Source organism: Methylobacterium sp. AC315, from assembly GCF_979253755.1.
Genome location: NZ_CEEDEA010000002.1, coordinates 358589 through 470329, shown reverse-complemented (window position 1 = coordinate 470329; position 111741 = coordinate 358589). Strand labels below are relative to the sequence as shown.

General features: G+C 70.2%; 104 protein-coding genes, 2 tRNA genes and 3 pseudogenes (1 of these 109 running past the window's edge). 66 read left to right on the top strand and 43 right to left on the bottom strand.

All coding sequences use genetic code 11. The annotated features are described in order from the left end of the window. Positions 1-506: 506 nt before the first annotated feature. Genes AC0IY0_RS04980 through AC0IY0_RS04970 form a run of 3 tightly spaced genes read left to right on the top strand, consistent with a single transcriptional unit; the run spans position 507 to position 2429 of the window. Positions 507-1055, top strand: a complete 549-nt coding sequence (locus tag AC0IY0_RS04980; protein WP_471763203.1) for a hypothetical protein — start codon at positions 507-509, stop codon at positions 1053-1055. 10 nt (positions 1056-1065) lie between these two features. Further along, on the top strand, positions 1066-1938 hold the full coding sequence (locus AC0IY0_RS04975; protein WP_419829010.1) for a hypothetical protein: 873 nt from the start codon (positions 1066-1068) through the stop codon (positions 1936-1938). After that, complete coding sequence (locus AC0IY0_RS04970; protein WP_471763202.1) at positions 1935-2429, top strand: hypothetical protein; 495 nt, start codon at positions 1935-1937, stop codon at positions 2427-2429. Before AC0IY0_RS04975 ends, AC0IY0_RS04970 begins: the two co-directional genes overlap by 4 nt. A 229-nt stretch (positions 2430-2658) precedes the next feature. Here AC0IY0_RS04970 and AC0IY0_RS04965 read toward each other — a convergent pair whose 3' ends face one another. The 3 genes from AC0IY0_RS04965 to AC0IY0_RS04955 are packed head-to-tail and all read right to left on the bottom strand — an operon-like array spanning position 2659 to position 4739. Continuing rightward, positions 2659-3291, bottom strand: coding sequence for a TPM domain-containing protein (locus AC0IY0_RS04965; RefSeq protein ID WP_471763201.1), 633 nt, complete (start codon positions 3289-3291; stop codon positions 2659-2661). After that, a complete protein-coding gene (locus AC0IY0_RS04960) occupies positions 3281-4084 on the bottom strand; it encodes a TPM domain-containing protein (protein WP_147853988.1) in 804 nt (267 codons plus the stop codon). Before AC0IY0_RS04960 ends, AC0IY0_RS04965 begins: the two co-directional genes overlap by 11 nt. A gap of 19 nt (positions 4085-4103) precedes the next feature. After that, positions 4104-4739 (bottom strand): LemA family protein, encoded by a 636-nt coding sequence (locus AC0IY0_RS04955; protein ID WP_147853989.1) that lies wholly within the window; start codon positions 4737-4739, stop codon positions 4104-4106. Positions 4740-4934: 195 nt separating this feature from the next. Here AC0IY0_RS04955 and AC0IY0_RS04950 point away from each other — a divergent pair, with 195 nt between their 5' ends. From AC0IY0_RS04950 to AC0IY0_RS04930, 5 genes are all read left to right on the top strand, one after another. Continuing rightward, positions 4935-5345, top strand: a complete 411-nt coding sequence (locus AC0IY0_RS04950) for a hypothetical protein (RefSeq protein WP_461232429.1) — start codon at positions 4935-4937, stop codon at positions 5343-5345. A 32-nt stretch (positions 5346-5377) separates the two neighbouring features. After that, positions 5378-6268: a LysR family transcriptional regulator gene (locus AC0IY0_RS04945; protein WP_246692154.1), complete on the top strand. Its 891-nt coding sequence runs from the start codon at positions 5378-5380 to the stop codon at positions 6266-6268. A 105-nt stretch (positions 6269-6373) separates the two neighbouring features. Then, on the top strand, positions 6374-7567 hold the full coding sequence (locus AC0IY0_RS04940; protein WP_461230588.1) for a CaiB/BaiF CoA transferase family protein: 1194 nt from the start codon (positions 6374-6376) through the stop codon (positions 7565-7567). Continuing rightward, positions 7564-8487, top strand: coding sequence for a hydroxymethylglutaryl-CoA lyase (locus AC0IY0_RS04935; RefSeq protein ID WP_147909673.1), 924 nt, complete (start codon positions 7564-7566; stop codon positions 8485-8487). Before AC0IY0_RS04940 ends, AC0IY0_RS04935 begins: the two co-directional genes overlap by 4 nt. Before the next feature lie 100 nt (positions 8488-8587). Then, entirely contained in the window at positions 8588-9910 is a 1323-nt protein-coding gene (locus tag AC0IY0_RS04930) for an MFS transporter (RefSeq protein WP_147909674.1), read from the top strand. A gap of 16 nt (positions 9911-9926) precedes the next feature. Here the strand turns inward: AC0IY0_RS04930 and AC0IY0_RS04925 are convergent, their stop codons facing one another. From AC0IY0_RS04925 to AC0IY0_RS04915, 3 genes are all read right to left on the bottom strand, one after another. Then, the gene (locus AC0IY0_RS04925; protein WP_471763200.1) at positions 9927-10886 is read right to left on the bottom strand and encodes a helix-turn-helix domain-containing protein; all 960 of its coding nucleotides are present in this window, start codon (positions 10884-10886) and stop codon (positions 9927-9929) included. Positions 10887-11226: 340 nt separating this feature from the next. Then, positions 11227-12186 (bottom strand): helix-turn-helix domain-containing protein, encoded by a 960-nt coding sequence (locus tag AC0IY0_RS04920; RefSeq protein ID WP_471763199.1) that lies wholly within the window; start codon positions 12184-12186, stop codon positions 11227-11229. A 38-nt stretch (positions 12187-12224) separates the two neighbouring features. Continuing rightward, entirely contained in the window at positions 12225-13184 is a 960-nt protein-coding gene (locus AC0IY0_RS04915) for a helix-turn-helix domain-containing protein (protein WP_471763198.1), read from the bottom strand. 252 nt (positions 13185-13436) lie between these two features. Between AC0IY0_RS04915 and AC0IY0_RS04910 the strand changes: the two genes are divergently transcribed. Both AC0IY0_RS04910 and AC0IY0_RS04905 read left to right on the top strand, forming a co-directional pair. Further along, complete coding sequence (locus AC0IY0_RS04910; protein ID WP_147909804.1) at positions 13437-13850, top strand: Ros/MucR family transcriptional regulator; 414 nt, start codon at positions 13437-13439, stop codon at positions 13848-13850. 15 nt (positions 13851-13865) lie between these two features. After that, complete coding sequence (locus AC0IY0_RS04905; RefSeq protein ID WP_246692155.1) at positions 13866-14093, top strand: hypothetical protein; 228 nt, start codon at positions 13866-13868, stop codon at positions 14091-14093. A 120-nt stretch (positions 14094-14213) separates the two neighbouring features. On the opposite strand, the gene AC0IY0_RS04900 is transcribed toward AC0IY0_RS04905, so the two are convergent. Beyond that, positions 14214-15842 carry an inorganic phosphate transporter gene (locus AC0IY0_RS04900; RefSeq protein WP_471763197.1) on the bottom strand — a complete coding sequence of 543 codons (1629 nt, stop codon included), beginning with the start codon at positions 15840-15842 and terminating at the stop codon, positions 14214-14216. A 490-nt stretch (positions 15843-16332) separates the two neighbouring features. Here AC0IY0_RS04900 and AC0IY0_RS04895 point away from each other — a divergent pair, with 490 nt between their 5' ends. The 8 genes from AC0IY0_RS04895 (at position 16333) to phnE (AC0IY0_RS04860) (ending at position 25947) form a co-directional block, all read left to right on the top strand. Then, positions 16333-19527 carry an autotransporter family protein gene (locus AC0IY0_RS04895; RefSeq protein ID WP_471763196.1) on the top strand — a complete coding sequence of 1065 codons (3195 nt, stop codon included), beginning with the start codon at positions 16333-16335 and terminating at the stop codon, positions 19525-19527. A gap of 132 nt (positions 19528-19659) precedes the next feature. Continuing rightward, complete coding sequence (locus AC0IY0_RS04890; RefSeq protein ID WP_471763195.1) at positions 19660-20808, top strand: ceramide glucosyltransferase; 1149 nt, start codon at positions 19660-19662, stop codon at positions 20806-20808. A gap of 25 nt (positions 20809-20833) precedes the next feature. Next, complete coding sequence (locus AC0IY0_RS04885; RefSeq protein ID WP_471763194.1) at positions 20834-21520, top strand: DUF1045 domain-containing protein; 687 nt, start codon at positions 20834-20836, stop codon at positions 21518-21520. Further along, positions 21513-22145: an LbetaH domain-containing protein gene (locus AC0IY0_RS04880; RefSeq protein WP_147909798.1), complete on the top strand. Its 633-nt coding sequence runs from the start codon at positions 21513-21515 to the stop codon at positions 22143-22145. The genes AC0IY0_RS04885 and AC0IY0_RS04880 overlap by 8 nt, the downstream gene beginning before the upstream one ends. A gap of 123 nt (positions 22146-22268) precedes the next feature. After that, positions 22269-23117: a phosphonate ABC transporter ATP-binding protein gene (phnC, locus tag AC0IY0_RS04875; protein WP_147909797.1), complete on the top strand. Its 849-nt coding sequence runs from the start codon at positions 22269-22271 to the stop codon at positions 23115-23117. A 127-nt stretch (positions 23118-23244) separates the two neighbouring features. Next, positions 23245-24174: a phosphonate ABC transporter substrate-binding protein gene (gene phnD, locus AC0IY0_RS04870; RefSeq protein ID WP_471763193.1), complete on the top strand. Its 930-nt coding sequence runs from the start codon at positions 23245-23247 to the stop codon at positions 24172-24174. Positions 24175-24199: 25 nt separating this feature from the next. Next, positions 24200-25081 carry a phosphonate ABC transporter, permease protein PhnE gene (phnE, locus tag AC0IY0_RS04865; protein WP_147940835.1) on the top strand — a complete coding sequence of 294 codons (882 nt, stop codon included), beginning with the start codon at positions 24200-24202 and terminating at the stop codon, positions 25079-25081. After that, complete coding sequence (gene phnE, locus AC0IY0_RS04860; RefSeq protein WP_147909794.1) at positions 25078-25947, top strand: phosphonate ABC transporter, permease protein PhnE; 870 nt, start codon at positions 25078-25080, stop codon at positions 25945-25947. The genes phnE (AC0IY0_RS04865) and phnE (AC0IY0_RS04860) overlap by 4 nt, the downstream gene beginning before the upstream one ends. A gap of 26 nt (positions 25948-25973) precedes the next feature. On the opposite strand, the gene phnF is transcribed toward phnE (AC0IY0_RS04860), so the two are convergent. Continuing rightward, positions 25974-26717, bottom strand: a complete 744-nt coding sequence (gene phnF, locus AC0IY0_RS04855) for a phosphonate metabolism transcriptional regulator PhnF (RefSeq protein WP_147909793.1) — start codon at positions 26715-26717, stop codon at positions 25974-25976. 79 nt (positions 26718-26796) lie between these two features. Here phnF and phnG point away from each other — a divergent pair, with 79 nt between their 5' ends. Genes phnG through phnN form a run of 8 tightly spaced genes read left to right on the top strand, consistent with a single transcriptional unit; the run spans position 26797 to position 32974 of the window. After that, the gene (gene phnG, locus AC0IY0_RS04850) at positions 26797-27264 is read left to right on the top strand and encodes a phosphonate C-P lyase system protein PhnG (RefSeq protein ID WP_471763192.1); all 468 of its coding nucleotides are present in this window, start codon (positions 26797-26799) and stop codon (positions 27262-27264) included. Positions 27265-27266: 2 nt separating this feature from the next. Beyond that, positions 27267-27854, top strand: a complete 588-nt coding sequence (gene phnH, locus AC0IY0_RS04845) for a phosphonate C-P lyase system protein PhnH (protein WP_147940838.1) — start codon at positions 27267-27269, stop codon at positions 27852-27854. A gap of 3 nt (positions 27855-27857) precedes the next feature. After that, positions 27858-28958 carry a carbon-phosphorus lyase complex subunit gene (locus AC0IY0_RS04840; protein ID WP_471763191.1) on the top strand — a complete coding sequence of 367 codons (1101 nt, stop codon included), beginning with the start codon at positions 27858-27860 and terminating at the stop codon, positions 28956-28958. Then, the gene (locus AC0IY0_RS04835) at positions 28955-29827 is read left to right on the top strand and encodes an alpha-D-ribose 1-methylphosphonate 5-phosphate C-P-lyase PhnJ (protein WP_187193519.1); all 873 of its coding nucleotides are present in this window, start codon (positions 28955-28957) and stop codon (positions 29825-29827) included. Before AC0IY0_RS04840 ends, AC0IY0_RS04835 begins: the two co-directional genes overlap by 4 nt. After that, positions 29824-30597, top strand: a complete 774-nt coding sequence (phnK, locus tag AC0IY0_RS04830; RefSeq protein ID WP_147897533.1) for a phosphonate C-P lyase system protein PhnK — start codon at positions 29824-29826, stop codon at positions 30595-30597. Before AC0IY0_RS04835 ends, phnK begins: the two co-directional genes overlap by 4 nt. Beyond that, the gene (phnL, locus tag AC0IY0_RS04825) at positions 30594-31298 is read left to right on the top strand and encodes a phosphonate C-P lyase system protein PhnL (RefSeq protein ID WP_147909788.1); all 705 of its coding nucleotides are present in this window, start codon (positions 30594-30596) and stop codon (positions 31296-31298) included. The genes phnK and phnL overlap by 4 nt, the downstream gene beginning before the upstream one ends. Positions 31299-31307: 9 nt before the next feature. Next, complete coding sequence (locus AC0IY0_RS04820) at positions 31308-32444, top strand: alpha-D-ribose 1-methylphosphonate 5-triphosphate diphosphatase (RefSeq protein ID WP_471763190.1); 1137 nt, start codon at positions 31308-31310, stop codon at positions 32442-32444. Further along, the gene (gene phnN, locus AC0IY0_RS04815) at positions 32444-32974 is read left to right on the top strand and encodes a phosphonate metabolism protein/1,5-bisphosphokinase (PRPP-forming) PhnN (RefSeq protein ID WP_471763189.1); all 531 of its coding nucleotides are present in this window, start codon (positions 32444-32446) and stop codon (positions 32972-32974) included. Before AC0IY0_RS04820 ends, phnN begins: the two co-directional genes overlap by 1 nt. 215 nt (positions 32975-33189) lie before the next feature. Here the strand turns inward: phnN and AC0IY0_RS04810 are convergent, their stop codons facing one another. Next, on the bottom strand, positions 33190-34053 hold the full coding sequence (locus AC0IY0_RS04810; RefSeq protein ID WP_147909785.1) for an outer membrane protein: 864 nt from the start codon (positions 34051-34053) through the stop codon (positions 33190-33192). A gap of 310 nt (positions 34054-34363) precedes the next feature. On the opposite strand from AC0IY0_RS04810, the gene tuf reads away from it, so the two are divergent. From tuf to rpoC, 11 genes are all read left to right on the top strand, one after another. Then, a complete protein-coding gene (gene tuf / locus AC0IY0_RS04805; protein ID WP_147853161.1) occupies positions 34364-35554 on the top strand; it encodes an elongation factor Tu in 1191 nt (396 codons plus the stop codon). 231 nt (positions 35555-35785) lie between these two features. Continuing rightward, a tRNA-Trp gene (locus AC0IY0_RS04800) sits at positions 35786-35862 on the top strand. A 184-nt stretch (positions 35863-36046) separates the two neighbouring features. Further along, positions 36047-36343: a preprotein translocase subunit SecE gene (gene secE / locus AC0IY0_RS04795; protein WP_471763188.1), complete on the top strand. Its 297-nt coding sequence runs from the start codon at positions 36047-36049 to the stop codon at positions 36341-36343. A gap of 54 nt (positions 36344-36397) precedes the next feature. Beyond that, on the top strand, positions 36398-36931 hold the full coding sequence (nusG, locus tag AC0IY0_RS04790; protein WP_007566056.1) for a transcription termination/antitermination protein NusG: 534 nt from the start codon (positions 36398-36400) through the stop codon (positions 36929-36931). Positions 36932-37153: 222 nt separating this feature from the next. Further along, a complete protein-coding gene (gene rplK, locus AC0IY0_RS04785) occupies positions 37154-37603 on the top strand; it encodes a 50S ribosomal protein L11 (protein WP_147908999.1) in 450 nt (149 codons plus the stop codon). An 11-nt stretch (positions 37604-37614) separates the two neighbouring features. Next, positions 37615-38313 (top strand): 50S ribosomal protein L1, encoded by a 699-nt coding sequence (rplA, locus tag AC0IY0_RS04780; RefSeq protein ID WP_007566052.1) that lies wholly within the window; start codon positions 37615-37617, stop codon positions 38311-38313. A 250-nt stretch (positions 38314-38563) separates the two neighbouring features. Beyond that, on the top strand, positions 38564-40207 hold the full coding sequence (locus tag AC0IY0_RS04775; RefSeq protein ID WP_471763187.1) for a B12-binding domain-containing radical SAM protein: 1644 nt from the start codon (positions 38564-38566) through the stop codon (positions 40205-40207). Between the two features lie 882 nt (positions 40208-41089). Further along, positions 41090-41608: a 50S ribosomal protein L10 gene (gene rplJ, locus AC0IY0_RS04770; RefSeq protein ID WP_007566048.1), complete on the top strand. Its 519-nt coding sequence runs from the start codon at positions 41090-41092 to the stop codon at positions 41606-41608. Positions 41609-41657: 49 nt separating this feature from the next. Continuing rightward, complete coding sequence (gene rplL, locus AC0IY0_RS04765; RefSeq protein WP_147897404.1) at positions 41658-42035, top strand: 50S ribosomal protein L7/L12; 378 nt, start codon at positions 41658-41660, stop codon at positions 42033-42035. 244 nt (positions 42036-42279) lie between these two features. Beyond that, positions 42280-46404 carry a DNA-directed RNA polymerase subunit beta gene (gene rpoB, locus AC0IY0_RS04760; protein ID WP_147908997.1) on the top strand — a complete coding sequence of 1375 codons (4125 nt, stop codon included), beginning with the start codon at positions 42280-42282 and terminating at the stop codon, positions 46402-46404. A gap of 172 nt (positions 46405-46576) precedes the next feature. After that, positions 46577-50785: a DNA-directed RNA polymerase subunit beta' gene (rpoC, locus tag AC0IY0_RS04755; RefSeq protein ID WP_147908996.1), complete on the top strand. Its 4209-nt coding sequence runs from the start codon at positions 46577-46579 to the stop codon at positions 50783-50785. Between the two features lie 230 nt (positions 50786-51015). Here rpoC and AC0IY0_RS04750 read toward each other — a convergent pair. After that, positions 51016-51186 (bottom strand): annotated as a pseudogene (locus AC0IY0_RS04750) (helix-turn-helix domain-containing protein); the annotation flags it as partial. An 11-nt stretch (positions 51187-51197) separates the two neighbouring features. Here AC0IY0_RS04750 and AC0IY0_RS04745 point away from each other — a divergent pair. The 6 genes and pseudogenes from AC0IY0_RS04745 to greA all read left to right on the top strand — a co-directional run. Further along, a pseudogene (locus AC0IY0_RS04745) lies at positions 51198-51524 on the top strand (MOSC domain-containing protein); the annotation flags it as partial. Next, complete coding sequence (locus tag AC0IY0_RS04740; RefSeq protein ID WP_471763228.1) at positions 51513-51740, top strand: 3-alpha domain-containing protein; 228 nt, start codon at positions 51513-51515, stop codon at positions 51738-51740. The pseudogene AC0IY0_RS04745 and the gene AC0IY0_RS04740, both read left to right, overlap by 12 nt. 226 nt (positions 51741-51966) lie before the next feature. Then, positions 51967-53067 (top strand): cell wall hydrolase, encoded by a 1101-nt coding sequence (locus tag AC0IY0_RS04735; RefSeq protein ID WP_471763227.1) that lies wholly within the window; start codon positions 51967-51969, stop codon positions 53065-53067. A gap of 314 nt (positions 53068-53381) precedes the next feature. Further along, entirely contained in the window at positions 53382-53981 is a 600-nt protein-coding gene (locus tag AC0IY0_RS04730) for a hypothetical protein (RefSeq protein ID WP_147908994.1), read from the top strand. A gap of 121 nt (positions 53982-54102) precedes the next feature. Further along, positions 54103-55089 (top strand): acrylyl-CoA reductase (NADPH), encoded by a 987-nt coding sequence (gene acuI, locus AC0IY0_RS04725; protein ID WP_471763186.1) that lies wholly within the window; start codon positions 54103-54105, stop codon positions 55087-55089. 45 nt (positions 55090-55134) lie between these two features. Beyond that, on the top strand, positions 55135-55611 hold the full coding sequence (gene greA, locus AC0IY0_RS04720) for a transcription elongation factor GreA (RefSeq protein WP_147908992.1): 477 nt from the start codon (positions 55135-55137) through the stop codon (positions 55609-55611). A gap of 3 nt (positions 55612-55614) precedes the next feature. Here greA and AC0IY0_RS04715 read toward each other — a convergent pair whose 3' ends face one another. Further along, on the bottom strand, positions 55615-56487 hold the full coding sequence (locus AC0IY0_RS04715) for a LysR family transcriptional regulator (RefSeq protein ID WP_471763185.1): 873 nt from the start codon (positions 56485-56487) through the stop codon (positions 55615-55617). Positions 56488-56627: 140 nt separating this feature from the next. Here AC0IY0_RS04715 and wrbA point away from each other — a divergent pair, with 140 nt between their 5' ends. Next, complete coding sequence (gene wrbA, locus AC0IY0_RS04710) at positions 56628-57224, top strand: NAD(P)H:quinone oxidoreductase (protein ID WP_419829030.1); 597 nt, start codon at positions 56628-56630, stop codon at positions 57222-57224. A 142-nt stretch (positions 57225-57366) separates the two neighbouring features. Here the strand turns inward: wrbA and AC0IY0_RS04705 are convergent, their stop codons facing one another. After that, positions 57367-58365, bottom strand: a complete 999-nt coding sequence (locus tag AC0IY0_RS04705; RefSeq protein WP_471763184.1) for an L-threonylcarbamoyladenylate synthase — start codon at positions 58363-58365, stop codon at positions 57367-57369. A 149-nt stretch (positions 58366-58514) separates the two neighbouring features. Here AC0IY0_RS04705 and AC0IY0_RS04700 point away from each other — a divergent pair, with 149 nt between their 5' ends. From AC0IY0_RS04700 to AC0IY0_RS04685, 4 genes are all read left to right on the top strand, one after another. Beyond that, positions 58515-60254, top strand: coding sequence for an acyl-CoA dehydrogenase (locus tag AC0IY0_RS04700; RefSeq protein WP_471763183.1), 1740 nt, complete (start codon positions 58515-58517; stop codon positions 60252-60254). A gap of 10 nt (positions 60255-60264) precedes the next feature. Then, positions 60265-61032, top strand: coding sequence for an enoyl-CoA hydratase-related protein (locus AC0IY0_RS04695; protein WP_147908987.1), 768 nt, complete (start codon positions 60265-60267; stop codon positions 61030-61032). Further along, positions 61029-61874 (top strand): SDR family NAD(P)-dependent oxidoreductase, encoded by an 846-nt coding sequence (locus tag AC0IY0_RS04690; protein WP_187193521.1) that lies wholly within the window; start codon positions 61029-61031, stop codon positions 61872-61874. The genes AC0IY0_RS04695 and AC0IY0_RS04690 overlap by 4 nt, the downstream gene beginning before the upstream one ends. A 137-nt stretch (positions 61875-62011) precedes the next feature. After that, positions 62012-63700, top strand: a complete 1689-nt coding sequence (locus AC0IY0_RS04685; protein WP_419829033.1) for a B12-binding domain-containing radical SAM protein — start codon at positions 62012-62014, stop codon at positions 63698-63700. Between the two features lie 15 nt (positions 63701-63715). Here AC0IY0_RS04685 and AC0IY0_RS04680 read toward each other — a convergent pair whose 3' ends face one another. From AC0IY0_RS04680 to AC0IY0_RS04660, 5 genes are all read right to left on the bottom strand, one after another. Beyond that, positions 63716-65401 (bottom strand): methyl-accepting chemotaxis protein, encoded by a 1686-nt coding sequence (locus tag AC0IY0_RS04680; protein ID WP_147908985.1) that lies wholly within the window; start codon positions 65399-65401, stop codon positions 63716-63718. Positions 65402-65496: 95 nt separating this feature from the next. Beyond that, a complete protein-coding gene (locus AC0IY0_RS04675) occupies positions 65497-66501 on the bottom strand; it encodes a magnesium transporter CorA family protein (protein ID WP_147853632.1) in 1005 nt (334 codons plus the stop codon). Positions 66502-66665: 164 nt separating this feature from the next. Then, positions 66666-66953, bottom strand: coding sequence for a hypothetical protein (locus AC0IY0_RS04670; protein ID WP_419829034.1), 288 nt, complete (start codon positions 66951-66953; stop codon positions 66666-66668). 115 nt (positions 66954-67068) lie between these two features. After that, entirely contained in the window at positions 67069-68307 is a 1239-nt protein-coding gene (locus AC0IY0_RS04665; protein ID WP_471763182.1) for a class I SAM-dependent RNA methyltransferase, read from the bottom strand. Then, the gene (locus tag AC0IY0_RS04660; protein ID WP_471763181.1) at positions 68304-69086 is read right to left on the bottom strand and encodes a TlyA family RNA methyltransferase; all 783 of its coding nucleotides are present in this window, start codon (positions 69084-69086) and stop codon (positions 68304-68306) included. Before AC0IY0_RS04660 ends, AC0IY0_RS04665 begins: the two co-directional genes overlap by 4 nt. A gap of 110 nt (positions 69087-69196) precedes the next feature. Here AC0IY0_RS04660 and AC0IY0_RS04655 point away from each other — a divergent pair, with 110 nt between their 5' ends. Beyond that, positions 69197-69730, top strand: coding sequence for a superoxide dismutase family protein (locus tag AC0IY0_RS04655; RefSeq protein ID WP_147897397.1), 534 nt, complete (start codon positions 69197-69199; stop codon positions 69728-69730). 58 nt (positions 69731-69788) lie between these two features. On the opposite strand, the gene AC0IY0_RS04650 is transcribed toward AC0IY0_RS04655, so the two are convergent. The 6 genes from AC0IY0_RS04650 to AC0IY0_RS04625 all read right to left on the bottom strand — a co-directional run bounded on the left by AC0IY0_RS04650 (position 69789) and on the right by AC0IY0_RS04625 (position 75285). Next, positions 69789-70241, bottom strand: coding sequence for an acyl-CoA thioesterase (locus tag AC0IY0_RS04650; protein WP_187278452.1), 453 nt, complete (start codon positions 70239-70241; stop codon positions 69789-69791). Between the two features lie 28 nt (positions 70242-70269). Beyond that, a complete protein-coding gene (locus AC0IY0_RS04645) occupies positions 70270-70407 on the bottom strand; it encodes a hypothetical protein (RefSeq protein WP_187193523.1) in 138 nt (45 codons plus the stop codon). Positions 70408-70556: 149 nt separating this feature from the next. Then, a complete protein-coding gene (locus AC0IY0_RS04640; protein ID WP_007566004.1) occupies positions 70557-70826 on the bottom strand; it encodes a hypothetical protein in 270 nt (89 codons plus the stop codon). A 208-nt stretch (positions 70827-71034) separates the two neighbouring features. After that, positions 71035-71220 (bottom strand): YegP family protein, encoded by a 186-nt coding sequence (locus AC0IY0_RS04635; RefSeq protein WP_147857947.1) that lies wholly within the window; start codon positions 71218-71220, stop codon positions 71035-71037. Positions 71221-71411: 191 nt separating this feature from the next. Continuing rightward, positions 71412-72968 (bottom strand): DEAD/DEAH box helicase, encoded by a 1557-nt coding sequence (locus AC0IY0_RS04630; RefSeq protein WP_471763180.1) that lies wholly within the window; start codon positions 72966-72968, stop codon positions 71412-71414. Between the two features lie 370 nt (positions 72969-73338). Continuing rightward, positions 73339-75285, bottom strand: a complete 1947-nt coding sequence (locus tag AC0IY0_RS04625) for an OPT family oligopeptide transporter (protein ID WP_471763179.1) — start codon at positions 75283-75285, stop codon at positions 73339-73341. A gap of 242 nt (positions 75286-75527) precedes the next feature. Here AC0IY0_RS04625 and AC0IY0_RS04620 point away from each other — a divergent pair, with 242 nt between their 5' ends. Further along, positions 75528-75722: a DUF6429 family protein gene (locus AC0IY0_RS04620; RefSeq protein WP_471763178.1), complete on the top strand. Its 195-nt coding sequence runs from the start codon at positions 75528-75530 to the stop codon at positions 75720-75722. A 178-nt stretch (positions 75723-75900) separates the two neighbouring features. On the opposite strand, the gene AC0IY0_RS04615 is transcribed toward AC0IY0_RS04620, so the two are convergent. Together AC0IY0_RS04615 and AC0IY0_RS04610 are read right to left on the bottom strand one after the other, a co-directional pair. After that, positions 75901-75985: transfer RNA gene (locus AC0IY0_RS04615), tRNA-Leu, on the bottom strand. A gap of 122 nt (positions 75986-76107) precedes the next feature. Beyond that, on the bottom strand, positions 76108-76413 hold the full coding sequence (locus AC0IY0_RS04610) for a FliM/FliN family flagellar motor switch protein (RefSeq protein ID WP_147910664.1): 306 nt from the start codon (positions 76411-76413) through the stop codon (positions 76108-76110). A 103-nt stretch (positions 76414-76516) separates the two neighbouring features. Between AC0IY0_RS04610 and lipB the strand changes: the two genes are divergently transcribed. Then, positions 76517-77236 carry a lipoyl(octanoyl) transferase LipB gene (gene lipB / locus AC0IY0_RS04605; protein WP_147939713.1) on the top strand — a complete coding sequence of 240 codons (720 nt, stop codon included), beginning with the start codon at positions 76517-76519 and terminating at the stop codon, positions 77234-77236. A 10-nt stretch (positions 77237-77246) separates the two neighbouring features. On the opposite strand, the gene AC0IY0_RS04600 is transcribed toward lipB, so the two are convergent. After that, on the bottom strand, positions 77247-79373 hold the full coding sequence (locus tag AC0IY0_RS04600; protein WP_471763177.1) for a carbohydrate porin: 2127 nt from the start codon (positions 79371-79373) through the stop codon (positions 77247-77249). A gap of 350 nt (positions 79374-79723) precedes the next feature. On the opposite strand from AC0IY0_RS04600, the gene AC0IY0_RS04595 reads away from it, so the two are divergent. The 4 genes from AC0IY0_RS04595 to AC0IY0_RS04580 are packed head-to-tail and all read left to right on the top strand — an operon-like array spanning position 79724 to position 82950. After that, positions 79724-80287 (top strand): iron transporter, encoded by a 564-nt coding sequence (locus AC0IY0_RS04595; protein WP_210248937.1) that lies wholly within the window; start codon positions 79724-79726, stop codon positions 80285-80287. A 34-nt stretch (positions 80288-80321) separates the two neighbouring features. Continuing rightward, positions 80322-80666: a cupredoxin domain-containing protein gene (locus tag AC0IY0_RS04590; RefSeq protein WP_471763176.1), complete on the top strand. Its 345-nt coding sequence runs from the start codon at positions 80322-80324 to the stop codon at positions 80664-80666. Between the two features lie 10 nt (positions 80667-80676). Next, on the top strand, positions 80677-82095 hold the full coding sequence (locus tag AC0IY0_RS04585; protein ID WP_471763175.1) for a 4Fe-4S binding protein: 1419 nt from the start codon (positions 80677-80679) through the stop codon (positions 82093-82095). A 30-nt stretch (positions 82096-82125) separates the two neighbouring features. Next, on the top strand, positions 82126-82950 hold the full coding sequence (locus AC0IY0_RS04580; protein WP_419829042.1) for an FTR1 family iron permease: 825 nt from the start codon (positions 82126-82128) through the stop codon (positions 82948-82950). Positions 82951-83072: 122 nt separating this feature from the next. On the opposite strand, the gene sseA is transcribed toward AC0IY0_RS04580, so the two are convergent. Further along, positions 83073-83918: a 3-mercaptopyruvate sulfurtransferase gene (gene sseA / locus AC0IY0_RS04575; protein ID WP_471763174.1), complete on the bottom strand. Its 846-nt coding sequence runs from the start codon at positions 83916-83918 to the stop codon at positions 83073-83075. A gap of 418 nt (positions 83919-84336) precedes the next feature. On the opposite strand from sseA, the gene AC0IY0_RS04570 reads away from it, so the two are divergent. Further along, positions 84337-84570, top strand: coding sequence for a GcrA family cell cycle regulator (locus AC0IY0_RS04570; protein WP_147856381.1), 234 nt, complete (start codon positions 84337-84339; stop codon positions 84568-84570). 31 nt (positions 84571-84601) lie between these two features. Here AC0IY0_RS04570 and AC0IY0_RS04565 read toward each other — a convergent pair whose 3' ends face one another. From AC0IY0_RS04565 to cpaB, 7 genes are all read right to left on the bottom strand, one after another. Next, a complete protein-coding gene (locus AC0IY0_RS04565) occupies positions 84602-85582 on the bottom strand; it encodes a type II secretion system F family protein (protein WP_147909266.1) in 981 nt (326 codons plus the stop codon). A 26-nt stretch (positions 85583-85608) separates the two neighbouring features. Next, positions 85609-86586 carry a type II secretion system F family protein gene (locus tag AC0IY0_RS04560; RefSeq protein WP_147940653.1) on the bottom strand — a complete coding sequence of 326 codons (978 nt, stop codon included), beginning with the start codon at positions 86584-86586 and terminating at the stop codon, positions 85609-85611. A 2-nt stretch (positions 86587-86588) separates the two neighbouring features. Then, entirely contained in the window at positions 86589-88034 is a 1446-nt protein-coding gene (locus AC0IY0_RS04555; RefSeq protein ID WP_147909264.1) for a CpaF family protein, read from the bottom strand. A gap of 54 nt (positions 88035-88088) precedes the next feature. Then, the gene (locus tag AC0IY0_RS04550) at positions 88089-89333 is read right to left on the bottom strand and encodes a CpaE/TadZ family protein (RefSeq protein ID WP_147909263.1); all 1245 of its coding nucleotides are present in this window, start codon (positions 89331-89333) and stop codon (positions 88089-88091) included. A 65-nt stretch (positions 89334-89398) separates the two neighbouring features. Then, positions 89399-90145 carry a CpaD family pilus assembly protein gene (locus AC0IY0_RS04545; RefSeq protein WP_147940651.1) on the bottom strand — a complete coding sequence of 249 codons (747 nt, stop codon included), beginning with the start codon at positions 90143-90145 and terminating at the stop codon, positions 89399-89401. A gap of 24 nt (positions 90146-90169) precedes the next feature. After that, complete coding sequence (locus AC0IY0_RS04540; RefSeq protein ID WP_471763173.1) at positions 90170-91693, bottom strand: type II and III secretion system protein family protein; 1524 nt, start codon at positions 91691-91693, stop codon at positions 90170-90172. 5 nt (positions 91694-91698) lie between these two features. Further along, positions 91699-92529: a Flp pilus assembly protein CpaB gene (cpaB, locus tag AC0IY0_RS04535; RefSeq protein WP_471763172.1), complete on the bottom strand. Its 831-nt coding sequence runs from the start codon at positions 92527-92529 to the stop codon at positions 91699-91701. Positions 92530-92825: 296 nt separating this feature from the next. Between cpaB and AC0IY0_RS04530 the strand changes: the two genes are divergently transcribed. After that, the gene (locus tag AC0IY0_RS04530) at positions 92826-94037 is read left to right on the top strand and encodes an ABC transporter substrate-binding protein (protein ID WP_471763226.1); all 1212 of its coding nucleotides are present in this window, start codon (positions 92826-92828) and stop codon (positions 94035-94037) included. Positions 94038-94449: 412 nt separating this feature from the next. Here AC0IY0_RS04530 and AC0IY0_RS04525 read toward each other — a convergent pair whose 3' ends face one another. Both AC0IY0_RS04525 and AC0IY0_RS04520 read right to left on the bottom strand, forming a co-directional pair. Then, positions 94450-95613 carry an iron-containing alcohol dehydrogenase gene (locus AC0IY0_RS04525; RefSeq protein WP_461230617.1) on the bottom strand — a complete coding sequence of 388 codons (1164 nt, stop codon included), beginning with the start codon at positions 95611-95613 and terminating at the stop codon, positions 94450-94452. Positions 95614-95701: 88 nt separating this feature from the next. Next, positions 95702-96613 carry a LysR family transcriptional regulator gene (locus AC0IY0_RS04520; protein WP_461230618.1) on the bottom strand — a complete coding sequence of 304 codons (912 nt, stop codon included), beginning with the start codon at positions 96611-96613 and terminating at the stop codon, positions 95702-95704. Between the two features lie 119 nt (positions 96614-96732). Here AC0IY0_RS04520 and AC0IY0_RS04515 point away from each other — a divergent pair, with 119 nt between their 5' ends. The 8 genes from AC0IY0_RS04515 (at position 96733) to AC0IY0_RS04480 (ending at position 105591) form a co-directional block, all read left to right on the top strand. After that, positions 96733-98229: a CoA-acylating methylmalonate-semialdehyde dehydrogenase gene (locus tag AC0IY0_RS04515; RefSeq protein ID WP_147909257.1), complete on the top strand. Its 1497-nt coding sequence runs from the start codon at positions 96733-96735 to the stop codon at positions 98227-98229. 220 nt (positions 98230-98449) lie between these two features. Beyond that, complete coding sequence (locus tag AC0IY0_RS04510; RefSeq protein WP_471763171.1) at positions 98450-99592, top strand: isobutyryl-CoA dehydrogenase; 1143 nt, start codon at positions 98450-98452, stop codon at positions 99590-99592. Next, positions 99592-100653, top strand: a complete 1062-nt coding sequence (locus AC0IY0_RS04505) for an enoyl-CoA hydratase/isomerase family protein (protein WP_471763170.1) — start codon at positions 99592-99594, stop codon at positions 100651-100653. The genes AC0IY0_RS04510 and AC0IY0_RS04505 overlap by 1 nt, the downstream gene beginning before the upstream one ends. Before the next feature lie 188 nt (positions 100654-100841). Continuing rightward, positions 100842-101735, top strand: coding sequence for a 3-hydroxyisobutyrate dehydrogenase (gene mmsB, locus AC0IY0_RS04500; protein WP_471763169.1), 894 nt, complete (start codon positions 100842-100844; stop codon positions 101733-101735). Further along, entirely contained in the window at positions 101735-102511 is a 777-nt protein-coding gene (locus AC0IY0_RS04495; protein ID WP_471763168.1) for an enoyl-CoA hydratase, read from the top strand. Before mmsB ends, AC0IY0_RS04495 begins: the two co-directional genes overlap by 1 nt. A gap of 13 nt (positions 102512-102524) precedes the next feature. Continuing rightward, positions 102525-102962, top strand: a complete 438-nt coding sequence (locus AC0IY0_RS04490; protein ID WP_471763167.1) for a hypothetical protein — start codon at positions 102525-102527, stop codon at positions 102960-102962. Positions 102963-103016: 54 nt separating this feature from the next. Continuing rightward, positions 103017-104750 carry an AMP-binding protein gene (locus AC0IY0_RS04485; protein WP_471763166.1) on the top strand — a complete coding sequence of 578 codons (1734 nt, stop codon included), beginning with the start codon at positions 103017-103019 and terminating at the stop codon, positions 104748-104750. Positions 104751-104958: 208 nt separating this feature from the next. After that, complete coding sequence (locus AC0IY0_RS04480) at positions 104959-105591, top strand: transglutaminase-like cysteine peptidase (protein ID WP_147909250.1); 633 nt, start codon at positions 104959-104961, stop codon at positions 105589-105591. Between the two features lie 389 nt (positions 105592-105980). Here AC0IY0_RS04480 and AC0IY0_RS04475 read toward each other — a convergent pair whose 3' ends face one another. Continuing rightward, a complete protein-coding gene (locus tag AC0IY0_RS04475; protein WP_471763165.1) occupies positions 105981-106259 on the bottom strand; it encodes a hypothetical protein in 279 nt (92 codons plus the stop codon). Positions 106260-106558: 299 nt separating this feature from the next. Here AC0IY0_RS04475 and AC0IY0_RS04470 point away from each other — a divergent pair, with 299 nt between their 5' ends. Next, a complete protein-coding gene (locus tag AC0IY0_RS04470; protein WP_147909249.1) occupies positions 106559-107266 on the top strand; it encodes a transglutaminase-like cysteine peptidase in 708 nt (235 codons plus the stop codon). A 94-nt stretch (positions 107267-107360) separates the two neighbouring features. Here the strand turns inward: AC0IY0_RS04470 and AC0IY0_RS04465 are convergent, their stop codons facing one another. The 6 genes and pseudogenes from AC0IY0_RS04465 to AC0IY0_RS04440 form a co-directional block, all read right to left on the bottom strand. After that, a complete protein-coding gene (locus AC0IY0_RS04465; RefSeq protein WP_471763164.1) occupies positions 107361-107633 on the bottom strand; it encodes a type 2 periplasmic-binding domain-containing protein in 273 nt (90 codons plus the stop codon). Between the two features lie 171 nt (positions 107634-107804). Continuing rightward, complete coding sequence (locus AC0IY0_RS04460; RefSeq protein ID WP_147909247.1) at positions 107805-108134, bottom strand: DUF6949 family protein; 330 nt, start codon at positions 108132-108134, stop codon at positions 107805-107807. Positions 108135-108262: 128 nt separating this feature from the next. Continuing rightward, the gene (locus AC0IY0_RS04455; protein ID WP_147909246.1) at positions 108263-108478 is read right to left on the bottom strand and encodes a DUF3126 family protein; all 216 of its coding nucleotides are present in this window, start codon (positions 108476-108478) and stop codon (positions 108263-108265) included. Positions 108479-108582: 104 nt separating this feature from the next. Next, a complete protein-coding gene (gene cysE, locus AC0IY0_RS04450; protein ID WP_147940638.1) occupies positions 108583-109446 on the bottom strand; it encodes a serine O-acetyltransferase in 864 nt (287 codons plus the stop codon). A gap of 339 nt (positions 109447-109785) precedes the next feature. Then, a pseudogene (locus AC0IY0_RS04445) lies at positions 109786-110682 on the bottom strand (helix-turn-helix transcriptional regulator); the annotation flags it as partial. Positions 110683-111005: 323 nt separating this feature from the next. After that, on the bottom strand, positions 111006-111741 hold the 3' portion of the coding sequence (locus AC0IY0_RS04440) for a lytic transglycosylase domain-containing protein (protein WP_419829051.1). It continues 230 nt past the right edge of the window; the window shows 736 of its 966 coding nt (coding positions 231-966); its start codon lies beyond the right edge, outside the window — the gene reads right to left on this strand; its stop codon occupies positions 111006-111008.

Genomic DNA, 111741 nt, shown 5'->3' with positions numbered 1-111741 from the left:
ACGGCCTCCTCGGGCGACGCCGGCCATGCCCGCGCGCCCTGTCGATCTCGGCGTCCCGCGTGCGGACGCCGAAGGCGCGGCTCGGCCCGCTCCCTCTGTCAGGGAGAATCGTCGACGGACGGGCCGAGTTACCGGTACAGATCCGGGTTCGTGCGGCAACGCACAAATCCTGCCACCGTGAAATTTCGCGAAGACTGTCACTGCCTCCGGGCGGAGCTTGCGAAGGTCGTATTCACGCAATTGCCTGCGCCGGTTCAAGCCGCGCATCCGCCGACACTGTTCGCAGGCACGCCCTCGAAAGTAGTAGTGGCTATTGCGGGCTTAATAAGTAGATAGCCACCCTTGACCGCGCTCGTTTGCGCCAGTCATATCCTCAAATACTGATATAACAAAATATTGGTTAATACTCTAAGGTTCGTTATTCATTTCGATGGCGAGGCGACGGGGCTGATGCGAGCTGAGGGGAGCGGCAGATGAGGAAGAGCCTTTCACGTGTCGTCGCTGTGATGGCCCTGGCCATGGCGGCGCAGGCCTTGCCGGCGCGGGCGCAAACGATCGATCTCGCCCTCGGTGCGGGGTACCAATCTTTCGATTTCGGCGGTCAGGGCTCGGGGCTGCCGACGTTCTCCTTCAGCCTGGCCGGGCCGGGAACGTTCTCGATCGTGGATTCGTATCTCAGCGGTGATCAGTTCCGGATCAACGTGACATCATCCACGGGCGTGACGATCTTCTCAGGGCTCACATCCACGCCCGCGCTCGGGAGTTACGCGGGCTCGGCTTTAGACGCGTTGCAGAATCCCGCCTTCAGCTCGGCGCAGATCCACCTGAGCGCCGGCACCTACACGGCCGGCGGGTTTGCCGAGGCGAGCCCCTACGGAGCCGGCGGGGCGTTTGCCGGCCTGTTCGAATCCAGCGCCGCTGCCGGTGCCGGTGGCGCGTCCGGTGGCGCGCCCTCGCCCGAGATCAACGCGATCCTGGGTCTCGCGCTCGCCGGCGGCACCGTGACCTTCCTGCGTCGCAGGCGTCGCGAACAGTCCGGGCCGGCCGCCGCCTGAGAGCGCCGCCGTGGCCGACATCCTGGCCGGGCCGGGTATGGCCCTCGCGCGCCCGTCGAGCCCGCCGGTCCACGCCGCGCGCTGGAGCCTGCTGGTCTTTGCCTGCGGCACCTCCCTGTCGGCCGCCCTGCAGCGCCTGCTGCTCGAGCCCGATCCGGGCCTTCAGCGCCTCGTCGAACTCAAGTTCGGCGAGGTGTTCGCAGCGCTGGCGACGGCGGTCCTCCTGTTCACCGCCCGTGAGGTCCGCCCAGCGCTGACGCGGTCCGACCTCGGTATCCTGGTCGCCGGTGCGCTCACGTGGTTCCTGCCCGAGCCCCACGCGGTCTACGCCGGCATGACGCTCGTCGCGGCGTGGTTCCTCGTCCGGCGCTCGGAAGACCGTCTGCTCGCCGATATCGGTCAGATCTGGCTGGCGCTGTCGGTGTGCGAATTGTGGAGCAAGCTCGTCTTCAAGCTGTTCTACCACGCCATCGAGCCGTTCGAGGTGGCCGTGATGGCCTGGGTCGGGCGCCTCGCGTTTCCCGGCCTGCACGCCACCGGCGTCTATCTCAGCACCCGCCCGGACTGGTCGATCGTGATGCTGGAGGGCTGCTCGGCGTTCCACAACCTGTCGCTGGCGGCCCTGATCTGGCTGTGCGTGCTCAAGATCGCCGGGCGACCGATCGGCCGCGGGGCGCTGGGAGCCCTGGCGGCGAGCGCAATCCTGGTCGTCGCGATCAACATCGCCCGGATCCTGGCGATGCTGCCGTCGGCCGAGGCCTATCATCACTGGCACGACGGGGCCGGCTCGGTGACCGTGGCGCTGGTCTCGGTGGCGGCCTCGCTGCTGCCGATCATCATCCATGTCGAGAGGTCGCCGTGCCCGGTCGCGCGTCCCGTTTGACCAGAGCCGACCGCGCGGGCCTGGGCGCCCTGTGCCTGCTGCTCGCCCTGTCGGTCTCGATGCGGGTCCAGGCCTACGGGACCGGCGCGCCCACCCCGGAACCGGCCGCCGCCGTCGCGGCGGTCGATCTCGGCGCGGGCGTGGTCCTGACCCGGACCGAGGCCGTGCGCCGGGTGATCTGGACCGCCGCGTGCCCGCGCCCGGTGGTGGCCGACTTCGTCGAGCCCTCGCCCCATGGCACGGACACGTCCCTCGCCGCGCCGCGCGATCCGAACGACCGCGTCGTCTACGTCTACCGGGGCTGGACTCTCGACGGCCCCCGGGCCGCGATGGCGCTGGGCGTCCTGCATGTCGTGCACCGGGCCGGCGCCGTCCTGCGGATGCGTTCGGCCTCGGCGCGGACCGCGCTGGCCGTGAAGCTGGTCGTGCCGGCGGGATGCGACACCGCGCCGGACGAGGCCATGGCCGCATTGCGGCGGGTGCGGGACTAGCGCATCGTACTGGATGTCGGGACCGGTGCGATGCACGAACTCCTTGGTTCGCATCATCTTTTTTCTGGAAAGCCGGCCGCAACCCTTCCGGACGATGCCCTCGACCCGGGCTTCGGCGGAGACATGCGCCGCCCGGCATGTCCGCTCGCGCGGGCCTGTTCCGGGATCGCCTTCCCTGACGGTCCGGGTGTCCGGGAAAGGGTCGCGCATCATCCGCGAGGGGGACGCCCTAATCCGCGACGATCACCCGGTTCGGCAATTCGTCCGGATCGTGGGGGCCGGCCGGGAGGTGCTGCGCCAGGCAGGCACCGATGCGCTCCACCGCCACGGTCAAGCCGCCCTCGATCTCGCCGCGCGCCAGCGCCCCGCCGAGTTCGGCCAGGATGCCGTCCCAGGCTTGCGCCGGGATGCGCCCGAGCACGCCGAGATCCGTGACGATCTCGGCATGGCGCTCGGCCAGGGACAGGTAGAGCAGCACGCCGGTGCGGGACCGGGTCCGGCTCAGGCCCCGGGACCAGAACGCCCGCTGCCCGGCCTCCCGGGCCCGGGCGCTGCGCAGGCGGCGCGGCACCAGGGCGAGGCGCAGCCGCTCGATCTGGCTCAGGCCCAGGATCGCGGCGACCAGGGCCGCCTGCGCCAGCAGGATCGTGACCGCACTCCAGCCGGTCAGCGCGATCAGCGGCCAGGGCAGGATCAGCCCGGCGATCAGGGCGGCGAGCAGCACCACGGAGCGGTAGGCGCCAGCGCGCCGGCCGACCATCACGACGATCTCGCCGGACGTGCCGGCTTCGGCCCGGGACACCGCCTGGGCGAGGCGTTCGCGCGCCTCCGGGGGGAGAACGTCCGCGATCCTACCAGTCACCCGAGGCTCCCCCGCCGCCGGAGGAGCCGCCCCCGCCGGAAAATCCGCCGCCGAAGCCGCCGGACGAACCGCCGTCCGAGTAGCCGCCGCTCCATCCGCCCGAGCCCGGGCCGGGCAGGAACACGATGCCGCCGCCCCGCCCGGCCCGTCCGCCCCGGTTCATGCGCCAGGCCACGAACAGGACGATCAGGAACAGGGCGATGAAGATCGCGACCTGCCCGGGATCGACCTCGTCGCTGCGGACCTGCGGCTTGCGTTGCCACTCCTGCGCATCCCCCGACAGGATCCCCAGGATCCCGTCGACGCCGGCATCGATCCCGCCGTAATAGTCGCCGGTCTTGAAGCGCGGCGTGATCGCGCTGGCGATGATCACCCGGGACAGCGCGTCCGTCAGTGCGCCCTCGAGCCCGTACCCGACCTCGATCCGAACCTTGCGCTCGCTCGGCGCCACCAGCAGCAGGGCGCCGTTGTTGGTCTTGGCCTGCCCGAGCTTCCAGTCCCGGAACAGGCGGTTGGCGTAATCCTCGACGGTCGTGCCCTGCAGGTTGGGCACGGTCGCCACCACGACCTGGTCCGAGGTCTTGTCCTCGTGCGCCTTCAGCTTGGCCTCGAGCGTCCCGCGCTGGTCCGGCGTGAGGATGCCGGCCGCGTCGACCACGCGGCCGGTCAGCGGTGGGAAGGTCAGGTCGGCTGCCAGCGCGCCGACCGCGTAGACGGCCAGGCACCCGAACAGCACGACCAGCGCGAGGAGGAGCCGCACCACCGTGGTGAGGCTCAAGCCCATGAGCCGCATCGATCTATCCGCGCTGTCTCTAGAACTTCACGTTCGGCGGACGGTCGGAGTTGGGCGTGGCCGAGAACGTCTCCATCGGCTTGGACTCCGGATACATGATCGCGGCGATCCAGCGGCCCGGGATGGTGCGCAGCTCGGTGTTGTAGGCCTGGACCGCCCCAATATAGTCGCGCCGCGCCACGGCGATGCGGTTCTCGGTGCCTTCGAGCTGCGATTGCAGAGCCAGGAAGTTCTGGTTCGACTTCAGGTCGGGGTACTTTTCCACCGTAACCAGCAGGCGCCCGAGGGCCCCGGACAGCTGGTTCTGCGCGTCCTGGAATTCCTTGAACTTCTGCGGGTCGCTCACCGTCGAGGCGTCGACCTTCACGCTCGACGCCTTGGCGCGCGCCTCGGTCACGCCGATCAGCACGTCCTTCTCCTGCTGGGCGTAGCCCTTCACGGTCTCGACCAAGTTGGGGATCAGGTCGGCCCGGCGCTGGTACTGATTCTGCACCTCGCTCCAGGACGACTTCGCCTGCTCCTCCAGGGTCGGCACGCGGTTGATCGCGCCGCAGCCCGAGAGGCCGGTGGCAACCAGCAGGACCGTGAGCGCGCTCAGCAGGCGCGCCGCCGCGGAGGAGGGGCGCAGGGCGCCGGCATTCAGCATCGAAACCATTCCGGGGAACTCCCTTCCGGGCGAGGCCCGGTACACCGATCACAGTTCCGAGAGATAAGGCCGCGCCTTGTCAAGGTAAGGGCCGCGCCGGATTCGCGCTTGAGGGCAGGCGGTGCGACCCGGTAAGGGCCTCGGCAACGGCCGGGACCGGCACGCGTTCGAGACAGCATGGGCGAGACCGCACGGGGACCCGGGATGGATGCAGAACTCGCCGACCACGTCAGGGCCGCGGCGGCGGCGGCGAGGCGCCACGCGCTGGCCTTCCGTGCGCCTGTGGACAAGGACGCGCTGCCCTGGTCGGTGATCGAGGCCTTCGACGCCCGGGTCCGCGGCCATGTCGAGCGCGACCGGCGGATCGAGGAGGAGCGCGACCGGGTGCTGATCGCTGCCGTGAACCTCGCCGAGACCCCGGGCGAGGAGGGGGAGGACGCGGTCGCGGCCGCCCGCGCCGACCTCGTGGACGCCATCGACTACCTGGAGCAGGCTGTCCTGCGCTTCGGCGTGGTCAACCGGCAGGGCGCGAAGCTCGGTCACGGCGCGTACGGCCAGCCGGTCGGCGCGCGGGATTGGCGCGGCCCCCCGGGGGCCGCCAAGACGAGGCCGTAGGCATTCGCGAGACGCGTCCGACCGCGGCGACCGTGAGCCGCCTCGACCTCAAGACGCTGCGCCTGTTCGCGGCGATCTGCGAGGCCGGGACGCTCAACGGCGCGGCAAGGCGGGCGGCGATCGCCCCCTCGGCGGTGAGCAAGCGCCTGGCCGAGCTGGAGCGCGCGCTGGGCTGCGCCCTCCTCACCCGCGAGCCCCGGGGGATGCGCCCGACGCCGGCCGGCGAGACGCTGCTGCACCACACCCGCCGGATGCTGGCGAGCGCCGAGCAGATGGCGCTCGAACTGGCCGAGCACGCGCACGGCGTGCGCGGCTTCGTCCGGATGCTCGCCAACCTGTCGGCGATCGTGCAGTTCCTGCCCGAGGACCTCCAGGCCTTCCTGGCTGCGCAGGAGCAGATCCGCGTCGATCTGGCGGAGCGGCCGAGCGGCGGCGTGGTGCTGGGCGTCGAGGAGGGCGCGGCCGATCTCGGGATCTGCGCCGGCGGCACCGACACCCGTTCGCTCACCGCCTACCCGTATCGCGGCGACCGCCTGGTCCTGGTGATGCCGGCCGACCATCCGCTGAGCGGGCACGCCGCCGTCGCCCTCGCCGACACCCTCGACTACGACCATGTCGGCCTGCACGTGGAGAGCTCGATCTACGCCGCCCTGCGGGACGAGGCCCGGCGCCTCGGGCGGCCCCTGCGCCTGCGGATCCACGTTCCGAGCTTCGACGGGATCTGCCGGATGGCGCAGGCCGGGATGGGCCTCGGCACGATCCCCGAGGGGGTCTTCGCCCTGCTCGGGCCGCAGCTGAACCTCGCGGCGGTGCCGCTGACCGACCCCTGGGCGACGCGGACGCTCACCCTGGTGGTCCGCCCCGGCGCCCTGCCGCCCGCCGCCGCCCTGTTGCTGGATCACCTGCGCACGGCCGGGGGATAGGAGGGGCTTCCGTTCGCGTGCGGAGAACGCAGGCTCGCGCATGGCGTTTGGACATCGCCCGGAAGCCGGTCGTATCCTCCGGGCAAAGACAGGGAGAGAACGACGGTGTCAGGTCCGCTCAGCGGGATCCGTGTGCTGGAACTCGGCCAGCTCATCGCCGCGCCCTTCGCCACCAAGCTCCTCGCCGAGTTCGGTGCCGAGGTGATCAAGGTGGAGGCGCCCGACGGCGGTGACCCCCTGCGCACCTGGCGCAAGATGCACGGCGACACCTCGCTGTGGTGGTATCTCCAGTCGCGCAACAAGAAGTCGATCGCGGTCAACCTGAAGACCCCGGAGGGGCTCGACATCGTCAAGCGACTCGCTGCCAGCGCCGACGTGGTGGTCGAGAACTTCCGGCCCGGCGGCCTGGAGAAGCTGGGGCTGGGTTGGGACGTGCTCTCGGCCCTCAACCCGTCGCTCACGATGGTGCGCATCTCCGGCTATGGCCAGACCGGGCCGTACCGTGACCGGCCGGGCTTCGGCGCCATCGGCGAGGCCATGGGCGGGCTGCGCTACACCACCGGTTCCCCGGACAGCCCGCCGGCCCGGGTCGGCGTCAGCATCGGCGACACCCTGGCCTCGCTCCACGGCGTGATCGGCGCGCTGATGTCGATCCTGAACGTCAAGGTCAACGGCGGCGCCGGGCAGGTGGTGGACGTCTCGCTGGTCGAGAGCGTGTTCAACGTCATGGAGAGCTTGGTCCCCGAATACGACCTGCTCGGCGAGATCCGCACCCGCACCGGCGGCGCGCTGCCCGGCATCACCCCGTCCAACACCTACCCGACCCAGGATGGCGGCTACGTCGTGATCGCCGGCAACAGCGACCCGATCTTCCGCCGACTGATGCAGGCCATCGGGCGCCCCGACCTCGCCGAGGACCCGCGGATGCGCTCCAACGAGGGCCGCTCGCAGCACGCCGCGATGCTCGACGGCGTGATCGGAGACTGGTCGAAGGCAAGGAGCGTCGCGGACGCGCTGGCCGCCCTGGACGCCGCGGACGTGCCGGCGGGGCGGATCTACTCGGTGGCCGACATCGTCGCCGACCCGCACTACCAGGCCCGCGACATGATCCTTCAGGCCGAGCTGCCCGGCGGCACCCAGGTGAAGATGCCCGGCATCGTGCCGAAGCTGTCCGGCACCCCCGGGGCGGTGCGCTGGCCGGGGCCGGCGCTCGGCGCCCACACCGACGCGGTCCTGGCCGATCTCGGCCTGGACGCGGTCGCGATCCAGACGCTGCGCGATGCGGGAGCCGTGAAATGAGCGAGGCCACGATGCTGGTCCAGGAGGTCGCGCCCCGCGACGGCCTGCAGATCGAGGCGGCCTGGGTCGAGACCGCCGACAAGATCGCCCTGGTGGACGCGCTCTCGGATGCGGGCTTCTCCCGCATCGAGGTCTCGTCCTTCGTTTCTCCCAGGGCGGTACCGGCCCTGCGCGACGCCGCCGAGGTCTTCGCCGGGATCCGCCGCCGGCCCGGCACGGTCTACGTGGCGCTCGTCCCGAACCCGAAGGGCGCCGAGCGGGCGCTGGCCGCCGGGGTCGGCGAGATCAACCTCGTCGCCTCCGTGAGCGAGACCCACAACCGCGCCAACATGGGCATGAGCCCGGACGACTCGATCGCGGGCTTCTCCCGCATCATGGCGACCGTGACGGGCTCGGCCGTCCTGACCAATGCGACGGTCGCCACGGCCTTCGGCTGCCCGTTCGAGGGCGACCAGCCGGCCGACGCGGTCGTCGCGCAGGTGGAGCGCTATCGTGCGCTCGGCATCACCGGCGTGACGCTCGCCGACACCACCGGCATGGCCAACCCGCGCCAGGTCGAGCGCCTCGTCGCCCGCGTCCTGCAGATCGTCCCGGCCGAGCATCTGACGCTGCATTTCCACAACACCCGCGGGGTCGGCCTCGCCAACGTGCTGGCGGCCTGGCAGGCGGGCGCGCGCCGCTTCGATGCGGCGCTCGGCGGCCTGGGCGGCTGCCCGTTCGCCCCGGGCGCCACCGGCAACATCTGCACCGAGGATCTGGTCAGCATGGCCCACGAGATGGGGATCCCGACCGGCCTCGACCTGCCGGCCCTGATCGCCCTGTCCCGGGACCTGCCCCGGCTGGTCGGCCACCCGGTGCCCGGTCAGGTCGCCCAGGCGGGCCGGCCCTGCGACCTGCACCCGGTCCCACGGGCCGCCTGACACCGACGATCACAGCGCGAAAAAGCCGCTCACCGAAGGCGGCCCCGCGCATCCGGCTCGTCCGCGACGGGGCGGCCGGACTTCTCCAGGGAGGAACACGATGGCCATCGCGGTGACCGGCGCCCCCGCGCGCCCAGAGGATGTGACCGAGGCCGGCATCGTCCGGAAGGTGGCGTGGCGGCTGATGCCGCTGATCATGGTCTGCTACCTGTTCGCGTTCTTCGACCGGATCAACATCAGCTTCGCCAAGTTCCAGCTGCAGAGCGACCTCGGCTTCAGCAACGTCGCCTACGGGCTCGGCGCCAGCATGTTCGTCGTCGGCTACGTCATCTTCGAGGTGCCGTCGAACCTGTTCCTGTACCGGGTCGGCGCGCGCCGCTGGATCGCCCGGATCATGATCTCCTGGGGGATCGCCACCGCGCTGATGATCTTCATCCGCACGGAATGGCACTTCTACACACTGCGCTTCATCATCGGCGCCATGGAGGCCGGCTTCGCGCCCGGCATCCTGTACTATCTGACCCTGTGGTTCCCGGCCTCGCATCGCGGGCGGATCACCTCGTTCCTGTTCGTGGCCTCGGCGTTCTCGGGCATCCTCGGGGCCCCGGTGGCCGGCCTGATCCTCGGGGGCCTCAACGGCGTCGCCGGGCTCGCCGGCTGGCAATGGCTGTTCCTGGCCGGCGGCCTGCCCTGCCTCGTGCTCGGCGCCCTGGTGCTGATGCGCCTCGACGACCGGATCTCCGATGCGCGCTGGCTGTCGCAGCCGGAGAAGGACCTGCTGTCCGCCCGGATCGCCCACCACAACCGCGAGATCGGCGACCATTCGCTGCTCGGCGCCCTCCGCCAGCCCGGCTTCCTGATGATCGGGCTGGTCTACTTCCTCCTCCAGATCGGCTCATACGGACTGAATTTCTGGGGGCCGGACCTGATCAAGACCGCCAGCGGCAGCAGCGCCGCCTATGTCGGCCTCCTCACGGCGGTCCCGTACATCTGCGGCGCGATCAGCATGGTGGTGGTCGGGCGCCTGTCAGACGCCTCGGGCGAGCGGCCGAAATTCGTCGCCGCGCTGGCGATCGCCGCGGCCATCGGGTTCTTCACCGCCGGCCTGTTCGACCGGCAGATCGTGCCGCTGATGATCGCGCTGGCGCTGCTCGGATCCGGCATCGTCGCCTCGATCCCGACCTTCTGGACCCTGCCGGCCAAGCTCGTCACCGGCGTCGGCGCGGCCGGCGGCATCGCGCTGATCAACACGCTCGGCCAGTTCGGCGGCATCGTCAGCCCGGTGATGGTCGGCTGGGTCAAGGACCTGACCGGATCGACCACGCCGGCCCTCTACGTCATCGGGTCGCTCTGCCTGGTGGCGGCCGGCCTCCTGCTGTTCGCCATGCCGGCGAGCCTGCGCCGGAGCGACCGCGGCCCCTGAACGGCTTGCCGAGCCGCTACTCCGGGCTCAGCCCGACGGCGTAGCGGAAATCGCTGGGCGTCAGGCCGAAGCGGTTCTTGAAGCGGCGCGTGAAGTAGACCCGGCTGGTGAAGCCGCAGCCGGCGGCCAGGGTCGCGATCGTCAGGTTGGTGAAGGCCGGGTCGGTCAGGCGGTCGGCCGCGACCTCGAGCCGGCGTTGCCAGATCCAGTCGGAAACGTGCTGGCCGCGCTCGTGGAACAGTTCCTCGAGCCGGCGCAGCGACACGCCGACCGCGGCCGCCAGCTGCGGCGGGTCGAGGGTCGGATCGCCGAGGTTCGCCTCGACATGCGCCTTGGCCCGCTGGACCAGCACGTTGCCGCTCAGCGGCTGCGGCAGGTCCAGCGCCATCCGCTCGGCGATGCTCGCGACGATCAGGTCCACGCCGATCGACCCCATGCGGGCGGCCGCGATCGGGTCGAGCTGGTGATGCATGCGGCTCAACTCCACGAAGTAGCCCGTCGCCAGGTTCGCGGTGGCCAGGTCCGCGCCCACGGTCCGGGCCGCGTAGCGGTGTGCCGGCCCGAGCACGTCCTCCAGCCTTTCGCGCGGCATCTTCAGGTACAAGGATTGATTGCCCGGGCTCGTCGTCATCACCGTCGGCTGATGCTCGATCACCACCAGGTCGCCCGGCCGCTGCGTCGAGACCCGATCCCGCTGCTCGACCGTCATGGTGCCGGCGAGCGTGAGGCCCACGCTGATGCAGCCCGCGTCACCCAGGCGGCGGATCTTGCCGGGTGTCGCCTCGCTGCGCAGTGGACCCTCCGAGACCCGGGTCAAGGTGAGCGGGCCCAGCGTGGCGATCTCCAGCCGGGCCTCGAAGGGCGCGGCGTCGAGCTGCTGCTGTTCAAGGGGTAGGCGCTGCTCTTCCAGGGTCTCCAGCCAGCGTTTGAAACGCGCATCGATAGGAATATTATCGGTCGAAAACAATAATTTCATAGGTAAAATTCCGTTCTCGACGATGACACACGCTGAACAACGGCGCCACGGATCTCCGAAGTATTTGAGCCGAGCCTTGATCTATGACCGAAATTTATCCTGCTAGATTTAATACTTGTCGGACTTATGAGGCTACGAGGAAGGTGTTGCGGCAATGTATACAAAAAATTTCATTGCGTATGCAAGCACGGCGCAGCATGGCCGATGCGGATTCACGTCGCGCGGGCGGGACAATCCCTGACCCGTCTCACGCTGCTTGGAACAGAAGCAGGACGGCGTGTCGCGACGGCGATGCGATCGCGCGCGAGCCTTGCCTTCGTTGCGATGGACCGGTGGGCCGCTACAGGGTGCCGATAAGGGCCGCGATCCGGTATTCCCGCGGCGACAGGCCGTGGCATTCCTTGAACCGGCGGGCGAAATGGGCCTGGTTGGCGAAGCCGCAGCCGAAGGCCACGGCGCCGATCTGCAGGTGGGCGCAGCTCGGGTCGGCCAGGCGCTTGGCGGCCGCCGCGAGACGACGCTGCCAGATCCAGTCGGAGATCTGCTGGCCGCGCTCGTGGAACAGCTCCTGCAGCCGGCGCAGCGACACGCCCACCGCCGCCGCGAGCTGGGGCGGGTCGAGGGTGGGGTCGCCGAGGTTGGCCTCGACGAACGCTTTGGCGCGCTGGACCACGACGGTCCCGTGCAGCGGCTGCGGCACCTCCTTGGCCATCCGCTCGGCGATGCAGGCCACGATCAGGTTCAGTCCGATCGTCGACATCCGCTCGGCCGAGTCCGGATCGAGCCGGTGGCGTATCTGGATCAGCTCGCGGAAGAACGTCGACGCCAAGCTGGTCGTGGCCAGTTCCGCCCCCATGGACAGCGCGGTGTAGAGCCGGGTCGGCCCGAGCACGCTCTCGAGGCGTTCGCGCGGCAATTCCAGGAACACGGCTTGGCTGCCCGGGCTCGTCGTCACCACGGACGGCCGATGATCGAGCACCACGATGTCGCCGGGCTTCTGGACCGAGTCCCGGCCGTCCTGAAGGCAGGTCGACGTGCCGGAGAGCTTGAACAGCACGACGGCCATGCCGGCCCGCTCGTGCTGGCGCGCGGCGTTGGGGGTCGTCTCGTTGCGCAGCGCGCCCTGCGTGACCCGCGTCATTCGCAGGGTGCCGACGTTGGCGAACTCCATCTTGCCGGCGAACGGGCTGTCGTCGAGGCGCGCGATCTCGATCGGCACCAGCCGCTCGAACAGCGTCTCCCGCCAGATCTTGAAGCGGTCCTTCGCGTGGAGGTTGTCGGTCGTGAATACGGGCTGCACGGGTGCTGTCCCCTGGCGATGCCGGGCGATGCGGTGGTCTACGGGGTGCCCACGAAGGCCGCGTGGCGATACTCCCGGGGAGCCATGCCGTAGCGTTCCTTGAAGCGGCGGGAGAAGTGGGCCTGGTTGGCGAAGCCGCAGCCGAAGGCCAGGGATCCGATCGGCATTTGGGCGCAGCCCGGGTCTGCGAGGCGCTTGGCCGACGCCTCCAGGCGGCGCTGCCAGATCCAGTCGGAAATGTGCTGGCCGCGCGCGTGGAACAGTTCCTGGAGCCGGCGCAGCGACACGCCCACCGCCGCCGCGAGCTGGGGCGGGTCGAGGGTCGAGTCGCCGAGATGGGCCTCGACATGGGCCTTGGCGCGCTGGACCACGACGGTGCCGTGCAGGGGCTGGGACACGTCGAGCGTCAGGCGCTCGGCGATGCTGGCGACGATCAGGTCCACGCCGACCGACGCCATCCGGGTGGCCGAGTCAGGGTCGAGCCGGTCGCGCAACCGGACAAGCTCTTGGAAGAACGTGACCGTCAGCCCCGTCGAGACGACGTCGGCGCCCATCGTCAGGGATGTGTAGCGCCGGGTGGACCCGAGCACGCTCTCCAGGCGCTCCCGGGGCAGCTCCAGGAACAGGGACTGGCTGTCCGTGCTCGACTCGTGCGCGGCCGGACGATGATCGATCACCACGACCTCGCCGGGGCGCTGCACCGAACTGCGGCCATCCTGGCTGCGCTTCGACGTGCCGGCGACCTTGAAGATCACCACGACGGTGCCGTCCTTGCCGTTGCGCCGGATCAGCCCGCGCGTCGCCTCGCTGCGCATGGCGCCGTGCGTGACGCGGGTCAGCACCAGCGGGCCGACGCTCGCGGCTTCAAGCTTGGCCCGGAAGGGACGGTCGTCGAGGCGCGTCTGCTCGAGGGGGACACCCCGGCTGAAAATCGCCTCCCGCCAGCGCCGAAAGCTGTGCAGGGGGTTAAGACCCTCGGTCGAAAACAATGCTTCCATAAGTAAATTTTTCGATCGACCGGCATTTCGCGCGGCCGGAACAAGGGATCCGCGTCGCCAGACAAGCGCCGTCCGATACATATTGTATATTATTTTCAGCCTCAAGGGATGCATTTGAGCAACCTGAGGTGAAATTGGCAACTCACCGCCGGTGGGGGCCTTCGCGGATGTCGATCACTGGGGCGGACCTTCGGGCCGTCGTTCGACAGAGGCGGGGTTTTGATAACGCGAGATTGAACAGCAGATCCTGACATGATCAACGAACCCGAAGCCCGCTCTTCCTTCCTGCTCGAGAAAGTCGGCGCGATCGTCGCCGCTTACGTGTCGCGAAACCCTGTGGGGGCAGGGGATCTGCCGGTGCTGATCGATCAGGTCCATGCCGCGATCTCGGTGCTCCAGCGCAATCCCGCCGGCTCCGCCCGGTCCTGGACCGGCCCGGCCGCCGCGGAGGTCGAGGCCTCGATCGGCGAGAACGGCCTGATCAGCTTCATCGACGGCCGGTCGTACAAGACGCTGAAGCGCCACCTCACCGCCAACGGTCTCACCCCGGAGCGCTACCGCGCCAAGTTCGGCCTGCCGGCCAACTACCCGATGGTGGCTCCCGGCTACGCCAAGCGGCGTTCGGAGATCGCCCGGGCGATCCAGCTCGGTAACCAGGCGGCCTGAACGATGGCCTGCGCCATGACCCATCCGGTTCACGGGCTGCCCGAGGCGGATCGCTCCGTGGAGATCCTCGAGCGGATCGCCGGAACGCTCCGCATGCCGGTCGCCGCCTTCCTGCCGGACGAGCCCGAGCCGCGCGAGGCCGTGGCTCAGGCGGCGGATCTCGTGACGGCCTTCATGGCGATCGAGACCGTCGCCGCGCGCCGCACCTGCCTCGCCTTCGTGCGTGCCATGGCGCGCCCTTGAGGCCTCGGGAAACCGGGGCCGGAACGGACAGGGCCGTTTCCGCGGGGTGCGGAAACGGCCCTGTCCGTCGTCATGCTTGTCCGTGGATTGCGGGGCTCGGCCCCGCCGATACCCGCGGCGTCAGAACACGTGGCGCAGCAGGAAGAACAAGGTCGCGGCCAGCGTGATGGCGGCCGGCAGGGTCAGGATCCAGGCGAGGGCCACGTTGCGCACCGTGGCCATCTGCAGGCCCGAGCCGTTGGCGGCCATCGTCCCGGCGACGCCCGAGGACAGGATGTGCGTGGTCGAGACCGGAAGGCCGTAGAGTTCGGCAAGCCCGATCGTCCCCGCGGCGACCATCTCGGCCGACGCGCCCTGGGCGTAGGTGAGGTGGGTCTTGCCGATCTTCTCGCCCACCGTGACGACGATGCGCTTCCAGCCGACCATGGTGCCGAGGCCGAGCGCCAGGGCGACGCAGACCTTCACCCAGCCCGGGATGTAGCGGGTGCCGTTGTTGAGCAGCCCGGTGTAGCTCTTCAGGGTCGACTTCTCGGCCTCGGACAGATCAGCCCCGGCGTTGGGCAGCAGCCGCACCGCGTCGGCGGTGAGGTACATGGCGTTGCGCAGGTTCTCGGTCTGGGCGGCCGGGACGGTGCGGATCGCGCCGTAATTCTTCACGCTGGCGGCGATGTCGGTCGCGAGGGCGGAGAGCGCGGCGTAGACCGGCGGCCGGTTCAGGTCCTTGGACTTGAGGGCGTCCGTCACCGTCCGGCGCGCCTGCGCCGTCTCCGGCTGGGGAGCGCCGGGGGCCCGGGCGGAGAACACTTGGCTCGCCGCCGCCGAGGTCTGGATGAAGGCCGGGGTCGTGTCGTCCGACATGGTGCGGTTCAGCGCGTAGGCGGTGGGCGCCGCGCCGATTAGGATCAGCATGATCAGGCCCATGCCCTTCTGGCCGTCGTTGCCGCCGTGGAAGAACGACACCAGCGTGCAGGTCAGGATCAGGAGGCTGCGGATCCACAGCGGCGGCGGCGCCTCGCCCTTGGGGGCCTCGTAGAGGTCCTTGCGGCGCACCGCGAATTTCAGGGCCAGCAGCAGCAGCGCCGCGAGGGCGAAGCCGCACAGGGGCGAGAACAGCAGCGCCTTGAACACATTGAACGCCTGGTTCCAGTCGACGCCGGCGGTGCCGTCGCCGCCGCCCATCAGCTGGTTGGCGAGGCCGACGCCCAGCACCGAGCCGATCAGCGCATGCGACGAGGAGTTCGGCAGGCCGAAGGCCCAGGTCCCGAGGTTCCAGATGATGGCGGCGAGCAGCAGCGCGAAGATCATCGCGTAGCCGGCTCCCGAGCCGACATGCAGGATCAGCTCCACCGGCAGCAGGGTGACGATGGCGTAAGCCACCGCGCCCGAGGACAGCATCACCCCCAGGAAGTTGAAGAAGCCCGACCAGACCACCGCCACCAGCGGCGGCATCGAGTGGGTGTAGATGACGGTGGCCACCGCGTTGGCGGTGTCGTGGAACCCGTTCACGAACTCGAAGGCGAGGGCGATCAGCAGCGCGAGCCCGAGCAGCGCGAAGGCCCCGTAGGCCAGCGGCGCCTCGCCGACGGCGTTCATGTCGGCGATGAGGCTCACCACCGCGTAGCCGAGCCCGGCCACCAGAACCGCCAGGAAGGCGACGACGCCCCCCAGATGGATCCCGTGCTCGAGGCGCGGACCGCCCGCGGGCCTGTTCCCCACCCCGTGTTGCGGAATGACGGCGGAATCGGACATGGGCCCTCGCGTTGAATCGTCTTCGGAAGCGAGGCGGGATTAAGATTGTGGGATGACGTTTCAGTGACATTTTACCGAAGGTATTCAGCGAAGCATTATATTCGTGCGCCTACCGCCGACGATCCAAAAATATCAATCTGCACGAAGTCTATTCCGCCCACTTCGAGGTCTGGGCCGGGGTGTTTACTGATACGACCGCGCCCGGTTCCGGTACCGGACATCCGTCCGGCGATGGCCCGCACCGATCGACGGGGAGGCGTCCGGCCTGGAGTGCAGCGTGACGCGTTTGCGGAGCCGCGGTCGCGGCGCTGGAAGCAAAGCGCTAGATGAAGATGACCCTGGATTTGCGCCGGCTAAGATGTCTGGCTGTTGCTGACAGGATACACGCGATGATTCAGGGCTTTGTGAATGGATTATGACGCATTCGCGTTCGCGGAAGTGGCTAAATCTCCCGCCGCAGGCCGAAGGGCCGCAGGCTTGGGGGCCAGGAATGAGTGTTCGCTATGGGGTCTCGATCGCGGCCTTGATGGTCGCCGCGTGCGGGTCGGGGGTGCAGGCGCAGACCGTCAACACCACGGCCTCCGACGTCAACGTGCTCAACCTGCTGGCGCCGTACCTGGCGCTCAACGCAACGGCGGCCGGGCAGGCGACGCTGAGCCTGAACCTGGCGCAGACGATCGCCCTCAACACCGGCGCGGACCTCGCCCGGCAGCAGGTGGCGATCAGCGACAAGAACCTGCTCAGCGCGGCGAGCAACGCCCTGTCGTCCTCGGGGCTCGGCAGCTACGGCGTCGCGGCCAACATCGCCGGCGGCCTGCCCGGACAGACGCCGATCAACGGCATCGTCCCGCAGCAACGGGTCGGCGGCCTCGGTGCGCAGCTCGGCCCGATCTACCAGCGCGGGACCGCCCAGGGCGTGAACGGCGCCCTCGGCGGCGTGGTCAACCTGCTGGTCAACGCCAACACGTTCACGGGCAACAACCTCGGCGTCGCCAAGAACTACTTCGCCAACGGCGCGGCCAACAACCCGAGCGTGACACCCGCCAACTACGTGGCGGTGCCGGCCGTGGCGCCCGCGGGCTACGGGCTGCCGACGTATGACGGCCTGCCCAACACCACCAACAGCGTCTACGACCGCGCCTACGGGGTCACCAACACCCAGCCGGGCCAGGACGTCTACGGCTCGTCGCGCCCGGTCCAGGTCGCGCCCGGCCGCATCAACCCGTTCGATCCGACGGCGCTGACCGGCCTCGCGACCAACGCCTCCTTCCCAAGCGGGCACACCACCTACGCGTTCACCAGCGGCTACCTGCTGGCGATGCTGGTGCCGCAGCAATACCAGAACGTGCTGCTGCGGGCCTCCGAGTACGGCGAGAGCCGGATCGTGCTCGGCGTCCACTACCCCCTCGACGTGATCGGCAGCCGGGCGCTGGCGGCCTACGACCTGGCCCAGGCGTTCACGAACCCGGCCTACGTCAACAACGCCGCGGTGACCGGCGTGGCGATCAACCTGCCGAACCAGTTCGTGCAGGCGCAGGGGCAGCTTCAGGCCTATCTCGCCGCCCAATGCGGCAACACCGTCGCGGCCTGCGCGAGCGGCGCCGCCAACAGCGCCGGAAACCCCTATCTCCCGTCGGCCGCCACCCAGGCCGCCTACCAGCAGCGCCTGACCTACGGCCTGCCGACCCTGACCTTCGCCCAGGCCCCGCGCGAGGCGGCCCCCGCCGGCGGACCCGACGCCGCGATCCTGCTGGCGCCGCTCTACGGCGGATCGACCGCCGCCGCCCGCACGCTCGCCCCGCAGGGCGGCCTCTACGGCCAGCTCTCGACCGCCACGATCAACCAGATCGTCGTCAACACGCAGACCAACGCGCTCGCGGCCTTCTACGGCAGCCCGCTCAGCTACTGGAGCCGCATCGACCTCTATTCCGCCGCCGGCTATTTCGGAGCCGTCACCGGCACCCTGTGGATGGACACGAGCGACCGCCTCGGCATCGATGTCGGCGTCGGAACAGGCGGCGTGCTCTACGCCAACGGCACCATCGCGGGCACCGTCTCGGTCGGGGCCGGCGGCCTGCTCGGCGGCTCGGGCACGCTCGGCGGCCTCAACGCCCTCTCGGGCGGCACCGTGGCGCCGGGGAACTCGATCGGCACCCTCAACGTCGCCGGCGCGGTCGCCTTCGCGCCGGGCTCGGTCTACCGGGTCGAGGCCAACGCCGCCGGACAAGCCGACAAGATCGCGGCCGGCGGCGCCGTGACGCTCGGCGGCGGCACCGTGCAGGTCGTGGCTGCCTCCGGCGCCTATGGCCCGCGCACAACCTACGCGATCTTGAGCGCGGCCGGCGGCGTCTCGGGACGGTTCGACGGGGTCACGGCGAACCTCGCCTTCCTCAGCCCCGGCCTGCGCTACCTGCCCAACGACGTCGCCCTGACGCTGACCCGCAACGACGTCCCGCTGGCCGCCGGCGCCACCGGGCGCAACGGCGTCGCGTCCGCCAACGCGCTCCAGGCGGCCGGGTCCGGCCGGGCCTACGACGCCGCCCTGGCGTTCACCACCGCGGAGGCCGCCGACGGCTTCCGGGCGCTCGCTGGCGACATCCACGCCAGCACGGTGTCGACCGCCTACGAGACGGCGTTCTTCGTGCGCGAGGCGGTGCTCGACCGGCTGCGCTGGGGCGGGTCGGCCCCGAGCCTCGACGACGGCCGCGTGCCGGCGGCCTACAGCGCCGACCTGCCGGGCCGGACGCCCGTGGTGGCGAGCGTGCCGACGCGGATCCTCGACCCGCGGGTGTTCGGGCTCTGGGGCCAGGGCTTCGGCGCGTTCGGCACGGCCGGCGGGGGCGGCAACGCCTTCGACCTCGACCGGCAGATCGCCGGCTTCGCGCTCGGCGCCGACATCCGGCTGCCGAGCGGGCTCCGGTTCGGCTTGGTCGGCGGCTACACCGAGGCCAACCTCGACAGCGTCGGCCGGCAGGGCAGGGGCGCGCGGCTGGGCGCCGCCAGCCCATCCGAGAGCGCGACGCTCAAGAGCGGCTTCGGCGGCGTCTACGGCGGCACCGCGTTCGGCCCGATCGAAGTGCGGCTGGGCGCCCTCTACGCCGACACCGACACCCGCACCCGGCGCAGCGTCCTGTACGGCCTGGCGGACAGCCCGACCGGGCATGGCGGCGGCCACACCGTCCAGGGCTTCGGCGAGATCGGCTACCGGTTCACGCTGAGCGTGCCGTCGGCCCCGGCGTCGCGGGACGGACGGGCGGCGGCCTCCTACATCGAGCCGTTCGTGGGCGCGGCCTATGTCGGCATCCGGCGCGACGGGTTCGCCGAGACCGGCGGCGCAGCGGCGCTGGTCAGCTACGGGCGCGGCTACGACCTCGGCGCGGCGACCGTCGGCGTGCGGGGGCAGACGGGCTTCGATCTCGGCTTCGGTGTTCCGGTGACGGCGCACGGCCTGCTCGGCTACCGGCGGGCGTTCGGCGACGTCGTGCCGGCGGCCCTGCTGAGCTTCGGCACCGGCCCCGCCTTCCTGAGCGCGGGGGTGCCGATCGACCGGGACGCGCTGGTGGCCGGCGCCGGGCTCGACCTGGCGGTGGCGCCGAACGCGACGCTCGGCGTGGCCTATACCGGCCAAGTCGGCGCCCGGGCCCAGGACCAGGCCGTGAAGGGCAACCTGACCCTTCGGTTCTGAGGGGCCTCTGTCACACGGCTGACGCGGTCCGGCCGTTAGAGCCGCGCCCGACCGGGTGCGGCTCGAAATCCCTGATGCCACGCGCACTCGCCGACGATCCGGGCCGATCACGAGCGTGAACGAGGGATCCGCATGATTGACCCCACGGTGTCGGCCCTGTCCCTCGGTGCGCTGTTGGCCCTGATCCAGATCGCCAGCATCGCGATCGCGGGCCGGCGCATCGGGACGGTCCACGGCGCGTCCACCTTCCCGGCCGGTGCCCCGGTCTCCCTGGTCCGGCCGCTCCACGGGGTCGAGGCGTTCAGCGACGAGATGCTGGTCCGCAGCTTCCGCCTCGCCTATCCGGCCTACGAGTTGATCTTCTGCGTGGCCGACCCGGGCGATCCGATCGTCCCGCGGGTGCAGCGCCTGATCGCCGACCACCCGCAGGTGCCGGCCCGGCTGATCCTCGGCGACGAACGCGTGAGCGACAATCCCAAGCTGAACAATTGCGTCCGCGGCTGGCGCGCCGCCGCGCATGACTGGATCGTGCTCGCCGATTCCAACGTCGCGATGCCGCCGGATTATCTTCAGCGGCTGCAGGCGGCCTGGCGGTCCGACACCGGCCTGGTCTGCTCGACCCCGGCGGGCGCCCGGCCGGGCAGCTTCATGGCCGAGGTGGAATGCGCCTTCCTCAACACCCTGCAGGCCCGCTGGCAATACGCGGCCGAGGCGTTCGGCCTGGGCTTCGCGCAGGGCAAGAGCATGCTCTGGCACAAGCCGTTCCTGGAGGCCCGGGGCGGCCTTCAGGCGCTGGCCTCCGAGATCGCCGAGGATGCAGCCGCCACCAAGCTGGTGCGCGCCGCCGGCAAGCGCGTCCACCTCGTTTCGAGCCCGTTCGAGCAGCCGCTGGGACGGCGCGGCTTCCGCGAGGTCTGGGCGCGGCAGCTGCGCTGGGCGCGCCTGCGCCGGGTGACCTTCGCGCTGTTCTTCATCCCGGAGATCGGCAGCGGGGTCCTGTTGCCGGCGCTGCTGGTGGCGCTCTGGGCCGGGAGCCCGGCCGGCCTCGCGGGCGCTGCCGGCCTCATCGGGCTGTGCTATGGGGCCGAGTACCGGCTCGCGGTCCGCGCGGGCTGGCAACGCGGGCCGCGCATGCTGGCGGCGTTCCTGGTGCGCGACGCGCTGATCCCGGCCCTGTGGCTCGCCGCCTGGGTGCAGAGCGCCATCGTCTGGCGCGGCAACGCCATGGATGTGCGCCCGCGCCGCGCCAGCGTCGACCGCGCCTGCGCGCCGACGGCGTGACCGCGCGGAGGCCGGAGTTCATCACATGACGCGCCGCTACGCTCTCTATTGGCTCCCCCCGCCCGGCTCGGGCCTGGCCGCCTTCGGCAACGCCGTGCTCGGCTACGACAACGCCGCCGGCGCGCCGGTGCTGCATCCGCAGGCCCTCGGCGACCTCGCCGCCGTCACGGCGGGCGCCCGGGTCTACGGGTTCCATGCGACCCTGAAGGCGCCGATGCGCCTCGCCCCGGGCACCGAGGAGGCGGACCTCGTCGCGGCGGTGCGGGACCTCGCAATCGGGCACCCGCCGGTGGCGCTCGGGCCGCTGGCCGTCGCGGCGCTCGGGCCGTTCCTGGCGCTGGTCCCCGCGGCTCCGCCGCCGGAGCTCGGGTTGCTCGCCGCCGAATGCGTCGCCGTCCTGGACCCGTGGCGGGCGCCGCTGTCGGAGAGCGAGCGCGCCAAGCGCCGCCCGGAGCGCCTCGATCCGCGCGCCCGCACCCTGCTCGCCCGCTGGGGCTATCCGTATGTCTTCGAGGCTTTCCAGTTCCACATGACGCTGACCGACGCGCTGCCGGATCCCGACCGCGCCGCCTGGCTGCGCCGCCTGTCCGACGCCTACGCGGCCACGCGACCTGAGCCCGTGGTGATCGACGCCCTGAGCGTGCTCGTGCAGGACGGGGCCGAGCCGTTCCGGCTGCTGGCGCGCCTGCCTTTCGGAGACGCGCATGGCTGACCAGCATCTCGGCCTCCAGGCGGCCGTCGACCCCAGCGCCCGGATCGTCGACTGCCATCTCGGCCGCTACACGCAAATCGGCGCCCGCACGCGCCTGACCGAGACCGTCCTCGACGATTATTCCTACATCGCCCAGGACGGGGAGGTGATCTACACCACCATCGGCAAGTTCTGCTCGATCGCCGCCGCGGTGCGGATCAACCCGGGCAACCACCCGATGGAACGCGCGAGCCAGGCGCATTTCACCTATCGGGCCCAGGCCTACTGGCCCGAGGAGGCGGACGAGGACGCGTTCTTCGCGCGCCGCCGGGCAAGCCCGGTGACCATCGGCCACGACGTCTGGATCGGCCATGGGGTGGTGGTGCTGCCCGGCCGCAGCATCGGCACCGGCGCCGTGGTCGGGGCGGGCGCGATCGTCACGCGGGACGTCCCGGCCTACACGATCGTCGTCGGCAACCCGGCCCGACCGGTGCGCCGCCGCTTCCCCGAGCCGGTCGCCGAGCGGCTGGAGCGCCTCGCCTGGTGGGATTGGGACCACGACCGCCTGCGCAAGGCGCTTCCGGATTTCCGCGCGCTGCCGATCGAAGACTTCCTGGAGCGGTACACCAGTCGGTCGGGCACGTAGGGAGACGCCGGGGCGCGCAACATCGGATTTGGTGCGCCGACTAAAGAAATCATTTTGTATTCGTCATTCAACCGTCGTGGAAGAGGCGTTTAGCTGCCTCCACCCCGCAGCGGATGGATGTTTATGCTCGTCGTAGAGGATCTCACGCGTCAGTACGGCGGCCGTCGAGCCGTGGACGAAGTCTCGCTGCGGATCGAGCGCGGCAGCTTCGTCGGTGTGATCGGCCGATCGGGAGCCGGCAAATCAACGCTCCTGCGGTTGATCAACCGACTCGCCGATCCGAGTTCCGGGCGCATCCTCTATGACGGCCGCGACATCACCGGCCTGAGCGGTCGGCCGCTCCGCGAATGGCGCACCCGCTGCGCCATGATCTTCCAGCAGTTCAATCTGGTCGGCCGCCTCGACGTGATGACCAACGTGCTGATGGGCCGGCTGAGCCATGTGCCGACCCACCGCTCCCTGCTCCGGCTGTGGTCGGACGAGGATCGGGCCATGGCCCTCGCCGCCCTGGAGAGCTTCGACATGGGCGAGTTCGCCGGCCAGCGGGCCGACGGCCTGTCGGGCGGCCAGCAGCAGCGCGTCGCCATCGCCCGGGCGCTGGTGCAGGAGCCCGAGATCCTGCTCGCCGACGAGCCCGTGGCGTCCCTGGACCCGCGCAACACCCGGCTGGTGATGGATGCCCTGGCGGCCGTGAACCGGCGCTACGGCATCACGGTCCTGTGCAACCTGCATTCCCTCGATCTCGCCCGGGCCTATTGCGACCGCCTCGTTGGGCTCGCCGCAGGCCGGGTGGTGTTCGAGGGCGGCCCGTTCGACCTCACCGAGGACGTGGCGCGCCGGCTCTACGGCCTGGAGGCGGGCGAGGTGCTGGACGATTCCCCGGAGCGCGAGGCCGAGCAGCGGGCGGCCCTGCCGGGGCTGCCCGGCCTCGTCCCGGCCCAGCCCATCCGCGAGGCCGCCATCGGCGCCTGAGCCGGGGCGCCGGTCCCCGGCGCACCGGGCTCGAGGCCCCCAACAACGACGGATGGAAACGCCCGACCGGACGCGCCGACCGCGCGGCCGGCCAATCCAGCGCTTGAACAGACCCGAGGACCACCCGATGATCACCCGACGCACCCTTGCCGCCGCCGCGGCGTCGATCGCCCTCTTCAGCCTTCCGGCCGCCGCCCAGGAGTGGAAGGCCAAGTATCCCGAGCTGACCCTCGCGGTCATCCCGATGGAGAATGCCAGCGGCACCAACGACCGCTACGCGCCCCTGGCCGACTACCTGACCAAGACGATCGGCGTCCCGGTCAAGCTGCGGGTCGCCAGCGACTACGCCGCGGTGATCGAGGGCCAGCGGGCCGGCAACATCCAGATCGCGTTCTACGGCGCCGCTTCGTTCGGCCGGGCCGTGATGACCGGTGTGAAGATCGAGCCGCTCGTGAACCCGCAGCACGAGACCGGCGCCTCGGGCTATTACTCGGTGCTCTACGTGCTGGCTTCCAGCCCGTACAAGACGGTGGCGGATTTGAAGGGCAAGAACCTCGCCCTGGTCGACCCGAACTCCACCTCCGGCAACCAGGCGCCGCGCTTCTTCCTCAAGCGGGCCGGCTACGACGTGGACCGGTATTTCGGCAAGGCTGTCTTCGCCGGCAGCCACGAGAACGCGGTCCTGGCGCTGACCCAGGGCACCGTCGAGGCCGCCGCCAACCTGTGGAACTCCGAGACCGACACGATGGTGACCCGCATGGTCGCCAAGGGCGTCCTGAAGAACCCGGACGGCACGCCGATGAAGCAGTCGGACTTCCGGGTGGTGTTCAAGTCCGACTTCCTGCCGGAGGGCCCCTACGCCGTGCTGGCGAGCCTGCCGGACGACCTGAAGGCCAAGATCCGCCAGGCCTTCCTCGACCTGCCGAAGGCCGACAAGGCGGCGTTCGACCGCCTGTCCGACGGCAAGGATCTCAGCCTCACCCCGGTGACGCTCAAGGATTACCAGCCGGTCATCGATATGCTGAAGTTCAACGACGAGCAGCGCAAGAAGTCCTGATCGCGTTGCTGAGGAGGCGCCGGCCTTGCGCGGCCTGACACCCCTGCCGCCGGAGCGGGTCGCCGCCCTCTCCGGCCTGTACGCGGCGGCGAGCGGCTCCGCCCGCCGCCGCACCCTCGCGAGCTTCGCAGTCCTGGCGGTGCTGGCGCTCCTGGCCGGGCTCGTCGCCGAGGTCCGGCCGCTGGTCCTCGTCGCGAACATCGGCAAGTTCACCGCCTATATCGAGCAGATCTGGCCGCCGATCGGCCTCGATCACCCAGTGGCGGACATGCGCGCCTGGTACTGGGGCCTGCCGGGCTGGCTCGCCCTGCTCGGCGAGACGCTGCTGATGGCGTATCTCGGAACCCTGCTCGGGGCGGTTGCGGGTTTCGCCCTCAGCTTCGTCGCGGCCGCCAACCTGGTCCGGTCGGCCCCGGTGCGCTTCCTCGCCAAGCGCGTCTTGGAGGTGTGCCGCACGATTCCCGACGTGGTGTTCGCGCTGCTGTTCGTGATCGCCTTCGGCCTCGGCCCGATGGTCGGCGTGCTGGCCCTGGCGATCCACACCACGGGGGCGCTCGGCAAGCTGTTCTCCGAGGTGGTCGAGAATATCGACATGCGCCCGGTGGAGGGCCTGTCCGCCTCGGGCGCCAGCTGGCTCGAGACCGTGCGCTTCGCGGTGCTGCCGCAGGTGCTGTCGAACTTCGTCTCCTATGCGCTGCTGCGCTTCGAGATCAACGTGCGCGGGGCCGCGGTGCTGGGCTTCGTCGGCGCCGGCGGCATCGGGCAGGAGTTCCTGGCCGCGATCCGCAACTTCTACTACGCGGATGTCAGCGCGATCCTGGGGCTGATCATCCTGACCGTCGTCGGCATCGACCTCGCCACCGAGCAGGTCCGGCACCGGCTGACCGGCCTGGAGGAGGCCCGATGAGCGGCGGCGGAACCGAAACCCTGCGGGCGGCCGCCCGGGCCGATCTCGCGCGCCTGCGGGCCCGCTATCCCGCGCAGTTCCGGACCGATCGGGCCGCGCGGCTGCGCCGGCTGGCGGTTCTCGCGGGCCTGGCCGGACTGGCCGGCTTCGGCGCCTGGCAGTTCGAGATGTCGCCGGCCCGGATCCTCTACGGGCTCGGCCGGCTCGGCACCTTCGCGGTGCTGATGCTGCCGCCCTCGCCGGAGGGGCATCTCGGCACCTTCGTCCACGCGCTGGGCGAGACCCTGGGCATCGCCTTCCTGGGCACCCTGACGGCGGCGATCCTGGCCTTCCCGGTGGCGCTGCTGGCCGCCCGCAACGTCGTGCCCAATCCGTTCGCGCATTTCGCCGTGCGCCGGGGCCTCGACGTGATGCGCTCCGTGGACGTGCTGATCTGGGCGCTGATCTGGATCAACGTCGTCGGCCTCGGCCCCTTCGCGGGCATGCTCGCCATCGCGTGCTCGGATTTCGGGGCGTTCGGCAAGCTGTTCTCCGAGGCGATCGAAACCTGTGACCGGAAACCCGGTGAGGGGGTCGTCGCCTCGGGGGGCTCGGCCCTGCATCGCATCCGCTTCGGGCTGATCCCGGGGGTGCTGCCCGTGCTGGCGAGCCAGGTGCTGTACTTCTTCGAATCGAACACCCGCTCGGCGACGATCATCGGCATCGTCGGGGCGGGTGGCATCGGCCAGTACCTCACCGAGCTGATCCGCATGCTGGAGCTGAAGCAGGTCGCCTTCCTGGTTCTGATGATCCTCGCCACCGTGGCGGCGATCGACTGGGTCTCGACCCGCCTGCGCCGGGCGATCATCGGGCCGGCGGCGCGCTGACCGGCTCCAACTCGGCGGCGCGCGCTTTAGCCGCCGATCACCAACTCGACCCGGTCGGCGGCGAACAGGGTGCGGTTCGCCTGGATCGGCACGCCAGCGGAGTCGATGTTGACGCTCGACACCACCATGACGACCCGCCCGGGGGCGATATCGAGGCGCTCTGCCTCCTGGGCATCGGCCGGCCGGGCGCGGATCCGCGTCGAGAGCCGGGTGTAGTCGTGGACGCCGCAGGCCGCGAAGGCCCGGGTGATCGAGCCGCGCTCCGCGTAAGCCGCGGCGAAGTCCGTGAATCGCGGCAGGGGCAGCCAGGTCTGCGCGGTCGAGATCGGGGCGGCGTCCGCCCGGTGGGTCGTCAGCAGTTCCAGGATCGGCGCGCCGGGCTCGATCGCCAGGGCCGCCGCCTGCCTGGACCCGGCCGGAACGGTGGCGGCGGCGAGCAGGTCGCCCCAGGCCTCGCGCCCCGCCCCGGTGACGATCTCCGAGAAGCGGGTGCGTGGGCCGATCGGATAGGCCAGCGGCGCCTCCTCCACGAAGGTGCCGCGCCCCTGGCTGGCGCGCACGAGGCCGCCCTCCGCCAGGGCGGCCAGCGCCCGCCGCACCGTGTGGCGGTTGACGGCGAAGCGCGCGGCCAGCGCCGCCTCGGTCGGCATCTGCTGGCCCGGCGCGTAACGCCCGGCCGCGATGTCGGCGCTCAGCGCGTCGGCGATCTGCCGCCACGCCGTCAGCCCCTCTCCCCGGACGAGGCCGGGCGCCCGCTCCTGTGCATCCATGCTGTCATCCAAACTTCATTTGCGCCCGGCGCGCTAGTTGTCTACACGACTAGACAACAGCTCGACAGAGGGATTCGCGATGGCGACGAGCCCGCAACACTCGGGACCAGACGATATCGCGGCCCGGCAGGCCGTCATGGCGCTCTGCGCCGAGGCCAGCCGGGACGACCTCGACGCCGCCTTGCGGGCGCTCGAAGCCCCGGCCCCCGAGGACCTGCGCCCCCCGGAGACCGGCCTCGTCATGGCGACGGGCCGGATCGGCGGCGACGGGCGGCCGTTCAACCTCGGTGAGGTGAGCGTGACCCGGGCGGCGATCCGGCTCCCGGATGGCGCCACGGGCTTCGCCTATCATCTCGGCCGCGACCGGACGAAGGCGCGCCTCGCGGCCACGCTGGACGCGCTCTGGCAGGATCCGGCCCGACGCGCCGGGGTCGAGGCCGCCCTGCGGCCCGCCGCGCAACGGGCCGAGGCCGCGGGCCGACAGGCGGCCCGACGCAGCGCCGCCACCCGGGTCGATTTCCTGACGCTGGTCCGCGGGGAGGATTGAGCATGCTCGCACCCGGCTTCGCCGATCCGGTCCACGACGCGCAGGGCACGTTCCGCGCGGTGATGGACGCGCTCGCCCGCCCCGGCCTGCCCCGGCGGCTCGACATCCGGCTCGCGCCGCCCGCGCCGCTGACCCCGGAACTCGCCGCGGTCGCGCTGGCGCTGACCGACGCCGACACGCCGGTCTGGCTCGATCCAGGCCTCGCCGCCGCACCCGAGGTCGCCGCCTACCTGCGCTTCCACACCGGCGCGCCGCTCACGGACGACCCGGCCCGGGCGGCCTTCGCGCTGATGTGCGATCCGGCCCGCTGCCCGCCGCTCGACCGGTTCGCGCAAGGCACGCCGGCCTATCCCGACACCGCGACCACACTGGTCCTCGCCCTAGACCGGATCGCGGCCGGGGAGGGGCTTCGCCTGACCGGGCCCGGAATCAGGGGTGCGACCCGCATCGCCCTGGCGCCCATGCCGGACGGATTCGTGGCGCAGCTCGTCGCGAACCGCGCGGGCTTCCCCCTCGGGATCGACCTGATCCTCACCGCGCCCGGCCTCGTCACCGGTCTGCCGCGCTCCACCGCCGTCACGGAGAGCTGACCGATGTACGTGGCCGTGAAGGGCGGCGAAGCCGCCATCGATAACGCCCACCGGCTCCTGGCCGAGGCCCGCCGCGGCGACCCGGCCGTGCCGGAACTCTCCGTGGCGCAGATCCGGGAGCAGATGGCGCTCCTGGTCGACCGGGTTATGGCCGAGGGCTCGCTCTACGATCCCGACCTCGCCGCGCTGGCCCTCAAGCAGGCCCGCGGCGACGTGGTCGAGGCGGTGTTCCTGGTCCGGGCGTACCGGACGACTCTGCCGCGCTACGGCGCCTCCAAACCCATCGATACCGGCGCCATGGCGGTGGCCCGCCGCGTCTCGGCGACCTTCAAGGACCTGCCCGGCGGCCAGGTTCTGGGGCCGACCTTCGACTACACGCACCGGCTGATCGACTTCGCGCTGGCCGCCGAGGGCGCGGTCGAGCCCGCCGCCGAGGCCGAGCCGCGCGCGGATGCCGGCACCTGCCCCAGGGTCACCGACGTCCTGGCCCAGGACGGCTTGATCGAGCCCTCGCCCCCGGACGATGGCGCCCCCGTGGGCGACCTCACCCGGGAGCCGGTGGACTACCCCGCCGACCGGGCCCTGCGCCTCCAGGCCCTGGCCCGGGGGGACGAGGGCTTCGTGCTCGGCCTCGGCTACTCGACCCAGCGGGGCTACGGCCGCACCCACCCGTTCGTGGGCGAGATCCGGGTCGGCGACGTGGCAGTGGAGTTCGTGCCGGAGGAACTCGGCTTCCCGGTGCCGCTCGGCCGGATCCGGCTCACCGAGTGCCAGATGGTCACCCAGTTCAAGGGCTCGGGGACGACGCCTCCCCAGTTCACCCGCGGCTACGGGCTCAGCTTCGGCCAGAGCGAGCGCAAGGCGATGGCGATGTCCCTGGTCGACCGGGCGCTGCGGGCGGAGGAACTCGGCGAGCCGGTGGCGAGCCCCGCCCAGGACCAGGAATTCGTCCTCGCCCATTGCGACAGCCTGCAGGCGACCGGCTTCGTCGAGCACCTGAAGCTGCCCCACTACGTCGATTTCCAGGCGGAGCTGGAGCTGGTCCGGCGCCTGCGCGCCGAGTTCTTCCGAGACTCAGACAGCATGCAGGAGGCGGCCGAATGAGCGCGACAGCGATGCCCGAACCGAGCCGATCGGACGCCGGCTACAACTTCGCCTACCTGGACGAGGGCACGAAGCGGATGATCCGCCGGGCCATCCTCAAGGCCATCGCGGTGCCGGGCTACCAGGTGCCGTTCGCCTCGCGCGAGATGCCGATGCCCTATGGCTGGGGTACCGGCGGCGTACAGGTCACGGCCGCGATCCTGGGGCGGGCCGACGTGCTCAAGGTGATCGACCAGGGCGCCGACGACACCACCAACGCCGTCTCGATCCGGCGTTTCTTCGCCCGGACCTCGGGAGTCGCCACCACCACGCGCACCACCGAGGCGACGATCATCCAGACCCGCCACCGCATTCCGGAGACGCCGCTCTCCGAGGGGCAGACGCTGGTCTACCAGGTGCCGATCCCCGAGCCCCTGCGCTTCCTCGAACCGCGCGAGACCGAGACGCGCCAGCTCCACGCCCTCGCCGAGTACGGGGCCATGCACGTCAAGCTCTACGAGGACATCAGCCGCCACGGCCACATCGCCACCACCTACGCCTACCCGGTGGAGGTGGCCGGCCGCTACGTGATGGACCCCTCGCCGACGCCGAAATTCGACAACCCCAAGATGGACGATTGCCCGGCGCTCCAGCTGTTCGGGGCGGGGCGCGAGCGGCGCATCTACGCGGTGCCACCCTACACCGCGGTGCGCAGCCTCGACTTCGAGGACCATCCGTTCCGGATCCAGGAATTCACCGAGCCCTGCGCGCTGTGCGGCGCCCGCGGCCACTACCTCGACGAGGTGGTTACTGACGACACGGGGGGGCGGATGTACGTCTGCTCGGACACCGACATCTGCGAGACCCGCGTCGCGGAGGCCGCCCGATGAGCACGCCGCTGCTTTCCGCCCACGGCCTGACCAAGGCCTACGGGGCGCGGCTCGCCTGCGCGGGGGTCGATCTCGACGTCACCGAGGGCGAGGTGCTCGCCATCGTGGGCGAATCCGGCTCCGGCAAGTCGACGCTCCTGTCCCTGCTGGCGGGCGAGCTGGCGCCGGATTCCGGCTGCGTCCGCTACCGGATGCGCGACGGGCAGAGCCGTACCCTCGCCGACCTCGGCCCCGCCGAACTGCGCCGGCTGATGCGCACCGACTGGGGCTTCGTCCGGCAGGACGCCCGCCAGGGCCTGCGCATGGCGGTCTCGGCCGGCGGCAATGTCGGCGAGCGGCTGATGGGCATGGGCGAGCGCCATTACGGCCGGATCCGCGGCCAGGCGCTCGACTGGCTCGGCCGCGTCGAGATCGAGGCGGCCCGCGTGGACGACCCGCCGAGCCAGTTCTCCGGGGGCATGCGCCAGCGCCTGCAGATCGCCCGCAACCTCGTCACCGGCCCCCGGCTGGTGCTGATGGACGAGCCAACCTCGGGGCTCGACGTCTCGGTCCAGGCCCGGCTCCTCGACCTGATCCGGCGGCTCTCGGCCGAGCTCGGTCTGGCGGTGATCATCGTCACCCACGATCTCGCGGTGGCGCGCCTGCTCTCCCACCGGATCGCCGTGATGCGGGCCGGCCGGGTGATCGAGACCGGGTTGACCGACCGCGTGCTCGACGACCCCGAGCACGCCTACACCCAGCTCCTCGTCTCCTCGGTGCTCGCCGCATGACCGCGCTTCTGACCTTCCAGGACGTCGCCAAGAGCTTCACCCTGCACCTGCGCGGCGGCGTGGTGCTCCCGGTGGTGGGCGGCGTGAGCCTCGCGGTGGCGCCGGGCGAGTGCGTGGTGCTCGGCGGACCCTCGGGCGCCGGCAAGTCCTCGCTCCTGAAGATGGCCTACGGCAATTACCGCTGCGATGCCGGCACGATCCTGGTCCGCGACGGCGGCGCCGCGATCGACGTGGTCCGGGCCGACCCGCGCACCATCCTGTCGCTGCGTGCCCGGGTCATCGCGTACGTGTCGCAGTTCTTGCGGGTGATCCCGCGGGTCTCGGCCCTCGACGTGGTCGAGGCCGCCGGCCGCGAGGGCGGATTGTCCGAGGACGAAGCCCGCGCGCGGGCCAAGACCCTGCTCGCCCGGCTGAACCTGCCCGACCGGCTGTGGGGCCTGCCGCCCGCAACCTTCTCGGGGGGCGAGCAGCAGCGCGTCAACATCGCCCGGGGGCTGATCGCCGACCGGCCGCTGCTGCTGCTCGACGAGCCCACCGCGTCCCTCGACGCCAGCAACCGCGCCGTGGTCGCCGAGCTGGTCCGCGAGAAGCTGGCCGCGGGGGCCGGCGTGCTCGGCATCTTCCACGACGGCGAGATGCGTGATGCCGTGGCGACGCGAATCGTCGACGTGACCCGCTTCGCGCAAGCCCGGGCGGCCTGAGGAGACCCGATGAGCGACCTGATTCTCGAGAACGCGCGCCTGGTCCTGCCGGACCGCGTCGAGCACGGCTGGCTCGCCGTGGCCGACGGCCTGATCGCGGAGATCGGCACCGGGCGCGCGCCCGAGCGCGGCCTCGACCTCGGCGGCGACCACCTGATCCCCGGGCTGATCGAGCTGCACACAGACCACCTCGAGAGCCACTTCGCGCCCCGGCCCAAGGTCCGCTGGCATCCGCTCGGTGCGGTGCTGGCCTACGACGCGCAGATCACCGCCTCGGGCATCACCACGGTGTTCGATTCCCTGCGCGCCGGCAGCGACCCCGACGGCAGCGGCCTCGGCTCCGAGCTGAAACAGCTGGCCGCCGCGATCGAGACCGCGCGGGCCGGCAACCTGTTCCGGGCCGAGCACTTCACGCATCTGCGCTGCGAGCTGCCTTCGGCGGACGTCCTCGACACGGTGGCCGAGTTCAAGGCGCAGTACACGATCGGCCTGATCTCGCTGATGGACCACACCCCGGGCCAGCGCCAGTTCCGCGACATGGAGAAGTACTACACCTACGCCACGCGGGGCGGCCGGACCCTGGAGGAGATCCGGCTCAACACCGAGCGCAAGATCCGGGAGGGCAAGGCCCTCAACGGCCGCAACCGCCCGGCCCTGGTCCAGTTCGCGAAAGACATGGGCATACCCCTGGCGAGCCACGACGACACGACCCTGGCCGATGTGGAACTCGCGGCCGGGGAGGGGGTGGCGCTCGCCGAGTTCCCGACCACCCTGGAGGCGGCCGAGGCCGCGCACGGGCGGGGGATCACCGTGATGATGGGCGCGCCGAACCTGATCCGCGGCGGGTCGCATTCCGGCAACGTCGCCGCCCTGGCGCTGGCCGAGGCCGGCCACCTCGACATCCTGTCGTCGGATTACGTGCCCGCGAGCCAGCTGATGGCCGCGTTCCTGCTGCCCGAGCAGGCATCCGGGATCTCGCTGCCGCAGGCGCTGGCCACCGTCACGGCCAACCCCGCCCGCGCCACCGGCTTGACCGACCGCGGCGCCCTGACGCCCGGCCTGCGGGCCGACCTGGTGCGGGTCCAGCGCGCCGAAGGGGTTCCAGTGGTCCGCGAGGTCTGGCGCACCGGCCGGCGGGTCGCCTGATGGCGGGCTGCCTGGTCCTGGTGGTCGGCCCGAGCGGGGCCGGCAAGGATACGCTGATCCGGCTCGCCCGGGCGGAGTTGGCGGGCGACCCGCGCTACGTCTTCCCGCGCCGCCTGGTGACCCGGCCGCCGTCGGGCGACGAGGACAACGACGAGATCGACGAGGCCGCCTTCGCACGGGGCTGTGCGGCTGGCGTGTTCACGCTGCACTGGCGGGCGCACGGCCTGGGCTACGCGATCCCGGCGCAGGCCGCCGAATGCGCGCGCGGCGATCGCGTGGTGGTCTGCAACGTCTCCCGCCGGATCGTCGAGGAGGCCCGGGGCAGCGGCCTGCCGGTCAGCGTGGTCGAGGTCACGGCGCCTGCCGAGGTCCTGGCACGCCGGATCGCGGCCCGGGGCCGGCCGGAGGACGGGGACGTCGCCGCGCGCCTGGCCCGCGAGGTCCGGGTCTCGGCCGAACTCACCATCCTCAACACGGGTGCGCCGCAAGAGGCGGCGGCCCGGCTGATCGCGCATCTGCGCGCCCGCTAGAGCGCTCTTCGACGAAGTGGCTCCGGTTCGTCGGAGAGCGCGTCAAACCAAGAGCCGAGAGCCGTGCCCGAACCAACGCGGTCGGGCACGGCTCTCGCGTACTCAGCAAGCAACCGACCACAACACAACGAAAAAGGGCGCGCACCGGTCCCGGCACGCGCCCTCGAAGGATGGCCCGGGAGGATCGCTCCCGGGCCGGTGTCTGTGGCGAAGTCCTAGAAGCCGCCGAACTTGTAGTTGAAGCCGGCGCGGACGATGCTGCCCTCGGTCCGGAAGCGCGAGATGTACGAGCCGGTGCCGACGCCCGGGATGGCGCCGACGAGCACGCTCTGGCTGCCGAGATCGTAGTGCAGGTACTCAGCCTTGATGGTCACGGCGTCGTACTTGATGCCGAAGTACTTGCCGACCGCGAAGGTGTTCAGGAAGCTGTCGGTCGGGATGGCGAACTCGATGCCGCCGCCGTAGGCGAAGCCGGTCTTGAAGTCGTCGTAGCGGCCGGCGAACTGCAGGGCGCCGCCCGGGGTGTAGAAGTTCGCGTCGTGGAACACGTTGCCGTAGGCGAGACCGCCCATGCCGTAGACCATGACCCGGTCGAACGCGTAGCCGACGCGGCCCGTGAGGGTGCCGAGCCAGTCGAGGCTCTGGCGGAACTGGCTGATGTTCGGCGGGCCGCCCGCGACGTTGCCGGTGCCGAGGACGACACGGTTCTTGGTGATGTCGGTCCAGTCGATGCTGTTGGCGACACCGACGACGATGCCGGAGCCCGGCGTGAACTGATAGTTGTAGCCGGCGGTGCCGCCGATGTTGGCGAAGCCGTCCTGCGAGGTCGAGGTCAGGAGCGGCCGGCGGCCGAGCGCCACGTTGTTGGCGTTGCCCGGCAGGACGCCGACGGTGGTGATGCGCTGGTTGTCGGTGAAGGTGTAGGCGGACTCGAGACCCGCGTAGAAGCCCGTCCAGGTGAAGACCGGCACCGGGGTGAAGACCGGCGGCGGCGCGGCGCGGCGCGGCAGGTCGGCGGCGACGGCGGCCGTCGAGACCAGGGCCGTGGCAGCGCTGGCGAGGAGGAGCTTCTTCATCATGTTCGCGGAACCCGGGTGACCAGTGGTTGTCCCCACTTAAGCTCGGCTGCTCCAGGTCCGCTATGCCCTGCGGGCCACACTGTGTCTCGAAAGTGTCCACCGGAAGTGGTGGGCATCAATATTCAGGCCGCCCAATGTGGCGGTTCGGCGCTTGACAGACGCCGTCGTCCCGAGGGTCCCGTGCGCGCCGGACCTTGATCGCAAGCGGCCGACCCTCTAAGCGAACCGCGTTTTTCGCCCCGCTTCCGCGTTCGGGGCGGCCGTCCAGGATCCGGGGAACAGCGTGGTCCCCGCCGCAGGAATGGGAATCATGGGCAAGGAAAAGTTCGCTCGCACCAAGCCGCACTGCAACATCGGCACGATCGGTCACGTCGACCACGGCAAGACGTCGCTGACGGCGGCGATCACGAAGGTGCTGGCTGAGACGGGCGGTGCGACGTTCACGGCCTACGACCAGATCGACAAGGCGCCGGAGGAGAAGGCGCGCGGGATCACGATCTCGACCGCGCACGTGGAGTACGAGACGGCCAACCGGCACTACGCGCACGTCGACTGCCCCGGCCACGCCGACTACGTGAAGAACATGATCACGGGCGCCGCCCAGATGGACGGCGCGATCCTGGTGGTGTCGGCGGCCGACGGCCCGATGCCGCAGACCCGCGAGCACATCCTGCTCGCCCGCCAGGTCGGCGTGCCGGCGCTGGTGGTGTTCCTGAACAAGGTCGACATGGTCGACGACGAGGAGCTCCTGGAGCTGGTCGAGCTGGAGGTGCGCGAGCTTCTGTCGAAGTACGACTTCCCGGGCGACGACATCCCGATCACCAAGGGCTCGGCGCTGATGGCGCTGGAGGACAAGGAGCCCAAGATCGGCAAGGAGGCGGTGCTGGCGCTGATGGCGACGGTGGATGCCTACATCCCGCAGCCGGAGCGTCCGATCGACCTGCCGTTCCTGATGCCGATCGAGGACGTGTTCTCGATCTCGGGCCGCGGCACGGTGGTGACGGGTCGCGTCGAGCGCGGGATCGTCAAGGTCGGCGAGACGGTGGAGATCGTCGGCATCCGGGCGACCACGACCACGACGGTGACCGGCGTGGAGATGTTCCGCAAGCTGCTCGACCAGGGCCAGGCGGGCGACAACGTCGGCGTGCTGCTGCGCGGCACCAAGCGCGAGGACGTGGAGCGCGGCCAGGTCGTGTGCAAGCCGGGTTCGGTGAAGCCGCACACCAAGTTCAAGGCCGAGGCGTACATCCTGACCAAGGAGGAGGGCGGCCGCCACACGCCGTTCTTCACCAACTACCGGCCGCAATTCTATTTCCGGACCACGGACGTGACCGGGGTGTGCGAGCTGCCGGAGGGCACCGAGATGGTGATGCCGGGCGACAACGTGACCATGGACGTCACGCTGATCGTGCCGGTGGCCATGGAGGAGAAGCTGCGCTTCGCCATCCGCGAGGGCGGCCGCACCGTCGGTGCCGGCGTCGTCGCCGCCATCAACGACTGAGACCCCCGACTGAGATCCCGTTCGGCCCGGCCCGTCATCGGGCCGCGGTCGCGCGTGATCGGATCGGCGCCGGCCTCCGTCCCCACGGAGGCCGGCGCCGCCATGTCGGGCTCCCGCAGGCCCGAACCCACCCGCGACGCCGCTTTCGGGCTGCAGCCCCCTGAAAGTCCTCGGGAACCGGCCGCAAACCTCTTGCAAGCGACGCCGCGATCGGGCATTTGGCGGAACGCTAGGAGTGTAGCTCAACTGGTCAGAGCGCCGGTCTCCAAAACCGGAGGTTGCGGGTTCGAGTCCCTCCACTCCTGCCAGACATCTCCCCCAACCCCGCGCGGTCGCCCGGTCGACAAGCCGGCGGAGTTGCGCTAGAGCGGGCGCAATCTGAGATCTGAAGCGACCGTCGGTGCGGGCCTGCCCAGGCTCTCGGCGCCGGATGTTCGCGTTCCCGGAAGCAGGCCCTGCCTCGGGCCCGCGCTCGCAAAAAACACTGGCGCCATGGCATCGAACGAAGCGACCAAGAAGGTGGATGTGGTGCGCGGCGCGGCTCGCGGTCCCGCGAACACGCCGCCGGCCCGCCCGGCCACGCCCGCCAAGGTGCCGCAGAAGCGCGCGACGCCCGGCGAGTTCTTCTCCCAGGTCCGCGACGAGGCCCGCAAGGTCACCTGGCCGTCCCGCCGGGAAACCACGATCACCACCATCATGGTGTTCGTGATGGTCGTGGTCACCAGCCTGTTCTTCACGGTGGTCGACCAGGCCCTGCGCTTCGTGGTCGGCCTCGTGCTCGGCCTCTGAGGGGCAATATCGATCGGGGGAGACCTCGCGGACGTGTCGGAGTTGAACGGAACCGTGTCGAAGCGCTGGTACATCGTCCACGCCTACTCGAACTTCGAGAACAAGGTCGCGCAGTCCATCAAGGACCAGGCGGCCCAGCGCGGGCTGACCGAGCTGTTCGACGAGGTGATGGTCCCGACCGAGAAGGTCGTCGAGGTGCGCCGCGGCCGGAAGGTCGATGCCGAGCGCAAGTTCTTCCCCGGCTACGTGCTGGTGAAGTGCGACCTGACCGACGAGGTCTACCACCTCATCAAGAACACCCCGAAGGTCACGGGCTTCCTCGGGGCCGACAAGTCGAAGCCGGTTCCGATTCCTGACGCCGAGGCCGAGCGGATCAAGGGCCAGGTTGCCGAGGGCGTCGATCGGCCCAAGCCGTCGATCGCGTTCGAGATCGGCGAGACCGTTCGGGTCGCCGACGGTCCGTTCGCGAGCTTCAACGGCACCGTCGAAGAGATCGACGAGGCCCGCTCCCGCCTCAAGGTGGCCGTGTCGATCTTCGGCCGCGCCACGCCGGTGGAGCTGGAATACGCCCAGGTCGAGAAGGCCTGAGGCACGCACGTTTTCGGCGGCCGGTTTTCGGCCGTCCCTCCTCTTCCGGCCGGCGTTCCGCCTCGGCCGTGAAGCGGCCGTACCCTCCAAAGGGGCGGTCTCACCCGCGGAAGATCCGCCCGGCCTCGCCTCCGGGATCCACGGATCGCACCGCGACCTGTCATCGTCCGACCCGCCCGCGCCTAGGCAGCCCGGCGGCGGACGCAGTTTGGGAGGTATCCCATGGCGAAGAAGATCACGGGCTACGTGAAGCTTCAGGTCCCGGCCGGCGCGGCGAACCCGTCGCCCCCGATCGGTCCCGCGCTCGGTCAGCGCGGCCTCAACATCATGGAGTTCTGCAAGGCCTTCAATGCGAAGACCGCGCAGATGGAGAAGGGCACCCCGATCCCGGTGATCATCACCGCGTATCAGGACCGCTCCTTCACCTTCGAGATGAAGCAGCCGCCGGTCACCTTCTTCCTCAAGAAGGCCGTCGGCCTGAAGATCGGCAAGAAGCCGGCTTCCGGCTCGAAGACCCCCGGTAAGGGCCCGGTTGTCGGCAAGATCTCCGAGGCGCAGCTGCGCGAGATCGCCGAAAAGAAGATGCCCGACCTCAATTGCGACTCGGTCGAAGCGGCCGTCGCCATGATCCGCGGCTCTGCCCGGGCCATGGGCCTCGAAATCACGGCCTGAGGGAGGACATCATGGCACGCGAAGGAAAGCGCATCCGCGCGGCCCGCGAGGGCATCGAGGTGACCAAGCTCTACCCGCTCGACGAGGCGATCAAGCTGGTCAAGGAGCGGGCGACCGCGAAGTTCGACGAGACCGTCGAGGTCTCGATGAATCTCGGCGTCGATCCGCGCCACGCCGACCAGATGGTCCGCGGCGTCTGCAACCTGCCGAACGGCTCCGGCCGGACGGTCCGCGTGGCGGTCTTCGCCCGCGGCGCCAAGGCGGACGACGCCAAGGCGGCGGGGGCCGACATCGTCGGCGCCGAGGATCTGCTGGAGATCGTCCAGAGCGGCAAGATCGAGTTCGATCGCTGCATCGCCACCCCGGACATGATGCCGCTGGTCGGTCGTCTCGGTAAGGTGCTGGGCCCGCGCGGCCTGATGCCGAACCCCAAGGTCGGCACCGTCACCATGGACGTGAAGAGCGCCGTGGCCGGCGCCAAGGGCGGCTCGGTGGAGTTCCGCGTCGAGAAGGCCGGCATCGTCCATGCCGGCGTGGGCAAGGTCTCGTTCGATGCCGACAAGCTCGTCGAGAACATCAAGGCCTTCGCCGACGCGGTCGCCAAGGCCAAGCCGGCGGGCGCCAAGGGCACCTACGTCCAGCGCATCGCCGTCACCTCGACGATGGGCCCGGGCGTAAAGGTCGAGCCGAACACGGTCCTGACCGCCTGAGGCTGAGCCTCAAACCAACCGCTCCAGAAGCGCCCGGCCGGAAACGGCCGGGCGTTTTGCGTTGCATGCCCCGGCACCCAGCCCCGGGCTGGAGAAAACGCGCCCCTGTCCCGGGTCGGTGGAGCGCGGCGGAGCTTGGCCTGGGATCCAGCATGGGACCTGCCGCGCAGCGGCTTTTTCGCACTGTCCTTCACGTCATTCTCAACATGGAAGGGGGCGCCATCCCGCGCGGCTGTGCTAGATAGGCCCCATGCGCAGCACAGTCTCCGTCACGACCCGCCGACGCATCCTCTGCGTCTTTCCCGCCTACACGCCCTCGTTCGGCACATTCTCGCACGCCTACCCGCTGATGGGGGGCGTCAAGGCGTTCATGCCCCCGCAGGGCCTCCTGGTGATCGCGGCCTACATGCCCGAGAGCTGGGAGTACCGCTTCATCGACGAGAACATCCGGCGCGCCTCCGCCCAGGACTTCGCCTGGGCCGACGCGGTGTTCGTCTCGGGGATGCACATCCAGGAGGGCCAGATCCACGACATCGGCCGGCGCGCCCACGCCGCCGGCAAGGTCGCGGCGCTTGGCGGCCCCTCGGTGTCCGGTGCCCGGGAGAAATATCCGGACTTCGATTATCTCCATGTCGGCGAGATCGGCGACGCCACCGACCGGCTGATCGAGCGGCTCGACGTCGACGTCGCCCGTCCGACCCAGCAGGTTGTGTTCGAGACCGGTGAACGGCTCGCACTGTCGGACTTCCCGGCCCCGGCCTACGAGGCGGCGCCGCTCAAGCGCTACCTGATCGGCTCGCTGCAATTCTCGTCCGGCTGCCCGTATCGCTGCGAGTTCTGCGACATCCCGCAGCTCTACGGCCGCCAGCCCCGGCTGAAGACCCCGGAGCAGATGTGCGCAGAGCTGGACGCGATCATCAGCCAGCCCGGGCACCCGGCGGTGGTCTACTTCGTGGACGACAACTTCATCGCCAACCGCAAGGCGACCCGCGAGATGCTGCCCCATCTCGTGGCGTGGCAGAAGAAGAACGACTACCCGCTGCAATTCGCCTGCGAGGCGACGCTGAACATGGCCAAGCAGCCCGAGATCCTCGAGCTGATGCGCCAGGCCAACTTCATGACCGTGTTCGTCGGGATCGAGACGCCCGAGGCGGACGCGCTCAAGGGGATCGACAAGACCCACAACGCCGCCGTGCCGATGTACGAGGCGATCGAGACGCTCAACTCCTACGGGCTCGAAGTCACCTCGGGCATCATCCTGGGGCTCGATACCGACAGCGACAAGTCCGAGCAGAACCTGATCGACTTCATCGACAAGTCGGCGATTCCCGTCCTGACCATCAACCTGCTCCAGGCCCTGCCCAAGACCCCGCTGTGGGATCGGCTGGAGCGCGAGGGGCGTCTGGTCCACGATGCGGCGCTGGAATCGAACGTCCTGTTCAAGCGCCCGCACGACACCGTCGTGTCGAGCTGGCGCCGGGCGATCGCCCACGCCTACGAGCCGGATCAGCTCTTCTCCCGGTTCAAGTACCAGTGCCAGACTACCTACCCGAACCGGATCAAGACTCCGACCAAGGGCAAGCTGACCTTCACGAACCTGCGCCGCGGCCTCATCCTCGGGTTCAACATCATCACGCGGGTCGGTCTGCTCTCGGATTACCGAAGGCCGTTCTGGAGCGCCGCCGGCTACGCGCTCAAGCGCGGGCAGATCGAGGCGGTGTTCAACATGGGCTTCGTTGCCCATCACCTGATCCGCTTCACTCGCGAGGCCCTGCGGGGCGAGCACAACGCCTCGTTCTACGCGGCCAAAGCCGCGGAGGCCGAGGATGCGCGGCGGCGCTCGTGGTGGGAGAATGCCCGGCGCAAGCTGGCACCGGAGCGGGAGGCGGCCTAGCCCGCAACGGCGCCGTCCGCGGCATGTGCGCCGGCTAAGGGCGGCCGTGAACCTTGGGGGCGCGCTGCAGGCGGGGCGTTAGCCGGCTCTGATGCGCTCTGTGACCCGATCGGGCCGGACGGCCCCGGACGGTCGATCGGGTTCCTCCGCCGGTTCCGCGTGCCTTGCGAACGGTTGTCCGCAATGACGAATATTGGGCGGGCTCGCGACGGCCTGAGACGCAGCCTTCGGCTCATCGCCTTTGACCGGCGTCTCGTGATCGTCGATGCGGTGCGACGCGATCGAATCGGCACCCTGCGGATCATCGATCGAGGGCGGGACGTCGGGCCCCCTCTCAAGAATGCCGCAGGCCGGGATCGACGGATGCCCGGCGTCGCGAGCGAATTCTCCGCTCCGGCCCTTGCCTGCGGCGGAAAAGTCGCGCTTCAGCCCTTGGCAGGTGGCTTGCTAGCCTCTATACACCGCGCCTTACGCATTTCATCCTCACGGAAGGAGACGGCCAATCGGCCGGTTTCCGCATGAAATGTCGCCCGGGCAACCGGGTGGCAATAGCCGGCAGGATCCTGAGGGCGACGAGCCCCGCGGAGCCTTGTCCGGCTATGTCCTGTCCGAGACTGCAGGTGCCGGTTCGCCGGCTTAATCCACGCCCAACCTGCACAGACGGGGAAGACCGAACTTAGGAAAAGCCTCGCTTCGGCATATGCCGCGGAGGGGTGTCGGTTTGAACCAACTCACCCGAAACGGCCCTCACGGGCACGTGCGGGGACAGGGCCGCGAAGCGTCGTTCGGACGTTCCCGGTCTCTTGAAGGCCGAGACGACGTCCGGGCGGCATGTGCAACCGGCGGACCCGATTTCGGGTTCCGCCAACCGGAGAGAGCCCAGTGGACCGGACAGCTAAAGCTGACCTCGTCTCGACGCTCAACGGCGTGTTCAATCAGAGCGCCGTCGTCGTCGTGGCCCACTACAAGGGCCTCACGGTCGCCGACATGCAGAAGCTGCGTTCGCAGATGAAGCAGGCCGGCGCCACCGTGAAGGTCGCCAAGAACAGCCTCGCCGGCATCGCACTCGATGGTACGGACGTCGCCTCCATCAAGCCGCTCCTGAAGGGCCCGACCCTGCTCGCCTATTCCGGCGACCCGGTCGCAGCCGCGAAGGTCGCGGTCGATTTCGCCAAGACGAACGACAAGCTCGTGATCCTTGGCGGCGCGATGGGGAAGACAACCCTGAACCCGGACGGCGTGAAGGCCCTCGCCTCGCTCCCGTCCCTCGACGAACTGCGCGCCAAGATCGTGGGCCTGGTACAGGCGCCCGCGACCAAGATCGCTCAGGTCGTCAATGCGCCGGCGGCCAAGCTCGCCCGCGTGTTCGGGGCCTATGCCACCAAGGACGAGGCCGCTTGAGGCCCTTCAAAAACCCATCGTTCGAACCGATATCTGAGAGGAATTGATAATGGCTGATCTTGCCAAGCTCGTCGACGACCTGTCCTCGCTGACCGTTCTCGAGGCCGCCGACCTGGCCAAGATGCTCGAAGAGAAGTGGGGCGTCTCGGCTGCCGCGGCCGTCGCCGTCGCTGCCGGCCCGGCCGCCGGTGGCGCCGCTGCCGCCGTCGAGGAGCAGACCGAGTTCACGGTCGTGCTCGCCGCCGCTGGCGACAAGAAGATCGAGGTCATCAAGGAGGTCCGCGCGATCACCGGCCTCGGCCTCAAGGAGGCCAAGGACCTCGTCGAGGGCGCTCCGAAGCCGGTCAAGGAGAGCGTCACCAAGGACGAGGCCGAGAAGCTCAAGGCCCAGCTCGAGAAGGCCGGCGCCAAGGTCGAGCTCAAGTAAGTCGACGATGGGCCATATCCGGCCCATCACCCCACGGAGGTCCGTCCTGGGCCTATCGTGACTGGAGCCCGCGGGTGCAGCACCCGCGGGCTTTAGGCCGCTTCGGCGGAGGGCCCTGAAAACGGGCCAGAGAGATTCGGTTCGGTGGCGCGGTCCGGCGGGGCGCGCGTTACGGCCCGGCGCGGGAGGTCCCTTTCGGGAACGCTTCCCCGGGCGCGAGGCACGCGGGATGGAGCGAGTTCACATGGCCAACACGCTGGTCGGTCGCAAGCGCATTCGGAAGTTCTTCGGCAAGATCAAGGAAGTCGCCGAGATGCCGAACCTCATCGAGGTTCAGAAGGCATCCTACGACCAGTTCCTCATGGTCGACGAGCCGGAGGGCGGCCGCGGTGACGAGGGCCTCCAGAGCGTGTTCAAGTCGGTGTTCCCGATCTCGGACTTCGCCGCGACGGCCCTGCTCGAGTTCGTGCGCTACACCTTCGAGCAGCCGAAATACGACGTCGACGAGTGCCGCCAGCGCGGCATCACCTTCGCGGCCCCGCTGAAGGTGACCCTGCGGCTGATCGTGTTCGATGTCGATCCGGACACCCAGGCCAAGTCGGTCAAGGACATCAAGGAGCAGGACGTCTACATGGGCGACATGCCCCTGATGACGGAGAACGGCACCTTCATCGTCAACGGCACCGAGCGCGTCATCGTCTCGCAGATGCACCGCTCGCCGGGCGTGTTCTTCGACCACGACAAGGGGAAGACCCACTCGTCGGGCAAGCTCCTGTTCGCCGCCCGCATCATCCCGTATCGCGGCTCCTGGCTCGACGTCGAGTTCGACGCCAAGGACATCGTGCACGTCCGTATCGACCGGAAGCGCAAGCTGCCGGCAACGTCGCTGCTCTACGCGCTCGGACTGGACGGCGAAGAGATCCTGTCGACCTTCTACAACCGCGTGGTCTACGACCGCGACGGCGCCGAGTGGCGCGTGCCGTTCGACCCCGAGCGGATGAAGGGCATGAAGGCCACGGTCGACCTGATCGACGCCGATTCCGGCGAGGTCGTGCTCGAGGCCGGCAAGAAGCTCAACGCCCGCAACGCCCGTCAGATCACCGACAAGGGCACCAAGTACCTCAAGGCGACCGATGAGGATCTGGTCGGCCAGTACATCGCCGAGGACCTGGTCAACACCGAGACCGGTGAGATCTGGGCCGAGGCCGGCGAGGAGATCTCCGAGAAGCTCCTGAAGAGCCTCGACGAGGTCGGCATCATCGAGCTGCCGGTGCTCGACATCGACCACGTCAATGTCGGCCCCTACATCCGAAACACGCTGGCGGTGGACAAGAACTCCAACCGCGAAGGCGCGCTGTTCGACATCTACCGGGTCATGCGCCCGGGCGAGCCGCCGACGCTCGACACCGCCGAGGCGATGTTCCACTCCCTGTTCTTCGATTCCGAGCGCTACGACCTCTCCGCGGTCGGCCGCGTGAAGATGAACATGCGTCTCGACCTCGACGCTGCCGACACCGTCCGCACCCTCCGCAAGGAGGACATGCTGGCGGTCGTCAAGGCGCTGGTCGAGCTGCGCGACGGCAAGGGCGAGATCGACGACATCGATCACCTCGGCAACCGCCGGGTGCGCTCGGTCGGCGAGCTGATGGAGAACCAGTACCGCCTCGGGCTGCTCCGCATGGAGCGCGCGATCCGCGAGCGCATGAGCCAGGTCGATATCGACACGGTGATGCCGCAGGACCTGATCAACGCCAAGCCGGCGGCCGCGGCGGTGCGCGAGTTCTTCGGCTCGTCGCAGCTCTCGCAGTTCATGGATCAGACCAACCCGCTCTCCGAGGTGACCCACAAGCGCCGCCTGTCGGCGCTCGGCCCAGGCGGTCTGACCCGCGAGCGCGCCGGCTTCGAGGTGCGCGACGTGCACCCGACGCATTACGGCCGCATCTGCCCGATCGAGACGCCGGAAGGCCCGAACATCGGTCTGATCAACTCGCTGGCGACCTTCGCCCGGGTGAACAAGTACGGCTTCATCGAGACCCCGTTCCGCCGCGTGCGCGACGGCGTGGTCACCAATGAGGTCGCCTACCTCTCGGCCATGGAGGAGGCGAAGTACTACGTCGCCCAGGCCAACGCCCAGATGGACGAGAACAAGAAGCTGACGGAGGACCTCGTGGTCTGCCGCCGCGCCGGCGACGTGATCGTCGTCGGTCCCGAGCGCGTCGACCTTATGGACGTCTCGCCCAAGCAGCTCGTCTCGGTGGCCGCGGCGCTGATCCCGTTCCTCGAGAACGACGACGCCAACCGCGCCCTCATGGGCTCGAACATGCAGCGGCAGGCCGTGCCGCTGGTCCGTGCCGACGCGCCGTTCGTCGGCACCGGCATGGAGGCGGTGGTCGCCCGCGATTCCGGTGCCGCCATCGCGGCGCGCCGCTCCGGCATCGTCGATCAGGTGGACGCCACCCGTATCGTCATCCGGGCCACCGAGGAGGCCGACGCCACGAAGCCGGGCGTCGACATCTACCGCCTGCAGAAGTTCCAGCGCTCCAACCAGTCGACCTGCATCACGCAGAAGCCGCTGGTCCGCGTCGGCGAGCCGGTGAAGAAGGGCGAGATCATCGCCGACGGTCCCTCGACCGAGTTCGGCGAGCTGGCGCTCGGCCGGAACGTGCTCGTCGCGTTCATGCCGTGGAACGGCTACAACTTCGAAGACTCGATCCTGCTCTCCGAGCGGATCGTGAAGGATGACGTGTTCACCTCGATCCACATCGAGGAGTTCGAGGTGATGGCCCGCGACACCAAGCTCGGGCCGGAGGAAATCACCCGCGACATCCCGAACGTCTCCGAGGAGGCGCTGAAGAACCTCGACGAGGCCGGCATCGTCTACATCGGTGCCGAGGTGAATGCCGGCGACATCCTGGTCGGCAAGATCACCCCGAAGGGTGAAAGCCCGATGACGCCGGAGGAGAAGCTCCTGCGCGCCATCTTCGGCGAGAAGGCCTCGGACGTGCGCGACACCTCCCTGCGGGTGCCGCCGGGCGTCACGGGCACGATCGTCGAGGTCCGGGTGTTCAACCGCCACGGCGTCGACAAGGACGAGCGCGCCCAGGCGATCGAGCGCGAGGAGATCGAGCGGCTCGCCAAGGACCGCGACGACGAGCAGGCGATCCTCGACCGCAACACCTACGCCCGCCTGGCGGACGTGCTGATCGGTCAGGCGCCGGTGGCCGGCCCGAAGGGCTTCAAGAAGGACACCACGCTCACCCGTGAGCTGATCAACGACTACCCGCGCTCGCAATGGTGGCAGTTCGCCGTCATCGAGGACCGTCTCATGACCGAGATGGAGGCGATGCAGAAGCAGTACGACGAGTCGAAGAAGCGCCTCGAGCAGCGCTTCCTCGACAAGGTCGAGAAGCTGCAGCGCGGCGACGAGCTGCCCCCCGGCGTCATGAAGATGGTCAAGGTCTTCGTGGCGGTGAAGCGCAAGATCCAGCCGGGCGACAAGATGGCCGGTCGGCACGGCAACAAGGGTGTCGTGTCGCGGATCGTGCCGATCGAGGACATGCCGTTCCTGGAGGACGGGACCCATGCCGACATCGTGCTCAACCCGCTGGGCGTGCCCTCGCGCATGAACGTCGGCCAGATCCTGGAGACGCACCTGGGCTGGGCGGCTGCGGGCCTGGGTCGCAAGGTCTCCAAGGCGGTGGATGCCTATCTGAAGTCGCATGACATCGCGCCGCTGCGTCAGGAGATGGAGGCGATCTACTCCCCGGGCGAACTCGACGGCCTCACCGACGAGGAGCTGGCGGAGGCCGGCAACAACGTCCGTCGCGGCGTGCCGATGGCCACTCCGGTGTTCAACGGCGCCAAGGAGGCCGACATCGAGCAGATGCTCGAGATGGCCGGCCTCGACCGCTCGGCTCAGTCGACGCTCTACGACGGGCGGTCCGGCGAGCCCTTCGACCGCAAGGTGACGATGGGCTACATCTACATGCTGAAGCTGCACCACCTGGTGGACGACAAGATCCACGCCCGGTCGATCGGCCCGTACTCGCTCGTCACCCAGCAGCCGCTGGGCGGCAAGGCGCAGTTCGGCGGTCAGCGCTTCGGCGAGATGGAGGTCTGGGCGCTGGAGGCCTACGGCGCGGCCTACACGCTGCAGGAGATGCTCACGGTTAAGTCGGACGACGTGGCCGGCCGCACCAAGGTCTACGAGGCGATCGTCCGCGGCGACGACACCTTCGAGGCCGGCATCCCGGAATCGTTCAACGTGCTCGTCAAGGAGATGCGCTCGCTCGGCCTCAACGTCGAGCTGACGTCCTCCAAGAAGGCCGCGAACGACCAGCTCGAGCCGCCGGCCGACGCCGCCGAGTAGCGGCGGTCGCACGACAACCTCCCGTGGCGGCGTCGGGCCGCCACGGTCGAGCGGGGAGGGGCGGGGCCTCCCATGACGACGGCCAGCGGCGCTCGAACGGGGCGCGGCGCCGGATCTTTTTCAGGACACGATGGCCCGGCGCGGGGCGATCGGCGTCAACAAGGAGCGGATCATGAACCAAGAGGTCATGAACCTTTTCAACCAGCAGGCCACACCGGTCAGCTTCGATCAGATCAAGATTTCGATCTCGTCGCCGGAGAAGATCCTCTCCTGGTCGTACGGTGAGATCAAGAAGCCCGAGACCATCAACTACCGGACCTTCAAGCCCGAGCGCGACGGCCTGTTCTGCGCGCGCATCTTCGGGCCGATCAAGGATTACGAGTGCTTGTGCGGCAAGTACAAGCGCATGAAGTACAAGGGCGTCATCTGTGAGAAGTGCGGCGTCGAGGTGACGCTGGCGCGCGTCCGGCGCGACCGCATGGGCCATATCGAGCTGGCCGCCCCGGTCGCCCATATCTGGTTCCTGAAGTCGCTGCCCTCGCGCATCGGCCTCCTGCTCGACATGGCCCTCAAGGACCTCGAGCGGATCCTGTACTTCGAGTCCTACTGCGTCATCGAGCCGGGCCTCACCCCCCTCAAGGAGCGTCAGCTCCTGTCGGAGGAGGAGTACCTGCGCGCCCAGGAGGAGTACGGCGAGGACAGCTTCACCGCCATGATCGGCGCCGAGGCCATCCGCCGGATCCTTCAGGAACTCGACCTCGACAAGATCGCCAACGATCTGCGCGAGGAGATCGCGGTCACCACCTCGGAGCTGAAGCCGAAGAAGCTCCTGAAGCGCCTCAAGATCATCGAGGCGTTCCAGATGTCCGGCAACAAGCCGGAGTGGATGATCCTCACCGTCGTCCCGGTGATCCCGCCGGACCTGCGCCCGCTGGTCCCGCTGGATGGCGGCCGCTTCGCCACCTCCGACCTGAACGACCTCTACCGCCGTGTCATCAACCGCAACAACCGCCTGAAGCGGCTGATCGAACTGCGCGCCCCCGACATCATCATCCGCAACGAGAAGCGGATGCTGCAGGAGGCGGTGGACGCGCTGTTCGACAACGGCCGCCGCGGCCGGGTCATCACGGGTGCCAACAAGCGCCCGCTGAAGTCGCTCGCCGACATGCTGAAGGGCAAGCAGGGCCGGTTCCGCCAGAACCTGCTCGGCAAGCGCGTCGATTACTCGGGTCGTTCGGTCATCGTGGTCGGCCCCGAGCTGAAGCTGCACCAGTGCGGCCTGCCGAAGAAGATGGCGCTCGAGCTGTTCAAGCCGTTCATCTACGCGCGGCTGGACGCCAAGGGCTTCTCCGCAACGGTGAAGCAGGCGAAGAAGCTGGTCGAGAAGGAGAAGCCGGAGGTCTGGGACATCCTCGATGAGGTGATCCGCGAGCACCCGGTGATGCTGAACCGCGCGCCGACCCTGCACCGCCTCGGCATCCAGGCCTTCGAGCCGAAGCTGATCGAGGGCAAGGCGATCCAGCTGCACCCGCTGGTCTGCGCCGCGTTCAACGCCGACTTCGACGGCGACCAGATGGCCGTGCACGTCCCGCTGTCGCTCGAGGCGCAGCTGGAAGCCCGCGTCCTGATGATGTCGACCAACAACATCCTGCACCCGGCCAACGGTCAGCCGATCATCGTGCCGTCGCAGGATATCGTGCTCGGCCTCTACTACCTGTCGATCGTGGCCGAGGGCTCGAAGGGGGCGTTCAATCCGGACAATCCCAAGAACCCGATGCAGGGCGTCTTCGGGGACATGGGCGAGCTGGAGCATGCGCTCGCGGCCAAGACCGTGTCGCTGCACACCAAGATCAAGTGGCGCTGGACCGGTATCGGCCCGGACGGCGAGCCGCTGACCAAGACCTACGACACCACGCCCGGCCGGGTGATCCTGTCCGGCGCGCTGCCGAAGCACGCCAAGGTTCCCTACGACGTCGTCAACAAGCTGATGACCAAGAAGGAGATCTCGGCGATGATCGACACCGTCTACCGCCACTGCGGTCAGAAGGAGTCGGTGATCTTCTGTGATCGGATCATGGGCCTCGGCTTCAACCACGCGTTCAAGGCCGGCATCTCGTTCGGCAAGGACGACATGGTCGTGCCGGACAACAAGTGGTCGATCGTCGACACCACGCGCACGCTCGTGAAGGACTACGAGCAGCAGTACAACGACGGCCTGATCACCCAGGGCGAGAAGTACAACAAGGTCGTGGATGCCTGGGCCAAGTGCTCGGACAAGCTGGCCGCCGAGATGATGAACCGCATCTCGAGCGTCCAGAAGGACGAGAACGGCGCCGACAAGCAGGTCAACTCGATCTACATGATGAGCCACTCGGGCGCCCGTGGTTCGCCCGCCCAGATGAAGCAGCTCGCCGCCATGCGCGGCCTGATGGCCAAGCCCTCGGGCGAGATCATCGAGACGCCGATCATCTCGAACTTCAAGGAAGGTCTGGACGTGCTGGAGTACTTCAACTCCACGCACGGTGCCCGTAAGGGCCTCGCCGACACCGCCCTGAAGACTGCCAACTCCGGCTACCTGACCCGCCGCCTCGTCGACGTAGCTCAGGACGCGGTCATCCGCGAGGTCGATTGCGGCACGACCAACGGCATCAAGATGCGCGCCATCGTGGATGCCGGCCAGGTCGTGGCGACGCTGGCGACCCGCATCCTCGGCCGCGCCACGGCCGAAGATCTGGTCTCGGCCGACGGCACGGTGATCGTGAAGACCGGCGAGACCATCGAGGAGCGGCACCTGCCGGCCATCCAGGCTGCGGGCATCCAGGAGGTGAAGATCCGCTCCGTGCTGGTCTGCGCCACACGGAGCGGCGTCTGCGCCACCTGCTACGGGCGCGATCTCGCCCGCGGCACGCCCGTCAACATGGGCGAGGCAGTCGGCGTCATCGCGGCGCAGTCGATCGGCGAGCCGGGCACCCAGCTCACCATGCGCACCTTCCACATCGGTGGTGCGGCGCAGATCGCCGACTCGTCGTTCATCGAGTCGAGCTTCGAGGGCACGATCAAGATCCGCAACCGCGCGATCGCCAAGAACACCGATGGCGACTTGATCGCCACCGGCCGGAACGTGGCGGTCGTGATCGTCGGGTCGGACGGGGTCGAGCGGGCGGTCCACCGCCTGCAATACGGCGCCAAGCTCCGGGTCGACGAGGGCGACAAGATCAAGCGCGGCCAGCGGATCGCCGAGTGGGACCCCTACACCCGTCCGATCCTCACCGAGGTCGACGGCATCGTGGCCTACGAGGATCTGGTCGATGGCCAGTCCATGACCGAGACAACCGACGAATCGACCGGCATCGCCAAGCGCGTCGTCGTCGACTGGCGCGGTTCTGCCCGGACCTCGGACTTGAAGCCCGCCATGGTGGTGGTGGACCGGGACGGAAAGCCCGTGAAGCTGCCGCGCGGCTCGGATGCCCGCTACTTCCTGCCCGTCGACGCCATCATCGGCTTCGATCCGGGCGGCAAGGTGCAGGCCGGCGACATCCTGGCCCGCGTCTCGACCGACTCGGCCAAGACCCGCGACATCACCGGCGGTCTGCCGCGGGTGGCGGAGCTGTTCGAGGCACGGCGCCCGAAGGACGCGGCGATCATCGCCGAGAAGTCGGGCACCATCGCGTTCGGCCGCGACTACAAGAACAAGCGCCGGCTCACGCTGACGCCGCATGACGGCTCGGAGGCGGTGGAATACTTGATCCCGAAGGGCAAGCACATCCACCTGCAGGACGGCGACGTGGTGGAGCTCGGCGACTACATCGTCGACGGAAACCCGGCGCCGCACGACATCCTGGCGATCAAGGGCGTGGAGGAACTCGCGGCCTACCTCGTCAACGAGATCCAGGAGGTCTACCGGCTTCAGGGCGTGTCGATCAACGACAAGCACATCGAGGTGATCGTCCGGCAGATGCTGCAGAAGGTCGAAGTGACCGACGGCGGCGACTCGGACATCCTGGCGGGCGACCAGATCGACCGCACGGAGCTGACCGAGTTCAACGAGAAGCTGCTCGCCGAGGGCAAGAAGCCGATCCAGGGCGTCCCCGTCCTGCTCGGCATCACCAAGGCGTCCCTGCAGACGAAGTCGTTCATCTCGGCGGCCTCGTTCCAGGAGACGACTCGGGTGCTCACCGAGGCGGCGGTCAACGGCAAGGTCGACCATCTGGAAGGCCTCAAGGAGAACGTCATCGTCGGCTCGCTCATCCCGGCGGGCACGGGCTCGATGGTGGCCGACATCCGCGCTGTGGCGCGCCGGCGCGACGCGATGATCCTGCAGCAGAAGCAGGCCGGCAGCGCCGCGGATCCGATGGAAGGCCTGCCGCCCGCCGCCGAGTGATCGGTACGGGAGCGCAGACGCAAGGAGGGGCGGCCGAGAGGCCGCCCTTTCTTTTGCCGGCTTCGATCAGCCGGCCACGAAAACCAGCTCGGACGCCGCCTGCGCGCCGTTTCCGCGCAAGCGATGGGGCAGGCTGCCATCGTAGGTGCGCAATCGCCCACCCCGAGCGCGATGAGGCAGTCGGCCACCGCCAAGTCGGCGGCGGCGGCCGATTCCCCGAACAGTTCCGCCATCCGGGCACCGAGCGCCTGGGCGATCGCCTCCAGCGTCCCGACCGAGGGCGCTTTCTCGCCGCGCTCGATCCGGGACGGGTGTCCCTTGTGGATGCCGGCGGCGGCCGCCAGCGCTTTGAGGGTCAGACCGCGGCGGTGGCGGAAGGCGCGACGGCGACAAGCAAGCAGACCGGCGCCATCACGGCGGTCCCGAGAAGGCCGCGCACCAGTACGCGTTCGATCGTTACATCGGCTGTCGGCTGGAACTGCCGGAGGCGGAGCCGTCGCTCCTCGTGCGGCCCGGTGCCTTTGGCGAGAACCTGTCGACGTCCGGCCTGACCGAACGCCACATCTGCGTCGGCGACCTGTGGCGCGCCGGTTCGGCCCTGCTGCAAGTCAGCCAGGCCCTGCAGCCCTGCTGGAAGCTCAATCACCGCTTCGCCATCGCCGACATGGCCCACCGGGTCCAGGCGAGCGGGCGGACCGGCTGGTACTCCCGCATCGCCGAACCGGAGATGATTGTGCCGGGTGATCGCCTGCGCCTGATCGAACGTCCGCATCCGGTCTGGCCGCTCGCCCGGCTTCTGCGCGTCTTCTACGTGGACCGGCTGGATCGCGATGCTCTCGTGGGCATCGCCGATCTCGCTGCGCTGTCGCCGTCCTGGCGGGAGCTGGCCCGGCGGCGTGTCGACAGCGGCAGGGCCGAGGATTGGACGGGGTGGATCGAAACGCCCCGCGGTTGAGGGGGCGCGGGTCGGAATGCCGTCCCCATTCGGGTGTGCGTCCAAAGTCGCGCTTAACCCGACCTCAACCATGCCGGCGGATAAATCCCGGACCGCACCGGAACCGCCGTCATCGGTGGGCGGGATCGCGGATGGGGTTGAGTAAGACGGGTCTGTAGCCGTGGGCGTGAGACGAGGACGACGGGAATCGAGCCTGCGCTGGCTCTCGGCCGCCCTGACGCCCTGGATGGCGGGGCTCGGCCTGCTGGTCTCGTTCACGGCCGATGCCGGAACCGAGAACGCCATCGGCTCGAGCCGGCTCGGGGCGATCGACGCCTTCACGGTGCCGGCCCTGCCGCCCGGCACCGCGCTGATCGGGTCCGCCCTGCGGCGCAGCGCCGACGAGCCACTCCAGGGCGTGTTCAAGACCGGCGCCCACGTCTTCCCGGTTGTGCAGCGCCAGACCAAGGGTGACCCGTTCCGGCCGCCGGCCGCGAGTTTCGCCAGCCGCGCCGCCGCCTTGCGCGAGACCGGGGCCGCCCTGGTGTTCGGCGACGTGACCGGCAGCGTCAGCGGCGTGCTGAGCGCGGGTTCGGCGGTCTGGGACCCGGAGGCCGAGCCGGATGCCGGCTTCGTGCCGGTGCCCGATCTCGGCTTGACCACGGGGTCCGGCAGCGCCGCCTCCACGGGCGAGAGCAGCGCCGACCTGACCGGGGATGGCGAAACCGAGCGCCGCTACGACGGCTCGACCCCGCCGGTCCCCCGGGCGGTCGCCCTGTCGTCGACCACGCCTGCGCCCGCGGACGCGATCCCGATCGAGGTGGCGGCCGCCAGCCTGGCGCTGCCCGACTTCGCGATCCGCCCCGAGCGACCCGGGATCCTCCAGTCGGTCCCGGAGGATGCCAGCCGGCGCTACGCCGACCTGATCGACCCGGAATCCCTCGACAAGGAGCAGCGCTGCCTGTCGGAGGCGGTCTATTTCGAGGCCCGAAGCGAATCCGAGGCCGGCCGGGCCGCCGTGGCTCAGGTGGTGTTGAACCGCGTGAAGAGCGGCCTCTATCCGAGCAGCGTCTGCGGCGTCGTCTACCAGAACCGGCACCACTACATGGGCTGCCAGTTCTCCTTCGCCTGCGAGGGCAAGTCCCTGCGCATCACCGACGCGGGCGCATGGGAATCCGCCACCCGGATCGCCCGCTCGGTGATCGAGGGCCGGACCTACCTCGCCGAGGTCGGGGCGGCGACCCACTATCACGCCGACTACGTGCGGCCGGGCTGGGCGCGCCGCCTGCGCAAGATGGACGTCATCGGGCGGCACATTTTTTACCAGCTCAAGCCTGGGCAGACGTGAGGGTCTGTCGGCCGGAATGCCGGTCCTCGCCCTCATACTGAGGCGCAATGGGCTGGTGGAGCGCTGATCAGGCTCGGGGCGAGCCGCTGCCGGACCCCGTGGCGCCGCTTCTGGGGCAGCGTTAAGGATTAGCACCGATCTTCGATCGCATCTTACCTAGGTAGTGGATCGCTAAGCAGTCCAAACCGAGGGTTAATTTTACCTTCATTCCGAACTCTGCTTGCGAGTCGGGCAACGACTCTGGCCTGTAGTGCGTCGAGACCAGCGCCGCCTTTGCGCAGCATCTCGCCCGTACCGCGTACCAGAGGACTTCCATGACCGCGCCGGTCGCACGCTCCACCCTTCTCGCCGCCGCCTTCGGCGGCCTGCTGTTCGCAGCCCCCGCGCAGGCCGGCGGCTGCTACGGCTCCGCATGCTACCGCCACGTCACGACCCCGCCGGTCTTCGATACCGTGCAGGAGAACGTGCTGGTCCGGCCGCCACGCACGGTCTATCGCACCACGCCGCCGGTCTACGACACCGTGTCCGAGCGCGTGATGGTCGCCCCCGGCGGCCGCGTCTGGCAGACGAGCCGCGGCCCCGGCGGCGAGCTGATCGGCTGCTGGATCGATACGCCGCCGCGCTTCGCCGTGCGCAGCCGGACCGTCCTCGTGCGGCCCGCGCAGTCGATCCCCGAGACCATCCCGCCGGAATACGCCACCGTCAGCCGGCGCGTCCTGGTGGCGCCGGCCCGCTCCGGCTGGGTGCCGGCCGGCGGCGGGTACGGCGGTTATGCGGGTGGCTACCGCTCAGCCGCCTATGGCGGTCCCTTGGTCGGCTCGATCCCGGATGCCGTCGGCATCACCGGTGCGAGCTCCGCCGATATCGGCGTCGGCCTCGGCTTCTCCACGGGCAGCCGCTACGACGGCTACTGATCGGTCGATCGACGCCCTCGTCCTGGAGCGCGCCCCCGGGACGAGGCCTCGGCCTTTGACGGGGCTGCCTTGATTCCGGGCATCCCGGCGACACCTCTCCGTGGATAGACGGGAGGTGACGATGGGGACGTTCAAGGCCTGGGTGGTCGACAAGGGCGAGGCCGGGCAGAGCCTCGCGTTCCGCGATGTCGACGAGTCCGAGCTGATGGACGGTGACGTCACCGTCCGGGTGACCCACTCGACCCTCAACTACAAGGACGGGCTCGCCCTCACCGGGACATCGCCGGTGGTGCGCCGCTTTCCCATGATCCCGGGGATCGATTTCTCCGGGGTGGTCGAGACCTCGGATCACCCGGAGTACAAGCCCGGCGACGCCGTGGTCCTCACCGGCTGGGGTGTCGGCGAGACGCATCTCGGCGCCTATGCGCAGCGTGCCCGGGTCAAGGGCGACTGGCTGGTGCCGCTGCCCGAGGGGCTCAGCTCCGAACAGGCCATGGCGATCGGTACGGCCGGTTACACCGCGATGCTGGCCCGGATGGCCCTCGACGCCCACGGGCTGACGCCGGCGCACGGGCCGGCGATCGTCACCGGGGCGTCGGGCGGTGTCGGATCGGTGGCGGTGGCGCTCCTGGCGCGGGCCGGCTGGCACGTGATCGCCTCCACGGGGCGGGACGGCGAGGCCGATTACCTCAAGGGCCTCGGCGCCGCCGAGATCCTCGACCGCACGGAACTGTCCAAGCCCGGCAAGCCGCTCGGCAAGGAGCGGTGGGCGGCCGGCATCGACGCGGTCGGCTCCACCACCCTGGCCAACGTGCTGGCCCAGACCCGCTCCGACGGCGCAGTCGCGGCCTGCGGGCTGGCCCAGGGCATGGACCTGCCGACCTCCGTGGCGCCGTTCATCCTGCGCGGCGTCTCGCTCCTCGGGATCAACAGCGTCACCACCCCGCAGGCGAAGCGCCGCACGGCCTGGGCGCGCCTGGCCCGGGACCTCGATCTCGACAAGCTCGCCAGCATGACGCGCCGGGTCAGCCTGGAGGAGGTCGGCCGGCTCGGGCCGGAGATCCTGGCCGGCCGGATCCGCGGGCGGACCGTGGTGGAGGTCGGCTGAAGCTTCGCCTGGAACCCTTGCCGTTCCCGCCGCATTGCATCTCTTATGAGCGTAGCATTCGTCAAAGAGCCCGAGGGCGGGGAAGCCTTCGAGAATCTGCCCGACCGTCCCATCTCGCCGCACACGAACTTCGTCACGCCGGACGGCCTGACGCAGATCGAGGCCGAGGTCGCGCGTCTGGAGCGGGAACTCGGTACCCTGGATCACGCCGACAAGGCGGAGGATTCCCGGATCGGGCGGGATCTGCGGTACTGGCTCGCCCGCAAGAACACCGCGCAGGTGGTCGAGCCGATCGACGGCCAGACGGTGCATTTCGGCGCCACCGTCACGATCCTGCGCGAGGACGAATCTGGGAAAGAGACGAAGCAGACCTTCCGCATTGTCGGCGAGGACGAGGCCGACCCGCACAAGGGCTCGATCTCCTACGTGGCCCCGCTCGCTCAGGCGATCACCGGCAAGAGCGTGGGTGACGTGGTCGAGGTCAACGGCAGCGAAGTCGAGGTCGTCGAGATCCGCGCCTGAACCTTAACGGCCCTCGAAGCGGGCCCGGAGCGGCAGGATCGCCTCGGCGAGATGCTCCATGAAGGCCCGGACCCGTCCGGCATGGCGCAGGTCGGGGTGGGTCAGAACCCAGAGGTCCGCCCCGATCTCCGGGTGTGGGCCGGAGAGCCGGCGCAGGGCGGGATCGGTATCCGCCTCGAAACACGGCAGCGGCCCGATCCCCAGTCCGGTCGTCACCGCTTCCTTCAGCCCCGTCACCGTGTTGATCCGCAGGCGAACTTTCTCCGGCGGTGCCCGCGTCTGGAGGAAGGATGCGAACAGGCCGCCCCCCACCGTCGAACCTGGAACCACCCAGGCTTCGTCGGCGAGATCGCCATAGGTCTGCCCGGCGCGTCCGTAGATGGCCCAGGCGAGACCGGTGAGACGGCGCCCGACCAGGGACTCGCTCGGGCTCCGGCTCGCGCGGATCGCCACGTCGGCGTCCCGGCGCGATAGGTTCAGCGCTTCCTCGGCCAGGATCAGGTCGATACGGATCTCCGGGTAGCGTGCGCAGAACGACGCCAGGATCGGCATCAGGATCCCGGTCGCGAAGTTCACCGGCGCCGTCACGCGCAACTCCCCGGAGGGCGTCTGCCCTTGGCCGGCGACCGTGCGGGAGAACCGGGTCACGTCGGTCTCGATCCGGCCGGCCGCCTCGATCATCGCCACGCCGGCCGGGGTCGGCACGTAGCCGGTGCGCAGGCGCTCGAACAGGCGCACGTCGAGCCGGGCCTCGATCGAACCGAGGCGCCGGAACGCCGTGGAATGATTGATCCCGAGCTGCGTCGCGGCCGCGGTCAGGCCGCCCCGGTCGGCGACGGCTTTCACGAAGCGGAACTCGTCCCAGTCGAGCGACACGCCCGCCTCCTTGCATCCCTGCAAGGGCGTTCTTGCGTGGCGGGGCATTTTTGCAAAGCACAAAACGCGCGATGGAGATGCCACCGCGCCGCCCGGAGGATCTCAGCGGCGCTCCGCAACCCGAGACGGGAGATCGTTCGATGGCCAAGGTCCTGGTGCTGTACTACTCGACCTACGGACACGTGGAGCAGATGGCGTATGCCGTCGCCGAGGGCGCCCGGGAGGCCGGCGCCGAGGCGGTTGTGAAGCGCGTGCCGGAGCTGGTGCCTGAGGAGGTCGCCCGGCAGAACCACTTCAAGCTCGATCAGACCGCGCCGATCGCCACTGTGGATGAGCTGCCCCAGTACGATGCGATCATCTTCGGGACGCCGACCCGCTACGGCAACATGGCCGCGCAGATGAAGCAGTTCATCGACCAGACCGGCGGCCTGTGGATGAAGGGTGCGCTGGTCGGCAAGGTCGGCTCGGTCTTCACCTCCACGGCCTCGCAGCACGGCGGCCAGGAGACGACGCTGACGAGCTTCCACACCGTGCTGTTCCACCACGGCATGGTGGTGGTCGGCCTGCCCTACGCGTTCCCGGGCCAGGTGGGCGTCGAGGCGGTCAAGGGCAACACGCCCTACGGCGCCAGCACGATCGCGGACGGCGACGGCTCGCGCCAGCCGAGCGCGGTGGAGCTGGACGGGGCCCGGTTCCAGGGCCGCCACGTGGCCGGGATCGCAGCCAAGCTGGCCTGACAGGACAGCGCAAGAAAAAAGGCTCGGATTGCTCCGAGCCTTGAAGGAAAAAGGCCATTTGGGGGCTGAGAAGGCCTTCGTGAGCAGTGAACGGGTCGCGGCGTCATCTGTTCCACGGCGCCGATAAAAATAACCGTCGCCCTCAACGGGGTGCGGCGGCGCGGGCAAGGCGGTCGCGGATCGCCTCGCCCAGGCCGTCCGGGGGGATCGGCACCACCGCGATGGTGGCGGCCCCGGAGGTATCGAGCGTGCGCAGCGCCCCGAACAGGCGGGACGCCGCCTCCGCCGGATCGCCTGCCGGGCTCAGGTTCAGGCTCGCGCGGGCCTCGGCGTGGCCCTCGGGCCGCCCGGCCCCGAACAGCAGCACGGCCTCGCCGGGCTCGACGCGCGTCACGTCGAGGCGCACCCGCGCCCGGGGCGCGTAATGCGAGGCGAGCATGCCGGGGCCCGCCGGCCGCTCGGCATCGTCCATCACGGGACCCACCGGCTCGAAGCCCAGCACGGCGCGCAGCGCCGCCCGGGTGATCCCGCCCGGGCGCAGCAGGCGCGGGATGCCGTCGAGACACGCCACGACCGTCGATTCGACGCCCACCTGCGTGTCCCCGCCATCGAGCAGGGCGGCGATCCGCCCGGCGAGGTCGTCGAGCACGTGATCGGCCCGGGTCGGGCTGACGCGGCCCGAGCGGTTGGCCGAGGGCGCCGCCACCGGACGGCCGACGGCCTCCAGCAGGGCGCGGGCGGTCGGATGTCCGGGGACCCGCAGGGCGACGCTGGACAGGCCGGCCCGGGCGAGGTCGCAGACCCGCGTACCCGGTCCGGCCGGAACCACGAGGGTCAGGGGCCCCGGCCAGAACGCCGCGGCGAGGCGCTGCGCGGATCCGTCGAAGCGGCCCTCGGCGAGCGCCGCATCGATGTCGGCCAGGTGGGCGATCAACGGGTTGAAGCGCGGCCGCTCCTTGGCGGCGAAGATCCGCGCCACCGCGGCGGCGTCGGTGGCGTCGGCGCCGAGCCCGTAGACCGTCTCGGTGGGGAAGGCCACGAGCTCGCCCGCCCGCAGCAGCGCCGCGGCCTGGGCGAGGCCGGCGGCGTCGGGGTCGAGCCGCCGGGTCGCGGCCGGGACCGTTGACCCGGGATCGTTCATGCGGGAAGCCGTCGCGAAGTGATGGCGGCGCGCCCGTCGCGCGCCTATCCTGTGGGCCGCCGTAGCCCCGGTGCCCGGGCGCGGTCAAACCCGCCCCGGGCTGAACGCATGGGCGGCCGACAGGGGCGGCCGAGAGGAGCGACGACCCGATGAGCTACCGCGCCCCCGTTCCCGAGATGCTGTTCACCCTCCGGCACGTGGCCGGGCTGGACGGATTCGACCCGGCCGACGCTGAGGCGATCCTCACCGAGGCGGGGCGGATCGCCGGCCAGGTGCTGGCGCCGCTGAACCGGGTCGGCGACCGGCACGGCACCCCGTTTGCCGACGGATCCGTCACCACGCCCCCCGGCTGGCGCGCGGCCTACCGCACCTTCACGGACGGGGGCTGGAACGGCCTCTCGGCCGAGGCCGACCATGGCGGCCAGGGCCTGCCGAAGCTGGTCGAGGCCGCCTGCACCGAGATGTGGAACGGCGCCAACCTCGCCTTCGGCCTCTGCCCGCTGCTCACCCAGGGCGGCATCGAGGCACTCGCGGCCCACGGCTCCGAGGACCTGAAGGCGCGCTACTTGGAAAAGCTCATCACCGGCGAATGGCCCGCCACCATGAACCTGACCGAGCCGCAGGCGGGCTCGGACCTCGCCCTGCTGCGCACCCGGGCCGAGCGCGCCGGCGACGGCACCTACCGGATCACCGGAGCCAAGATCTACATCACCTACGGCGAGCACGACCTGGCGGACAACATCGTCCACCTCGTGCTGGCCCGCCTGCCCGACGCGCCGGCCGGCACCCGCGGCATCTCGCTGTTCCTTGTGCCCAAGGTGCTGCCGGACGGGTCCGTCAACGACCTGCGCTGCTCCGGCGTCGAGCACAAGCTCGGCATCCACGCCTCGCCCACCTGCTCGATGGCCTTCGGCGACACCGGCGGCGCAGTCGGCTGGCTGATCGGGCAGGAGAACAAGGGGCTGGCCTGCATGTTCACGATGATGAACGCGGCCCGGCTCAATGTCGGCCTGCAGGGCGTCGGCGTCGCCGAGGCCGCGACCCAGCGGGCGCTCGCCTACGCGCAGGAGCGCCGGCAGGGCCGGGCGGTGGGCGCGGCCGAGCCGACGAGCCCGATCGTCGCGCATCCGGACGTGCAGCGGATGCTGCTGACCATGAAGGCCTATACGGCGGCGGCGCGCGGGATCTGCTACCTCACGGCCGCCGCGCTCGACGCTTCCCGGGGCCCGGAGGGGCAGGCCGCCCTCGACCGGGCCTCCCTGCTGACCCCGGTGGCCAAGGCCTTCTCGACGGATCTCGCCAACGAGGTGACCTCGCTCGGCGTGCAGGTCCATGGCGGCATGGGCTTCGTCGAGGAGACCGGCGCGGCCCAGCTGATGCGCGACGCCCGCATCCTCGGCATCTACGAGGGTACCAACGGTATCCAGGCCATCGACCTCACCGCCCGCAAGCTGCCGCTGAACGGCGGCGCGACAGTCCGGTCGCAGATCGCCTGGATGCGGCGGGCCGCGGAGGGGCTGCTCAAGGCGGGCGATCCCGCCTTCGGTCACATGGCGGCGCGGCTGCGCGACGGGATCGGCAGCCTCGACCGGGCGACCAGCCACCAGCTCGCGGCGCTGACCTCCAACCGCCCGAACGCGGCGCTCGCCGGCGCGACCCCGTATCTGCGCCTGTTCGGCCTCGCCCTCGGCGGCGCCTGCCTCGCCCGCAGCGCGCTCGCGGCCGCCGCCGACCTGAAGGCCGGCGAGACGGACCCGGCCCTGGCCGCCCGGATCGCGCTGGCCCGGTTCTACGCCGAGAATCTTCTGGTAGCCTCGGGTGGGCTTGAGCAGAGCGTCGTCGAAGGCGGGACCTTCACCGACGATGCCGCGCTGGCGCTGGCGGTTTGAGGGGGCGGACATGGCCGACACCATCGCGATCACCGACCTCGAAGGCGGCGTCCGCCTGATCACCCTGAACCGGCCGGAGAAGAAGAACGCCCTCACGGGGGCGATGTACGACGCGATGCGCGCGGCCCTGGCGGAGGCGGATGCGTCCGAGGGCATCGGCGCCGTGGTGTTCGCCGGGCAGCCCGGGATGTTCAGCGCCGGCAACGACCTCGCCGACTTCATGGGCAGCGCCGCGGGCGGTTTCAGCGCCTCGCCGGCCCTGGCCTTCATCCGCCAGCTCGCCCGCACCCGCACGCCGATGGTGGCGGCGATCGACGGGATTGCGGTCGGCATCGGGGCGACGCTCAGCCTGCATTGCGACCTCGTCTATGCCAGCCCGGCGGCGCGGCTGCGCATGCCGTTCGTGGAACTCGGCCTCGTGCCGGAGGCGGCCTCGAGCTACCTGCTGCCCCGGCGGGTCGGGCGCCTCAAGGCGACGGAGCTGCTGCTCCTGTCCAGCCCGCTCGACGCCGACGAGGCGCTGGCACTGGGCCTCGTCAACGCGGTGCTGCCGGCCGACATGCTTCTGGAGCAGGCCATCGCCCAGGCGGCCAAGCTCGCGGCCCTGCCGCGCGGCGCGCTGGCGGCGTCCCGGGCGCTGATCCGCGGTGACCAGGCGCAGGTCGAAGCGGCCCTGGAGGCGGAGGCGCGGGCCTTCGACGCGCAGCTGCGCTCGCCCGAATCCCAGGAGCGGCTCGCGGCCTTCCTGACGCGTGCCAAGCCCGCCGCGTCGGCGTGAGCACGCCCCCCGATCTGTCCCACAAGATCTGCCTGGTCGCCGGTGCCTCCCGGGGCGTCGGGCGGGGCCTGGCCCGGGCCCTCGGCGAGGCCGGGGCCACCGTGATCGTCACCGCCCGCTCCAGCGAGACCGGCCCGCGCACCGAGATGCGGCCGGAATCGATCGAGGACACCGCCCGCCTCGTCGATGCAGCCGGCGGGCGCGGCCATCACTACCTCTGCGACCACCGCTCGGAGCGGGCCACGGATGAGCTGATTCATTGGGCGCTGCGCCGGTTCGGGCGGATCGATGTCGCGGCCTGCAGCGTCTGGGGCGGCAACGAGGGCTACGACGGCGAGCGCTACCCGGACGGGGCCGGCTGGGGCACGCCGTTCTGGCGCCGGTCGGCCGAACCGTATCTGGGGTTCCTCCAGGCCGGGCCGCTGCCGGCGCTGCTGCTCGCCCGGGCGGTCGCCCCGTCCATGGTGGCGGCGCGGTCCGGCTTGATCGCGCTGGTCTCGTTCGGGACCGAGGATTACCTCGGCGACGTGTTCTACGATTCCGCCAAGGCCGCGACCAACCGGCTGGCGCTCGCCTTCGGGCAGGACCTCGCGCCCTACGGCGTGACCGCGCTCGGCCTCTCGCCGGGCTTCGTCGCCACCGAGCGGGCCCGGGATCTCGGGCAGGACGAGCGGGCCACCGAGGGGCCGCTCTATGCCGGCCGGGCGCTCGCCGCCTTGGCCGCCGACCCAGACGTCGCCACCCGGGCCGGAGCCGTGCTGCACGCGGGCGACCTCGCCCGGATCTACGGCTTCAGCGATGCCGACGGCACCCAGCCGGAGCGCTTCCGCGTCGGGCCCTGACCGCCCCGCCGAAACCGGTTCGACCCGCCGCGGGAGCGAAAAACGGCCTTAATTCTCCGGCACGCTTGTCCGTAATTGGCCGCTTCGGCACTTCGGTGTTTGAGCCGGCTCACTTCGGTGCGACGAGGAAAACAAGCATGTCGGATGCGAATACAGCCCCGCGCGTGCTGATGGTATTCCCCAAGTTCTACGAAAACTCGATGTGGAACTTCAAAGAGGCCATGGAGCTGCAGGGCGCCCGCGCACCCGCGCCGCCGCTGGGCCTGATCACACTGGCCGCGATGCTGCCGCCGGCCTGGCAGGTGAGCTTGGTCAACCGCAATTGCGAGGACCTCACCGACGCGCAGATCCTGGCGGCCGACCTGGTGATGACCGGCGGCATGCTCCCCCAGGAGCCGGACTGCCTCGTCGTGATCGACAAATGCGCGGCGCTCGGCGTCCCGGTCTGCGTCGGCGGCCCGGCCCCGACTTCGACCCCGGAGATCTACGACAAGGCCGACTTCCTGGTGCTGGGCGAGGCCGAAGGCATCCTCGCCACCTTCGTGGAGGCCTGGGAATCCGGCGCCCGCCGCGGCCGGTTCACCGCGGAGAAGTTCAAGGCGGACGTCACGACCAGCCCGATCCCGCGCTTCGACCTCCTGAATTTCAGCCACTACCTGTATATCGGTGTCCAGTTCTCGCGCGGCTGCCCGTTCACCTGCGAGTTCTGCGACATCATCGAGTTGTACGGTCGCTCGCCGCGCACCAAGACCACGCCGCAGATGCTGGCGGAACTCGACCGGCTCCACAGCCTCGGCCATCGCGGCCATGTCGACTTCGTGGACGACAACCTGATCGGCAACAAGAAGGCAATCAAGCTGTTCCTGCCGCACCTCATCAAATGGCAGGAGGCGCACGGCTACCCGTTCAAGTTCTCCACCGAGGCCTCGCTGAACCTCGCGGACGACGACGAGCTGCTCGGGATGATGCGGGACGCGAACTTCTTCGCCCTGTTCACCGGGATCGAGACGCCCGACGAGGCGACGCTGATCCAGACCCAGAAGAAGCAGAACACCAAGCGGTCGATCGCCGACAGCGTACACAAGCTCTACGAGCACGGCATGTTCGTCACCGCCGGATTCATCGTTGGCTTCGACACCGAGAAGGACAGCATCAGCAAGGCGATGTCGCTGTGCATCAGCCAGACCGGCATCCCGATCGCGATGGTCGGCCTCCTCTACGCGATGCCGAACACCCAGCTCTCGCGCCGCTTGCGCAAGGAAGGCCGGCTGTTCGAGAACTTCGCCTACACCACCGCCGAGCAAGGCGACCACTGCACGCAAGGGCTCAACTTCGTGACCCTGCGCCCGCAGCAGGACGTGCTCGCCGATTACCGGGACGTGCTGGCCGAGATCTACGACCCGCCGAACTTCTTCGCGCGCGTCCGCGAGATCTCCCGCCGGGTGAAGCGGCCCAAATTCGCGGCCCACAAGCTCGACTGGCGCCACGTCGCGCGCGATCTGGGGTCGCTGCTGCGGATCTGCTGGCGGATGACCGTGCGACGGCCCGAGCTGGCCAAGCACTTCTGGGGCGTGTTCCTGCAGACCGCCCGCCACAATCCGGCGGCCCTGGAGGCGGTGGTCACCAACATGGTGATCTACCTCCACGTCTACCCGTTCTCGCGCTACGTGATCCGCGAGATCAACGGCCGGATCGCCGAACTCGAAGCCGGCCGCTGGGTGTCGCCCCCGATCCTGGCCCCCGAAAAAGACAGCGGCGCCAAGGCCGCCCCGGTCGGCAAGGTGGTCGCCCGCGCCGAGGTCAAGCACCTCGCCGCGGTGGCCTGACCGGCCGCGCCGGCGTTACGCCGCGCGCACCGTCTGCAGGAAGGCGCCGATCTCCCGGCGCAAGGCCTCGGATTGCGCCGACAGGCTCTCGGCCGAGGCGAGCATCCGGGTGGCGGCCGTGCCTGTCTCGTCGGCGGCGCGGGCGACCGCGTCGATCGTGCCGGTGACCGAACCGGTCCCGGCGGCCGCGTCGGCGATGCTGCGGGCGATTTCCTGGGTCGCCGCGCCCTGCTGCTCGACCGCCGCCGCGATGGACGTCGCCACCCCGTCGATCTCGCGGATCCGGCCGGTGATGCCGTCGATGGCGTCCACGGTCTGGCCGGTCGCGCCCTGGATCCGGCCGACCTGCGCGGTAATCTCGTCGGTCGCCTTGGCGGTCTGCGCGGCCAGCGCCTTCACCTCGGACGCCACGACCGCGAAGCCGCGCCCGGCCTCGCCGGCCCGGGCTGCCTCGATCGTGGCGTTCAGGGCCAGCAAGTTGGTCTGGCCGGCGATGTCGGAGATCAGCCGCACCACGTCGCCGATCCGGCCCGCGGCCTCCCTCAGCTCCTGAACCAAGCCGGCGGTCCGGCCGGCCTGACCGACCGCGCCCCGGGCCAGGTCGGCGGAGCCGTCGACCTGGCGGCCGATCTCCTGCACCGAGGCGCCGAGCTCCTCGGCCGCCACCGCCACCGTGCCGACATGGGCGGTCGCCTCCTGTGCGGCGCTCGCCACCGTGGCCGAGCGCTCGGCCGTGCGGGTCGCCGTGCTGGTCATGGCCTCGGCATTGGAGCGGAGATCGAGCGCCGCCTCCGTCACCGCCGCCAGGACGCCACCGATCGCGGCCTCGAAGCCATCGGCCATCTCCTGGACGGCCCGCCGCCGCTGCGCCTCGGCGCCGGCCCGGGCGAGCGCCGTCTCCTGCTCGAGGGCGCGGGTATGAATCAGGTTGTCCTTGAACACCTGGACGGCCGCCGCCATCGCGCCGATCTCGTCCCGGCGGCCGGTGCCGGGGATCGCCACGGCGGCGTCGCCCTCGGCCAGGCGGCCCATGGCGCCGGTCATCCGCTGGATCGGGCGGGCGATGCCGAACAGGGCGAACAGCATCGCCGCCGCCGCGACCGCCAACGCCACCGCGGTCGCGACCAGGGCGGTGAGCTTGGCCGAGGTCGCATTGTCGGCGGTGGCGGCGACGTTCCCGTCGGTCTGCGACCGGGCCAGCGCGATCGCCTCGGTAAGGCTGCCGACCGCCGCATCGTTCTGGGCGCCCGTCTCCGGGTCGAGGACGAGCTTGAGGGCGCCGTCCCGGTCGCCGGCGATCATCAGCTCGACAACCTGGAGCTGGATGTTCTGGTAGGCGTTCCAGGCGCCGGTGAACCGCTCGTAGGTCTCGCGCGCCTTCGGAGTCGCGAGGCGGCCCTGGTAGGCCTGGCGCAGTTCGGACAACGCCCCGAGGCCGTCGGTCAGCGCCGTCTGGTTCTTGTCGAGGGTCGCGAAGTCCGGCGATCCCGCGACCAGCCGGTACAGCTTCAGCCGCACGTCGCGCACCGCCATGCCGATGGCCTCGGCCTCGTTCTGGGCCGGAAGCCAGACCTGCGAGACCTCCTTGGCGTCCTGTTCGATCTCGGACAGGCGGACGACGCTGACGACCCCCTGGCCCGCAGCCGCGAGGGCCAGCAGGCCGATGGCTCCGCAAAGGACGGTCTTCAGAGAGAATCGCATCGGGGCTTCCGTCGTCGCGGCCAGCCGCGCTTCCGGGTGCAAGGATCTCCGGGATATATCTTAACGTTTTATCTGCGGCCGGAAACTATTCGCGACTAAAGCCACTTCTTCCAGCGAAAGAAAACGTAGGGCAGGATCGCGGCAACGAACATCATCACCACGGCCATGGGGTAGCCGAACGGCAGTTCCAGTTCCGGCATGGACTTGAAGTTCATGCCGTAGATCGAGGCGATCAGCGTCGGCGGCATGAATACGACGGCCATGACCGAGAACAGCTTGATGATGTTATTCTGCTCGAGGTTGACTAGGCCGAGCGTCGCATCAAGCAGGAATTGAATTTTCGTGGACAGGAAGGTGGCGTGCTCTTCCAGCGATTGAAGATCGCGCAGGGTCGAGCGGACATCCTCCCGAAGGTCGCGGGGTGCCTTGTTGGTCCGATAGGTCGCCGACAGCGAAAGCAGGATCCGCTCCATCGAGACCAGGCTCTCGCGCTGCTTCGAGATCAGGTCACCATGGCGTCCGAGCGCCCGCAGGGTATCCTGAAGGGCGGTGTTGCGGGCGGACGGGTCGTCCTGCACTTCGAAGATCTTGCCCGACAGCCGATCGATCCGCTCGCCCTGGAGCTGGAGCACGTCCGCGGCCCGGTCGATCACCGCCTCGATCAGCCCGGCCAGGATGGCCTCGCCGGAGACCGCGGAGGCGCTGCCGTTGCCGGTCGTGCGGCCGGCCCGCTGGGTGTACATCCGGAAGGCCTGGGGTTCCTCGTGGCGCACGGTCACGAGGCGGCTGCCGCGCAGGATGAAGGTGATGCCGGCCAGCCCGGGCTCCTCGGCATCGCTGACCTTCGAGAGCACCCGCCCGGTCATGTAGCGGGCACCCTCCTCGACGTAGAGCAGCTCCGAGGGCTCGATGTCCTTCATCTCCTCGCGGGTCGGCACCTCGATGCCGGCGAAGGCCTCGACCTTGAGTTCCTCCTCGCGGCTCGGGCGAATCAGGTCGAGCCAGACGGTGTCCTCGGGGATCGTGTCCTGGAGATCGACGATTCGGCGCTCAAGCAGCGAGGATCCGGCGCCGGTTGAGGGCTGGTGGATGAAAATCACGACGGTGTCTCGGGTGCAAAACGGTCACTGGGCGGCGCCGGGTCCGATCCGCATCCGGCACGGCGGCTCCAAGCGCAAGCTGTGCCGTGGGTGTGGCGTTGTTTTCTGACGCTTCCGTGACATCGCGGCCCGCATCGACGAAGCGGTGCCGTCCGGCCCGACGTTCAGTTGCAGCCTTCGCAGACGCTGTCCTCGATCTTGTCGGTCAGGGCGCGCTCGCGCCGCTGCTCCCGCCGCGACGGAACCTCGCCCGCGCCCAGCGACGTACCGGGCGGCATCGTCACGCCGAGGCTGTTGGTGTTCGGCGCCGTGATCGTCGATTGCGGCCCTCCGCCGATGCCGGTCTCATCGGCGGCGCGCGGCTGAGCCGCCAGCGTGGCCGGCAAGGCGAGGCTCAGCGCGGGGAGGCTCAGCACGACGAGGGCGAACAGGCGGATCGAGGCTGTGGTCATGACACCTCCAGTCATCGTGAGAAGGTCAGAATCTACAGCAAGTTGCAAGCCTGCAATCCGCAATCCTTCCCGCCGCAAGCTTCTCGATCTTGTGAGCCTCTCGATCTTGCTCGCCTCAGCGACGGCGCGGGGCCTCGCGCCGGAACACGCCGACCATCTCGACATGGTCCGAATGCCGGAACTGGTCGACCGGCGTCACCGATTCGAGCTGGAACCCGCCGGCCGTGAGCGTCGCCGCGTCCCTCGCGAAGGTGCCGGTATCGCAAGACACGCCGATCGCCACCGGCACCCGCGACGCGGCGATCTGCCGGGCCTGGGCCTCGGCGCCGGCGCGGGGCGGGTCGAACACGACCGCGTCGAACCCGTCGAGTTCCGTGGGCAGCAGCGGCCGGCGGAACAGGTCCCGGCGCTCGGTGGTGATCTGGCGCAGGCCCGTCGCGGCCCGGGCCGACCGGTCGAGCCCGCCGAGCGCCGCCGCATCCGCCTCGACGGCGTGGACCGCGGCTGTCCGCGCCATCGCCAGGGCGAGGGGTCCGCAGCCCGAGAACAGGTCGGCGACCCGCCGCGGACGGCGCCCCAAGGCCGCCACGCTCAGCGCGGTGAGGATGGCCTGCCCGGCCGCAGTCGCCTGCAGGAAGCCCCCGGGCGCCGGATAGAGGCGGCTTTCGGCATCCGTGACCGAGACCGGCTCGGCCTCCATCAGGCGCTCGCCGTGGAGCGACAGCCGGGCCAAGCCCAGCTCGCCCGCGATCCGAACCAGCGCGGAGGCAACACCGCCGGTCACCGGGCCGTGTCCACGCAGGTCGATGTCGAGGCCCTGGTCGGTGGCGGTCACGGCGACGTCCAGGGGCTTACGGCCGTGGCCCAGCGGCCCGGCGAGCCGGCGCGCCACCGCGGGGGCCGGATGCAGGGCCGGCACCGTGATCGGACAATGGTCGATCGGCACGAGCGCGTGGCTGCGCGCCGCCATCAGGCCGGCCTCGCCCTGTCCGTCGATCTCCCGGACGTGCAACGTGATGCGGCGGCGCCCGGCCCCGTGCGCGTCGATCGCGGCCCCCGGCTCGACGCCGAGACGGGCCTGCGACAGGGCCTGCGCGACGAGGCCGCGCTTCCAGGACAGCTCTGCGGCGGGCGCGAGATGCTGCGTCCGGCAGCCGCCGCAGCGCATGTAATAGGGGCAGAACGGCTCGACCCGGTCGGGGGAGGGCTGCACGATGCCGACCAGCTCGGCTCGCTTTCCCTCCCGGCGGATCGTCACTCGCTCGCCGGGCAGCGTGTAGGGGACGAGGATCCCGTCCTCCGCGATGCCGTCGCCACGGGTACCGAGCTCCCGGATCGTGACCGTTTCGCTCATGACAGGTTTGCGCCGATCAAAAATTCGGAATTGCCGTCGCCACCCGGCACGGGCGAATCGATCAGGCCCAGAATCGTCGCGCCGAGCCCCTCCAGCACGAAGCGGACGGCATCGCAGACCTCCGCGTGGACGGCCGGATCGCGCACGAGGCCGCCGCGCCCGACGCGCTCGCGCCCGGCCTCGAATTGCGGCTTGACCAGCGCGACGATCGCGGCGCCGGGAGCGAGCAGCGCCGGCAGGGCCGGCAGCACCAGCCGCAGGCCGATGAAGCTCACGTCGACGCTCGCCATTGCGGGCCGCGGCACGAGCCGCGCCGGATCGAGGGAGCGGATATCGGTGCCCTCCAGGCTGGTGACGCGGGTATCCGCGGCCAGCCGCGGATGCAGCTGCCCGCGGCCGACATCGACCGCGTGGACATGGGCGGCGCCACGGGCGAGCAGCACGTCCGTGAAGCCGCCGGTCGAGGCGCCGACGTCGAGGCAGACGAGGCCCGCGGGATCCAGCCGGAACGCGTCCAGCGCCGCCGCGAGCTTCAGCCCGCCCCGGGAAGCGTAAGGGTGCTCGGGGGCGGCCTCGATCCGCGCCCCCGGGGGGATCGCCTCCGAGGGCCGTGCCAGCGGCCGGCCGTCCACCCGCACCAGCCCGGCCCGGATCGCGGCCTGCGCCCGCGCGCGGCTCTCGAAATGGCCGTGCTCCACCAGGAACAGGTCGGCCCGCTTTGGCGCAGGCGCGCGGTGCGCGGGCGCTCCGCCTGCCGGTATGGGCCGTTCTCCGGTCATCAGGGCTTTACAGGCTCGCGTCAGGGCTACGGCAAAGGTTTCGGGGGCCGGCCCTGTCGAAGGGGCGGCGTGCCCCCTACCTAGACCGGGCTGGAGAGGAGAGCCACCGTATGACACGCATCCTGCCGCTGCTCGCGCTGCTGGGACCCTTCGCGGCGAGCGGTGCCTTCGCCCAGGAGCCGGCAGCCCCCAAGCCGACCGAGACGTTCCAGGCGCCGGTCAAGAACGCCAAGGGCGACCCGATCGGCACGATCGCGATCCGCGACGGCGCCAACAGCCTCGTGTTGCGCGTCGCCATCCAGCCCGGCGGATTGCCGCCCGGCTGGCACGGCATGCATTTCCACGCGGTCGGCGATTGCTCGGATCCGAAATTCCTGAATTCGAAGGCCCACGTGAACCACGACCAGAGCAAGCACGGCCTGCTCAATCCGGACGGACCCGACGAGGGCGACCTGCCGAACCTCTACGTGGCGCAGGACGGCTCGGGGAATGCCGAGGTGACCAGCGAGACGCCGCTCACCGGCGAGGGCGGCCTCAAGGACGGCGACGGATCGGCGCTGATCATCCACGCCAACGAGGACGACCACACAACCCAGCCGATCGGCGGCGCCGGCGACCGGGTCGCCTGCGCGGTGATCAAGTAGGGCCTCGTCCAGAACGGCGGATTTCGGCGTTCGGGACGCGGCGATGCGCGAGCGCCGGTCAGGCGGCGTTCGGCGAGGGCACCAGGGGCGGGATCGGGCGCGGGCGCCCCGCCTCGTCGATCGCCACGAAGGTGAGGGTGGCCTGCGTCACCCTCTCGCGGACCTGGGTGCAGAACCGGCGCGCCCAGGCCTCGACCTCGATCTTCATCGAGGTGCGGCCGACATGCGAGACCCGGGTGTAGACGCACAGCACGTCGCCGACCCGGACCGGGCGGATGAAGGTCATCGCGTCGAGGGCCACGGTGACGACCCGGCCCTGGGCCCGGTCCACGCCGGCGATGCCGCCCGCCTGATCCATCTGGGTCAGCACCCAGCCGCCGAAGATGTCGCCGTTGGCGTTGGTGTCGGCCGGCATCGCGATGGTCCGGACCGTCAGGTCCCCCCGCGGCAGGTCCGCGTCGGGGGGCGGCGCCTGCTCACCCTCGAGGTTCGCGCGTGCGACGTGCTGCATGCCGTCCATCCGCCTGTCTCGCGCGCCGTCAGGAAAGGATGCCGGCGAGCTTGAGCCCGGCCGCCAGCAAGATGGCGGCTGCGCCCAGGATGCATTCGAACGGGATCGATTGCCAGAGGTCCGGCGTCGCGGCCGTGGGCTCGGCGCGCTGCGCGATATCGTTCATCGGGTTTCCTCCCGGGCAGGCCGATCTGTCGCCGGCGCGTCCCGTTCCTGCATTATACGGCATGGAGACCAGCTACGCATCTCGAATCAGCGCATGGAAAAGCCCGGCGGCTCGTGGGAGCCGCCGGGCCTGTCAGCGTCGTGGACCGCTCAGTAGAAGAACCGGCGACGGTAATAGGGGCGACGGTAGAACGGGCGCGGGCCGTAATAGAACCGGCGGCGGTAGTACGGACGGCGGTAGAACGGGCGCGGGCCATAGAACCGACGGCGGTAGTAGTACTGGGCCTTCTGGGCCACGGCCGGCGCGGCGTCGGCGGGCAGGGCGATGCCCGGACCGACCGGCGCGGCCGATGCGCCCTGCGGCGCCGCGGCCGCAAAGCCCAGCACCAGCAGGGCCGCGAGCAGGAATTTCCTCAGCACGTCTCGACTCCCTTCGCGTGATTGCGTCTTCGACGACGAACCGCACGCGGGACGAGAACCCGGTCGGCGGTCCGAAACGCTGCAACGCACGGGCGATGGGAAGCGTTGCAGCGTAACCGCTACGGAGATTCGGACAGGGTTTATTTTTATCCCAGCACCGTAGGCGGCCCGCTGCGCCGGGACGCAGCGTGCCGCGCCGACCCCGCGATCAGGCGATCTTGGTGGTCATGTCCTCGATGCGGGCCTCTGTGCTCTGGCGGACGAGGGCGATGCCGTGCTCGCAATCCTCGCGGCGAAGGTAGCCCTCTCCGGAATCCGCGATCACCTCGCCGTTGCGCGCGCGCAGGCGCCAGCGCCACTCGCCCTTGGCATCCCGATAGAGTTCGAACCGCATGGTGCAGCCTCTCGTCCGACGTGTCGGTGAGATGGGACGCCCCGCGCAAAAAAGAAGCCGCCCCGGGAGGTTCCCCGAGGCGGCGTCCGTACCGGTCTAGACGAATCCCGGTCTCAAAAGGTCGAGACCTTTCGCGGGAGCAGGGCAGAGCCCTGCGGATCTCTCAATGGTTCCGGCGTGGAACCCTGTCGTCAGGAGCGGGGCGACCGCTCCAGCCAGCCGATGGTGCGGCCTTCGCCGCTGCCGCCGCCGGCGCTGCGCGGGCGGGCATCGGTCCGCTGGGGCCGGCTGTCCCGCGCCGGGCGCGCCTGCTGCTGGGCCGGGCGCTCGCCCTGCGGACGGGCGGGCCGATCCGAACGGGCCTCGCGTCCCTGCGGGGCGGGACCGCGACCGTCGCCGCGGCCGCCTTCCGGACGGCCCTGGCGCGGCGCACCCTGACCCTGGCCGCCGCCGCCGCCGAAGCTGCGGCCGCCTTCCGGACGCCCCTGCTGGGGACGGCCCTGCTGCGGACGGGACCGCTGACCCGGACGGCCACCGGCCGGGCGCTGCTGCTGGCGCTCGGGCCGACGCTCCTCCTCGCGGGCGATCTCGGCCGCTTCCTGACGGGACGGCGGCGAGAAGCCCTCGGGGAAGCCGGCGACCGGCACGCTCTGGCGGGTCAGCCGCTCGATGTCGCGCAGGTAGGCCCGCTCCTCGTCGTTGCAGAACGAGATCGCCAGACCGGTTGCCCCGGCGCGCGCGGTGCGGCCGATGCGGTGGACGTAGCTCTCCGGCACGTTCGGCAGATCGAAGTTGATTACGTGGCTGACGCCGTCGACATCGATGCCGCGGGCCGCGATGTCGGTGGCCACCAGAACCCGGCAATCGCCGTCCCGGAAGGCCTGGAGCGCCCGCTCGCGCTGCGGCTGGCTCTTGTTGCCGTGGATCGCGGCGCCGGCGATGCCGGCCTTGTCGAGGCCGCGCACGACCCGATCCGCGCCATGCTTGGTGCGGGTGAAGACCAGGACGCGGTCGATGGCCGAATCCCGCAGGATGTGGGCGAGCAGCGCCTGCTTCGCGCCGGTATGGGCGAAGATGACCGTCTGCTCGACGCGCTCGGCCGTGGTGGCGACCGGGGTCACGGCGACCTGCACCGGATCCTTCAGGTATTGGCTGGCGAGCCCGGCGATGTTCTTCGGCATGGTCGCCGAGAAGAACAGGCTCTGGCGCTGGGCCGGCAGCAGCTTCACGATGCGCTTGAGGGCGTGGATGAAGCCGAGGTCGAGCATCTGGTCGGCCTCGTCGAGGACCAGGATCTCGACGCCCTCGAGGGTCAGGGAGCGGCGCTCGATCAGGTCGATCAGGCGGCCCGGGGTGGCGACCAGGATGTCGACGCCCGGAGCCAGCGCCCGCTCCTGGCGGCTGATGGTGACGCCGCCGAACACCACCGTGGTGGTGTAGGACAGGTGGCGCCCGTAATCCGAGAAGGACTCGGCGATCTGGTTGGCGAGCTCGCGGGTCGGCGAGAGCACCAGCACCCGGCAGCCGCGGCGCGGGGCCCGGCGGTCCGAGAGCGAGAGGCGGTGCAGGATCGGCAGCGCGAAGGCCGCGGTCTTGCCGGTGCCGGTCTGGGCGATGCCGCAGAGGTCGCGGCCCTCCATGGCCGGCGGGATCGCCTGGGCCTGGATCGGGGTCGGCGTGACGTAGCCAGCCTCGCCGAGCGCCCGCAGCACGGGCTGGGCAAGGCCGAAATCGGTGAATTGGGTCAAAGAAATATCCGATGCAGCAGGGCCGGCCGGGCGCTTCGCGTTCGGTGCGAGCAGCGCAGAAATCTGGTCGGCCCGTTGGCAGGGGGCAGCCCGCGTGATGGGGCGGCCCGGGTGCATGCACGTTATGAAGAGGGGGGCCGGATCACGCCGGAAGGCGCCCGATCCGTCACGCAGCCCCCTCAAGCGGGCCATGACGGCCGCTGACGCTGCACCGCCGATATGCGGGTGTGCGCCTGCGAAGTCAATGCATCGCTTGGCGCGGGATGACATGGCACCGATCGCCTGGGTGCACGGCTCGGCGCCGCCGCTAGGCCTGTCCGAGGTGGATCGCTCGCGCGATCGCTGCCGGATCCCGCAATGCCGGGCAGGCTCAGGCCGCTTTGCGCCGCGTCTGATGGTAGAGGCCCGCCGTCAGACCCGCGAACAGCACCAGGCCGCCGATCAGCGCGGGGCCCGCGAACCCATCGCCCGCCAGCGCCAGGACGGCATCGTTGCCCGCGATGTAGACGATCAGCGCGAAGGCGACGCCCCACAGGCTCTCGCCGACGATCAGGCCGGTCGCCGTCAGGATGCCCAGCCGGACCGCCCGCTCCGGATCGGCCCGGCGGCGCGCCCAGCGCTCGTAGACCGTGCCGATCACCGCGCCGGCCACCAGGGGCACGACCAGCGTCATGGGCAGGTAGATCCCGAAGGCGGTGGCCAGCGGGAGCAGGCGGAGACGCTTCAGCCGGCCGAGGGTCTCGTCCAGCGCGACCAGCCCCAGGCCGGCGGCCGCGCCCCAGCCCAGCATGCGCCAGTTGCCCTCGCCCGAGAGCACGCCCTTGGCCAGGGTCGAGATCAGGCCGGCCTGCGGCGCGGCCAGCGCGTTCGGCCCGGCCCCGGGCGTCCCGACGAAGCCGAAGCTCGTCGCCAGCACGTTGAGTACCGGCGGGATGATCGCCGACCCGAACACCACCCCGACGACCAGCGCCGCCTGCTGCTTCCACGGCGTCGCCCCGACCAATTGGCCGGTCTTGAGATCCTGCAGGTTGTCGTTCGCGATGGCGCAGATGCTGAACACGATGCCGGTGACGGTCAGCACGTAGGCGACGAGCGCCCCGCCGCTCTGCGCATCCCCGTCGCGGCCGAGCAGCCCCAGCAGCATCGCCGAGCTCGCCAGCGCGGCCAGGATGCCGATCCCCGAGAGGGGCGAGTTGGACGAGCCGATCAGCCCGGCCATGTAGCCGGTCACGGCGGCCACCACGAGCCCGATCACCAGGACGAACAGCAGGCCGCCCGCGACTAGCAGGACGCCATAGCGCTCCAGGCTCGTGCCGCCGAGGACGTCCCACAGCAGCCAGCCGATCGGCAGCAGAAGGCTCGCCGAGACCACGAGGACGACCGCGATCGGCAGGTCGCGCTCCTCGAGCGCCAGCGTCGCGCCGGCGTGGCGCGCCCGCCCGGTCGCGAAGGCCGAGCGGATGCCGCCCAGCACCGGGCGCGCGATCCGGATCAGCGTCCAGAGCGCGGCCACGCCCATCACGCCGGCGCCGAAGAACCGCACCTCCTGCCGGAACGCCGCGCCGACCCAGGCCTCGACACTGACGTCCGGCATCGGCTGCTGCGCGGTCAGGATCGGGACCAGCACGGCCCAGCCGATCGCCAGCCCGAGCGCCATCGCGGCCCCCACCGACAGGCCGACCAAATGGCCGACGCCCAGCAGCGCGAGGGACAGGTTGCCGGCGATCCCGGTCGCGCCCGCGCCGACGCGGAACCAGAGCGCGGCGCTGTCGAGCACCAGCCGGGTCTGCGCCAGCGCCGCGAAGCCGGCCGAGGCCAGGCTGTTCCAGACCAGGATGCGCAGGCCCAGCGCGCTGTCCGCCTGCCCGGCGGCGCCCTGGGTGCCGAGCGCCAGCACCTCCGCGGCGGCCCGCCCCTCGGGGTAGGGGAGGTCCGAATCGACCACGAGGGCGCGGCGCAGCGGCACGGACAGCATCACGCCCAGGATCCCGCCCGTGGCGGTGATCCCCGCAGTGGTGAGCCACGGGAACCCGTGCCACCAGCCGATCATCACCAGGCCCGGCAGCACGAAGATGATGCACGAGAGCGTGCCGGCCGCCGAGGCGACAGTCTGGACGATGTTGTTCTCCAGCACCGTCGCGCCGGGCAGGTGCCGCAGCACCGCCATGGAGATGACCGCGGCCGGGATCGATGTGGCGAAGGTGAGCCCGATTTTGAGGCCGAGATAGACGTTGGCGGCGGTGAACAGCAGCGTCAGCGCGCCGCCGAGCAGGAGGCCGCGCCAGGTCAGTTCGGCCGGTTGAGCGCCGCTGGACATGCGAATCGGGTTCCGGAAGCCAAGGTCCCGATTTTATCGGTAGGCGGCTGAGAGATGCAACCGTCCTTCCCGTGTCCGTGTAAGCATTTATCCGATATCGATGTGATTATTTATATCAGCAACATCAAAAAATACGCCGGAAGACAAAAATCATGGTTCCGATATTGGACGATCGATATTTTATGCGATCGAACATCTAGCCTCGCGCGAACGCCCCGCACCGTGGGCGTGGTCGGAGCGGTGTGGGAGCGTCGAGACTGCCGGGCGATGACGAGCGCCTTGCCGAGGCGGTGTCCGCCCGTCTGTGGTTGACGTTCCACCACGGATGCCGGGCCTGGAAAGGGTTCGACTGTGAGTCGCTCTGCCGCCTGCACGCGAAGGGGCCGAGCGCCGATCCGGTCGGCCGGGCCAAGTCCGTGGTGCTGGCGTGGTTCTGACTGGGGAAGGCCTGCGCCGATCCGAAGCGCTGTTCACCCGCAACGATTGAACGGTTCGCCCCTGCGGCCGAGCGCAGGGCTGCTGGCCGCAAAACGAAGGTCCGACACAATCAACGGCTGAAGCCGTGAACCCGGCGGAGCGCCGAGCGATCGGAGAAAAAACACCACAACAAACGTGTGGTGCGGCCAAGAGGACTCGAACCTCCACCCCTCGCGGGACTAGCACCTCAAGCTAGCGCGTCTACCAATTCCGCCATGGCCGCATCGGACGCGAAGATCCGCCCGTTCGCCCGACCGATGCGACCTCCGGGGAAACCCTCGGGCCGCCGTCATGTCGGGCGGCGCAGCGGATAACAGATCGATCCGCCGCCGACAAGCGCCGCGCTCAAACGGACGCGTAGTTGTCGTCCAGGAACGGCGTCGCGCTGTCGCCGATCGTGGTGCCGGGCTCGATGATCGCCGCCGCCTTGCGGATCAGCTCGGTCACCTCGACGGAGATGCGGTCGCCGGTGACCACGATCTGGCCGCGGGCGATCGGGTGGTCGTTGGCCAGGATCTCCACCATGTCGCTGTCGCTGGATTCCAGCTCGATCACCGCGCCGCGGCCCATGCGCAGGAGCATGTGCAGCGGCATCCGGGCCCGGCCCAGCACCACCGTCAGATCGACCTTCAGGGTCTCGAAGACCGCCACCGCTCGCCCATCCCGTCTCGCCGCCGACCTGGTGCACCCAAAGCTTGCAACCGCCGGCCGCGGATGTTGAAGGCTTCGACCATCGACGCAGGATGGTGAACCCTTGGTAAACGCGCCCCGTCTCACGGTCTCGCCCCATGCCTTCCCGACGCGGCCCGGCTCGGATCCGGTGGGCTGGCGCGTGAGCGACGCGCCCGTGGGCTACGCGGACGCGGTGGCCTGGATGGAGGCGCGCGTCGAGCGGATCGCCCGGGGCGCGGCGCCCGAATGCGTCTGGCTGCTCGAGCACCCGCCGCTTTACACGGCGGGCACCTCGGCGCGGTCCGAGGACCTCGTGGCGCCCGATCGGTTCCCGGTCCACGTCACGGGCCGGGGCGGCCAGTACACCTATCACGGCCCGGGCCAGCGGGTCGCCTACGTGATGCTGGACCTCGACCGCCGGAGCCGGGACCTGCGCGCCTACGTGGCGAGCCTGGAGGGCTGGCTGATCGAGACGCTGGCGGCCTTCAACGTCCGGGCCGAGCGCCGGGAGGACCGGGTCGGCGTCTGGGTGCGCCGCCCCGAGAAGGGGCCGGGGGTGGAGGACAAGATCGCGGCCATCGGCATCCGGGTGCGCCGCTGGGTCAGCTTCCACGGGATCAGCCTGAACGTCGAGCCGGACCTGTCGCACTTCGCCGGCATCGTGCCGTGCGGCGTGCGCGAGCACGGGGTGACGAGCCTGGTCGATCTCGGCCTGCCCGTGAGCCTGGCGGAGGTGGACATGCAGCTGCGCGCCGCGTTCGAAGAGATTTTTGGGGCCACGGTGAGCGAGGCGGCGGAGTAGCTACCGGCGATCAGAAATCCGCGTGCAATCGCGACGCGAAGAAGTGCGCCGGCCCGCGGTCGCGGTTGTAGCCGGGGTTGTTCACGAACTGGTAGTCGAAGGTCAGGGTCACGAACTTGGTCAGGTTCAGGGCGTAGTAGGTCTCCAGCGCCCGCTCGCTGCCGTAGTTGAGCCGCCCGTCCCCGACCAGCAGGCCGTAATAGCCGGCCGCGAAGGCGGCGCGGTGCGAGGGCGAGAGCCGGTTCATCGCCGTGCCGATGGCGACCGTGTCGTCCGGCCGGTCCCAGGCCTTGCCCTTCAGCGACAGGCCGCCGGAGAAGCTCTGGTCGATGTCGGTGAAGGAGATGTTCTCCGTACGCCCGTCGTTCAGGCTGGCCCGGGCGAACAGGCCGAGTTCGGGCGTCAGCGCCTGCTCGAGGTTGATGTAGCCGCCGGTCTTCCGGCGCGGCTTGCGGGTCGCGAGGGCGGCATCGCTGCCGTTGTCGAACAGGCCGAGTTGCGTGAGGGTGACGAGCTCGCGGTTGTTGGCCGAAACCCCGACATTCGAGAACAGGCCGATGCGGATCTTGCCGGGCTGCTCGAGCCACGGGAGCACGTGGCGCTCCTCGAACTCGGCGTTCAGGCCGGCGCGCCGGAACACCCGCGGATCGAGCACGTCGCTCGACGGCTCCTTGGGCACCTGCGTGTAGGCGGCGCGGATCGCGAACTCCGGCCGGTTGTATTCGGCGTAGACCCCTTGCGTGAAACCCGGGAGGTTGGCCGGGAAGTCCCAGGCCGAAGCCCCCCACAGCGACCAGTTGAAGAAGTCGACCCGCGGGTCGTGGGCGTAGACGTTGCCGTCGAAGAAGTCGCCCAGGGCGAACTTGCCGGCGATCAGGGTGATCCGCTCCGCATCGTACCGGGTGGCGACCTGGTTCGGCCCGTCCGGCACCTCCACGGTCTCGCCGCCGAGGCCGATCGTCTGCTTCACGTAATAGCGGTTCGAGCGCAGCTTCGGGAACGGGGCGCCGGCCTTCTGCGCCTCTCCGTTGACGAAGCCCGCGACGCCCAGCGTCCGCGACAGGCCGAAGCCCTGGCTGAACTCGGGGTTGTAGTAGAGCTCGGTGCTGTCGGTGAGCTTGAGCCCGAGGAAGATGGTGGCCGTGGTGGTCTGCCGGGCCTGGTGCGGGATCAGGCTCTGCGCACCCTCGTAGGGCGAGCGGAAGCCCGGCACCCCCTGGGCGATCAGCGTCGTCTGCCCGTGCAGCGAGAAGCGCCCGGTTTCGCCGTTGTCGGGATCGTGCGGTGCGGTCTCGTCCGGATCGGGCGGAGCCTTCAGGCCGCCCGGGAACCACATCAGCCGCGCGAACAGCTGGTTCGAGGTGAAGCGCGCCCGGGACGTGACCGGACCGCCGTCGTCCCCCGGTACGCTGCCCAGCGAGAAGCGCCGGCTGCCGCCGAGGTCGATGTAGCGGTAGTCGATCCCCAGGGCGAGCGAATCGCTGATCGCGTACTGGATGCCCGCGCCCAGGGTGAAGCCGAGATAGCCGAGTTCGCGACGCGCCGTGTTCTGGCCGCCCGCGTCGAGATCCGGGTAATTCGCCAGGAACCGCGCGTTGGCGCCGGCGAGCCCGAACGACCCGTAGACGAGGTACCGGTCGAAGCTGTAGCCGATCCGGGCCCGGAGGGTGCCGTACAGGTCGGTCTTGGCGCGCACGATGTTGAAGGGCTGGTCGGCGTCCTCGTACCCGAAGCCCGTGATGGTCGAGGGCACCGGCCGCTTCAGGTTCGCCACGTCGAGGGTCGCCTCGGCTCCGTAGACCCAGGGGCCGGCCTGCCAGTTCCAGCCGCCGAACAGGCCCCCGACCGCCGTGGTGGCGTTGCGGCCCTGGTCGCTGCGGCCGGTGGAATCGCCGCTCTTGAACGCCGGGACAGCGCGGTTCCCGATCGCAGTCGGCCCGAAATTATAGGCTCCGTAGGACCCGCCCGCGCTGCCCTGGAGGCCGATATAGCCCCCCGACCAGTCGGTATAGGCGGGCAGGTCGGGCGCCGGGCGGCGCCCGGCGAGGTCGGCCGCGGCCGCCGGAACGGACGCGATCAGGGGCGCGGCCAAGACGAGGGCGGCGGCACGGAGGAGGGGCGCGGGACGGGGCGACATCGGACTCGCAGACAAGATATAGCACTTGCTATAATGAGGTTCGCGGACATGCAAGCCGTTTCGGGTCGCCTCGACCACAGGCCACATCGTTTCTCGCCCCGCGTCGCATTGTCGATGCCGTGCATGGCAGTGCCGTGACGATCTCCACATCTCTCCGGCGGTCAAGATACGCGCGGACACAGCCGGCGGAATAACTTCGCGCCACCCGCAGAAACTTGATACGTCTACAGGTAAAGACCAAGAACTATCACTCGTCAGCGCTGTAATGGCGTCAGATTAGAATTGTTATCATTTGATCTGTGCCGGTTTGCCTCTTTGAAATGCCTCGTGGGAGCGTTATGTGCATCGGCATGCGTGCTCCGACTCTCTTCCCGATTCTCCGCGGCCTGGCTGCGGGTGCCCTCCTGGCGACGGCGGGGGCCGCCGCGGCCAAGGAGGTGCCGATCGGTCCGCACGTGACAAAGAACGGCCTCGAGGTCGCGGCCGTCTACCTGCAGCCGATCGAGATGGACCCGCCCGGCATGATGCGCCAAGCCGCGCAGTCGGACCTGCATCTCGAGACCGACATCCGCGCCGCCAAGGACAACCGGAACGGTTTCGCGGAGGGCGATTGGGTGCCGGCCCTCGACGTCCGGTTCGAGGCGGTGAAGCTCGACGGCGACAAGCCCACGGACCAGAAGGTCGCGGGCCAGCTGATGCCGATGGTCGCCAACGACGGCCCGCATTACGGCGACAACGTCAAGCTGTTCGGTCCCGGCCGCTACCGCCTGACGGTCACGGTGGCCCCCCCCGGCAAGGACAGTCACTTCGGCCGCCACGTCGACAAGGAGACCGGGGTCGGCCCCTGGTTCGAGCCCTTCGACGTGACCCAGGACTTCACCTTCGCCGGCGTCGGCAAGAAGGGCGCCTACTGACAAGGCGGGCGCCTCCTGAACCGTAAGGATATCCGTGTCACGCTCGTCGCGCCCCGTCCGCTTCGCCGCCGCGTTCCTCGCCGTCTCCTGCGCGGCTCTCCCCGCGCGCGCCGAGGACATGCCGGTCATCAAGGTGGAGATGCGCGACGGCGTGATCCTGCCGGCGACCATCGAGGTTCCGGCCAACACCCGGTTCAAGCTGGAGATCTCGAATACCGGGCAGTCGCCGGTGGAGTTCGAGAGCACGGAGCTCAAGCGCGAGAAGGCTCTGGCCGCCGGCTCGACCTCGTCGATCGTGTTCCGCACCCTCGATCCCGGCACCTACCAGGTGTTCGACGACTTCCATCCCGAGGCGAAGGCCACCCTGGTGGCCAGGTGAGCGGGTCCCGATGGTGACTGCCCCGACCCTCCTCGCCGAGGTGCCCTCGCGCCGGGACCTGCTCGACGAGCGGCTCGCCCGCTTCGGCGACTGGCTGCGGCAGCACGGTTGGATGATCCGGGCCGTGCAGTGGGTGATCGTCGGCGTCTACGGGGTGCTGGTGATCGTGCCCGCGCTGCTGCCGCTGCCCGACAACACCGCGCATATCTGGACCAACCTGACGCTGGCCGCGCAGTTCGCGTTCTGGGGCATCTGGTGGCCGTTCGTGCTCCTGAGCATGGTGCTGGTCGGCCGGGCCTGGTGCGGCGTGCTCTGCCCCGAGGGCGCCTTGAGCGAGTTCGCCAGCCGCTGGAGCCGGGGCTACGCCGTGCCGCGCTGGATCACGTGGCAGGGCTGGCCGTTCCTGGCGTTCGCCGGCACCACGGTCTACGGACAGATGACCAGCGTCTACGGCTATCCGAAGCCGGTGCTGGCCGTGCTCGGCGGCTCGACCGTCGCGGCGATCGTCGTGGGCCTGCTCTACGGCCGCAACAAGCGGGTTTGGTGCCGCTACCTCTGCCCGGTCAACGGCGTCTTCGCCGTGCTCTCGAAGCTGGCGCCGGTGAGCTTCCAGGTCGACCGCGCCGCCTGGGCTGCCTCGCCCAAGCCCGCACAGGGCGCCGAGACGTTCAACTGCGCCCCGCTGGTTCCGGTCAAGGTCATGCGCGGCGCGGGCTCCTGCCACATGTGCGGCCGCTGCAGCGGCCATCGCGGCGCGGTGCGCTTGGCCCTGCGCTCGCCCAACCACGAGATCGTCCACGTCGCCGGGAGCGAGCCGAGCCTGGAACAGACCGTGCTGATCCTGTTCGGCATGCTGGCCCTCGCGGTGGGCGCGTTCCAATGGTCGTCGAGCCCGTGGTTCGTCGAGGCCAAGCAGCTGGCCGCCACCTGGCTGATCGAGCACGGGACGACATGGCCGCTGGAGATGTCCGCGCCGTGGTTCATCCTGACGAACTACCCCGACCACAGCGACGTGATGACCCTCCTCGACGGCGGGTTGCTCCTGGCCTACATCGGCGCCGCGACCGTGTTTCTCGGGCTTGCGGTGTCGGGGATCGTGGCGCTCGCGACCGTGGCGCTCGGTGGATGGTCGCTCCGGCGCTTCCATCACCTGACGCAGACGCTGATCCCGGTGGCGGGCTGCGGCGTCTTCCTGGGCCTCTCGGCGCTGACCGTCACGTTCCTGCGCGGCGACGGCATCGTGATCCCGTACGTGTCGGAAATCCGGGCCGCCATGCTGATCGGGGCCGGCCTTTGGAGCGTGTGGCTCGCCTGGCGGGTCGCCGGCCTCGGGGCGGGTGGCCTTCAGCGGGCCGCGGCCACGGCCTGCATCGCCTCCGCGGTGACCCTCTCGGTCGCCAACTGGGTGCTTCTGTTCTGGGTCTGGTAGCGCGGTCCGCGTTCAACTGAGGAGAACGCCATGATCGGCGCGTTCATCATCGCCTTCCGCGAAGTCATCGAGGCGGGCCTGATCATCTCGATCGTGCTGGCGGCCACGCGGGGCATCCCCGGGCGGATGCGCTGGGTCCTGCTGGGCGTCGTCGGCGGCCTCGCCGGGGCCGGCCTCGTGGCGCTGTTCGCGGAAAAGATCTCCGACGCCTTCGAGGGCAGCGGCCAGGACATCCTCAACGCCGCGGTGCTGATCGTCGCGGTGCTGCTGCTGATCTGGCACAACACCTGGATGAGCAAGCACGGGAAGGAGCTCGCGGGCGAATTGCGGGCGGCCGGCGCTGCGGTGCGCTCGGGCGAGCGCGAGGCGGCCGCGCTCTCGATCGTCGTCGGCGCCGCGATCCTGCGCGAGGGCGCCGAACTCGTGCTGTTCCTCTACGGCCTCGTGGCGTCGGGCACCTCGGGCGCGGACATTCAGTTCGGCGCCTTCGCCGGCATCGGCGCCGGGATCCTCCTCTCCGCGGTGACCTATCTCGGCCTCGCCGCGATCCCGAGCCGCTACGTGTTCTCGATCACCAGCGTGCTGATCATCTTCCTGGCCGCAGGGCTCGCTTCGCAGGCCGCACAGTTTCTGGCCAATGCCGGTGTGGTGGATGTCCTCGGCCAGACCCTGTGGAACAGCTCCGGGGTGATCGCGGAGAATTCCTGGCCGGGCCGGGTGCTGCACGCCCTGGTCGGCTACACCGACCGGCCGACCGCCCTGCAGGGGCTGGTCTATCTCGGTACCATCGCGGTGATGGTCGGGCTGATGCAGTGGAGTTCCGCCGACAAGCGCCGGACGGTGCGCACCGCCTGAGGTCCGGGTGCCCAAAGGGCTCAGCCCTTTGGCGGGTCGTCAGGGCAGAGCCCTGATGATGGACCAGGGCTCCGCCCTGGACCCGCAAAAGATCGCCGACCTTTTGAAACCCGGCTTTGGCGTTATCCGCCCGTCGCGACCGGGCGCGCGGTGTCCGCGCCCCATTCCGACCACGAACCGTCGTAGAGGCCGCGGGCGGGCTGGCCCAGGGTCTCCAGTGCCAGTGCGATGATCGCCGCGGTCACGCCGGAACCGCAGGTGGTCACGATCGGCCGGTCGGGATCGATGCCGGCCTCCGCGAACACGTTCTCCAATTCCTCCGGGCTCTTCAGCCGGCCGTCCCGTTGAAGCGACGCGTAGTGCAGGTTGTGCGCGCCGGGCATGTGCCCGGGCCGTACGCCCGGCCGCGGTTCCGGCTCCTCGCCGCGGAAGCGGGTGGCCGAGCGGGCGTCGACCACCTGGGCCGAGCCGGTCTCCAGGGCCCGGGCGACGTCGTTGGCGTCCGCCACGGCGCCGTGGTCGAGCCGGGCGGTGAAGTGGCGCCGCTCGCGCGGGGCCGGGTCGCCGTCCTCGGTGGCGTAGCCCGCGGCGATCCAGGCCCGCAGGCCGCCATCCAGCACCAGCGCGTCGCGCACCCCGTAGGTCTTGAGCATCCACCAGACCCGCGGCGCCGAGAACAGGCCCTGGCCGTCATAGACGACGATCTGCATGCCGTCGCCGACGCCCAGCGCCCGCATCCGCGAGGCGAACACGTCGGAGCGCGGCAGCATGTGCGGCAGGCTGGATTCGGTGTCGCTCATGGCGTCGAGGTCGAAGCGCAGAGCCCCCGGGATGTGCGCGGCCCGATACTCGGCCGCGGCGTCGCGACCGGCGGCGGGCAGGTACCACGAGGCGTCGAGCACCACGATGTCGGGCGCCGCGAGGCGGTCGTGCAGCCATTCGGGGGTGACGAGGGGCGGGTGGGCCATAATCCGCTATCCGGCTCTGTTCGCGCGAGGGGCCACCAAACCACAGGCTGGAGCCTGTTGCACGCCCGGTCGCCGGCCGGAGACTTCGCGGTCGGGCGGTTTCGTCAGGCCCCCGGGCGGACCGGCGCGGGGCCGCGATCCCGCGGCCAGCTACGCACCCGGCACCGTGGTCCGATGCAGCGAATGCACGCTGGTCTTGTTTTCAATCGTTGTAACCCCAGTTACGACAACACGATGACGCTCACCGCGCCAGCCGTCTAGGCCGGCTCGGGCGGGTCGCCCCCGATGCCGTTCCGCGAGACGCCAGTCCCGGACACGCGAGACGGGGCCGCCGCCTGAAGGAGGAGCGTTCGATCCTCCCTCTCTGCCGAGGCGCCCGCGCCGACCGTGCAGCCTGCTTATTGAGCCGATCACCCCCATGAATCAACTCGTCCGCATGTCTCAGATCGGTGATGCCGAGGGCGTCCAGGAGCCGTCGGCGGACCTGCGCGTGCCCTTCGCGCAATCCGGTGCCTTCGTGTGCAAGTATATCATCGGCGAGCCGAACGACCGCGCCGTCTGCTGCGGCGCGCCGGTCTCCGACGGCAAGAGCTGGTGCGCGTTCCACCGGCGCATCGTGTTCGAGCCGACCCGCCCCGGCCGTATCCGCTGAGCGTCTGATCGATCAGGTTCCGCGCTGGCCGTCACTGCGTCCGCATGACCTGGATGACGGCGGGCGTGATGATGACGACGAACAGCACCGGCAGGAAGAACAGGATCATCGGCACGGTCAGCTTGGGTGGCAGGCTGGCCGCCTTCTTCTCCGCGTCGTTCATGCGCTGGTCGCGGCTCTCCTGGCTCAGCACCCGGAGCGCCTGGCCGATCGGCGTGCCGTAGCGCTCGGCCTGGATCAGGGCGGTCGCGACCGACTTGACCGGCTCCAGCCCGGTGCGCAGCGACAGGTTCTCGTAGGCCTGCCGCCTGTCGGGCAGGAACGACATCTCGGCCGTCATCAGGGCCAGCTCCTCGGCCAGCACCACCGAGGACGTGGCGATCTCGGTGCTGACCTTCCGGAACGCGTTCTCGACCGCCATCCCCGATTCGACGCAGATCAGCGTCAGGTCGAGGGCATCCGGCCAGGCCCGCTTGATCTCGGCCTGCCGCTTCTTGGCGGTGTTGACCAGGAACAGCTCCGGCGCCTTGATGCCGATATAGGCCGCGCCGATCACCATCCCGATCCGCATCAGGTAGGTGGCGTCGATGGCCTCGAGCACGAACAGGTAGAACACGGCCGCGATCACCGAGGCCACCGGGACGATCAGGCGGAAGAACAGGAACGTCGTCTCGGCGCCCTGGCCGCGATAACCCGCCATCATCAGCTTGCGCTTGGCGGTATCGGTGCCGAGCCAGCGGTGCAGCTGATACCGGTCGACGATGGACTTCATGTAGGCCTTGGGCGCCACGCGCAGGGTCGCCCGGTCGTTCGGCCGGGCCCGGTCCGCCTGGCGCTCCCGCCGCCGGATGAGCTCGCGCTCGTCGCTGACGATCTTCATCCGCTTGGCGAGCTTGTCCGACTCGAAGAAGGGCTGTGCCACCGCGAAGGCGGTCGCGCCCGCCGCGACGGCGGTCAGCAGCGTGCCCATGAAGCGGGGATCGAACAGCTTCTCCGCGATGGCGTCGATCATGGGACGGGATCCGGATCCAACGGGGCTCAGAAGTCGAAGGCGATCATCTTCTTGATCGTGAAGACGCCGATCGACATCCAGATCGCCGCCCCCACCAGCGCGATCGTGCCGACATCCGTCGTCCAGAGCAGCGAGATGTAATCCGGGCTGGTGAGCGTGGTGATGCCCGCCACGCCGAAGGGCAGGCACGCGATGATCGAGGCCGAGGCCTTGGCTTCCATGCTCATCGCCTGGACCTTGCCGCGCATCTTGGCCCGGTCGCGCAGCACCACCGAGAGGTTGTTCAACGCCTCCGACAGGTTGCCGCCGGATTGCTGCTGGATGTTGATCACGATCGCGAAGAAGTTGACCTCGGCGGTCGGCACCCGCTCGAACAGGCGCGAGACCGCCTCGCCGAGCGAGAGACCCATCGCCTGGGTCTCGATCACCGTCCGGAACTCGCTGCGCACCGGCTCCTCGGCCTCGCGCGAGACCATGCGGAAGCAGTCGCCGACGGGGATGCCGGTGCGGATGCCGCGCACCACCACGTCCACCGCGTTGGGCAACTCCTTGTTGAACTTCGCGATGCGCCGGAGCCGCAGGTGGCGCAGCAGCCAGGCGGGGACGCCGAAGCCCCCCGCGAAGGCCGCGCCGGCCGCCGCCACGGGGCTGTCGGTGACGATGAACAGCAGCAGGCCGAGGATCGCGGCGCAGCCCCCCGAGACCGTGTAGAAGGTCCGCTTGGTCCAGCTCAGGCCGGCGCGGGCGAGCTTCAGCTCCAGCGTCGCCGTGTTGGCGTTCTTGGCCTTCGCCTCGATCTCGCTCAGCGTCTTGGCGACCTGCTCCCGCCGGTTGACCGCGACCCCGCGCACCGCCGCCCCGGAGGCCGTGACGCCGATCGACTTCAACCGCTTGCTCGCCCGGCGCTGACCGCCGAGCAGCGGCAGCACCGCCACGTAGGCCACGGCCGCCACGGCGATGCCGATCAGGCCGGCGGCGAGCGGGAGCTGGGACGAATCCGCCATGGTCACGCCCCGTCGACGATCTCGGCGGCGTCGAGCGCCTCGCCGAGCCGGCGGTCGAGGCCGTAGTAGCGGGCGCGCTCCCAGAATTTCGGCCGGCCGACGCCGGTGGAGCGATGGCGCCCGATCAGCTTGCCGTTCGGGTCCTCGCCGACGATGTCGTAGAGGAAGATGTCCTGCGTGGTGATGACGTCGCCCTCCATCCCCAGCACCTCGGTGATGTGGGTGATGCGGCGGGAGCCGTCGCGCAGGCGCATGGCCTGGATTACCACGTCGATCGAGCCGCAGATCATCTCGCGCAGGGTCTTCGACGGCAGCGTGAACCCGCCCATCGAGATCATCGACTCGATGCGCGACAGGCATTCGCGCGGGCTGTTGGCGTGGAGCGTGCCCATCGAGCCGTCATGGCCGGTGTTCATCGCCTGCAGCAGGTCGAACGCCTCGGGGCCGCGGACCTCGCCGACGATGATCCGCTCGGGCCGCATGCGCAGGCAGTTCTTGACGAGGTCGCGCATGGTGACCTGCCCCTGGCCCTCCATGTTGGGCGGGCGCGTCTCCAGGCGGACGACGTGGGGCTGCTGGAGCTGCAGCTCCGCCGCGTCCTCGCAGGTGATGACCCGCTCGTCGTGCTCGATGAAGGCCGTGAGGCAGTTCAGCAGGGTGGTCTTGCCCGAGCCGGTGCCGCCCGAGATGACCACGTTGCAGCGCGACTGGCCGATGATCTTCAGGACCTCGGCACCCTCCGGGGAGATCGCCCCGAAGCGCACGAGCTGCTCGAGGGTCAGCTTGTCCTTCTTGAACTTGCGGATCGTGAGCGCCGGTCCGTCGATGGACAACGGCGGTGCGATGACGTTGACGCGGGAGCCGTCCGGCAGGCGCGCGTCGCAGATCGGCGAGGCGTCGTCGACCCGGCGGCCGACTTGGCTGACGATCCGCTGGCAGATGTTCATCAGCTGCTGGTTGTCGCGGAAGCGGACATTGGTCAGCTGGATCTTGCCGTCGACCTCGATGAAGGTCCGGTTGGCGCCGTTGACCATGATGTCGGCGATGTCGTCGCGGGCGAGCAGCGGCTCCAGCGGGCCGTAGCCGAGCACGTCGTTGCAGATGTCGTCGAGCAGCTCTTCCTGCTCGGCGATCGACAGGACGATGTTCTTGAGCCCGATGATCTCCGTGACGATGTCGCGGATCTCCTCACGGGCGGTCTCGGCGTCGAGGCGCGAGAGCTGCGTGAGGTCGATCGCCTCGATCAGGGCGCCGAAGATCAGGCTCTTGGTCCGGTAATAATCCTCGGAGCGCGGGTTCTCGACCGCCACCGGGGCGGCGGGCTTGGGCGGCGGTTTGGGCGCCGGGGCGGAGTCGCGCAGCACCGGCGCCGTCGGCACGGCGGCCCGCGCGTGCGGGACCGGTGCGGGCGCCGTCGGGGCGGCTCCGGATTGTCGCCTACCGAACATGGGTCAGATCCAAGGCGCCCGCGCGTGGCATCGTCCCGGCGACGGTCTCGCGCATCACGAGGCCTTGCGGCCGGCAAGCTTGGCCAGCAGCGGCTCCAGCAGGCTCGACTTGCTGCGCCGGGTCTCCGGGCGCCCGAGGGTGACCGCCGCCAGGTCGTTGAACAGCTCCGCCACCTTCGAGCCGGCCTGGATCTCGGCGATCATCTGGCCGTTGTTGGCAGCGGTGCCGAACAGGGTCGGCTCGAACGGGATCGTGGCCGCGATCGGCGCGTCCAGGGCCTTGGCGAACTCGGCCGTGCCGATCTCCGGCCGCTTGGCCATGCCGACGCCGTTGAGCAGGATCCGGGGCGGCTGGTCGTTCGGGCGACCGTGCTTGAGCGCCCCGAGCAGGTTCTTGGCGTTGCGCAGGCAGGCGAGGTCGGGCCCGGCGACGATCAGGATCTCGTCGGCCGCGGTGAGCACGCGCTTCGACCACGCGTTCCACTGGTGCGGGATGTCGAGGACGACGCAGGGCACGCTGGCGCGCAGGTACTCGATCAGGGAATCGAAGGCCGGCTCGGACAGGTCGATGGTCCGGTCGAGGCTCGCCGGGGCCGAGAGCAGGCTCAGGTTGTCGCTGCACTTCGACAGCAGCCGCTCGACCAGGGCTGAATCCAGGCGCTCGGGGGCGAATACCGCCTCGGCGATGCCCTGCGGCGGGTCCTGGTTGAAGTTGAGCGAGGCGGTGCCGAAGGCGATGTCGAGGTCGGCGATCACGGTCTGGACGCCCTGGTTGCGGGCGACCGACCAGGCGAAGTTGTGCGCCACCGTGGAGGCCCCGATGCCGCCCTTGACGCCGTAGACCGCCACGGTGCGGCCCACAGGTTTGACGCCCGGCGCCGTGAACAGGTCGGAGATCGCCGCGATCAGGGTCAGCGGATCCACCGGCGCCATCAGGTAGTCGGAGACGCCGCGCTGGATCAGCTGCCGGTACAGGGTCACGTCGTTGACGTGGCCGATCACCAGGACGCGGGTGCCCTCGTCGCAGACTTCGGCCAGGGCATCGAGGCACTCGACCGGCTTCGAGCGCACGCCCTGCGTCTCGATGACGACGACGTTGGGAGTCGGCGCGTGCCGGTAGGCCTCGATCGCGGCGGCACCGCCTCCCATGCGGACCTTGACCTGGGCCTTCTGCATGCGCCGGTCGAGGGCTGCGCCCTCGATCATCGCGGCGGTCTCGCCGGTCTCGCAGAAGGCCTGGATCGTGATCCGGGGCACCGGGGCGATCGTGCGCTCGGATGTCTCGGACGGGTCCGCCATGACGGCACTTTCGGGTTCGTGGTCGAGTCGCGGCGTCGGGGACCAGGGGGCGCGCACCGTTCGTCCTAGTTGGTGACTTGGGACTTGACGGCGTTGGTCCCATCTTGCCGCCATGTGGTTGACGGATCCTTGCCTTCCCGCAACTGGCCGATGTCCCGGACGCGCTTGACCGTGTCGATCCGGCCCTCCGGCCGGCCGCGCACCAAGTCGACGGGATCGGCCACCTGGGCGGCGAGCGTGGCCTGGGTGGCGCAACCGAGATTCCAGCTCGGGCGGTTGCCGTAATCGGACGCGAAGTTCGAGGTGCCGAGATCCTGGGGCCATAATCCGCACTGGTCGGCGACCTTGGCCTGCATGCGCTGGAAGCTTAGGCGGATCGGCGCGGCGAGGCCGGGGGCCGCGACCGGATAGGCCGACAGGGTGACCTCGCGGGCGCCGACGCCGTCCTCGGTGCCGCGCCGGCTCAAGGCCGCGGCCGTGCGCTCCACGGCGGCGGCCTGCGCCGGCGGCAGGCCCCGGGGCACCTCCATCAGGATCCCGCCGCGGCCGTAGCGGCGGTATTCCAGCATGAAGGCGTCGATGTCGCCGGCCTGGCGCGGGTCGAGATGGCCCGGCCCGGTGGCGAACACGTCGAGACTGCGGGTGCCGTCGGCCAGGACGATCGGGTGGCGCGCCCGGTAATCCGACAGGTCGATCCCCCCGGTGGTGGCGGGCTCGCCCTTGCAGGCGGCGGCCAGCAATCCGAGCGCGCAGGCGGCCAGGAGGTTGGACTGGGCGGGCAGGGAACGTCGGGGCAGGGAACGTCGGGTCATGGATCCGGTCCTGGAAGCGGGGCGCTACTCGACGATGAAGCCGACGCGGCCACGATAGGTGCGCCCGAGAGGGGCGGCGCCGACCTTGCCGTAGAGGCGGTTGACCTGCCCGAGCAGCACCGCCTGCCCGTCGGTGGCGTCGACGAAGTTGTCGTCGGGCCGGGTCACCTGCTTGGGCTCCATCGCTCGGGCGATGAACGGGGTGCACATGATCATCAGCTCGGTCTCCATGCGCTGGTAGTCCCGGGACCGGAACAGCGCGCCGAGGATCGGCAAGTTCACCAGGCCGGGCAGGCCGGTGATCGCCTGCTTGTTGACCTGCTGGATCAGGCCGGCGGTCATCATCACGCCGCCCGACGGCAGCTCGACCGTGGTCTCGGAGCGGCGCACCCGGGTGCCCGGGATGGCGGTGGTGACGCCGTCGTTCGTGTAGTTGAAGCTGTTCTGGGGATCGATCTCGGTCACATCGGTGGCGACGCGGATCGATATGCGGTTGTCGGCCAGAACAACGGGGGTGAAGCTCAACGCCACACCGTAGGGCTTGAAGGTGATCCCCGGCGCAGAACAGATGCCGCCGACACAGCTCGATGCCGCGGAGGGTACCGGAAACTCGCCGCCGGCCAAGAACTTCGCCGCCTCACCGGAGATCGCGGTCAGCGTGGGCTCCGCCAGAACCCGTGAGACACCGGCCTGCTCGAAGGCCTTGAGGGTTGCCTGCAGCGAGAAGCCGGCGCCTTGGACCGAGGCCTGGATCTGGTTGCCGGTGGGTGTCGTTCCGCCCGTGATCGGGAATGGCAGGTTGTTGGTCAGGGCCGGCGACGCCGCCGAGCCGAGCGGATTCAACGCCGACCAATTGCCGGTCATGTTGATCCCGAACTGCTTCAGCACGGTGCGGGACACCTCGACCACGGTGACGCGCAGCATCACCTGGTCCTTGTTGCGGATCGTCAGGTTGTTGATCACCGCGCCCCGCGCCCCGGCCGAGACGCCGCCGCTCGGCGCACCGGTGGCGGCCGCGGCCCCGCCCAGGCCGACGAAGGCGTTGGCGATGTCGATCGCCTGCTGGGCGTCCGAGGAGGAGTTGACCGAGCCCGACAGCAGGACCGAGGCGCCCGACGAGCGCACGTCGAAGCGACCGCCCGGGATGCTCTGGCCGAGCAGTTCGCGCAAAGTCCCGAGGTTCAGGTCCCGGGCCACGGTCACGTCGAGGGCGGCGATCTGGCGGCCCTCGGCGTCGAGGATGAAGATCGAGGTCGCGCCGTCGGCCATGCCGATCACGAACACCTTCCGGGTCGAGCGGACCACCGCGTTGGCCACCGCCGGGTTGGCGACGAACACCTCCTTGGCGTCCCGCGGCAGGTCGACGATCACCGAGCGGCCCGCGGTCAGCTCGACCCGGCGGGACGAGGCGGCCTCCGCCGAGCCGACGGTGAGCACCGGCGCGGGCCCGAGCGTCGGCCGCCCCTGCCCGAGGGCGGGGCCCCCGGCCACCAGGGCGAGCAGCGCGAGGATGCGCGCCGGGCGGAGGAGGGTCGGCAGGTCGGTCATGGGGGTCACGGCGTCTGCTGCCGCGCGACGCCGAAGCGCACGACGGTCAATCCGGGTTCGGGCGTCTGCGCCATCGCGGCCTCGCCCGGATGGGCTTCGACCGGCTGGGCCTCGGGGGGGCGTCCCGCATCCGCGAGGCTGCGCAGCGACAGCGACAGCGTGCCGACCTTCTGGGCGAGCGTCAGCGTCTCGGCCTGGGCGGGGGTGACGGCGAGCGTGGCGGTCTCGCCGGTGACGACGTTGGTGCCGTTCTTCTCCTGGATCAGCTGACCGATCGCCAGGACGCGGATATCGGTCAGGATCGTCTGGGAGAGCTGCACCTCGCTGTTGTTGGCGCGCGAGTTCGCGTCGTCGCGAAAGGTGCGGATCACGTCGATGCGGTCGTTGGGCAGGATGAAGCCGCCGGCGGAGTTGGTGCCGCGGCTGTCGGTGACGATGGCGACCGCGCGCATCCCGGAGGGCAGGATCGCGGCCATGAACCCGCTGTCGGGCCGGACCAGCTTCTGCGCCCGGATCGGCTCGCCGGCGAGGAAGCTCGAACGCACGGAGGCGCCGACCGTCTCGTCCAGCGCCTTCGCGTTGTCCTTGCGGCTGATGTAGCCGGCCGTCATGGCGGCATCCGGCCAGAGCTGCCAGCGCAGGTCCGCGGCCCGCAGCACCTGTCCCATGGGCATGTCGGCGGCGGCCACCAGCACCTCGGTCGTCGGGGCCGGCGGCGGTTGCTCGGCCTTCGGGGCCGGCGGCGGCGGAGGCGGGTCGCCGCCGCTCATCAGGAAGGCCGCCCCGCTGCCCGCTGCGAGGGCGATGCCGAGGACGGCGAGACGGGCTGGATTCATCGCATCGCCACGCGCCGGAGACGGCCGAATTGCCGTCCATCCCCGGACCCTGGGGGGCCATTCGTGTACTTATGGTTAAGGTATTATAACTGCGCCGGTCGGATACGGTCCGGAAACGGGGCGGTTGCCGGGCCTGTCACAACCGGCGCGATCTCTCACCTGCGGCCCAATCCTGGCCGTGGCGCAGCATCCGCGGCTGCAATAGTCTTCGCCCGAACCCGCGTCAGAATCGGGTGCTCGGATCATCCGGGCAAAACATGCCGGGGAGTGACATGATCAGGACATTTGGCGGTGCGGTGCTGGTCACCGCCCTGGCTCTGGGCTCGGGCCCGGCGGCCGCCCAGGGTGCCGCGGCCGGCGCCTTCTCGGGCAACGCGCTGCGCATCGGCGTGCTCAACGACCAGTCCGGCCTCTATGCCCAGTTCGGCGGCCAGGGCTCCGTGGAGGCCGCCCGCATGGCGGTGGAGGATTTCGGCGGCAAGGTCGACGGCGTGCCGATCGAGATCCTCGCGGCCGACCACCAGAACAAGCCGGACATCGCCTCGGGCATCGCCCGGCAATGGTACGACCGCGACGGCGTCGACGCGATCATGGAGCTGACCACCTCGTCGGTGGCGCTGGCGGTCCAGGGCCTGTCCCGCGAGAAGAAGAAGATCACGATCACCACCGGGGCGGCCTCCAGCGACCTCACCGGCAAGGCGTGCACGCCCTACGGCTACCACTGGGCCTACGACACCCGGGCGCTGGCGGTCGGCACAGGCGGCGCGCTGACCCGGGCCGGCGGCGACACCTGGTTCTTCCTCACCGCCGACTACGCCTTCGGCTCGGCGCTGGAGGCCGATACCAGCCGCGTCGTGCTGGCCAACAACGGCAAGGTGCTAGGCAGCGTCCGCCACCCGCTCTCGAACCAGGACTTCTCCTCGTTCCTGCTTCAGGCGCAGGGCTCGAAGGCCAAGGTGATCGGGCTCGCCAATGCCGGGCTGGACACCTCCAACGCGATCAAGCAGGCGGCCGAGTACGGCATCGTCGAGGGCGGCCAGAAGCTCGCGGCCCTGCTGTTCACCCTCTCGGAGGTGGAGGGGCTCGGCCTCAAGGTCGCGCAGGGCCTGACCCTGACCGAGGGCTGGTACTGGGATGCCAACGACGAGACCCGCGCCTTCGGCCAGCGCTACATGAAGCGCACCGGCCGGATGCCCAACATGATCCAGGCCGGCACCTACTCGGCCCTGCTGTCCTACCTGAAGGCCGTCAAGGCCGCCGGCACCGACGAGACCGAGGCGGTCAACGCCAAGCTCAAGGCGCTCCCGGTGGACGACGTGTTCGCCCACGGCGGCACGGTGCAGCCGAACGGCCGCATGGTGCACGACATGTACCTGTTCGAGGTCAAGAAGCCGGCCGAGTCGAAGGGCCCGTGGGACCTCTACAAGCAACTCGCGACCATCCCGGGCAAGGAAGCCTACGCGAGCCCGGCCGAGAGCGGCTGCCCGCTGACGGCGGCGGCGAAGTAATAGGCGCTCTTATCGTGAGGCGAGGGCCGTCAAGGATTTGAAGGCCCTTGCTCTTGCAGAACGCGACGCGCTCCCTTCCCCGCACGGGCTAACGATATTCTCACATCGCTGCCGGATTTGGGCCAAGGCTAACCCCAGACGCGTCTCCCTCCCCCCTCTGCGGGGGAGGGTGGGCCGGCCGTCAGGCCGGGTCGGGAGAGGGGAACCCGGCTTCCGGAAGAAGGCCGCGCAGGGGTGAAGGCCGGCGCTTTCTCCTGCACCGTGGTTCCCCTCTCCCGACCCCCTTCGGGGGCCACCCTCCCCCGCAAAGGGGGAGGGAGAGCCGCTGTGTCTCCCGTGTGTTCTGCCGACCCGATGTGTGAATCCGCAAGCTCGTACGGGCGAGGAGACCAGCGCTTTTCACCAGCGACGATTAGGCCGCCCAGACCCGCCGGTACAGCGCCTGGATCTCCTCCGCGCTCGGCTCGACCGGGTTGTTGGCGGGGGACCCGGAGGCGAGCGCCTGCGCGGCCATGGTCGGGATCAGGGCCTCCCAGCGGGCCGGGTCGATCCCGTATTCCCGGGGGCCGGGCACGTCGAGGTCGTCGTTGAGGGCTTCGAGTTCCGCCACCAGGGCGTTGACGGCGGCCCGGTCGTCGCCGTCGAGGCCGGGGATGCCCATGGCCCGGGCGCAGGCGGCGTAGCGCGCCACCGCGGCGGGGGCCGAGAAGGCCGTCACCACCGGCAGCAGCATCGCGTTCGAGAGCCCGTGCGCCACGTGGAAATGCGCGCCGATCGGCCGGCTCATGCCGTGGACCAGCGCCACCGACGCGTTCGAGAAGGCGATGCCGGCCTGGGTCGCGCCGAGCATCATCGCCTCCCGGGCCGCCCGGTCGCTGGGGTCGGTCCAGACCCGGCGCAGGTTCGGCGCGATCAGGCGCATCGCCTGGAGCGCGAGCCCGTCCGAGAACAGGTTGGATTTGCGCGAGACGTAGGCCTCGATGGCGTGGGTCAGCGCATCGATGCCGGTGTCGGCGGAGAGGCGCTTGGGCTTGGTCAGGGTCAGTTCGTAGTCGACCAGCGCGGCCACCGGCAGGTAGGCCAGCCCGATGCAGAGCATCTTCTCGTCCGAGGTCTCGTCGGTGACGATGGTGAAGCGGGTCGCCTCCGAGCCGGTGCCGGCCGTGGTGGGGATCGCCACGATCGGCAGGCCGGGCTCGTCCTGCAGGCGGGGCGCCTTGTAGTCGCGCATGTGGCCCCCGTGGCGGGCGAGCACCGCCACCGCCTTCGCGGTGTCCATCGGGCTGCCGCCGCCGAAGCCGACCACGCAGTCGAAGTCGCCGGCCTTGAGCGCGGCGAGCGCCGCCTCCACGGAAGCCACGGTCGGGTCCGGCACGGTCTCGGAGAAGATCGTTCCGCGGGCACCCGCGCTGGCGAGCCGTTCGAGCAGCGTGTCGGTGCGGCCGCTGCTGACGAGATAGGGGTCGGTGACCACGAAGGGGCGGGACAGGCCGAGCTGGCCCAGGATCTCCGGCAGCAGCCGCGAGGCGCCGGCGCCGATGCGCATCAGCCGCGGCAGGGCGATCGAGGCAACCATGTTATTGATCCTTGGCTTAGAGACGGTTCGGGCCTTCCGGTAACTGTCGATCTTAGGACTTGGGCCGCCGCCGCGAAACCGCCGGCGCTTACACGGACGGCCCGGCGAACAGCGCGCCCGCCGCCTCGACCTCGCCGGCGATGAAGCCCGCCACCGCCCGGATATGGGCCGCCTTCCGGTGGTCCTCGTGGATGTGCATGTGGAACGAGCGGGTCAGCGACACCGCCCCGGGCAGGACCGGCGCCAGCCCGGGATGGGCCGCCGCGATGAAGGCCGGCAGGATGCACAAGCCGGCGCCGTTCAGCGTCGCGTGGACCTGGGCGAGCAGGTTGGTCGAGCGCAGCCGCGCCGAGACCGCCGTCTCGAGCGCGCCGAGATAGTTCAGCTCGCGCGCGAACAGCATGTCCTCGATATAGCCGACGAACGGATGCGCCGTGAGGTCCGGGATGCCGGCGATCGCGGGCGCTGCCGTGAGGTAAGCCTCGGATCCGTAGACGAACAGCCGGTAATCGGTGAGGCGGCGCGCCACCACCCGGGCCTGCTGCGGGGTCGACAGCCCGATGACGATGTCGGCCTCGCGCTTCGACAGGCTGAAGATCCGGGCTGTGGCCATGATCTCGACCTCCAGCCCCGGGTGACGCTCGGTCAGCCGGTGCATCCGCGAGGCCAGGAACACGCTGCCGAACCCGTCCGGGGCCCCGATCCGCACGGTGCCGGAGACGGATTGCGCGCCGGCCTCCGTGGCGGCGCTGGCGGACAGGAAGGCGCTCTCCATGGCCTCGGCCACGGCCATCAGGTTGGCGCCGTCCTCGGTGAGCGCGTAGCCGACGTTGCTGCGGTGGAACAGGCGGGCGCCGAGGCCTTCCTCCAGCGCGCGGATCCGACGCCCCACGGTGGTGTGCTCGGTGCCGGTCCGGGTCGCGGCGGCGCTCAGGGTGCCGGTGCGCGCCACCGCCAGGAAGAAGCGCAGATCGTCCCAGTTGCGTCCGGCCCGGCTCATGGTCGCAAACCCGCTGTGCATCGATGCACGACAGATGTAAGCGCATCCGGCTTTATCGTTCAAGCGATCCTGCTAGGCTGCGCCAAAACCAAACCCAACACGACATCAGGGAGGCGCGCATGCGCAAGATCGGGCACTTCATCGGCGGCCGTACCGTGGGCGGCGAGAGCGGGCGATTCGCCGACGTGTTCCACCCCTCGACCGGGGAGGTCCAGGCCCAGGTCGCGCTGGCCAGCAAGGCCGAGATGCGGGCCGCCATCGAGAACGCCGCGGCGGCTCAGCCGGCCTGGGCGGCCACCAACCCGCAGAAGCGCGCCCGGGTGATGATGCGCTTCCTGGAGCTGATCCGCGGCGAGCACGACGCGCTGGCGGAGCTGCTCGCCTCCGAGCACGGCAAGACCGTCCCCGACGCCAAGGGCGACATCCAGCGCGGTGTCGAGGTGGTCGAGTTCGCCTGCGGCATCCCGCACCTGCTCAAGGGCGAGTACACCGAGGGCGCCGGCCCGGGCATCGACGTCTACTCCCTGCGCCAGCCGCTCGGCGTCGTGGCCGGCATCACGCCGTTCAACTTCCCGGCGATGATCCCGCTGTGGAAATGCGCCCCCGCCATCGCGTGCGGCAACGCCTTCATCCTGAAGCCGTCCGAGCGCGACCCGAGCGTGCCGCTGCGCATCGCCGAGATCTTCCTGGAGGCCGGGCTGCCGCCGGGCATCCTCAACGTCGTCAACGGCGACAAGGAAGCGGTCGACGCGATCCTCGACGACGAGGACATCCGCGCGGTGGGCTTCGTCGGCTCCTCGCAGATCGCCGAGTACATCTACGTCCGCTCCGCCCAGACGGGGAAGCGCGCCCAGTGCTTCGGCGGCGCCAAGAACCACATGATCATCATGCCGGACGCCGACATGGGCCAGGCGGTCGATGCGCTGATCGGCGCCGGCTACGGCTCGGCCGGCGAGCGCTGCATGGCGATCTCGGTGGCGGTGCCGGTGGGCGAGGCCACCGCCGACCGCCTGATGGAGAAGCTGATCCCGCGGGTCGAGTCACTCAAGATCGGCCCGTCGCATGACGGCTCGGCCGATTACGGCCCGCTGGTCACAGCCGAGGCGGTCCGGAAGGTCGCGGGATACATCGACCAGGGCGTCGCCGAGGGCGCGCATCTGGCCGTCGACGGCCGCGGCTTCAAGCTCCAGGGCTACGAGAACGGCTTCTACATGGGCGGCTCGCTGTTCGACCGCGTCACCCCCGACATGACGATCTACAAGGAGGAGATCTTCGGTCCGGTCCTCTCGGTGGTGCGGGCGCAGAACTACGAGGAGGCGCTGGCGCTGCCCTCGACCCACCAGTACGGCAACGGCGTCGCGATCTTCACCCAGGACGGCGACGCGGCGCGCGACTTCACCGCCCGGGTGAACGTCGGCATGGTCGGCGTCAACGTGCCGATCCCGGTCCCGATCGCCTACCACACCTTCGGCGGCTGGAAGCGCTCGGGCTTCGGCGACCTGAACCAGCATGGGCCGGACTCGATCCGCTTCTACACCAAAACCAAGACCGTCACGCAGCGCTGGCCGAGCGGCATCAAGAGCGGGGCAGAGTTCTCCATCCCGACGATGCGGTAGGGGCATTTTAACCCTCCCCCCTCTGCGGGGGAGGGTGCCGCGCGGAGGCGCGGCGGGAGAGGGGCAACGCGACGGTGCAGGATCTCGCGCCCGTCGCGACCTGTCCGGAAACGTCGCTCCCCTCTTGCGGGACTTCGTCCCGACCCCTGCTGACGCAGGGGCCATCTTCCCCCGCAGAGGGGGAGGGAAGCGTCCGTTCTGACCTATTGGAGTGATGCCCATGAGTTTCGGGCTCGATGAGGACCGGACCGCGATCCGCGAGATGGCGCTCGGCTTCGCGGCCGAGCACATCGCGCCGCATGCCCTGGACTGGGACAGGGACAAGACCTTCCCGGTCGAGACCCTGCGGGCCGCCGCGGCGCTCGGCATGGCCGGCATCTACGTCCGCGAGGATGTCGGCGGCTCGGGCCTGTCGCGGCTCGACGCCGCCCTGATCTTCGAGGCGCTGAGCACCGGCTGCCCGACCGTGGCGGCGTTCCTGTCGATCCACAACATGTGCGCCTGGATGATCGACGCCTACGGCGACGCGGACCAGCGCCGGCGCTGGATCCCGGGCCTGATGGGCATGGAGACGATCGCCAGCTACTGCCTGACCGAGCCGGGCTCGGGCTCGGACGCGGCGGCGCTGCGCACCCGCGCCGAGCGGGACGGCGACGATTACGTGCTGACCGGCGAGAAGCAGTTCATCTCGGGCGCCGGCGTCAGCGACATCTACGTCTGCATGGTCCGCACCGGCGAGGCGGGGCCGAAGGGCATCTCGGCGATCGTGGTCGAGAAGGGGACACCCGGCCTCTCCTTCGGCGCGGAAGAGCGCAAGATGGGCTGGAACGCCCAGCCGACCCGGGCCGTGCGGTTCGACGGCTGCCGGGTTCCGGTGGCCAACCGCCTGGGCGCGGAGGGCCAGGGCTTCCGGATCGCCATGAGCGGCCTCGACGGCGGCCGGCTCAACATCGCCGCCTGCGCCCTGGGCGGCGCCCAGTCGGCCCTCGACAAGAGCCTGGCCTACATGGCCGACCGGCGCGCCTTCGGGGCGAAGCTCACGGATTTCCAGGCGCTCCAGTTCCGGCTGGCCGACATGGCCACGTCCCTGGAGGTGTCGCGCACCTTCCTGCGCCACGCCGCCGCGGCGCTCGACGCCAAGGATCCGGCCGCCACGCAGCTCTGCGCCATGGCCAAGCGCCACGTCACCGACGCCGCCTTCGAGGTCGCGAACCAGGCCCTGCAGCTCCACGGCGGTTACGGCTATCTCGCCGAGTACGGCATCGAGAAGATCGTCCGCGACCTGCGGGTGCACCAGATCCTCGAAGGCACCAACGAGATCATGCGGGTGATCATCGCCCGCGCGCTGACCGGGGGACGCTGATGAGCGATGTGATCGTCGAGCGCGTCGGCGCGCTGGGGCGCCTGCGCCTCGACCGGCCGAAGGCCCTGAACGCCCTGACCCACGGCATGGTCCTGGAGATCGACGCCGCCCTGAACCAGTTCTCCGCCGATCCCGGCATCGCCGCGGTGCTGCTCACCGGCGAGGGCGAGCGCGGTCTGTGTGCCGGCGGCGACCTGCGCGGCCTCTACGATAACGCCGGCACCGCCTTCGCCGAAGCCTTCTGGCGGGACGAGTACCGGCTGGATTCCCGCATCGCCGCCTATGAAAAACCGTTCGTGGCGGTGATGGACGGCATCACCATGGGCGGCGGCGTTGGCCTCGCGGGGCATGCCGCCCACCGGATCGTCACCGAGCGCTCGCGCGTGGCCATGCCGGAGACCGGCATCGGCTACCTGCCGGATGTCGGCGGCACTTGGCTGCTGCCCCGGGCGCCCGGACAGGTCGGCACCTATCTCGGCCTGACCGGAGAGCCGGTCGGCGCCGCCGATGCGATTTACTGCGGGCTCGCCGACCTGCTGGTGCCCGTGCAGGCGCTGCCCGACCTGATCGACGCGCTGTCGGCTCTGCAGCCCGAGGCCGGCGACGCGGGCGTGCGCGACGTGCTCGGCCGGCTGGCGCGCGACCCCGGCGAACCGCCCCTGGCGCAGCATCGCGCGCTCATCGACCGGTGCTTCGCCTTCGACATGGTCGACGAGATCCTGTCTGCCCTGGCGGCGGACGGCTCGGATTTCGCGGCGGCGGCCCGGAAGACCCTGCTGGCCAAGTCCCCGTCGAGCCTGGTCCTGACGCTCTGCCTGCTGCGCCTGGGCCGGCGCTCGCCCAACCTCGAAGCCTGCCTGGAGCGCGAGTTCCACGCCTCGCTGGCGCTGCTGGAGGAGGGCGATTTCCGCGAGGGCATCCGCGCCGCGGTGATCGACAAGGACAAGTCTCCACGCTGGAACCCGCCGCGCCTCGACGCGGTCGATCCGGCCTGCATCGCCCGCTGGCTGGAGACGCGGGCGGACCCGGTTTTTCCGGGCTCGCGCACGGGGCCGGTGTGATGTGAGCGCGGCCTCTGCCACCACCCACCTCACCCTTAAGGTGCCCAGCGATCCATAGGATCGCCGGGCCTCGAAGGAGCCCTCCAGTCGCCGCGCGATCCCTGGAACCTCCTTCGAGGCGGCTTCGCCGCACCTCAGGATGAGGGGATGGTTGGGGGGGGCAGTAACAAGCGAACGGGAGGGGTATGATGGCACAGACCATCGGGTTCATCGGTCTCGGAAACATGGGCGGCCCGATGGCGGCCAATCTCGTGAAGGCGGGGCACACGGTGCGCGGGTTCGACCTCGCGCCGGCCTCCCTGGAGGCGGGAAGTGCCGCGGGGATCGCGGTGGCGGGCTCGGCCCTGGAGGCCGCCGAGGGCGCGGAGGTGGTGGTCACCATGCTGCCCGCCGGGCGTCACGTGGTCGAGGTCTGGACCCAGCTCGCCGACGCCCTGCCGGCCGGCACCCTGCTGATCGATTCCTCGACCGTGGACGTCGAGAGTTCGCGCAAGGCCCACGGCCTCGCCGAGGCGCGCGGCTGCCTCTCCGTGGATGCGCCGGTCTCCGGCGGCACCGGGGGCGCCAAGGCCGGGACGCTGACCTTCATGGCCGGCGGCAGCGAGGACGCCTTCGGACGTGCCGAGCCGCTGCTCAAGGCCATGGGCAAGAACGTGTTCCATTGCGGCGCGGCCGGCGCCGGGCAGGCGGCCAAGATCTGCAACAACATGATCCTCGGGATCTCGATGATCGGCGTCAGCGAGGCTTTCGCGCTGGGCGAGAAGCTCGGGCTGTCGCATCAGGCGCTCTACGACGTCGCCTCGGTCTCCTCCGGCCAGTGCTGGTCGCTGACCACCTATTGCCCGGTCCCGGGCCCGGTGCCGACCTCGCCGGCGAATTCCGGCTACAAGCCGGGCTTCGCCGCCGCGCTGATGCTCAAGGATCTCCGGCTGGCGCAGGCCGCCGCCCTCGCGTCGGGGGCCGCGACGCCGCTGGGCGCCGAGGCCGCACAGATCTACGGTCTGTTCGAGGGCCTCGGCCACGGGGGAGAGGACTTTTCCGCGATCATCCGTATGCTTCGCGGATCGGGGAGTGAGTCGTGATGGACGCGTACGAGACGATCCTGACGGAGACGCGCGGGCGGGTCCTGCTCATCACCCTCAACCGCCCGAAGGCGCTCAACGCCATCAACGCGCAGCTCACCCGTGAGGTGATCCGGGCCGCGACCGAGGCGGATGCCGATCCGGGCGTCGGCTGCATCGTCATCACCGGTTCGGCCAAGGCCTTCGCGGCGGGGGCCGACATCAAGGAGATGCAGCACGCGACCTACGCCGAGATGTATGCGCAGGACCGCTTCGCCGACTGGGAGCGGTTCACGTCCGTGCGCACGCCGATCGTCGCCGCGGTGGCGGGCTACGCGCTCGGCGGCGGCTGCGAACTCGCCATGATGTGCGACTTCATCCTGGCCGCCGACACGGCGCAGTTCGGCCAGCCCGAGATCAAGCTCGGCGTCATGCCGGGGATCGGCGGCAGCCAGCGGCTCACGCGGTTCGTCGGCAAGTCGAAGGCCATGGAGATGTGCCTGACCGGCCGGATGATGGATGCCGCCGAGGCCGAGCGCGCCGGCCTGGTCTCGCGGGTGGTCCCGGTGGACCGGCTGCTCGACGAGGCGCTCAAGGCGGCCGAGATCATCGCGTCCATGTCGCTGCCGATCGCCATGATGACCAAGGAGGCGGTCAACCGCTCGTACGAGACCACGCTGACCGAGGGCGTGCGCTTCGAGCGCCGGGTCTTCCACGCGATGTTCGCCACCCAGGACCAGAAGGAGGGCATGGCCGCCTTCGTGGAGAAGCGGCCGGCCCGGTTCGAGAACACCTGAGCGAGGATGGGCGATGGACGTCCTGGACCGCGATAGCGAAGCGCGCTTCGAGATGGCGTTCCCACGCGCGATCGTTGCCCAGAAGGCGCGCGGGCGCGAGGAGACCATCAACGAGCATCTCGTGACGCTGTTGGCCTTCGACGTGGCTCCGGAGACCCGGGCGGTCTGGCGCAAGGAGCTGGTCCGGCACTTCCGGTTCCTGGCGGCGCTGCGGGTCGAGCCCGGCGCGAGCCTCGTCCCGGCGCGGGACTGGTGGACCTGGCTCTATGCCGACCCGTTCGAGAACAACGAGGCCGGCTACACGGCCGGCCTGATCGGGCTCGACGCCGACGACTTTCCCCGCAACGGCCACGCGGTGGAGGCGATCGCCGAGGAGATCCGCCATTTCCACGCCGGCATGGTGCAGCGCCTCGCGCGCGGCCAGGCCGGCGAGGACCTGATTCCCGCCTGAGGGCGGGATGCGGCCGGATCTGCCGGCCGAACAAGAACGACGGGGGGAACGACCATGCCCAGCTTCCGGGAGGCCCGCGATCTGCTGCTGGCCCATCGCACCGACTACGCGGCGGCGGTTTCGGCCTTCGCCTGGCCGGACCCGGTGCCGTTCAACTGGGCGCTCGACTGGTTCGACGCCGAGCTCGCAGCCCCCGAGAGCCGCGACCGCACCGCGCTCCACATCGTCGAGGCCGCCGGCGGCGCCGAGCAGAGCCTGACCTTCGGGCAGATGGCGCGCCGGTCCAACCAGGTCGCCAACCACCTGCGCGGGCTCGGGCTCAAGCGCGGCGACCACCTGCTCCTGCTGCTCGGCAACGTCCCGGCCCTGTGGGAGACCATGCTGGCCGCGATGAAGCTCGGGGCCGTGGTCATCCCGGCCACCACCCTGCTCACGGCGGACGAACTCGCCGACCGCCTGGCCCGCGGCCGGCCCCGGGCGATCGTGGCCGGGCCGGAGCAGCTCGGGCGCTTCGCCGGGCTGGAGACCGGCGAGGCGATCCGCATCGTCACCGGCGCGGCGACGGCGGGCTGGAGCGCCTTCGACGACGCGTCCGGCGCACCCGAGACCTTCACGCCCGACGGGCCGACCGCGGCCGACGACCCGCTGCTGCTCTACTTCACCTCCGGCACCACCGCGAAGCCGAAGCTGGTCCGCCACAGCCACCGCTCCTATCCGGTCGGAGCGCTCTCGACGATGTACTGGCTCGGGCTCAAGCCCGGGGACGTGCATTGCAACGTGTCCTCGCCCGGCTGGGCCAAGCACGCGTGGTCGTCGTTCTTCGCGCCCTGGAATGCCGGCGCGACCATCCTGGTGATCAACCAGGCCCCGTTCAACGCCTCCGCCCTGCTCGCGCAGCTGGAGCGCACCCGCGCCACCACGCTCTGCGCGCCGCCCACCGTCTGGCGGATGATCATCCAGGAGGACCTGACCGGCCGGACGCTGGCTTTGCGCGAGGTCTGCGCCGCCGGCGAGCCGCTGAACCCCGAGGTGATCGAGCGGGTGAAGGACGCCTGGGGCGTCACGATCCGCGACGGTTACGGCCAGACCGAGACCACGGCCCTGATGGCCAACACTCCCGGCCAGCCGGTGGTGCCGGGCGCCCTCGGCCGGCCGCTGCCCGGCTATCGCGTGCACGTGCTCGACGCCGACGGCGCGCCGGCCAGCGAGGGCGAGGTCTGCCTCGAACTCGGGACGCACCGCCCCGCCGGCCTGATGCAGGGCTACGACGACGGCACCGGCGCCCTGTCGGGGGCCGAGGGCGCGCTCTACCGCACCGGCGACGTCGCCTTCGTGGACGACCAGGGCTGCTACACGTTCGTGGGCCGGGCCGACGACGTGTTCAAGTCGTCGGGGTACCGCATCAGCCCGTTCGAGCTGGAGAGCGTGCTGATCGAGCATCCGGCCGTGGCCGAGGCCGCGGTGGTGCCGATCCCCGATCCGATGCGCCACACGATCCCGAAAGCCTACGTCTCGCTGGTGGCGGGCGCCTCGGCCGGCCCGGAGACGGCGCTGGACATCTTCCGCTTCACCAATGCCCGGCTGGCGACGTTCAAGCGCCTGCGCGGTCTCGAATTCGTCACCGAGCTGCCGAAGACCATCTCGGGCAAGATCCGCCGGGTTCAGCTGCGCCGGCTGGAGCATGACGGCGTCACCGAGGACCCGCACCGGGGCCGGGCCTATACGCAGGCGGATTTTCCCGAGCTGAAGGGCGAGACGGAACGCAAGCTCGACCAGACGGCGGGGTGATTCGGGGGTGCCGGGGCCGTAAGGGGCCCTCAAGGTTTCCGGTTTCCGAACCGGAAGCCATGGATTTGCCGATGTTCCCAAGTCCCCCGTCGACGTTGTCGCGCTAGAGCCCGCCGCGGCGGGCGAATCGATAAAATTGCGCGGATCCGCTTCAGCCCCGCGGAGGCTCTGCGGCGCAATCCTGTCTTCAACAACGAGGACGGGTTCGATGGGCGCGGGGCTTCTCAAGACGGTTCGGGTGACGCTCGCCGGCGCGCTGGTGCTGCTCGGCCTCGCGGCCACCGCGGAGGCCCAGACCCTGGCGAGCCTCCCGGTGGAATCCGGCGCGAAGGTGCTCAGCGACGCGCGGCCGATCGCGGCCTGGGTGACGTTCTGCCAGTCCTACGCGGCGGAATGCGCCGTGGACCGGAGCGAGCCGGCGCGCATCACCCTGACCCCGGCGGTCTGGGCCACCATCGTCTCGGTCAACCGCCGGGTGAACAGGACGGTCGAGCCGATGACCGACATGGATCATCTCCATGTCGCCGACCGCTGGGACCTGGCCGAGGACGGCATCGGCGACTGCGAAGACTTCCAGCTGCTCAAGCGCCACCTGCTGGCCGAGGCCGGGCTGCCCCGCCGGGCGATGCGCATGACCGTGGTGATCGACGAGAAGGGTGAGGGCCACGCCGTCCTGACCCTGATCACCGACCGCGGCGACCTGATCCTCGACAACAAGACCAGTGTGATCGAGGCCTGGCACAAGACCGGCTACGTGTTCATCAAGCGCGAGAGCCAGGATGCGACCGCGTGGGTCTCGCTCGGCGGCGTCACCTCGCCGGTCACCACTGCCAACCGCTGATCGGGATTTCGATCTCCAGCCGGTCGCGGTTGCCCAGAAGGCTCGGCCCTGTGGCGAGGTTCAGGGGCGGGGACGCGGGATCGGGAAACGCGTGGCAATGCGACCGTCCCGCCACGGCTGCCCGACGTCCAAGGCCGAAACAGCACTCCGTCATCCCGCGGCGCCGGAGGCGAGCCTAGGATTTAGAGCCGCCGACGGCGCAAAATCCGGATGTTACGGTGGGTCTGGGTCCCGGGCTCCGCTTCGCGGCCCTGGGATAACGGGGTTGTATCGAGGGCCTGCATGCACCGGCTACGCGCCGTAAAGCGTGTCCGACAGTGCGCTGCCCGCCCTCGGGACCCGGAACACCCGAGCCCCGGACCTCGAAACCTAGATTCGAAAGAGCCCGTTCAGGCGGCGCGGCTCAGCGACGGCTGAGCAAGGGTGGCCACGAAGGTCTCGACCCGGCCGATGAAGCCGGCGAGGTGCGGGGCGATGCCCCGAAGGCTGGCGAGGTCGCGGACCAGGATGTCGCGCGACAGGGCACGGTCGCCCTCGGTGGGCGAGCGGGCCAGGTAGGCTTCCACGGCGTGCTCGGCGATGCCGATGGCACCGGCCCGACCATCCTCGGCGAGCGCTCTGATCACCTGCTGGATGGCGGGCTGCATCGTGAAATCCTTCTCTGGCATGGGGCGATCCCATTGGGGGATGGCTGGGTTCTTGCGAAGCGATCGATCCGCCCGCGAATCTCGCCGCGGGCCACCCCTGTCTCAAGCCGGCAAAGCTCGGTCGAATCAAGGCTTTCCAGAGGGGAGCAGGGCGGCCATTCCGCCAGCGCATGCTCCGGGCTGCAGCAACGCGGATGCTACACAGCCCTCAATGGGAACCGATCCGAAGGCTCGCGCGTTTATCGCCTCGTCTTTAACCATTGTGCGTTGCACGCGCGCGTGTCACCCTCCCGTCATCATCGGGCGATGGGGCGTGATCCATGCGGCACGCGGATGGTGGGATTCCGGCTCTCGCGTTCCTGGCGCCCCACTGGCGCGGATGGTCCGCCCCGCTGCGCCGAGCCCGGCAGGCCGCGAGCCTCGCCCTGGTGGGCACGATCCTGATGCTCGGGGGCGCCAACACCCGCGCCCATGCCCGCTTGAACCTCCCCGATGGCACTCCGGCTCCCGAAGCCAGCGGCCCGGTCGGTGCGATCGCGGGCTGGACGGAGTTCTGCCGGCGCCTGCCGGAGGAATGTACCCTCGATGTCGCGCAGCCCGCCGCAATCCCGCTCACCGTGGCGGTGTGGCGGACCCTCCGGAGCGTCAACCGCCGGGTCAACGCGCGCATCCGGCCGATCACCGATCAGGCGCATTGGGGCGTCGTCGATCGCTGGGACTTCCCGGACGACGGCTTCGGCGACTGCGAGGATTACCAGCTGTTGAAGCGCCGGATGCTGGCCGAGCGCGGCCTCTCGCGGCGGGCCCTGCTGATGACCGTCGTGATCGACGAGACCAATGCCGGCCACGCGGTGCTGACGGTGCGCACCGACCACGGCGACTTCATCCTCGACAACAAGACCGACGCGATCCGCCCGTGGCGGCGCACCGGCTACAGCTTCATCAAGCGCGCGGGCCAGGACGGTCAGGCCTGGGTCTCGCTGGAGGGCAAGGAGGGCGCCGCCCAGGTGGCCACCGCGGAGCCGTGAACCGCGCGCTCGCCGAGGCGGAGGGCAGTCCACCCCAGCGAGTCGACCCGACCCATCGGGAAAACCGCCGGACATGGGGGCCGACCCCGGCGCGTCAGGGCGGCAGCCAGGCGTCGTCGCGAGTCTCGCGCAGGGCCTGCCGGATGGCGGCGGCGAGATCGTCGACGAGCGGGCTGGCTCCCCGGTCGGACCGGCGGAGCATGAGGCCCAGGGACGGCGAGGATGGAAGACCATGCCCGGCGGCCTCGAGCATGGCGACCGAGGAGGGCAGGCCGATCGGGGTCCGCACACCGATTCCCAGGCCGGCCACCGTGGCCGCCCAGAGGCCTCCGAGGCTCGGACTGACGAAGGCGATACGCCAGCTCAATCCGTGCCTGTCCAGGTGCTCGCAGGCGAGCGTGCGCAGCAGGCAGGGTGCCTCGAGGCCGATGAGCGGCAGCGGCTCGCCTCCGGCTCCGTTCCACAGGGGCTCGCCATCGGACGCGTCCGGGCTTTCAAGCGGCTGGACGCCCGCGTGCGGCCCCGGTCTCCCGCGGTCTCACGCCCCGACCAGCATCGCCGCCAGATCGAGGGCGACCCGGCCCGAGAGCAGGCCCCAGCCGCAGGCGATCACGGTCGCCAGCATCACGAACGGCATCGGGCGGCCCTCGATCCTCCGGCCGCGCACGGTGTTGCGCAGGATGATGAAAGGGGCCGAGAAGGCCAGCATCGGCAGGGCCGCCACCGCGGGCAGGCCGCCCCGCTCCAGCAGGCTGAAACTCGCCCGCCGCGCCGCGAACAACTCGAAGGCGCTGGCGATCAGCCCGGACAGCGCCAGGCCGATGCACAGCGTCCGGATCGACTCCAGGGCGGCGGGCGTGAGGACCATTATTCGCGCTCCTAAACAGGTTGCGCGGAGTTTAGCCACACGATTTACCGGATGTTAAGCAATCGCCCGGGTTAGCGTTAACCTGTGCACAGGCGCGGGCCGGTGGAACCCGGCCCGCGGGCCGTGCCTCAGGCCTCGTCCTCGAGATCGATGTCGAGGATCGCCATGCGGAAGACGAAGGAATCGTCGCCGTCCTCCTTGTCGTCGGCGATCACGCCGATCGACTCCTCGCCGATGAACACCTCGGCGGTATCGCCCGTCTTCATCGCGGTCAGGCGGATGTTGTTGTTGGCGAACTTGCGGCGCAGGTAATCCTGCAGCTTCGCGGTCTCGGCTTTGGTCACGCTGTCTTGCCTCCCCTGTCGGCGTTGGCGCCCCGGATCGGCGGAGGGCTTGCCACGCCCGCAGCGGAGCAGCAAGCGCATCGGCCGAGCGCGGCGGCGGTGGGTCAGATGCCGTCGCCCACGTGGATGAACTGATCGAGGGCGACCAGCTGGTCCATGGCCCGGGCCGGATCGTCGCAGCCGGCGGTGCCGACGACGCGGGCCGGCACACCCACCACCGTGGTGTTGGCCGGGACCGGCCGCAGGACCACGGAGCCGGCCGCGACCCGGGCGCAGGCGCCGACCTCGATATTGCCCAGGATCTTGGCGCCGGCGCCGATCATCACGCCGCGGCGGATCTTGGGGTGGCGGTCGCCGCGCTGCTTGCCGGTGCCGCCCAGCGTCACCCCGTGGAGGATCGAGACGTCGTCCTCGACCACCGCGGTCGAGCCGACCACGAGGCCGGTGGCGTGGTCGAGGAACACGCCCCGGCCGATGCGGGCGGCCGGGTGGATGTCGCACTGGAACACCTCGGAGACCCGGCTCTGCAGGTAGAGCGCGAGGTCGCGCCGCCCCCGGGTCCAGACGTGGTGGGCGAGGCGGTAGGCCTGGAGCGCGTGGAAGCCCTTGAAGTACAGGACGGGCTCCAGGGCCCGCAGCGTCGCGGGATCCCGGTCGATCACGGCCCCGATATCGGCGCGAAATGCGTCTCCGATGGTGGAGTCGGCCGCGATCGCCTCGTGGAACGCGTGCGCGACCAGTTCGGCGGGCAGCGACGGGTGCCCGAGCCGGGCCGCGACCCGGTGGCCGACCGCGCCCTCCAAGGTGGCGTGATTCAGGATGGTCGCGACGATGAACGAGGCGAGCTGCGGCTCCGTGCGCAAGACGTCCTCGGCCTCGGCGCGCAGCCGCGACCAGACCGGATCGCAGACGGCGAGGTCCCCTGCGTCGCGGCTGAAGGCTGGGCTGAGGGCTGGACTGGCACTCATGAACGGTGGCTCGCGATCGAGGTGTCTGGTGCGCGCTTCGCTGCCGCGGATCCGGCCTCATGGCCGGGTGGGGCCGGGCGCTGCGGCGAAGCTCCGGCATCCCGACCGACGCGGTGAACGACCGCACCGTTGCGGGTCATCCTAGCACAGCGTCCTACAGGGAGAGCTATGCGCGGGGCGCTTGGTCTGGGGCATCGTGCGTTCCGGCAACCTGGCCGCCCGTGACGGCGGCTTCCCATAGCGTGGTGCGCCGCAGCGCAGCGATCAAGGGTGGCAGGCCTGCGGGAGAGGCCGCGCCATTGTCGCTGTCAGCGGTTCCGTCGCGGGCGCGGGCTTGTTTCAGCCGGCGACGGCCACTTCGCCAAACCGCGCCTCGATCGTCGAAACGAGGCGGTCGACCATGGTCTGGAGCGGGATGTCGGAGGTGTCGACCGTGGCCGAGGCCCGGGCGTAGAGCGGCTCCCGGCTCGCCAGCACCGCCCGCAGCTCCTGCATCGCCGAGGCATGGTCGCCGGTGGTGGCGAGGTGCCCCTGCTCGCGCACGCGGCTCATGTGCTCCTCCGGCCGGGCGCGGAGCCAGACCGTGTAGAACGCCTGGAGCAGCAGGTCGTAGGTCAGCGGCTCGGCCACGATGCCGCCGCTCGTCGCCAGGATCAACGGGCCGGGATGCTCGGTGAGGCGGCGCAGGGCCGCCTGCTCCAGGCGGCGGTAGCCCTCCTGGCCGTAGATCGCGAAGATCTCCTGCACCGAGAGCGCGTTCTCCCGCTCGATCTCGGCGTTTAACTCCACGAAAGTCCAGCCCAGGCGCTCGGCCGCGAGCTTACCGAGCGTCGACTTGCCGGCGCCGCGCAGTCCGATCACCGCGACGCGCAGGCGCCCACTCGATTCGGAGCGGCTGCCGCCGGAGAGCGCCTCCTTGGCGGCGGCGATCTGGGCCGGATTCGCCTGGCCGAGCAGGTCGCGCACCACGGGCCAGTCGGGCAGGCCGTCATTGCCGGTGATCAAATCGTCGAGGCGCACGCCCATGGCGTTGGCGACCCGCCGCAGCAGGATGATCGAGACGTTGCCCTGTCCGCCCTCGAGCTGCGCGATGTAGCGCTCGGAGAGGCCCGAGGTCTGGGACAGCACCTTGCGCGATAAGCCACGCACGGTGCGCGCGTGCCTGACGCGGCGCCCGAGATCCGTGAGAAAGAGCGATTCCTGTTCCAACACGCCGCTCATGGCGTCGTCCGCTTTCCTGCCAGCCCGAAAGCAGAGTGCTTGCCCTGCATGTCTGCCACTTCAAGATGCATTGTGATTCGCAACCTAGGATCGAGCGGGTGCTTGCTCGACCGTTCGTGCGAAGCCTGGCGTACCCTACCCTGAAGTCTGTATTGCGCCGCCTGTATCCGGCCGCTTCGACCGGTCCACGGGCCATGGCCGCACCGGCCCAACCCTGTTGCTGGCGTATCGTCTATGTGTTGCGGATCGGCCCAGTGGTCAAGCCTTGAGCAGGATCCTCGTGTGGGCAGATTTTGGACAAGCAGTGGTTGTCCGGCCCCGATCGGACCGGCTCCGCCTCACTCGACCGGGATGGCCGTGGCCTCGCGGACGGGTGCCGCCGCGGGCGGCGCGCGGCGCGGCGTGGCGGCGGCCAGCAGCTGGATCGACGGGCGGCGCGGCGGCAGCGGCACGTCGACGGTCTCGGTCACCCCGCTGGTCGCCGCCGCTTGCGTCATCGCGGCGCCCTGGAACGCTCCGGCCGGCTCGGCCTGCGGTGAGAGGCGCAATTCGGCGAGCTGGGCCGGCGCGGCCTCCGCGCTGCCAAGGCCTGCCGGGCGGCGCGGCGGAAGCGGAACCTCCACGGTCTCGACCGCGGCCACCTGCACGGCGGCGGCCGGCGCGGCACCCGCGGCGGCGGGCTCGACGGACAGGCTTGCATACGTGACGGAGCCGCTGAGGGCGTCCGGACGCCGGGGCGGGAGCGGGACCTCGACCGTCTCGCTCGGCACCGCCGCGACGGCGGCCGCGGTGGGGGCGTAGGCCAGGGCCCCCGAGGCGGCGCCGGGATCCGTGACGCCGCCGCCGAACAGGCTCGCCAACGCGCTGGCCGAGGCCGCGACGGGGGCCACCACCGCGGCGACCTCGGTGGAGATGCCCTGGCGCTTGGCCGCGTAGTAATAGCCGCGGTTGTAGTACTGGTAGGCTTGGCTGACGTTGCCTTGGGCGGTGCGATAGGCGCCCGCCAGGTAGGCGACGCCGTAGCGCAGGTTGGTCGCCGGATCGTAGAGGCCCGCCGCGTCGCCGGTGTAGCCG

What these genes read in the sequence shown, in the direction of transcription:
- AC0IY0_RS04980 (WP_471763203.1), top strand. Translation starts at nt 507, where the DNA reads ATGGCCCTGGCCATGGCGGCGCAGGCCTTGCCGGCGCGGGCGCAAACG.
- AC0IY0_RS04960 (WP_147853988.1), bottom strand. Translation starts at nt 4,084, where the DNA reads ATGCGGCTCATGGGCTTGAGCCTCACCACGGTGGTGCGGCTCCTCCTC.
- AC0IY0_RS04955 (WP_147853989.1), bottom strand. Translation starts at nt 4,739, where the DNA reads ATGGTTTCGATGCTGAATGCCGGCGCCCTGCGCCCCTCCTCCGCGGCG.
- AC0IY0_RS04950 (WP_461232429.1), top strand. Translation starts at nt 4,935, where the DNA reads ATGGATGCAGAACTCGCCGACCACGTCAGGGCCGCGGCGGCGGCGGCG.
- AC0IY0_RS04935 (WP_147909673.1), top strand. Translation starts at nt 7,564, where the DNA reads ATGAGCGAGGCCACGATGCTGGTCCAGGAGGTCGCGCCCCGCGACGGC.
- AC0IY0_RS04930 (WP_147909674.1), top strand. Translation starts at nt 8,588, where the DNA reads ATGGCCATCGCGGTGACCGGCGCCCCCGCGCGCCCAGAGGATGTGACC.
- AC0IY0_RS04925 (WP_471763200.1), bottom strand. Translation starts at nt 10,886, where the DNA reads ATGAAATTATTGTTTTCGACCGATAATATTCCTATCGATGCGCGTTTC.
- AC0IY0_RS04915 (WP_471763198.1), bottom strand. Translation starts at nt 13,184, where the DNA reads ATGGAAGCATTGTTTTCGACCGAGGGTCTTAACCCCCTGCACAGCTTT.
- AC0IY0_RS04910 (WP_147909804.1), top strand. Translation starts at nt 13,437, where the DNA reads ATGATCAACGAACCCGAAGCCCGCTCTTCCTTCCTGCTCGAGAAAGTC.
- AC0IY0_RS04905 (WP_246692155.1), top strand. Translation starts at nt 13,866, where the DNA reads ATGACCCATCCGGTTCACGGGCTGCCCGAGGCGGATCGCTCCGTGGAG.
- AC0IY0_RS04900 (WP_471763197.1), bottom strand. Translation starts at nt 15,842, where the DNA reads ATGTCCGATTCCGCCGTCATTCCGCAACACGGGGTGGGGAACAGGCCC.
- AC0IY0_RS04895 (WP_471763196.1), top strand. Translation starts at nt 16,333, where the DNA reads ATGAGTGTTCGCTATGGGGTCTCGATCGCGGCCTTGATGGTCGCCGCG.
- AC0IY0_RS04890 (WP_471763195.1), top strand. Translation starts at nt 19,660, where the DNA reads ATGATTGACCCCACGGTGTCGGCCCTGTCCCTCGGTGCGCTGTTGGCC.
- AC0IY0_RS04885 (WP_471763194.1), top strand. Translation starts at nt 20,834, where the DNA reads ATGACGCGCCGCTACGCTCTCTATTGGCTCCCCCCGCCCGGCTCGGGC.
- AC0IY0_RS04880 (WP_147909798.1), top strand. Translation starts at nt 21,513, where the DNA reads ATGGCTGACCAGCATCTCGGCCTCCAGGCGGCCGTCGACCCCAGCGCC.
- phnC (WP_147909797.1), top strand. Translation starts at nt 22,269, where the DNA reads ATGCTCGTCGTAGAGGATCTCACGCGTCAGTACGGCGGCCGTCGAGCC.
- phnD (WP_471763193.1), top strand. Translation starts at nt 23,245, where the DNA reads ATGATCACCCGACGCACCCTTGCCGCCGCCGCGGCGTCGATCGCCCTC.
- phnE (WP_147909794.1), top strand. Translation starts at nt 25,078, where the DNA reads ATGAGCGGCGGCGGAACCGAAACCCTGCGGGCGGCCGCCCGGGCCGAT.
- phnF (WP_147909793.1), bottom strand. Translation starts at nt 26,717, where the DNA reads ATGGATGCACAGGAGCGGGCGCCCGGCCTCGTCCGGGGAGAGGGGCTG.
- phnG (WP_471763192.1), top strand. Translation starts at nt 26,797, where the DNA reads ATGGCGACGAGCCCGCAACACTCGGGACCAGACGATATCGCGGCCCGG.
- phnH (WP_147940838.1), top strand. Translation starts at nt 27,267, where the DNA reads ATGCTCGCACCCGGCTTCGCCGATCCGGTCCACGACGCGCAGGGCACG.
- AC0IY0_RS04840 (WP_471763191.1), top strand. Translation starts at nt 27,858, where the DNA reads ATGTACGTGGCCGTGAAGGGCGGCGAAGCCGCCATCGATAACGCCCAC.
- AC0IY0_RS04835 (WP_187193519.1), top strand. Translation starts at nt 28,955, where the DNA reads ATGAGCGCGACAGCGATGCCCGAACCGAGCCGATCGGACGCCGGCTAC.
- phnK (WP_147897533.1), top strand. Translation starts at nt 29,824, where the DNA reads ATGAGCACGCCGCTGCTTTCCGCCCACGGCCTGACCAAGGCCTACGGG.
- phnL (WP_147909788.1), top strand. Translation starts at nt 30,594, where the DNA reads ATGACCGCGCTTCTGACCTTCCAGGACGTCGCCAAGAGCTTCACCCTG.
- AC0IY0_RS04820 (WP_471763190.1), top strand. Translation starts at nt 31,308, where the DNA reads ATGAGCGACCTGATTCTCGAGAACGCGCGCCTGGTCCTGCCGGACCGC.
- phnN (WP_471763189.1), top strand. Translation starts at nt 32,444, where the DNA reads ATGGCGGGCTGCCTGGTCCTGGTGGTCGGCCCGAGCGGGGCCGGCAAG.
- AC0IY0_RS04810 (WP_147909785.1), bottom strand. Translation starts at nt 34,053, where the DNA reads ATGATGAAGAAGCTCCTCCTCGCCAGCGCTGCCACGGCCCTGGTCTCG.
- tuf (WP_147853161.1), top strand. Translation starts at nt 34,364, where the DNA reads ATGGGCAAGGAAAAGTTCGCTCGCACCAAGCCGCACTGCAACATCGGC.
- secE (WP_471763188.1), top strand. Translation starts at nt 36,047, where the DNA reads ATGGCATCGAACGAAGCGACCAAGAAGGTGGATGTGGTGCGCGGCGCG.
- rplK (WP_147908999.1), top strand. Translation starts at nt 37,154, where the DNA reads ATGGCGAAGAAGATCACGGGCTACGTGAAGCTTCAGGTCCCGGCCGGC.
- rplA (WP_007566052.1), top strand. Translation starts at nt 37,615, where the DNA reads ATGGCACGCGAAGGAAAGCGCATCCGCGCGGCCCGCGAGGGCATCGAG.
- AC0IY0_RS04775 (WP_471763187.1), top strand. Translation starts at nt 38,564, where the DNA reads ATGCGCAGCACAGTCTCCGTCACGACCCGCCGACGCATCCTCTGCGTC.
- rplL (WP_147897404.1), top strand. Translation starts at nt 41,658, where the DNA reads ATGGCTGATCTTGCCAAGCTCGTCGACGACCTGTCCTCGCTGACCGTT.
- rpoB (WP_147908997.1), top strand. Translation starts at nt 42,280, where the DNA reads ATGGCCAACACGCTGGTCGGTCGCAAGCGCATTCGGAAGTTCTTCGGC.
- rpoC (WP_147908996.1), top strand. Translation starts at nt 46,577, where the DNA reads ATGAACCAAGAGGTCATGAACCTTTTCAACCAGCAGGCCACACCGGTC.
- AC0IY0_RS04740 (WP_471763228.1), top strand. Translation starts at nt 51,513, where the DNA reads ATGATTGTGCCGGGTGATCGCCTGCGCCTGATCGAACGTCCGCATCCG.
- AC0IY0_RS04735 (WP_471763227.1), top strand. Translation starts at nt 51,967, where the DNA reads ATGGCGGGGCTCGGCCTGCTGGTCTCGTTCACGGCCGATGCCGGAACC.
- AC0IY0_RS04730 (WP_147908994.1), top strand. Translation starts at nt 53,382, where the DNA reads ATGACCGCGCCGGTCGCACGCTCCACCCTTCTCGCCGCCGCCTTCGGC.
- acuI (WP_471763186.1), top strand. Translation starts at nt 54,103, where the DNA reads ATGGGGACGTTCAAGGCCTGGGTGGTCGACAAGGGCGAGGCCGGGCAG.
- greA (WP_147908992.1), top strand. Translation starts at nt 55,135, where the DNA reads ATGAGCGTAGCATTCGTCAAAGAGCCCGAGGGCGGGGAAGCCTTCGAG.
- wrbA (WP_419829030.1), top strand. Translation starts at nt 56,628, where the DNA reads ATGGCCAAGGTCCTGGTGCTGTACTACTCGACCTACGGACACGTGGAG.
- AC0IY0_RS04705 (WP_471763184.1), bottom strand. Translation starts at nt 58,365, where the DNA reads ATGAACGATCCCGGGTCAACGGTCCCGGCCGCGACCCGGCGGCTCGAC.
- AC0IY0_RS04700 (WP_471763183.1), top strand. Translation starts at nt 58,515, where the DNA reads ATGAGCTACCGCGCCCCCGTTCCCGAGATGCTGTTCACCCTCCGGCAC.
- AC0IY0_RS04695 (WP_147908987.1), top strand. Translation starts at nt 60,265, where the DNA reads ATGGCCGACACCATCGCGATCACCGACCTCGAAGGCGGCGTCCGCCTG.
- AC0IY0_RS04685 (WP_419829033.1), top strand. Translation starts at nt 62,012, where the DNA reads ATGTCGGATGCGAATACAGCCCCGCGCGTGCTGATGGTATTCCCCAAG.
- AC0IY0_RS04680 (WP_147908985.1), bottom strand. Translation starts at nt 65,401, where the DNA reads ATGCGATTCTCTCTGAAGACCGTCCTTTGCGGAGCCATCGGCCTGCTG.
- AC0IY0_RS04670 (WP_419829034.1), bottom strand. Translation starts at nt 66,953, where the DNA reads ATGACCACAGCCTCGATCCGCCTGTTCGCCCTCGTCGTGCTGAGCCTC.
- AC0IY0_RS04665 (WP_471763182.1), bottom strand. Translation starts at nt 68,307, where the DNA reads ATGAGCGAAACGGTCACGATCCGGGAGCTCGGTACCCGTGGCGACGGC.
- AC0IY0_RS04660 (WP_471763181.1), bottom strand. Translation starts at nt 69,086, where the DNA reads ATGACCGGAGAACGGCCCATACCGGCAGGCGGAGCGCCCGCGCACCGC.
- AC0IY0_RS04655 (WP_147897397.1), top strand. Translation starts at nt 69,197, where the DNA reads ATGACACGCATCCTGCCGCTGCTCGCGCTGCTGGGACCCTTCGCGGCG.
- AC0IY0_RS04650 (WP_187278452.1), bottom strand. Translation starts at nt 70,241, where the DNA reads ATGCAGCACGTCGCACGCGCGAACCTCGAGGGTGAGCAGGCGCCGCCC.
- AC0IY0_RS04645 (WP_187193523.1), bottom strand. Translation starts at nt 70,407, where the DNA reads ATGAACGATATCGCGCAGCGCGCCGAGCCCACGGCCGCGACGCCGGAC.
- AC0IY0_RS04635 (WP_147857947.1), bottom strand. Translation starts at nt 71,220, where the DNA reads ATGCGGTTCGAACTCTATCGGGATGCCAAGGGCGAGTGGCGCTGGCGC.
- AC0IY0_RS04625 (WP_471763179.1), bottom strand. Translation starts at nt 75,285, where the DNA reads ATGTCCAGCGGCGCTCAACCGGCCGAACTGACCTGGCGCGGCCTCCTG.
- AC0IY0_RS04600 (WP_471763177.1), bottom strand. Translation starts at nt 79,373, where the DNA reads ATGTCGCCCCGTCCCGCGCCCCTCCTCCGTGCCGCCGCCCTCGTCTTG.
- AC0IY0_RS04595 (WP_210248937.1), top strand. Translation starts at nt 79,724, where the DNA reads ATGCGTGCTCCGACTCTCTTCCCGATTCTCCGCGGCCTGGCTGCGGGT.
- AC0IY0_RS04585 (WP_471763175.1), top strand. Translation starts at nt 80,677, where the DNA reads ATGGTGACTGCCCCGACCCTCCTCGCCGAGGTGCCCTCGCGCCGGGAC.
- AC0IY0_RS04580 (WP_419829042.1), top strand. Translation starts at nt 82,126, where the DNA reads ATGATCGGCGCGTTCATCATCGCCTTCCGCGAAGTCATCGAGGCGGGC.
- sseA (WP_471763174.1), bottom strand. Translation starts at nt 83,918, where the DNA reads ATGGCCCACCCGCCCCTCGTCACCCCCGAATGGCTGCACGACCGCCTC.
- AC0IY0_RS04570 (WP_147856381.1), top strand. Translation starts at nt 84,337, where the DNA reads ATGAATCAACTCGTCCGCATGTCTCAGATCGGTGATGCCGAGGGCGTC.
- AC0IY0_RS04565 (WP_147909266.1), bottom strand. Translation starts at nt 85,582, where the DNA reads ATGATCGACGCCATCGCGGAGAAGCTGTTCGATCCCCGCTTCATGGGC.
- AC0IY0_RS04560 (WP_147940653.1), bottom strand. Translation starts at nt 86,586, where the DNA reads ATGGCGGATTCGTCCCAGCTCCCGCTCGCCGCCGGCCTGATCGGCATC.
- AC0IY0_RS04555 (WP_147909264.1), bottom strand. Translation starts at nt 88,034, where the DNA reads ATGTTCGGTAGGCGACAATCCGGAGCCGCCCCGACGGCGCCCGCACCG.
- AC0IY0_RS04550 (WP_147909263.1), bottom strand. Translation starts at nt 89,333, where the DNA reads ATGGCGGACCCGTCCGAGACATCCGAGCGCACGATCGCCCCGGTGCCC.
- AC0IY0_RS04545 (WP_147940651.1), bottom strand. Translation starts at nt 90,145, where the DNA reads ATGACCCGACGTTCCCTGCCCCGACGTTCCCTGCCCGCCCAGTCCAAC.
- AC0IY0_RS04540 (WP_471763173.1), bottom strand. Translation starts at nt 91,693, where the DNA reads ATGACCGACCTGCCGACCCTCCTCCGCCCGGCGCGCATCCTCGCGCTG.
- cpaB (WP_471763172.1), bottom strand. Translation starts at nt 92,529, where the DNA reads ATGAATCCAGCCCGTCTCGCCGTCCTCGGCATCGCCCTCGCAGCGGGC.
- AC0IY0_RS04525 (WP_461230617.1), bottom strand. Translation starts at nt 95,613, where the DNA reads ATGGTTGCCTCGATCGCCCTGCCGCGGCTGATGCGCATCGGCGCCGGC.
- AC0IY0_RS04520 (WP_461230618.1), bottom strand. Translation starts at nt 96,613, where the DNA reads ATGAGCCGGGCCGGACGCAACTGGGACGATCTGCGCTTCTTCCTGGCG.
- AC0IY0_RS04515 (WP_147909257.1), top strand. Translation starts at nt 96,733, where the DNA reads ATGCGCAAGATCGGGCACTTCATCGGCGGCCGTACCGTGGGCGGCGAG.
- AC0IY0_RS04510 (WP_471763171.1), top strand. Translation starts at nt 98,450, where the DNA reads ATGAGTTTCGGGCTCGATGAGGACCGGACCGCGATCCGCGAGATGGCG.
- AC0IY0_RS04505 (WP_471763170.1), top strand. Translation starts at nt 99,592, where the DNA reads ATGAGCGATGTGATCGTCGAGCGCGTCGGCGCGCTGGGGCGCCTGCGC.
- mmsB (WP_471763169.1), top strand. Translation starts at nt 100,842, where the DNA reads ATGGCACAGACCATCGGGTTCATCGGTCTCGGAAACATGGGCGGCCCG.
- AC0IY0_RS04495 (WP_471763168.1), top strand. Translation starts at nt 101,735, where the DNA reads ATGGACGCGTACGAGACGATCCTGACGGAGACGCGCGGGCGGGTCCTG.
- AC0IY0_RS04490 (WP_471763167.1), top strand. Translation starts at nt 102,525, where the DNA reads ATGGACGTCCTGGACCGCGATAGCGAAGCGCGCTTCGAGATGGCGTTC.
- AC0IY0_RS04485 (WP_471763166.1), top strand. Translation starts at nt 103,017, where the DNA reads ATGCCCAGCTTCCGGGAGGCCCGCGATCTGCTGCTGGCCCATCGCACC.
- AC0IY0_RS04480 (WP_147909250.1), top strand. Translation starts at nt 104,959, where the DNA reads ATGGGCGCGGGGCTTCTCAAGACGGTTCGGGTGACGCTCGCCGGCGCG.
- AC0IY0_RS04475 (WP_471763165.1), bottom strand. Translation starts at nt 106,259, where the DNA reads ATGCCAGAGAAGGATTTCACGATGCAGCCCGCCATCCAGCAGGTGATC.
- AC0IY0_RS04470 (WP_147909249.1), top strand. Translation starts at nt 106,559, where the DNA reads ATGCGGCACGCGGATGGTGGGATTCCGGCTCTCGCGTTCCTGGCGCCC.
- AC0IY0_RS04460 (WP_147909247.1), bottom strand. Translation starts at nt 108,134, where the DNA reads ATGGTCCTCACGCCCGCCGCCCTGGAGTCGATCCGGACGCTGTGCATC.
- cysE (WP_147940638.1), bottom strand. Translation starts at nt 109,446, where the DNA reads ATGAGTGCCAGTCCAGCCCTCAGCCCAGCCTTCAGCCGCGACGCAGGG.